This is a genomic window from Dyella silvae (assembly GCF_026421305.1).
Classification (GTDB): Bacteria; Pseudomonadota; Gammaproteobacteria; order Xanthomonadales; family Rhodanobacteraceae; genus Dyella; species Dyella silvae.
This window is the reverse complement of record NZ_JAPJBQ010000004.1, coordinates 1-115,343: the sequence shown is the minus strand read 5'-3', so window position 1 is coordinate 115,343 and position 115,343 is coordinate 1. Positions and strand designations below refer to the sequence as shown.

Annotated in this window: 99 protein-coding genes (1 of these 99 running past the window's edge); 64 read left to right on the top strand and 35 right to left on the bottom strand. The window is 62.0% G+C overall.

Annotated elements, in window-relative coordinates; all coding sequences use genetic code 11:
* The 3 genes from ftsA to lpxC form a co-directional block, all read left to right on the top strand.
* A protein-coding gene (ftsA, locus tag OQE56_RS11640) for a cell division protein FtsA (RefSeq protein ID WP_267224480.1) crosses the window boundary here: on the top strand, positions 1-1,143 show its 3' portion. 90 nt of this gene lie to the left of the window's left edge; 1,143 of the gene's 1,233 nt are visible here — the last part of the coding sequence; the start codon falls outside the window, past its left edge; it ends in the stop codon at positions 1,141-1,143.
* A gap of 118 nt (positions 1,144-1,261) precedes the next feature.
* The gene (gene ftsZ / locus OQE56_RS11635) at positions 1,262-2,443 is read left to right on the top strand and encodes a cell division protein FtsZ (RefSeq protein ID WP_267224479.1); all 1,182 of its coding nucleotides are present in this window, start codon (positions 1,262-1,264) and stop codon (positions 2,441-2,443) included.
* Between the two features lie 460 nt (positions 2,444-2,903).
* Positions 2,904-3,818 carry a UDP-3-O-acyl-N-acetylglucosamine deacetylase gene (gene lpxC, locus OQE56_RS11630; RefSeq protein ID WP_267224478.1) on the top strand — a complete coding sequence of 305 codons (915 nt, stop codon included), beginning with the start codon at positions 2,904-2,906 and terminating at the stop codon, positions 3,816-3,818.
* 233 nt (positions 3,819-4,051) lie between these two features.
* Here lpxC and OQE56_RS11625 read toward each other — a convergent pair whose 3' ends face one another.
* Positions 4,052-4,537, bottom strand: a complete 486-nt coding sequence (locus OQE56_RS11625; RefSeq protein ID WP_267224477.1) for a DciA family protein — start codon at positions 4,535-4,537, stop codon at positions 4,052-4,054.
* A gap of 29 nt (positions 4,538-4,566) precedes the next feature.
* Between OQE56_RS11625 and OQE56_RS11620 the strand changes: the two genes are divergently transcribed.
* Both OQE56_RS11620 and secA read left to right on the top strand, forming a co-directional pair.
* Positions 4,567-5,499, top strand: a complete 933-nt coding sequence (locus OQE56_RS11620; RefSeq protein ID WP_323748578.1) for a M23 family metallopeptidase — start codon at positions 4,567-4,569, stop codon at positions 5,497-5,499.
* A 245-nt stretch (positions 5,500-5,744) separates the two neighbouring features.
* Positions 5,745-8,477 carry a preprotein translocase subunit SecA gene (gene secA / locus OQE56_RS11615; RefSeq protein ID WP_267224475.1) on the top strand — a complete coding sequence of 911 codons (2,733 nt, stop codon included), beginning with the start codon at positions 5,745-5,747 and terminating at the stop codon, positions 8,475-8,477.
* 65 nt (positions 8,478-8,542) lie between these two features.
* Here secA and OQE56_RS11610 read toward each other — a convergent pair whose 3' ends face one another.
* From OQE56_RS11610 to OQE56_RS11595, 4 genes are read right to left on the bottom strand one after another with little or no spacing between them, the layout of a single operon-like run.
* Positions 8,543-9,460 carry a patatin-like phospholipase family protein gene (locus tag OQE56_RS11610; RefSeq protein ID WP_267224474.1) on the bottom strand — a complete coding sequence of 306 codons (918 nt, stop codon included), beginning with the start codon at positions 9,458-9,460 and terminating at the stop codon, positions 8,543-8,545.
* Positions 9,461-9,481: 21 nt separating this feature from the next.
* A complete protein-coding gene (locus OQE56_RS11605; protein WP_267224473.1) occupies positions 9,482-10,210 on the bottom strand; it encodes a cytochrome c biogenesis CcdA family protein in 729 nt (242 codons plus the stop codon).
* Positions 10,210-10,596: a thioredoxin family protein gene (locus tag OQE56_RS11600; protein WP_267224472.1), complete on the bottom strand. Its 387-nt coding sequence runs from the start codon at positions 10,594-10,596 to the stop codon at positions 10,210-10,212. Before OQE56_RS11600 ends, OQE56_RS11605 begins: the two co-directional genes overlap by 1 nt.
* 27 nt (positions 10,597-10,623) lie before the next feature.
* Complete coding sequence (locus OQE56_RS11595) at positions 10,624-11,130, bottom strand: DoxX family protein (protein WP_267224471.1); 507 nt, start codon at positions 11,128-11,130, stop codon at positions 10,624-10,626.
* 273 nt (positions 11,131-11,403) lie between these two features.
* On the opposite strand from OQE56_RS11595, the gene bufA2 reads away from it, so the two are divergent.
* Genes bufA2 through OQE56_RS11575 form a run of 4 tightly spaced genes read left to right on the top strand, consistent with a single transcriptional unit; the run spans position 11,404 to position 14,457 of the window.
* Positions 11,404-11,685, top strand: a complete 282-nt coding sequence (bufA2, locus tag OQE56_RS11590) for a BufA2 family periplasmic bufferin-type metallophore (RefSeq protein ID WP_267224470.1) — start codon at positions 11,404-11,406, stop codon at positions 11,683-11,685.
* A 54-nt stretch (positions 11,686-11,739) separates the two neighbouring features.
* A complete protein-coding gene (bufB, locus tag OQE56_RS11585; protein ID WP_267224469.1) occupies positions 11,740-12,591 on the top strand; it encodes an MNIO family bufferin maturase in 852 nt (283 codons plus the stop codon).
* Positions 12,588-13,382: an HvfC/BufC N-terminal domain-containing protein gene (locus OQE56_RS11580; protein ID WP_267224468.1), complete on the top strand. Its 795-nt coding sequence runs from the start codon at positions 12,588-12,590 to the stop codon at positions 13,380-13,382. Before bufB ends, OQE56_RS11580 begins: the two co-directional genes overlap by 4 nt.
* A gap of 55 nt (positions 13,383-13,437) precedes the next feature.
* On the top strand, positions 13,438-14,457 hold the full coding sequence (locus OQE56_RS11575) for a helix-turn-helix transcriptional regulator (RefSeq protein WP_267224467.1): 1,020 nt from the start codon (positions 13,438-13,440) through the stop codon (positions 14,455-14,457).
* Here OQE56_RS11575 and OQE56_RS11570 read toward each other — a convergent pair.
* The 6 genes from OQE56_RS11570 to OQE56_RS11545 form a co-directional block, all read right to left on the bottom strand.
* Positions 14,397-15,248 (bottom strand): symmetrical bis(5'-nucleosyl)-tetraphosphatase, encoded by an 852-nt coding sequence (locus tag OQE56_RS11570; protein WP_267224466.1) that lies wholly within the window; start codon positions 15,246-15,248, stop codon positions 14,397-14,399. The genes OQE56_RS11575 and OQE56_RS11570 overlap by 61 nt on opposite strands.
* Complete coding sequence (gene apaG / locus OQE56_RS11565) at positions 15,248-15,631, bottom strand: Co2+/Mg2+ efflux protein ApaG (protein ID WP_267224465.1); 384 nt, start codon at positions 15,629-15,631, stop codon at positions 15,248-15,250. The genes OQE56_RS11570 and apaG overlap by 1 nt, the downstream gene beginning before the upstream one ends.
* A 110-nt stretch (positions 15,632-15,741) precedes the next feature.
* Positions 15,742-16,527 carry a 16S rRNA (adenine(1518)-N(6)/adenine(1519)-N(6))-dimethyltransferase RsmA gene (rsmA, locus tag OQE56_RS11560; RefSeq protein ID WP_267224464.1) on the bottom strand — a complete coding sequence of 262 codons (786 nt, stop codon included), beginning with the start codon at positions 16,525-16,527 and terminating at the stop codon, positions 15,742-15,744.
* A gap of 57 nt (positions 16,528-16,584) precedes the next feature.
* Positions 16,585-17,583, bottom strand: coding sequence for a 4-hydroxythreonine-4-phosphate dehydrogenase PdxA (pdxA, locus tag OQE56_RS11555; protein WP_267224462.1), 999 nt, complete (start codon positions 17,581-17,583; stop codon positions 16,585-16,587).
* 7 nt (positions 17,584-17,590) lie between these two features.
* Positions 17,591-18,937 carry a peptidylprolyl isomerase gene (locus OQE56_RS11550; protein ID WP_267224461.1) on the bottom strand — a complete coding sequence of 449 codons (1,347 nt, stop codon included), beginning with the start codon at positions 18,935-18,937 and terminating at the stop codon, positions 17,591-17,593.
* A 38-nt stretch (positions 18,938-18,975) separates the two neighbouring features.
* Positions 18,976-21,438: an LPS-assembly protein LptD gene (locus OQE56_RS11545; protein WP_267224460.1), complete on the bottom strand. Its 2,463-nt coding sequence runs from the start codon at positions 21,436-21,438 to the stop codon at positions 18,976-18,978.
* Positions 21,439-21,530: 92 nt separating this feature from the next.
* Here OQE56_RS11545 and msrB point away from each other — a divergent pair, with 92 nt between their 5' ends.
* Positions 21,531-21,935 carry a peptide-methionine (R)-S-oxide reductase MsrB gene (gene msrB, locus OQE56_RS11540; protein WP_267224459.1) on the top strand — a complete coding sequence of 135 codons (405 nt, stop codon included), beginning with the start codon at positions 21,531-21,533 and terminating at the stop codon, positions 21,933-21,935.
* A gap of 17 nt (positions 21,936-21,952) precedes the next feature.
* On the opposite strand, the gene OQE56_RS11535 is transcribed toward msrB, so the two are convergent.
* The 3 genes from OQE56_RS11535 to OQE56_RS11525 are packed head-to-tail and all read right to left on the bottom strand — an operon-like array spanning position 21,953 to position 24,063.
* Entirely contained in the window at positions 21,953-22,873 is a 921-nt protein-coding gene (locus tag OQE56_RS11535) for a histone deacetylase family protein (RefSeq protein ID WP_267224458.1), read from the bottom strand.
* An 11-nt stretch (positions 22,874-22,884) separates the two neighbouring features.
* Positions 22,885-23,451: a cob(I)yrinic acid a,c-diamide adenosyltransferase gene (locus OQE56_RS11530; RefSeq protein ID WP_267224457.1), complete on the bottom strand. Its 567-nt coding sequence runs from the start codon at positions 23,449-23,451 to the stop codon at positions 22,885-22,887.
* A gap of 6 nt (positions 23,452-23,457) precedes the next feature.
* Positions 23,458-24,063 carry a hypothetical protein gene (locus OQE56_RS11525; protein WP_267224456.1) on the bottom strand — a complete coding sequence of 202 codons (606 nt, stop codon included), beginning with the start codon at positions 24,061-24,063 and terminating at the stop codon, positions 23,458-23,460.
* 83 nt (positions 24,064-24,146) lie between these two features.
* Between OQE56_RS11525 and ubiH the strand changes: the two genes are divergently transcribed.
* The 3 genes from ubiH to OQE56_RS11510 are packed head-to-tail and all read left to right on the top strand — an operon-like array spanning position 24,147 to position 27,411.
* Positions 24,147-25,376 carry a 2-octaprenyl-6-methoxyphenyl hydroxylase gene (gene ubiH, locus OQE56_RS11520; protein ID WP_267224455.1) on the top strand — a complete coding sequence of 410 codons (1,230 nt, stop codon included), beginning with the start codon at positions 24,147-24,149 and terminating at the stop codon, positions 25,374-25,376.
* Complete coding sequence (locus tag OQE56_RS11515) at positions 25,373-26,596, top strand: UbiH/UbiF/VisC/COQ6 family ubiquinone biosynthesis hydroxylase (RefSeq protein WP_267224454.1); 1,224 nt, start codon at positions 25,373-25,375, stop codon at positions 26,594-26,596. Before ubiH ends, OQE56_RS11515 begins: the two co-directional genes overlap by 4 nt.
* A gap of 26 nt (positions 26,597-26,622) precedes the next feature.
* Positions 26,623-27,411, top strand: a complete 789-nt coding sequence (locus tag OQE56_RS11510; RefSeq protein ID WP_267224453.1) for a dienelactone hydrolase family protein — start codon at positions 26,623-26,625, stop codon at positions 27,409-27,411.
* 51 nt (positions 27,412-27,462) lie between these two features.
* Here the strand turns inward: OQE56_RS11510 and OQE56_RS11505 are convergent, their stop codons facing one another.
* Positions 27,463-28,464 (bottom strand): polyprenyl synthetase family protein, encoded by a 1,002-nt coding sequence (locus OQE56_RS11505; RefSeq protein WP_267224452.1) that lies wholly within the window; start codon positions 28,462-28,464, stop codon positions 27,463-27,465.
* A 405-nt stretch (positions 28,465-28,869) separates the two neighbouring features.
* Here OQE56_RS11505 and OQE56_RS11500 point away from each other — a divergent pair, with 405 nt between their 5' ends.
* The 22 genes from OQE56_RS11500 to OQE56_RS11400 all read left to right on the top strand — a co-directional run bounded on the left by OQE56_RS11500 (position 28,870) and on the right by OQE56_RS11400 (position 58,983).
* Positions 28,870-30,090: an MFS transporter gene (locus OQE56_RS11500; protein WP_267224451.1), complete on the top strand. Its 1,221-nt coding sequence runs from the start codon at positions 28,870-28,872 to the stop codon at positions 30,088-30,090.
* Positions 30,091-30,191: 101 nt separating this feature from the next.
* Positions 30,192-31,163 carry a VTT domain-containing protein gene (locus OQE56_RS11495; protein WP_267224450.1) on the top strand — a complete coding sequence of 324 codons (972 nt, stop codon included), beginning with the start codon at positions 30,192-30,194 and terminating at the stop codon, positions 31,161-31,163.
* A gap of 839 nt (positions 31,164-32,002) precedes the next feature.
* A complete protein-coding gene (gene kdpF, locus OQE56_RS11490; protein WP_081804456.1) occupies positions 32,003-32,095 on the top strand; it encodes a K(+)-transporting ATPase subunit F in 93 nt (30 codons plus the stop codon).
* Positions 32,092-33,894: a potassium-transporting ATPase subunit KdpA gene (kdpA, locus tag OQE56_RS11485; RefSeq protein ID WP_267224449.1), complete on the top strand. Its 1,803-nt coding sequence runs from the start codon at positions 32,092-32,094 to the stop codon at positions 33,892-33,894. Before kdpF ends, kdpA begins: the two co-directional genes overlap by 4 nt.
* A 24-nt stretch (positions 33,895-33,918) precedes the next feature.
* Positions 33,919-36,000, top strand: a complete 2,082-nt coding sequence (gene kdpB / locus OQE56_RS11480) for a potassium-transporting ATPase subunit KdpB (RefSeq protein WP_267224448.1) — start codon at positions 33,919-33,921, stop codon at positions 35,998-36,000.
* A gap of 15 nt (positions 36,001-36,015) precedes the next feature.
* Positions 36,016-36,216, top strand: a complete 201-nt coding sequence (locus OQE56_RS11475) for a hypothetical protein (RefSeq protein WP_267224447.1) — start codon at positions 36,016-36,018, stop codon at positions 36,214-36,216.
* An 81-nt stretch (positions 36,217-36,297) separates the two neighbouring features.
* Complete coding sequence (locus OQE56_RS11470) at positions 36,298-37,794, top strand: outer membrane beta-barrel protein (RefSeq protein WP_267224446.1); 1,497 nt, start codon at positions 36,298-36,300, stop codon at positions 37,792-37,794.
* 10 nt (positions 37,795-37,804) lie between these two features.
* Complete coding sequence (gene kdpC, locus OQE56_RS11465; protein WP_267224444.1) at positions 37,805-38,374, top strand: potassium-transporting ATPase subunit KdpC; 570 nt, start codon at positions 37,805-37,807, stop codon at positions 38,372-38,374.
* A 45-nt stretch (positions 38,375-38,419) separates the two neighbouring features.
* Complete coding sequence (locus OQE56_RS11460) at positions 38,420-41,080, top strand: sensor histidine kinase (RefSeq protein WP_267224443.1); 2,661 nt, start codon at positions 38,420-38,422, stop codon at positions 41,078-41,080.
* 271 nt (positions 41,081-41,351) lie between these two features.
* Positions 41,352-42,044: a response regulator gene (locus OQE56_RS11455; protein ID WP_267224442.1), complete on the top strand. Its 693-nt coding sequence runs from the start codon at positions 41,352-41,354 to the stop codon at positions 42,042-42,044.
* 401 nt (positions 42,045-42,445) lie between these two features.
* Entirely contained in the window at positions 42,446-43,849 is a 1,404-nt protein-coding gene (locus OQE56_RS11450) for a NarK family nitrate/nitrite MFS transporter (protein ID WP_267224441.1), read from the top strand.
* 61 nt (positions 43,850-43,910) lie between these two features.
* Entirely contained in the window at positions 43,911-47,657 is a 3,747-nt protein-coding gene (locus tag OQE56_RS11445) for a nitrate reductase subunit alpha (protein WP_267224440.1), read from the top strand.
* On the top strand, positions 47,654-49,195 hold the full coding sequence (narH, locus tag OQE56_RS11440) for a nitrate reductase subunit beta (RefSeq protein WP_267224439.1): 1,542 nt from the start codon (positions 47,654-47,656) through the stop codon (positions 49,193-49,195). The genes OQE56_RS11445 and narH overlap by 4 nt, the downstream gene beginning before the upstream one ends.
* Positions 49,192-49,875, top strand: a complete 684-nt coding sequence (narJ, locus tag OQE56_RS11435; RefSeq protein ID WP_267224438.1) for a nitrate reductase molybdenum cofactor assembly chaperone — start codon at positions 49,192-49,194, stop codon at positions 49,873-49,875. The genes narH and narJ overlap by 4 nt, the downstream gene beginning before the upstream one ends.
* The gene (narI, locus tag OQE56_RS11430) at positions 49,872-50,570 is read left to right on the top strand and encodes a respiratory nitrate reductase subunit gamma (RefSeq protein ID WP_267224437.1); all 699 of its coding nucleotides are present in this window, start codon (positions 49,872-49,874) and stop codon (positions 50,568-50,570) included. Before narJ ends, narI begins: the two co-directional genes overlap by 4 nt.
* 39 nt (positions 50,571-50,609) lie before the next feature.
* Entirely contained in the window at positions 50,610-51,452 is an 843-nt protein-coding gene (locus OQE56_RS11425) for a peptidylprolyl isomerase (RefSeq protein ID WP_267224436.1), read from the top strand.
* 37 nt (positions 51,453-51,489) lie between these two features.
* On the top strand, positions 51,490-52,809 hold the full coding sequence (locus OQE56_RS11420; protein ID WP_267224434.1) for an MFS transporter: 1,320 nt from the start codon (positions 51,490-51,492) through the stop codon (positions 52,807-52,809).
* A gap of 252 nt (positions 52,810-53,061) precedes the next feature.
* A complete protein-coding gene (gene ssb / locus OQE56_RS11415) occupies positions 53,062-53,616 on the top strand; it encodes a single-stranded DNA-binding protein (protein WP_267224433.1) in 555 nt (184 codons plus the stop codon).
* A gap of 241 nt (positions 53,617-53,857) precedes the next feature.
* Positions 53,858-54,181, top strand: a complete 324-nt coding sequence (locus tag OQE56_RS11410; RefSeq protein ID WP_267224432.1) for a hypothetical protein — start codon at positions 53,858-53,860, stop codon at positions 54,179-54,181.
* Positions 54,182-54,262: 81 nt separating this feature from the next.
* On the top strand, positions 54,263-54,622 hold the full coding sequence (locus OQE56_RS20170; RefSeq protein WP_486599065.1) for a GFA family protein: 360 nt from the start codon (positions 54,263-54,265) through the stop codon (positions 54,620-54,622).
* A gap of 77 nt (positions 54,623-54,699) precedes the next feature.
* Complete coding sequence (locus OQE56_RS11405; RefSeq protein WP_267224431.1) at positions 54,700-55,257, top strand: sugar O-acetyltransferase; 558 nt, start codon at positions 54,700-54,702, stop codon at positions 55,255-55,257.
* A gap of 51 nt (positions 55,258-55,308) precedes the next feature.
* Positions 55,309-58,983, top strand: coding sequence for a hypothetical protein (locus OQE56_RS11400; RefSeq protein WP_267224430.1), 3,675 nt, complete (start codon positions 55,309-55,311; stop codon positions 58,981-58,983).
* Positions 58,984-59,206: 223 nt separating this feature from the next.
* Here the strand turns inward: OQE56_RS11400 and OQE56_RS11395 are convergent, their stop codons facing one another.
* Positions 59,207-59,521 carry a HigA family addiction module antitoxin gene (locus tag OQE56_RS11395; RefSeq protein WP_267224429.1) on the bottom strand — a complete coding sequence of 105 codons (315 nt, stop codon included), beginning with the start codon at positions 59,519-59,521 and terminating at the stop codon, positions 59,207-59,209.
* 834 nt (positions 59,522-60,355) lie between these two features.
* Here OQE56_RS11395 and OQE56_RS11390 point away from each other — a divergent pair.
* Positions 60,356-60,979, top strand: coding sequence for a DNA-3-methyladenine glycosylase (locus tag OQE56_RS11390; protein ID WP_267224428.1), 624 nt, complete (start codon positions 60,356-60,358; stop codon positions 60,977-60,979).
* Positions 60,980-61,258: 279 nt separating this feature from the next.
* Positions 61,259-62,242 (top strand): TolB family protein, encoded by a 984-nt coding sequence (locus OQE56_RS11385; RefSeq protein ID WP_267224427.1) that lies wholly within the window; start codon positions 61,259-61,261, stop codon positions 62,240-62,242.
* A gap of 101 nt (positions 62,243-62,343) precedes the next feature.
* Here OQE56_RS11385 and OQE56_RS11380 read toward each other — a convergent pair whose 3' ends face one another.
* Complete coding sequence (locus OQE56_RS11380) at positions 62,344-62,976, bottom strand: YceI family protein (RefSeq protein ID WP_267224426.1); 633 nt, start codon at positions 62,974-62,976, stop codon at positions 62,344-62,346.
* A 304-nt stretch (positions 62,977-63,280) separates the two neighbouring features.
* Here OQE56_RS11380 and OQE56_RS11375 point away from each other — a divergent pair, with 304 nt between their 5' ends.
* Complete coding sequence (locus OQE56_RS11375; protein ID WP_267224425.1) at positions 63,281-63,628, top strand: FxLYD domain-containing protein; 348 nt, start codon at positions 63,281-63,283, stop codon at positions 63,626-63,628.
* Between the two features lie 57 nt (positions 63,629-63,685).
* On the opposite strand, the gene OQE56_RS11370 is transcribed toward OQE56_RS11375, so the two are convergent.
* From OQE56_RS11370 to OQE56_RS11335, 8 genes are all read right to left on the bottom strand, one after another.
* Complete coding sequence (locus tag OQE56_RS11370) at positions 63,686-65,098, bottom strand: APC family permease (protein WP_267224424.1); 1,413 nt, start codon at positions 65,096-65,098, stop codon at positions 63,686-63,688.
* Positions 65,099-65,164: 66 nt separating this feature from the next.
* Positions 65,165-66,622, bottom strand: a complete 1,458-nt coding sequence (locus OQE56_RS11365; RefSeq protein WP_323748577.1) for a sugar porter family MFS transporter — start codon at positions 66,620-66,622, stop codon at positions 65,165-65,167.
* Between the two features lie 53 nt (positions 66,623-66,675).
* On the bottom strand, positions 66,676-67,578 hold the full coding sequence (locus OQE56_RS11360) for an SMP-30/gluconolactonase/LRE family protein (protein ID WP_267224423.1): 903 nt from the start codon (positions 67,576-67,578) through the stop codon (positions 66,676-66,678).
* Positions 67,575-68,339 (bottom strand): SDR family NAD(P)-dependent oxidoreductase, encoded by a 765-nt coding sequence (locus tag OQE56_RS11355; RefSeq protein WP_267224422.1) that lies wholly within the window; start codon positions 68,337-68,339, stop codon positions 67,575-67,577. Before OQE56_RS11355 ends, OQE56_RS11360 begins: the two co-directional genes overlap by 4 nt.
* Positions 68,340-68,379: 40 nt before the next feature.
* Entirely contained in the window at positions 68,380-69,528 is a 1,149-nt protein-coding gene (gene dgoD / locus OQE56_RS11350) for a galactonate dehydratase (protein WP_267224421.1), read from the bottom strand.
* Positions 69,525-70,169, bottom strand: a complete 645-nt coding sequence (locus OQE56_RS11345) for a 2-dehydro-3-deoxy-6-phosphogalactonate aldolase (RefSeq protein WP_267224419.1) — start codon at positions 70,167-70,169, stop codon at positions 69,525-69,527. Before OQE56_RS11345 ends, dgoD begins: the two co-directional genes overlap by 4 nt.
* Entirely contained in the window at positions 70,163-71,107 is a 945-nt protein-coding gene (locus OQE56_RS11340) for a 2-dehydro-3-deoxygalactonokinase (protein ID WP_267224417.1), read from the bottom strand. The genes OQE56_RS11345 and OQE56_RS11340 overlap by 7 nt, the downstream gene beginning before the upstream one ends.
* 34 nt (positions 71,108-71,141) lie before the next feature.
* On the bottom strand, positions 71,142-73,268 hold the full coding sequence (locus OQE56_RS11335) for a beta-galactosidase (protein WP_267224415.1): 2,127 nt from the start codon (positions 73,266-73,268) through the stop codon (positions 71,142-71,144).
* Between the two features lie 81 nt (positions 73,269-73,349).
* Between OQE56_RS11335 and OQE56_RS11330 the strand changes: the two genes are divergently transcribed.
* The 5 genes from OQE56_RS11330 to OQE56_RS11310 all read left to right on the top strand — a co-directional run bounded on the left by OQE56_RS11330 (position 73,350) and on the right by OQE56_RS11310 (position 77,300).
* Positions 73,350-74,369: a phosphotransferase gene (locus tag OQE56_RS11330; protein WP_267224414.1), complete on the top strand. Its 1,020-nt coding sequence runs from the start codon at positions 73,350-73,352 to the stop codon at positions 74,367-74,369.
* The gene (locus OQE56_RS11325; protein WP_267224413.1) at positions 74,362-75,693 is read left to right on the top strand and encodes an aminotransferase class III-fold pyridoxal phosphate-dependent enzyme; all 1,332 of its coding nucleotides are present in this window, start codon (positions 74,362-74,364) and stop codon (positions 75,691-75,693) included. Before OQE56_RS11330 ends, OQE56_RS11325 begins: the two co-directional genes overlap by 8 nt.
* A gap of 160 nt (positions 75,694-75,853) precedes the next feature.
* Positions 75,854-76,216 (top strand): ArsR/SmtB family transcription factor, encoded by a 363-nt coding sequence (locus OQE56_RS11320; protein WP_267224412.1) that lies wholly within the window; start codon positions 75,854-75,856, stop codon positions 76,214-76,216.
* Positions 76,213-76,596, top strand: a complete 384-nt coding sequence (locus OQE56_RS11315) for an arsenate reductase ArsC (RefSeq protein WP_267224411.1) — start codon at positions 76,213-76,215, stop codon at positions 76,594-76,596. The genes OQE56_RS11320 and OQE56_RS11315 overlap by 4 nt, the downstream gene beginning before the upstream one ends.
* Positions 76,596-77,300, top strand: a complete 705-nt coding sequence (locus tag OQE56_RS11310) for an aquaporin (RefSeq protein ID WP_267224410.1) — start codon at positions 76,596-76,598, stop codon at positions 77,298-77,300. Before OQE56_RS11315 ends, OQE56_RS11310 begins: the two co-directional genes overlap by 1 nt.
* A gap of 75 nt (positions 77,301-77,375) precedes the next feature.
* On the opposite strand, the gene OQE56_RS11305 is transcribed toward OQE56_RS11310, so the two are convergent.
* Entirely contained in the window at positions 77,376-77,744 is a 369-nt protein-coding gene (locus OQE56_RS11305) for a nuclear transport factor 2 family protein (protein ID WP_267224409.1), read from the bottom strand.
* Positions 77,745-77,906: 162 nt separating this feature from the next.
* Between OQE56_RS11305 and OQE56_RS11300 the strand changes: the two genes are divergently transcribed.
* Complete coding sequence (locus OQE56_RS11300) at positions 77,907-78,788, top strand: LysR family transcriptional regulator (protein WP_267224408.1); 882 nt, start codon at positions 77,907-77,909, stop codon at positions 78,786-78,788.
* A 46-nt stretch (positions 78,789-78,834) separates the two neighbouring features.
* Here OQE56_RS11300 and OQE56_RS11295 read toward each other — a convergent pair whose 3' ends face one another.
* The gene (locus tag OQE56_RS11295; RefSeq protein WP_267224407.1) at positions 78,835-79,554 is read right to left on the bottom strand and encodes a FadR/GntR family transcriptional regulator; all 720 of its coding nucleotides are present in this window, start codon (positions 79,552-79,554) and stop codon (positions 78,835-78,837) included.
* 495 nt (positions 79,555-80,049) lie between these two features.
* Here OQE56_RS11295 and OQE56_RS11290 point away from each other — a divergent pair, with 495 nt between their 5' ends.
* Positions 80,050-82,623 (top strand): TonB-dependent receptor, encoded by a 2,574-nt coding sequence (locus OQE56_RS11290; RefSeq protein WP_267224406.1) that lies wholly within the window; start codon positions 80,050-80,052, stop codon positions 82,621-82,623.
* Between the two features lie 144 nt (positions 82,624-82,767).
* A complete protein-coding gene (locus OQE56_RS11285) occupies positions 82,768-84,777 on the top strand; it encodes an MGH1-like glycoside hydrolase domain-containing protein (protein WP_267224404.1) in 2,010 nt (669 codons plus the stop codon).
* A 242-nt stretch (positions 84,778-85,019) separates the two neighbouring features.
* Here the strand turns inward: OQE56_RS11285 and OQE56_RS11280 are convergent, their stop codons facing one another.
* From OQE56_RS11280 to OQE56_RS11260, 5 genes are all read right to left on the bottom strand, one after another.
* Positions 85,020-86,741 (bottom strand): hypothetical protein, encoded by a 1,722-nt coding sequence (locus OQE56_RS11280; RefSeq protein ID WP_267224402.1) that lies wholly within the window; start codon positions 86,739-86,741, stop codon positions 85,020-85,022.
* 32 nt (positions 86,742-86,773) lie between these two features.
* Positions 86,774-87,103 (bottom strand): hypothetical protein, encoded by a 330-nt coding sequence (locus OQE56_RS11275; RefSeq protein WP_267224400.1) that lies wholly within the window; start codon positions 87,101-87,103, stop codon positions 86,774-86,776.
* An 87-nt stretch (positions 87,104-87,190) separates the two neighbouring features.
* Positions 87,191-89,389 carry a TIR domain-containing protein gene (locus tag OQE56_RS11270; protein ID WP_267224398.1) on the bottom strand — a complete coding sequence of 733 codons (2,199 nt, stop codon included), beginning with the start codon at positions 89,387-89,389 and terminating at the stop codon, positions 87,191-87,193.
* Between the two features lie 202 nt (positions 89,390-89,591).
* Positions 89,592-90,551, bottom strand: a complete 960-nt coding sequence (locus OQE56_RS11265; RefSeq protein ID WP_267224396.1) for a transporter — start codon at positions 90,549-90,551, stop codon at positions 89,592-89,594.
* A gap of 11 nt (positions 90,552-90,562) precedes the next feature.
* The gene (locus OQE56_RS11260; protein ID WP_267224395.1) at positions 90,563-91,669 is read right to left on the bottom strand and encodes an isocitrate lyase/PEP mutase family protein; all 1,107 of its coding nucleotides are present in this window, start codon (positions 91,667-91,669) and stop codon (positions 90,563-90,565) included.
* Between the two features lie 177 nt (positions 91,670-91,846).
* Between OQE56_RS11260 and OQE56_RS11255 the strand changes: the two genes are divergently transcribed.
* From OQE56_RS11255 to OQE56_RS11185, 15 genes are all read left to right on the top strand, one after another.
* Complete coding sequence (locus OQE56_RS11255) at positions 91,847-92,683, top strand: helix-turn-helix transcriptional regulator (protein ID WP_267224394.1); 837 nt, start codon at positions 91,847-91,849, stop codon at positions 92,681-92,683.
* Between the two features lie 76 nt (positions 92,684-92,759).
* A complete protein-coding gene (locus OQE56_RS11250; protein WP_267224393.1) occupies positions 92,760-92,903 on the top strand; it encodes a hypothetical protein in 144 nt (47 codons plus the stop codon).
* A 13-nt stretch (positions 92,904-92,916) separates the two neighbouring features.
* Entirely contained in the window at positions 92,917-93,306 is a 390-nt protein-coding gene (locus tag OQE56_RS11245; protein ID WP_267224392.1) for a hypothetical protein, read from the top strand.
* Complete coding sequence (locus OQE56_RS11240) at positions 93,296-93,568, top strand: GDCCVxC domain-containing (seleno)protein (RefSeq protein WP_486599064.1); 273 nt, start codon at positions 93,296-93,298, stop codon at positions 93,566-93,568. Before OQE56_RS11245 ends, OQE56_RS11240 begins: the two co-directional genes overlap by 11 nt.
* A 363-nt stretch (positions 93,569-93,931) precedes the next feature.
* The gene (locus tag OQE56_RS11235; protein ID WP_267224390.1) at positions 93,932-94,954 is read left to right on the top strand and encodes an HAD family hydrolase; all 1,023 of its coding nucleotides are present in this window, start codon (positions 93,932-93,934) and stop codon (positions 94,952-94,954) included.
* A gap of 161 nt (positions 94,955-95,115) precedes the next feature.
* Positions 95,116-96,720, top strand: a complete 1,605-nt coding sequence (locus OQE56_RS11230) for an arylsulfatase (protein ID WP_267224388.1) — start codon at positions 95,116-95,118, stop codon at positions 96,718-96,720.
* A 506-nt stretch (positions 96,721-97,226) separates the two neighbouring features.
* Entirely contained in the window at positions 97,227-98,897 is a 1,671-nt protein-coding gene (locus OQE56_RS11225) for an arylsulfatase (RefSeq protein ID WP_267224386.1), read from the top strand.
* A 176-nt stretch (positions 98,898-99,073) separates the two neighbouring features.
* Positions 99,074-101,554, top strand: coding sequence for a fused MFS/spermidine synthase (locus OQE56_RS11220; RefSeq protein WP_267224383.1), 2,481 nt, complete (start codon positions 99,074-99,076; stop codon positions 101,552-101,554).
* Positions 101,555-101,585: 31 nt separating this feature from the next.
* Complete coding sequence (locus tag OQE56_RS11215; RefSeq protein ID WP_267224381.1) at positions 101,586-102,566, top strand: AAA family ATPase; 981 nt, start codon at positions 101,586-101,588, stop codon at positions 102,564-102,566.
* Between the two features lie 8 nt (positions 102,567-102,574).
* Entirely contained in the window at positions 102,575-103,525 is a 951-nt protein-coding gene (locus OQE56_RS11210; protein WP_267224379.1) for a DUF58 domain-containing protein, read from the top strand.
* 4 nt (positions 103,526-103,529) lie between these two features.
* A complete protein-coding gene (locus OQE56_RS11205) occupies positions 103,530-104,033 on the top strand; it encodes a DUF4381 domain-containing protein (RefSeq protein ID WP_267224377.1) in 504 nt (167 codons plus the stop codon).
* Positions 104,020-105,042 (top strand): VWA domain-containing protein, encoded by a 1,023-nt coding sequence (locus tag OQE56_RS11200; RefSeq protein ID WP_267224376.1) that lies wholly within the window; start codon positions 104,020-104,022, stop codon positions 105,040-105,042. The genes OQE56_RS11205 and OQE56_RS11200 overlap by 14 nt, the downstream gene beginning before the upstream one ends.
* A gap of 3 nt (positions 105,043-105,045) precedes the next feature.
* Positions 105,046-106,671, top strand: a complete 1,626-nt coding sequence (locus tag OQE56_RS11195) for a VWA domain-containing protein (protein WP_267224375.1) — start codon at positions 105,046-105,048, stop codon at positions 106,669-106,671.
* A complete protein-coding gene (locus OQE56_RS11190; RefSeq protein ID WP_267224374.1) occupies positions 106,668-108,002 on the top strand; it encodes a hypothetical protein in 1,335 nt (444 codons plus the stop codon). The genes OQE56_RS11195 and OQE56_RS11190 overlap by 4 nt, the downstream gene beginning before the upstream one ends.
* 127 nt (positions 108,003-108,129) lie before the next feature.
* A complete protein-coding gene (locus tag OQE56_RS11185; RefSeq protein ID WP_267224373.1) occupies positions 108,130-110,586 on the top strand; it encodes a tetratricopeptide repeat protein in 2,457 nt (818 codons plus the stop codon).
* A gap of 51 nt (positions 110,587-110,637) precedes the next feature.
* On the opposite strand, the gene OQE56_RS11180 is transcribed toward OQE56_RS11185, so the two are convergent.
* From OQE56_RS11180 to OQE56_RS11170, 3 genes are all read right to left on the bottom strand, one after another.
* Positions 110,638-111,051, bottom strand: coding sequence for a DoxX family protein (locus tag OQE56_RS11180; RefSeq protein WP_267224372.1), 414 nt, complete (start codon positions 111,049-111,051; stop codon positions 110,638-110,640).
* A gap of 227 nt (positions 111,052-111,278) precedes the next feature.
* Positions 111,279-112,094, bottom strand: coding sequence for an SDR family NAD(P)-dependent oxidoreductase (locus OQE56_RS11175; protein WP_267224370.1), 816 nt, complete (start codon positions 112,092-112,094; stop codon positions 111,279-111,281).
* A gap of 121 nt (positions 112,095-112,215) precedes the next feature.
* Positions 112,216-112,344 (bottom strand): hypothetical protein, encoded by a 129-nt coding sequence (locus OQE56_RS11170; protein WP_267224369.1) that lies wholly within the window; start codon positions 112,342-112,344, stop codon positions 112,216-112,218.
* A 95-nt stretch (positions 112,345-112,439) separates the two neighbouring features.
* Here OQE56_RS11170 and OQE56_RS11165 point away from each other — a divergent pair, with 95 nt between their 5' ends.
* The 3 genes from OQE56_RS11165 (at position 112,440) to OQE56_RS11155 (ending at position 115,008) form a co-directional block, all read left to right on the top strand.
* Entirely contained in the window at positions 112,440-113,072 is a 633-nt protein-coding gene (locus tag OQE56_RS11165; RefSeq protein ID WP_267224368.1) for a hypothetical protein, read from the top strand.
* Positions 113,073-113,301: 229 nt separating this feature from the next.
* Complete coding sequence (locus tag OQE56_RS11160; protein WP_267224367.1) at positions 113,302-113,940, top strand: hypothetical protein; 639 nt, start codon at positions 113,302-113,304, stop codon at positions 113,938-113,940.
* A gap of 165 nt (positions 113,941-114,105) precedes the next feature.
* Complete coding sequence (locus OQE56_RS11155) at positions 114,106-115,008, top strand: hypothetical protein (protein WP_267224366.1); 903 nt, start codon at positions 114,106-114,108, stop codon at positions 115,006-115,008.
* Positions 115,009-115,343: the final 335 nt, after the last annotated feature.

Genomic DNA, 115,343 nt, shown 5'->3' with positions numbered 1-115,343 from the left:
GAACCGATCGAAGTGATCGGCATCGGCACGCACGTATCGCGTGGCATGAAGCGCGGTTCGGTGGTGGATATCGAATCCACCGTGCACTCCATCCAGCGCGCGGTCGAAGAGGCCGAGCTGATGGCGGGCTGCGATATCCGCTCGGTCTACGCCTCGATTTCCGGTAGCCATCTCGAGACCAAGAACTCGCACGGCACGGCGCCGATCCGCGATCGCGAAGTCACGCCGGGCGATCTGGACCAGGTGCTGGAGGCCGCGAGCGCCGTCGCCATCCCGGCTGACCGCAAAGTTCTCTATAAGGAATCGCAGGAATACCGCATCGATGGCCAGGACGGCATCCGCTCGCCCGTGGGCATGAGCGGCGTGCGTCTGGAAGCGAGCGTGCATCTGGTAACCGGCGCTGCAGCAGCGGTGCAGAACATCAGCAAGTGCATCCAGCGTTGTGGCCTGACCGTGGATGAGCTGGTGCCTTCGGCCGTGGCCAGCGCCAAGTCCGTGCTGACCGACGACGAGCGCGAACTGGGTGTGTGCCTGGTCGACATCGGCGCAGGCACCACCGACATCTCCATCTATACGCAGGGCGCGATCCGCTACACCAAGTCGCTGCCGGTGGGCGGCGATCAGGTGACCAACGACATCGCCTACGGCGTGCACACGCCGACCGCGCATGCCGAGGAGATCAAGATCAAGTACGCCTGTGCGCTCGCGCAGCTGGCGCATGCCGAAGAAACCATCCAGGTGCCGAGCGTGGGCGATCGTCCGCCGCGCCGGCTGGCGCGCCAGTCGCTCGCGCAGTCGGTGCAGGCGCGCTACGAAGAGATTTTCGAGATGGTGCAGGACGAACTGCGCCGTTCGGGCTACGAAAGCCTCGTTGCTGCCGGCGTGGTGCTCACGGGCGGCGCTTCCCGCATGGAAGGCGCGCTGGAGCTGGCGGAAGAGATCTTCCACAAGATGGTGCGCATCGGCGTGCCGCAGCACGTGTCGGGTCTGGGCGAGGTCGTCGCCAATCCGCTGCATTCCACCGGCGTAGGCCTGCTGCTGCATGGCGCACGTACGGGTGGCATGCGCGTGAGCGGTCCCAGCGGCGGCAGCGTGGGCGGCCTGGTCGACAAGCTGCGCGGTTGGATTACCAAGAATTTCTGATTTGGGTGGGGCATGAGGCCCCGCCATGGACGAATGGATGTTCGTCCGCCACCAAGGGGCGACAGGAACGTCGGCACCCGCGGTTACAACGACAACGAAGCTCTACGGAGGACGGGAAATGTTTGAACTGATCGAAAAACTCGCACCGAATGCAGTCATCAAGGTCATCGGCGTGGGCGGCGGCGGCGGTAACGCCGTGGCGCACATGCTGAATGCAAACATCGAAGGCGTCGAATTTGTCGTCGCCAACACCGACTCGCAGGCCATGAAGACCTGTGGTTCGCGTACGCACCTGCAGCTGGGTGCCAACGTGACCAAGGGCCTCGGCGCCGGCGCTAACCCGGAAGTGGGCCGTCAGGCCGCGCTGGAAGACCGCGAGCGCATCGAAGAGATGCTCAACGGCGCCGACATGGTGTTCATCACCGCCGGCATGGGCGGTGGTACCGGCACGGGTGCCGCGCCGGTGGTCGCCCAGCTGGCCAAGGAGAAGGGCATCCTGACGGTGGCCGTGGTCACCAAGCCGTTCCCGTTCGAAGGCCGTCGCCGCATGCAGGTGGCGATGAAGGGCATCGAAGACCTCTCGCAGCACGTCGACTCGCTGATCACCGTGCCGAATGAGAAGTTGCTGTCGGTGCTCGGTCGCGAAGTCACGCTGCTTAATGCGTTCAAGGCTGCCAACGACGTGCTGCTCGGCGCCGTGCAGGGTATCGCCGACCTGATCACCGCCCCGGGCCTGATCAACGTCGACTTTGCCGACGTGCGTACCGTGATGTCCGAAATGGGCATGGCCATGATGGGTTCGGGCACCGCTCGCGGTGACGATCGCGCCCAGGCCGCTGCCGAAGCCGCCATCAACAACCCGCTGCTGGAAGACGTCAACCTCAACGGTGCTTGCGGCATCCTGGTCAACGTCACGGCCGGCCCGAACCTGACCATGCGCGAGTTCGACGAGATCGGCCGCGTCATCCACGACTTCGCCAGCGAAGACGCCACCGTGGTCATGGGCACCTCGCTCGATCCGGAAATGCAGGATGACGTACGCGTCACCGTGGTGGCCACCGGCCTCAACCGTGCCACGGCTCGCCAGCCGGTCCGCCCGCAGGTGACCCAGCAGGTGGAAATGCGCCAGCGCCCGCGTCCGGTCGTGCTGCGCACCGGTACCGGCAACGAAGTGGTGGATTACGCCCAGTCCGAGCCGGTCACCACCAGCCGTACGGAAGCGAATGGTCCGGCCAAGAGCGCCGATCCGAGCTTCGACTACCTGGATATCCCGGCCTTCCTGCGCCGTCAGGCTGACTGAGAAAACTAACTGAGCAAATAATTTGAAGAAAAATTGAACAAAACGCCGGTTTCACTTGTCAGTGACAAATCGCGAAGGATTCCGTGGAAGCGGGATCCCTTGGCGAGAGCCTTTTCACCCCAGGGGTGGTCGGCTGGCTGACACCGCCCGGCGTTCGTTCTTGGGTATGTAAGGCTTCAAAGACTGTGCCTCAGGGATGGCGCACGACCGCCTGGAATGATTCCGGGCTGGTCCAGCGTCCCGCTACCGGATCCCGTCCCGGAGCGGGGCGCTGCGTCTGCCCAAGTCTATGAAGACATTAGGAAATTTTCTGATTGTCCCACGGGAGAGTTTCTTTCATGAATGAAAGGAACATGAAAGGGAGATCAGAGTTTGTGGCGCGGATTGGCTTTTCACAGGTTAAGACTGTGTTAGCATCCGTCCCCTAGTTTGGCTGCTGCCCCTTACAGGTACCCAAAAAATGATCAAGCAGCGTACGCTCAAGAACATCATTCGCGCCACAGGCGTCGGTCTGCATACCGGCGACAAGGTGTATATGACGCTTCGTCCCGCTGCCCCGAATACGGGCATCGTGTTTCGCCGTACCGATTTGAATCCGCCCGTCGAAATTTACGCGCGTCCCGACAAGGTCGGCGACACCCGCCTGTCCACCACGCTGGTGAATGGCGATGTGCGCGTGTCGACGGTGGAACATCTTCTTTCCGCGATGGCGGGCCTGGGCATCGACAATGCGTATGTCGATCTCTCTGCGCCTGAAGTGCCGATCATGGACGGTAGCGCCGGTCCCTTCGTGTTCCTGCTGCAGTCCGCTGGCATCGAAGAGCAGAACGCCGCCAAGCGCTTTATCCGCATCAAGAAGCCGATCAAGGTGCAGGAAGGCGACAAGTGGGCCAGCTTTGAGCCGTTCGAAGGCTTCAAGGTCGGTTTCTCGATCGAATTCAATCACCCGATCATCAGCAAGCGCACGTCCAAGGCGGAGATCGACTTCTCCACCACCTCGTTCGTGAAGGAAGTGAGCCGCGCCCGTACGTTCGGCTTCATGCGCGACATCGAGATGCTGCGCGAACACAACCTCGCGCTCGGCGGCTCGATGGACAACGCCGTGGTGCTGGACGACTACCGTGTGCTTAACGAAGACGGCCTTCGTTACGAAGACGAGTTCGTCAAGCACAAGATCCTCGACGCCATCGGCGACCTGTATCTGCTGGGCCACAGCCTGGTGGGTGCCTACTACGCTCACAAGTCGGGTCATGAGCTCAACAACAAGCTCCTGCGCACCCTGATGGCCGACGCCTCGGCCTGGGAAGAAGTGAGCTTTGCGGACGACCCGGCGACCTCGCCGATCTCCTACGCCCATCCGGCGCAGGCGATCTGATCGCCCCGGCGATCCGCTAAGTCCTCGACAAACCTGAACAAACTGAACGGCCGCGTCCCTTGGGACGCGGCCGTTCGTTTTGTGATATACCTCGCCTCTTCCATCGGCAGCTGTTCACGTACTGATGACATCAGGGTCTATCGGGTCCGTGGGGGCGTGTTATAAAGCCACGCGCACCGGCTTCAGGGTCGGTGTCGGGAAAGTTTTACGGTGGAGTCGGCGGAAGCCGGGCGTCAGCCCTGGTCTTCGCCGGATCGGGAATCAGAAATTTCGGCGACGGACGCCAACTCAAGGAACAGTTCCCGTAATTCGGGGTCTGTGGTTGATGCGGCTGCGGCTCTTAGGTGAGACGCGGCGGCAGGCGAAAGCGGTTTTAACCGATCCGGCACGACTTCTGTCGGTAGGGGGGGGGCCACTTTCACGGTAACTGAACTGGCGTACGTGCCAACAGCACGTGCGGTCGAGAGGATTTGCGTCTGGAGAAGGCGCAGCCTGGCGGCCAGAGCTGGGGATGGGGCCAAAAAAACGAGGCGGCCGTCTTGCAGGTTGGCGAAACGAACCTGCTCGCGGAGTGGTGACGGTAACGTCTGGCGCAGTGCGCGATCCAATGCATCCAGCTTACGGGCTTTGCGAGCCAGTGAGGCAATGGGGCCAAACTCGGTGATGGCTTTCAGGCCGGAACCGGTGCGGCGAGAGGGTGGTGGAGCGTCGCGCTGCATGGATGCCGACATCTTCGACGTGGAAAGACATGCAAATCATACTTGTGTCCCGCACCAAAAAGGTGCCTAAAACACTGGATCTCGCCGACCGGCGGCTGCGTTGGCGCCTGTTGGGTCTGGCCGGGGCGGCGGTGCTGGGTTGCGCGGCATTGGGTGCGGCGGTAGCCATGGTGGTGGCCAGCCCGCATGATCGGGCTCTTTCGGAAATCAAGCGCCTCCATCAGCAGGTGCAGCAGCAGAATCAGCAGCTCGCCGGCGTCCGCAAAGACGCTCAGCGCGATGTCGACGCTTTGGCCGTGAAACTCGGCCAGTTGCAGGCACAATCGACGCGACTTAACGCGCTCGGTGAACGCCTGACCCGCATCGGCAAGCTCGATGACGGTGAGTTCAACTTCGACCAGCAGCCTGCGGTCGGTGGTGTGGAAGACAGTACGGCAGACAACGGTTACGCGCTGCCGCAAACCCTGGATACCAGCATCAACCAGCTGGCCAGCCAGTTCGATAGCCAGCAGGCGCAGCTTTCCGCGCTGCAGAGCCTGCTGCTGGACGCCAGGATCGAGTCCAATCTGAAGCCCACCGGCATGCCGGTCGAAGGCTACATCTCCTCCTATTTTGGTGGGCGCCCCGACCCGTTCAGCGGGCATAGCGCTTACCACACCGGTCTGGATATCTCGGCCCCCACTGGCACGCCGGTTCATGCGGTGGCCGAGGGCATGGTGACCTACGCCGGCATTCGCGATGGCTATGGCGAAGTGATCGAGATCGACCACGGCAACGGCTACATGACCCGCTATGCCCACAACAGCAAGCTGGACGTCCGCCCCGGTCAACGCGTGCATGTGGGCGATGTGGTCTCTGAGGCGGGCTCCACGGGTCGTTCTACCGGGTCTCACGTGCATTTCGAGGTCTGGTACAAGGGCCGCGTGGTCAATCCGCTGGCCTTCGTGAAGAATCACCGCTGACCGCCGATCCCGGTGGTCTGGCGCTGCCCTTGAAAGCCCGCGTGCCTGCCGCCACTCCATGCGGGGGACGATGATCGGGGGATCTGCCTGGGGCCGGCCGCAAGTCGGTACGGCGCGAACCACGGTGCCGCAGGGCACCGGCGGCACGGCGTTTGGGATAGCCCGCCGACCCTAGTATCATCAATCCTTTCGTCCTGGCCGGATTTACCGGTCGGGCGGCTCATGAATCCTGATCCGGAAGATCGATGCTCAACCGTGCCCTGACGAGCCTTTTCGGTAGCCGCAATGAACGCGTGCTGCGCCAGCTCTCCAAGAATGTCGCGCGCATCAACGCGCTGGAACCCGAGTTCGAGAAGCTGAGCGACGAGGCGCTGCGCGCCAAGACCGACGAGTTCAAGCAACGTGTCGCCGCGGGCGAGTCGCTGGACAAGATCCTGCCGGAAGCCTTTGCCGTGGTGCGCGAGGGCGCCAAGCGCGTGCTCGGCATGCGCCATTACGACGTACAGCTGATCGGAGGCATGGTGTTGCACTCGGGCCGCATCGCCGAAATGCGCACGGGTGAAGGCAAAACGCTGGTCGGTACCCTGCCGGTGTATCTCAACGCCCTGGAAGGCAAGGGCGTGCACGTCGTGACGGTGAACGATTACCTGGCACGCCGCGACTCGGCTCAGATGGGCAAGCTGTACGGCTTCCTCGGCCTGAGCACGGGTGTGGTGTGGCCGGGCATGGATCATTCGGAAAAGCACGCCGCATATGCGTCCGATATCACCTACGGCACCAACAACGAATTCGGCTTCGACTATCTGCGCGACAACATGGCGCTCAGCAAGGACCAGCGCTACCAGCGCGGCCTGCATTACGCCATCGTCGACGAAGTGGACTCGATCCTGATCGACGAAGCACGTACGCCGCTGATCATCTCCGGTCCGGCGGAAGACTCTCCGCAGCTGTATATCGCGGTGAACAAGATCGTCCCGCGGATGATCCGCCAGCAGGTGGAAGATGGCCCGGGCGATTACTGGGTCGACGAGAAGCAGAAGCAGGTGCATTTGTCCGAAGAGGGCATGTCCCATGCTGACGAGCTGCTGCATCAGGCCGGCGTCATCGAAGGCGATAGCGGCCTGTATGACGCCAAGAACCTGGCTGTCGTGCATCACCTCAATGCAGCGCTGCGCGCCAATGCGATTTACCACCGCGACGTGGATTACATCGTGCGCGATGGCGAGGTGGTGATCGTCGACGAGTTCACCGGCCGCACGCTGGCGGGCCGCCGCTGGTCCGATGGTCTGCATCAGGCCGTGGAAGCGAAGGAAGGCGTGCCGATTCAGCGTGAAAACCAGACGCTGGCCACCATCACCTTCCAGAACCTGTTCCGTATGTACAAGAAGCTGGCCGGCATGACCGGTACGGCGGATACGGAAGCGTACGAATTCCAGCAGATCTACGGCCTGGAAGTGGTGGTGATTCCTACCCACAAGCCGATGATCCGACAGGACAACGCCGACATGGTCTTCCTTGGCCAGCAGGCCAAGTACCGTGCGGTGATCGAAGACATCAGGGACTGCCACAAGCGCGGCCAGCCGGTGCTGGTGGGTACGACGTCCATCGAAGTGTCCGAGCTGCTGTCGGACCTGCTGCGCAAGGAAAAGATCGAGCACGAAGTGCTCAACGCGAAGCAGCATGAACGCGAAGCGCACATTGTCGCTCAGGCCGGTGCGCCGGGCTCCGTCACCATCGCCACCAACATGGCTGGTCGCGGTACCGACATCGTGCTGGGTGGCAGCCTTGAAGCGGCGTTGAACGCACTGCCGGAAACGGCGACCGATGCCGAGCGCACCAAGATCAAGGCGGACTGGAAGAAGCTGCACGAGAAGGTGCTCGCTTCCGGTGGCCTGCACATCGTCGGCACCGAGCGTCATGAATCGCGTCGTATCGACAACCAGCTGCGCGGCCGTTCCGGTCGTCAGGGTGACCCGGGTTCCTCACGTTTCTATCTGTCGCTGGAAGACAACCTGCTGCGTATCTTCGCGGGTGACTGGGTCGGCCGCTGGATGCGCATGTTCGGCATGAAGGAAGAGGATGCGCTGGAAGACCGCATGGTCAGCCGCCAGATCGAAAAGGCGCAGCGCAAGGTCGAGCAGCACAACTTCGATATCCGCAAGCACCTGCTGGAGTTCGACGACGTCGCCAACGATCAGCGCAAGGTGATCTACCGCCAGCGCGATGAGCTGCTGGAAGTGGACGATGTGTCTGACACCATTGCCGACATTCGTGACGACGTGGTCACCGATTTGCTGCGCCGCTACATTCCCGCCGATAGCGTCGACGAACAGTGGGATGTCGCCGGTCTCGATCGTGAACTGGAAAGCGAGTTCGGTCTGTCGCTGGGCCTGAAGCACTGGATCGAACAGCAGCACGAGATCGACGACAAGATGATCCTCGAGCACGTGCGCGAAGGTATCGAGCAGCTGTTCAAGGGCAAAGAGCAGCAGATGGGCGCCGACACCATGCGCCAGCTCGAGAAGCACATCATGCTCAGCGTGGTCGACAACGCCTGGAAGGAACACCTGGCGAGCATGGACTACCTGCGTCAGGGCATCTACCTGCGCGGCTATGCGCAGAAGCAGCCCAAGCAGGAGTTCAAGCGCGAGTCGTACGAACTGTTCTCCAGCATGCTCGACCGCATCAAGTCCGAAGTGGTGCAGATGCTGGCGCGTGTACGTGTGCGCAGCGAGGAAGAAGTCGCCGCGATGGAAGCCGAGCAGCAGCGTCTGGCCGAGCGTCTCCAGCGTCAGATGATGGCGAGTGGCGGCGGTGCGCCGGTGGCGGCGCTGGGTGCGGATGCTGAGGCTGTGGCCGCTGGCAGCATGGCGGCGCCGGCAGGGTCGCATGACGATGGCCCGCGCGTGGGCCGAAACGATCCTTGCCCCTGCGGTTCCGGCAAGAAGTTCAAGCACTGCCACGGTCAGTTGTCCTGATATAAGAAAACCCCGCCCTGGCGGGGTTTTCTTTTTGTGGCGTCAGGGCAAGCGCGATAGATGGTTCAATGCAGGCCACCCGCCTGATGCGCGTTAACGGCGTGCGCATGATCCCTTAATGGGCCAGGCACACCCGGCTTCTCCAGGCCACCGTCCTCCAGCCAGGCCTCGGTACATTTTCGCGATCGCTCGATAAGGTGGTTGGCCGCCGAGTAGTTGTAGGGGGAAATGTCCAATGGACACAGACTCGGCACGATGCGTAGCTCGATCGCGCTGCCGGTGAATCGCTCCGCATCGGTCACCAGTTGACGCGAAACCAGCAGGCTCAATGCGTGCATGGCGCGGGGGATGGCGCCTTGCGGGATTCGCTCGATGGCGCAGGCGAAACCGGTGGGAAGCACGATGATGCGAGTGGCGCCCAGTTTTGCGGCCGTCGAGATCGGGGCGTTATTGGATACGCCGCCATCCACCAACAGACGTCCGTGGACACGCACGGGTGGGAACACGCCGGGAATGGCGGCGCTCGCGAGCACGGCATCCACGACGGGGCCGTTGGATAAAAGGACCTCCTCGCCAGTGAGCATGTCCGAAGCCACGACATGCACGGGCAGCGGAGCAAGTTCGAGGCGCTGATAGGTCAGATGACGTTCGAGCAGCGTACGCAATCCATCGGAGTCGACCAGATAGTCGCGGCGGCGGAGCATGCCGATCACGGAACGCCAGTTCAGCGGAAAGACGTCACGCCGCCGCATGGCGCACCAGAGTCGCTCCAGTTGCCTCGTGCCTTCGAGACTCGGATCGGCGGCGAAGTAGGCTGCGTTGATGGCGCCTGCCGAAGCACCGATGACGAAGGCCGGTCTCTCGCCCCACGCCAGCAAGGCCTGCAGCATGCCCACTTCGACGGCTCCCAGGCTGCCACCGCCAGCCAGCACGAACGCCGTGCAATGATCGAGTGAATCACGAGGGGGCAGGATCTGCGTCATGGTGGTTACGCTCTCGCGCGGTCACAACGACGTGGTGAGTCGCGTGAGCCAATCCGGGCTGATGGATAGCAGCCAGGCCTCCAGCTGATGATCGGCACCGGTGAGGATCAGCACACCGACCAACACAAAGCAGGCGCCGAGCGACACTTTGATCCCATGACCTGCTGACGTCAGCGCACCACGCATGCGGACGAAGGTGGCGTTGGACGCGGTGCTCAGCACAAGCAAAGGCAGGCCGGCGCCCAGCCCGAACACCATCATCAACAGGGCAATCTGGCTGAGGTTGCGGCCTTGTGCTGCGAGCGTCGTGGCAGCACCCAGGGTCGGGCCAACGCAAGGACTCCAGACCAGGCCCAGCAACAGGCCAATGACAAACTGACTAAGCCAGCCTTCGCCACGCACCGTACCGAGCGCCTGTTGACCAAGATTGCCGACGCGCGAGGCGACCGTTGAGAACGCGTTCTGCCAGCGCGGTACCAACATCACCAGGCCGAACACCACCATGAGCGCCGCCGCCACACGGCGGAACGTATCTGGCGCGAAACCCGCGGAAGCGCCAAGCGTGGCAATGAGTGTTCCCGACAGCGCAAACGACAGGCTAAGGCCGAGCGCGAGCATGGCACTGCCCCAGCGGTGACGTGATATCGATGCGGCAATCAGGATAGGCAGAATGGGCAACACGCACGGTGACAGTAGCGTGGCGGCACCGGCCAGAAATCCGAGGGCGTAGGTGCCGAGTCCAAAGTCCATCAGAGTGCCTGCTTGAATGTTGCGCGAATCGCGGCCTCATCGGTTTGCCCGGTGGAGCGCGTCACTTCGTGCCCCTGCCTGAAGACGACAAAGGTCGATTGATGGTTCACCTTCAGCGACTTCTCCAGGGCGGTTTCCTTGTCGAAATCCGCCACGAAGATCGTCACCGGTTTGAATGTTGGCTCGACCGACAGCTTGTCGACGATGGGCTTCTGCGCACGGCAAGTGGGGCACCAATCGGCGTGCAGGTAAACCACGACCGGTTTTCCGGCAGCCACAGCCTGGGCGTACTTCGCCTGATCGAACGGTATTTCATCGGCGCTCGCCAGACTCGTTGCGACCAGGAGCGTTGCCGCGAGAACGCGGATCAAAGACGGCATCTTCATGAGTGCTGCTACTCCAATGGTGTGGGATTACTGGGTGACGGCAGCGATGCGCTTACGGTTGTCGTCAACGCCGTAGGGTGCGGTGCGGATGCCGAGCATCCGGGCCAACAGTGTGTCGAGACTGGCTTTGCCCGGGCCCGAAACAAGCAGCCAGAAGAAGATGAGGCTATAGACGATTTCATCGGCCTCGACGTAATCGTCCAGACCCATGAGATTTGTCGACACGACCAGCGTCACGGCGACCGCCATGTTGATGATCATGGGGATACACACCAGTCGCGTGAACAAGCCAAGCATGATGAGCAGGCCACCGATCAGCTCGGTCCAGGCAGAAAGCGTGGCGCTGAATACGGGAAACGGGATGCCCCAGCCGATGAAGCGCTGAATGAAGGCGTCAAGGTTGTGAATCTTGCCGATCCCTGTCTCCAGCCAGAAGTAGCCGAAGACCACGCGCATCGTGAGTGGCCCCAGCCATTCAATGGCGTTCAGCATATGAAGCAGGCGCGAGGCTGTGGTAATCAGTGGGAGGCGCATGACAGCGAGTTCCGTCGGAAGGATGTGGGGACATCATGCGAACCCTCGTCGCCGCACGCCATGTTCAGGCGTCCACGCTTTCTTGCCGTCAGTCCGATCGTTCGCTTCACCAGCCGTAACGCGCCGTTGCCGGACGATTGGGCACAAAACCGGGACGACCGGGGACAGCCAGTTCACGTCGTGCGATGAACAATGCCGCCGTCGGAAGTCGTCCGGTCGACCCAGTACCGGATCCGGCAACACCTCAGCCTCACCACCACGTAGGAGCGATCTATGAAGACCAGCAAACTGAACGGTGCAGCCATGGCGATGATGGTCGCCGGCTTGTTCGCAGTGACCACGATGTCCGCATCCGCGGCAGACAAAACCGCTACCGGCACCGGTGACACCGCCAGCGTGAAGTGCATGCACTCGTCGTCCTGCAAGGGCAAGGGCGCCTGCAAGCAGGCCACCAATTCATGCAAGGGCCAGAACTCGTGCAAGGGCGAGGGCTTCACCATGCAGAAGACCCAGCAGGATTGCGAAGCGGCTCAGGCCGCGGCCAAGCAGTCGTAACACGTTCGGCAAGGCGTGCCGCTGTGCGGCGCGCCTTGCCGGGGCCGATACGCCATGATCAAGTCTGACACTCAACGAGAGCTGCCGTATCTCGGCTTTGGCCTTGGGCTGCGTGTGGATCATTACGAAACGCTGATCGACGAACCCGGCAACGTCGAGTGGCTGGAAATCGTATCGGAGAACTACCTCGTACCAGGCGGACGTCCGCTGCAATGGCTGGAACGATTTCGTGAGCGGTTTCCCCTGGTGATGCATGGCGTGTCCATGTCGATCGGCAGTGCCGATCCCCTCGACCCCGAATACCTGAAAGCGCTTGCCGCATTGGCCAGACGCGTCGAGCCGGCGTGGATTTCCGATCATCTGTGCTGGACCGGCGTCAATGGCATCCAGCTGCATGACCTGATGCCGTTGCCCTACACCGAGGAGGCGCTCGCGCATGTGGTGGATCGCGTGCGTCGCGTGCAAGACATCCTTGGGCGACGCATTCTGCTCGAGAACGTATCCAGCTATATCCGCTTTGCGCAGTCGCAGCTTACCGAATGGGAATTTCTCGCAGCGGTGGCTGAGCGTGCAGATTGTCTGATCCTGCTCGACATCAACAACATCTATGTCAGCGCCCACAATCACGGTTTCTCGTCCATCGATTATCTGGACGGCATTCCGGCTTCGCGCGTGCAGCAGTTTCATCTGGCGGGACACGAGCAGGGCGGTGCGCTGCTGATCGACACGCACGATGCGCCGGTGATCGATCCGGTATGGGCCCTCTACATCGAAGCGGTGCGTCGCTACGGAAGGGTATCCACCATGATCGAGCGCGACGATCACATTCCACCGCTGGCAGAGCTTCTCTCCGAACTGGAGCACGCGCGCCGGCTTGCCGCGCCATTGCTGCAGGAGGCTGCATGAGCGATCTGCATGCGCTGCAGACGGAGCTGGCCCAGGCCCTGATGTCAGTCAGGCCTTCGACGCTTGCGCCACTGCAGGGTGACGCGCTTGCCGACGCCGAGAGCCGTTTGTTCGTCTATCACCGCGGCTACCGTCTGCGTCTGCGCGATGCGCTCGCCACGGAGTTTCCCGGTCTGGCGTTGATGATGGGGCGGCGCTTCACGTCCATGTTGGACGACTACGTCATGGTGCATCCGTCCTCGCATTACAACATTCGTTGGCATGGTGCAGGGCTCGCCACGTTCCTCGAGCAGACCATGCCCTGGCGCACGCAGCCGGCATGGGCTGAGATGGCAAAGCTTGATTGGGCCATCTCCATCGCGTTCGACGCCGCCGATGAAGCCGGCATTTCCGCTGCCGACCTGTCTGGCGTTCCGGCGGAGGCATGGGCAGAACTGCGCCTGCATCCATTGAATCACTTGCAATGGCTGACGCTGACCTGCAACGCCGAGGCGTTCCGGCGAGCAGCTGACCAGGGCGCCGAGCGCCCCCGGCTGCGCCGGTTGGATCATCCTCGCCAGTTCGTGGTGTGGCGGCCGGCGATGGATGTGCGTTATCGCCGCGTGACGCCCGATGAACTGAGCGCGTTACGCGGGATGGCACGTGGCGAGTCGTTTAGCCAGTTGTGCGAGCGGCTGGCGGCGCAACATGTTGCGGCCAGCGCGCCTCAGCGCATGCTCGGGCACCTGATGCGTTGGCTGGGGGAAGGGCTGATCGGGCGATCGGAGCTACCCTCTCGCCCCGCCATGTAACCTCGGGCAGCTTTCCGGCGAAGTTTCCTTTAGAGCCAACTACCGGAAGGACGCCATGCTTATTGAGCCGAATCCTGCCCTGCCTGCGGGGCCCAAGCACACGCTCATTGCGCCGGCGCTGGAATCCTTGCTCAACCGGTCGATGCTTCAGGTGGAAGTGGTGGCCGAGCTGCATCGCTGCGGTTCCTGGTTCCTCGACGAGCCGCGTTATCACTGTGGCTTGTTTCATCTGGTAGGTGTCGGCCAGTGCCAGGTCGAAAGTCCGGTACTGGCGCGGGCACTGATGCTGGAAGCGGGCGACCTGGTGATCTTTCCGCACGGTCACCCGCATCAGTTGAGTGACAGCGGTCAGCCGTACTCGGATCAGACCAGTCTGATCTGCGGCGAATTCCGTTTTACCGGCACATCGCAGCATCCGCTCAATCTTGCCTTGCCGTCTTGCATGGTGGTGCGTGCGGCGGAGGCCAGTCATCCATTCCGGGAACTGGCGGCCATGATGGTAGGCCTCGTGCACACGGGCTGTGCCGGCCGGCAGGTGTTGCTCAACAAACTTGCCGATACGCTATTCACGTTGGCTATTTGCCATTACGCCAATGATGCCGGTGAGCGGCAAGGCTTGTTCGCCTCGTTGGCTGACCCCCGCATCGCCAGAGTGCTGCAGGCGGTGTATGACCATCCTGGACAAGAATGGACCATGCAGTCGATGGCTTCGCTTGCGTGCATGTCGCGCTCGGCGTTCGCCGAGCGCTTCACTCAACTGATGAAGATGCCGCCGATCCAGTACGTCACGCAGTGGCGCGTCAGCTTGGCCGAGCAGTTGCTGCGTGATCGTCAGCAATCCGTTGCGAGTATTGCGCAACAGCTGGGTTACAGCAGCGAAGCGGCGTTCCGCCGCCTGTTCAAGCGCGTCAGCGGGATCTGTCCGGGGCGTATTCGCGGTGAACGTCAGCGCTGCGAGGACGATGCGCTACCGTCATCCGGTGCGGTGCGCCTCTCTGCCATACACGGCGGCTTTCAGTCGCCGCCGCCCGGCGGTCGTTTGCGATACGGCTCGGCATCCACGGCGATGTACTGAGGCTCTTCCGTATCCAGGCGCAACGCGGTGAGCTGGCCGCCCCATACGCAGCCGGTATCGATCGAGTACACGCCCAAGCCGGCGAAGCGACCCAGTGCGGACCAATGGCCACAGACGATGCGAGTCTCGCGTCGACGCATGCCAGGCGTCTCGAACCACGGATACATGCCCGGTTTTTGCGTGCCCGGTATGCCCTTGCTCTCGAAATCGATGCGCCCCTGGATGTCGCAATAGCGCATGCGCGTGAGCGTGTTGATCGAAGCGCGCATGCGCTCGATGCCCTGCAGGCGGCTGTTCCAGGCTGCGGGGCGGTTGCCGAACAGATTCTTCAGCAGTCGCGGGTGGCGCGGGCTGCCCAGTTCGCGTTCGATTTCCTGCGCCGAACGCTGAGCCTGGCGCAGCGTCCACGAGGGAGCGAGTCCGGCGTGCACCATCGTCCAGTTAAGCTGCTCGTCGTGATGCAGCAGCTTCTGCGAGCGCAGCCATTCCATCAGCACCGGCGCGTCGTCGGCAAACAACACTTCGCGCAGCTCCGGGTTGACCTTGGACTGCGCTTCGGGGCGCCGCTGGGCAATCGCCAGCAGGCTGAGGTCGTGATTGCCGAGCGTGATGATGGATTGCTCGCGCAAGCTGTGAATGAGCCGCAGCGTTTCCAGCGACTGTCCGCCGCGGTTCACCAGGTCGCCGCAGAACCACAGGCGATCCTGAGCGGGATCAAAGCGGATTTTGTCGAGGAGGCGTTGGAGTTCGGGATGGCAGCCCTGCACATCTCCGATTGCGTACGTAGCCATCAGTGCAGCGTGCGGGGGATGGACAGGGTGAACGCCGGAATCGGCGCTTCAAAGCGCGTACCGTCGTCGGCCAGCATCTGGTAACTGCCCTGCATGATGCCCACCGCCGTTTCCAGCACGGCGCCCGAGGTGTACTCGTACTGGTCGCCCGGGCGGATCCAGGGTTGTTCGCCCACTACGCCTTCACCAGTGACTTCTTCGACTTTGCCGTTGGCGTCCGTGATGATCCAGTGGCGCGTCAACAGGCGCGCCGGTACGTCGCCGGCGTTGTGCAGGGTGATCGTGTAGGCGAAAACATAGCGGTTGTCGCCGGGACGAGATTGGTCGGGGACAAAGCGGGGTTCGACCTGCACGTCGATCGTGTAGGAAGATCGTTCGTTCATGCTCCGATTGTACGGGTTGTGGCCTTGTAATGGAGCAGGGGTGTGCCGATTCGTTAATCCCTGGCGTCGCTAGCGGTATATGACCGACTGCGACGCCAACGGGGGCGTATTCATTCGACGACGACGCAGGCCAGACGCACGTAGTCTTGCGGTGAAAGCGTCTCCGCACGTGCCTTGGGATCGACATCCGCAGCGAGAATCGCCTCCGCGTTCATGACGTTCTTGAGTGCGTTGCTGAGGGTCTTGCGACGCTGCGCGAAGGCGGCCTTCACAATCGTGTAAATGCGTTCAGGGTCTGCGTCGGGGAGCTGGTCCGGACCGAGCGGGACCAGCCTCACTACCGCCGAGTCGACTTTCGGCGGCGGGCGGAAAGCGCCCGGCGGCACCACAAACAAGGGCTCCACCCGGCATGCGAGCTGCAGCATCACCGAAAGGCGTCCATACACTTTGCTGCCAGGCTCGGCCGCCATGCGATCGACCACCTCTTTCTGCAGCATGAAGTGCATGTCCTGGATGGCGCTTGCATGTTCCACACAGTGAAACAGGATGGGGCTGGAAATGTAGTAGGGCAGGTTGCCCGCAACGCGCAGACGCTCCACGCCATGGCGATGCGCCAGTGCGGTGAAATCCACTTTCAGCACGTCGGAATGAATGATGCTGAGCTCGCCCACACTGGCGGCACGGGCCTGCAGATCCGGAATGAGATCCGTATCGAGTTCGATGGCGGTGAGCTTGCCGGCGGCGGCAAGCAGCGGCAGCGTCAGTGCGCCTTCGCCGGGGCCGATCTCCACCACAAATTCGTCCGCGCGAGGCGAGATGGCACTGACGATGCGCTCGATGTAGCGCTTCTCGTGCAGAAAATGTTGGCCGAAACTTTTCTTGGGGCGGGCGTTCATAGGGCAGAAATTCGTTGAGAGGAGTGAGAAGAGAGAGTGAGGGCTTTTGCTCGCTTCTCACTTCAGGCGTTTGGATCGTGCGACTAATTCAAGCGCCATGTTTGCCGCCGCTATGAGGCTGGACGGGTCGCCCTGGCCGGTGCCGGCGAGATCCAGTGCGGTGCCGTGATCGACCGATGTGCGGATAAAGGGTAGACCCAGCGTCAGGTTGACGGTGCGGTCGAATGCTTCGCTCTTGAGCACCGGCAACGCCTGATCGTGATACATCGCTACCACCGCGTCGTAGCGCTCGCGCATGGCGGGAACAAACGCGGTATCGGCAGGCAGTGGACCGAGCAGCGACACGCCCTCGCCACGCAGTGCGTCGAGCAACGGGATGATGGTGTCGATCTCTTCGCGTCCGAGATGGCCGCCTTCGCCCGCATGCGGATTCAGCCCCAGCACGGCGATGCGCGGCTGGGCCAGGCCGAACTTGTCGGTCAGCTCGCGATGAACGATGCGCAGCACGCGTTCGAGCGCGTTGCGAGTGACTGCAGCGGGCACGGCCGACAGCGGCAGGTGCGTGGTGGCGAGTGCCACGCGCAACTCCGGACTGGCCAACATCATCACCACATCCGCGTTGGCGCGTTCGGCGAAGAATTCGGTGTGACCGCTGAAGCGGATGCCGGCGTCGTTGATCGACGATTTTTGCAGCGGCGCAGTGACGACGGCGGCGTAGCGCCCGGTCATGCAGCCGTCGGCAGCCTCCGTCAGCGTTGCCAGCACATGCTGTGCGTTGCGCGGGTCGGGCTGTCCCGGTACTTCCGGAGCTCCTAGCGGAACGTGGTGGACCCGGAGCTGGCCGGGCCGGCGCTCGGTGGTCCCCGCGCCATCGTCGTCGATCAGCTCGATCGCCTGCCCGCATCGCGCAGCAGCACGGCGCAGGAGATCCCGATCGGTCACCGCAACGAAATTGGCCGCCAGCGAAGTGGCGGCCAATCGGATCAGAAGCTCGGGGCCGATCCCCGCCGGCTCACCTGCGGTGATGGCCAGCCGGGGCAGGGCGTGTGCGTTCAACGTGACCTCAGGACTTCTTGCCCTGCTGCTCGTTCGGATCGCGCAGCTCGGGCACCAGAACGTTCACGTAGGCGCTGGAACGCATCTCGCGCAGATAGTCGTCGTACGCCTGCTCCGCCTTGCGGTTGCCGATGGCCTGACGGGCCTGATTGCGCTCCATCTCTTCGGTGCGGTCGGTCTCGCGGGTACCGAGGCGCTCCAGAATGTGCCAGCCGATTTCGCTCTGGAACGGCTGTGCCACCTGATTGTCCTTCAGCTGCACCACGTGCTGGCCCACCAGGGTGCCCCAGTCGCCCTGCAAGAACCAACCCATGTCGCCGCCGTTGTTGGCGGTGGTGTCGTCCTTCGAGTACTCCTTCGCCAACTTGGCGAAGTCCTCGTGCTTGTTGACGATGCGGTTGTACAAGTCATCCGCCTTCTGATGGGCCTGTTCCGGCGTGACCAGTTCGCTGGGCTTGATCAGGATCTGGCGGGCGTGGAATTCCTGCATCATCTGACGGCTCGGCTGGCGCTGCTCCATCAGCTTCAGGATATGGAAGCCAGTGGGGCCGCGCAGGGCCGGGGTGACATCACCCGCCTTCATGTTGGAAACGGCGTCCGCGAACGCGGGCGGGATCTCGTCCATGCGGCGCCAACCCAGATCGCCGCCTTCCAGCGCGTCCTGAGCATCGGAGTAGCGGATGGCCGCGGCGTGGAAATCCATGCCGCCCTTGATGGCATTGGTGGCCTGCTCGGCCTTGTCCTGGGCTGCCTTGATGTCGGCGGCGGTGGCGCCTGCCGGCAGGCCGACCTGGATATGGGCCAGGTGCACCTCGCCAGCCTTGTAGGTCGGGCTGGCCAGCATGTTGTTGATTTCGCTGTCGGTGATGGTCACCTGGTCATGCACCACGTTGTCGTGCAGACGCTGGACCAGCAGCTGGTCGCCCAGCTGGCGACGGAACGCGGCGAAACTGTTGCCTTCCGATTCCACGGCCGAACGGAGCTGCTCTGGGCTCATGTGGTTCTGCTGGGCCACGGCCGCCACGGCCTGGTCGACGTCGGCGTCGGATACGCGAATACCCTGGTCGTCGGCACGCTGAACCTGCAGCTTCATCAGGATGAGGCGGTCGAGCACCTGGCGGCGCAGCACGTCCATCGGAGGCAGCTGGCCGGGGTTGCTAGCGTACTGCTGCTGGACCGAACGCACGGCCTCGTTCAGCTCGCTCTGCAGGATCACCCCCTCGTCCACCACCGCCACGATACGGTCAAGCGGCTGGTCGCCACCGGCCGCCGCCTGGGGCAACAGCTGGGCATGGGCGGGCAGGGCGGTCGCGGTAGCGATCGCGAGCAGGAACAACGCGAGGGGCTGCTTCATCAGTCCGGGGCCTTCAATCGCCTGAGGCGACAGGGAAGTTATTGATAACCAAGAATACCATTGCGCAGGGCGTTTTCCGACTGACCCGTGAACCCACCCATGCCCTTGAACTGGATCTCAAGCATGACGGAGTTGTAGGCCGAGCCGATCTGCGTGGTGTAGTCGTACGTATTTACATAGTGCCGTCCGACCAGGCGCAGCGCGACGCAACAGGTGTCGTACTCCACGCCGGCCAGGGCTTCCACGGTCTTCTTGTCGAGTACCGAGTAGGTCCAGTGGCCAATCAGGCGCCAGCGGTCGGAGACGGGGTAGACCACGGACGCGTCGTATTGTTCCAGCAACGGCGCATTGGTACCGGGCTGGCGGCGGTAGCGGTACGAAAAGTTGACGATGCCGTCGGTCTTGATGCGCTTCTGGAACGTGATGGCGCCCAGGTCGGTGAGACTGGTATTGGGGTTCCACTGGTACTGGGACATCACCTTCCAGTCGTCATTGAGCTGGGTGGTGAAGTCCACCGCGTAGTCCGAGCCGGACCAGTTGGTGGCCGGCGTGACGGTGTTCACCCCATTGGGCAACTGCACGCGCTGCTGGGTGAAATAGCGGATCTGGCCGAAGCTGGCCGACAGCCGCTCCACGCCATTGTCGTCAAGCAGGCGCGTGGTGAGCGCCGCACTGAGGTTGTTCGCGTTCATCTGACGGTCCGCGCCCGAATACATGTTGGGCGTGAACAGTTGCCACGAGTCGAACGACATCAGGTTGGTGTCGAACAGCGGGATGTTGTCCTGATTGCGATACGGCACGTACAGGTAATACAGGCGCGGCTCGAGCGTCTGCGTGTAGCTGGTGCCGAACAAGGACGTGTAGCGATCGAAGACCAGGCCGCTGTCCAGGCTGACTACCGGCAGGGAGCGGCTGGGCGTGCGGCTGGTGAACGGCGTGGCGACGCCCGGCGACAGGATCCCCGGGGTATACCCGTACATGTTGTACTGGCCGGTCAGGTCGTACGTCGTGTAACGGTAGGCCAGTTTGGGTTTGACGTACCACGAGGCGCCACGGAAATCCGCGGCGAGGTAGGGGTAGAGGTCCAGGCGATTGCCTTCCACCACGTCTTCCTTGCGGAATGCCACGGCCTCGGTGCTGGCACCGAACTCCAGCCAGCGATTGATCGGCCAGTCGACATTGAAAGCCGCGCGGGGCCAGCGCTTGTACTGAAGCACGGTGTCGGGCAGCGAGGGATCGAGGTTCTGGTAGTAATCCGCGCCGAACTGCGCGTTCCAGAACGCCGCGCCCCACTTGCCACTGCCGTTGACGTAGGTGCTGGAGGCCAGCGTGCCGGTGGCCGACGTGTACAAGTCATTGCCGAAGTCACGCAGATAGTTGCGGTCCGATGCGCGGTTGATGGAGGTGTAGAACGACCACGGGCCGTAGATGTGCGAGTAGTCGTTGTACTTCAGCAACCAGCGGTCGGTGTCCTTGGTGTTGGCGACGCTGTCGGGAGCGCTGTCGCCACGATCGTGCGGCAGGTACTCGAAGTTAATCTGGCCAAGGGTTCCCGGAATCAGATAGCGGAATTCGCCGGCCAGCATCACGCCGCGCTCGGTATAGATGCGCGGATCCAGCGTGGCGTCGTAGTTCGGCGCCAGATTGAGATAGTAGGGCGCGCTCAGCATGAAGCCGCCGCGGCTGGAGTTGCCCAACGACGGGGTCAGGAAGCCGGTCTTGCGCTCATCGTTGATCGGGAACGTAAAGGTCGGCAGCCAGAAGAACGGCACGTTGTACAGGTACATGGTGGCGTTGTGCGCCACGCCTTCGCCCGTTTCCTTGTCCATGCGGATGTCCTTCGCGCGGATCTCCCACACATGGTTGCCCACGTCGCACGTGGAATAGGTCGCGCCCAGGTAACGGCTGCGCTGGTCGTCCAGCAGCTGGCCTTGCGTAGCCACGCCGTTACCGCGGTTGGTCAGCATCTGGTAGGCGACGTTGTCCGCCGTAGCCGTGCTGGCATCCTGGTTGCCGCGCATGTGATCCGCGGACACCAGCTGGCCAACCTCCTGATAGCGCACGTTGCCGCGCGCGTCGTAGTCGGTGGTGTCGTTGTTGTAGTCGGTCACGTCCGCCTGCAGGCGCTGGTCGGCGCGTTCGAGCTTGACGTCGCCTTCCAGGTGGTAAATCGACTGGTTGGAACTGTCCACGCGCTGTGCCGTCACATACGTGTTTGACGTGTCGCGGACGGAACTGTCCTTGCTCAGCGTCGGGTCGTAGAACGACAGCATGGCGTTGGGGCGGCACATGGCGTAACTGACCGGTCGCCGCGCGCAGCGGAATGCCCCCAGCGGGCAGTTGGACACCGCCGGTGGTGGCATGTTGGACGGCGGGGGTGTGGGATCAGCCTGGCTCGACGTCGACTGGGCCTCGACCGGGCCGCCGAACAGGGCGAGAGCGGCGGCTACCGCCAGAAGGCGGCGCGGGGGCAGGTGGCGCGAAGGGAGCTTGGGCGTCACGATGGCAGTCTGTCGGCTGGGAGGCTCGTAAAACTATCAGAAAGCCCCCAGATACGGCAGTTCGGTGACACCCCCATCGACGAGGATTCCGCATGAGTGAGCGCAAAGTCGCCAAAACCGATGCCGAATGGCGAACCGAACTGACCCCCGAGCAGTACGCCGTTTGCCGCTGCTCGGCCACTGAGCCTCCGTTCAGTGGTCAGTGGTATCGGCACAAGGCGGCGGGGACTTACGTTTGCGCGGCGTGTCGCACGGGGCTGTTTGCATCGGAGGCGAAATACGACTCAGGTTCTGGCTGGCCCAGCTATTTCCAACCGTTGATTCGCGCGGCGGTGAGCCTGCATCAGGACGAAACCCACGGCATGCGCCGCACGGAGGTGCGCTGCGCCGGTTGCGATTCGCATCTTGGTCACGTCTTTCCCGATGGTCCCAAACCGACCGGGCTGCGCTACTGCATCAATTCGGTGGCGCTGGATTTCATACCGGCGCCCGACTGACCCAAAGCGAGGGGATATCAGGCTTCCAGCAGTTCGCCGACATGAGCGGCCACGCTGGTGGCCAGGGCCAGCAAGTTGTAGCCACCTTCCAGACTCGATACCAGCCTTCCGTCGGCGTGGGCGTCAGCGAGCCTGACCAGGCGCTGGGTGATCCAGGCGTAGTCCTCGCTGCCCAGTCGAAGGTCGGCCAACGGATCGTTGCGATGCGCGTCGAAGCCCGCCGATACCAGTACCAGTTGGGGTTTGAAGGCGTACATGCGTGGCAGCAGCACGCCTTCCCACAGCTCGCGGAATTCGTAAGAGCCATCGCCCGGCGAGAGGGGGGCATTGACGATGTTGCCCACGCCACGCTCATCCTCGCGGCCCGTTTCCGGATACAACGGCATCTGATGGCTGGAGAGGAACAGCACGCGCGATTCGCTGGCGAAAATGTCCTGCGTGCCATTGCCGTGGTGCACGTCGAAATCGGCAATCACCACGCGCTTGAGCCCATGCTCGGCGATCGCGTGGGCGGCAGCCACGGCAATGTTGTTGAACAGGCAGAAGCCCATGGCACGGTTGGCCGTCGCATGGTGTCCCGGCGGGCGCACCGCGCAGAACGCGCGTCCGCCTTGACTCAGCACCGCGTCGACAGCGGCCACCGTGGCGCCGGCCGCACGCAGTGCAGCCTCCGCCGAACCGGGGGACATCAGGGTGTCTTCATCGAGGCGGACGGTGCCGGAGTCCGGCTGCACACTCAGAATGTGCTCCACATGTTCCGGCGTATGCACCCGCAGCAACTGCTCGCGCGTGGCACGCGGTGCCTCGATACGGTCGAGGGCCGCGAACCGGTCATGATCGAGCGCTTGCAGCACCGCTCGCAGGCGGGCGGGCGATTCGGGTTGCGCGGGGCCGGGATCGTGCTGCAGACAGCTGGTATGCGTGTAGAGCCGCAGCATGGCGCCGGCGCTCAGGCTTTGGGCTTGCGACGGCGCTCGTGCTGCCACAGCACTTCGCCGTGGCCGCTGGCGCGAGCCAGGACGCGCGAGATCACAAACAGCAGGTCAGACAGGCGATTGAGGTAGCGCTGCGCCTGGGGGCGCACCTCTTCCACACGGGCAAGCGCAATGACCTCACGCTCGGCACGGCGGCACACGGTACGGGCAAGGTGGCAGCAAGAGGCTGCCATGCCACCACCGGGCAGGATGAAATCCTTCAGCGGCGGCAACGGGTCGTTGAAGCCATCGAGCACCTGCTCCAGCCGCTCGATGTCTGCGTCATCGACCATCGCCATGCCCGGTATGCACAACTCGCCGCCCAGGTCGAACAGGTCGTGTTGCACCTGGGTGAGCGTTTCGCGGATGTCGTCGCTCACGCCATCGGCGGCCAGCACCATGCCGATGGTGCTGTTGAGCTCGTCGACGGTGCCGTAGGCGGCCACGCGCAGCGAGTCCTTGCCGACGCGCGAACCGTCGCCCAGTCCGGTGCTGCCGTCGTCGCCCGTACGGGTGTAGATCTTCGAGAGGCGGTTACCCATCGTGACTTAGCGCGACAGCTTGGACGGGCCGGCGTGGCTCAGCGTGCGCGACAGCTGCAGGGCGAACGCATGCAGCACGATGCCCAGCGCCACATAGACCGTCATGGTCTGCAGGAAGAACAGGTACCAGTCACCCAGGTTGGCGAACCAGGCGGCCACGCTGCGCGGCTGCGGCACGCTGTTGCTCAGCCAGTAGAAGCTGCCGTTGGAGATCACATAGCACGCGGCCCAGCTCACCAGCACGGCGGCAACGGTCAGGCCCAGGCTCTGCAGATTCAGACCGAGCTTGCGGCGGGCCAGCCAGCTGCCACCCATCCACAGGCTGAAGTACGACGGGATCAGGAACCAGTAGGCCGCCGACACGCAGTAGTGGTCCCAGAAACTGATGCCCTGGTTGCTGATGACCAGATAGTCCACCAGCACGGCCTCAGCCATCAGCAGGGGGAACGCCCAGCGGACCGAGCCACGCAACCAGAAGCCAGCCAGGAAGAAGATGCCCCAGGAGGCGTCCCACACGTCGTGATGGAACAGCGAGAGGTGTACGCGCGTGACGGCCATCACCAGGGCAAGTGCCAGGAAGATGCCAAGGCGCTGGGTTTGCGTCGTAGCCATGAGTTGCTCCAAAGGTTGCGCTTGAGTGCAGACCGCAAGTCTATCGCAATTGGATCGAGCCTACGGCGCTATCATTGCGCGCCATGACTACCCCACATCCCCAGGCTGCCGGTCGGCAGCCGGTCCTTATTGTTGGCGGCGGCCTGGTTGGCGCCAGCCTGGCCATCGCACTGGACGCGGCTGGCATCGATGCCGTCATGGTCGAGGCCGCGGCGCCTCGCGTCGGCGAGCAGCCCAGTTACGACGAGCGCAATCTGGCGCTGGCACGGGCCACCGTGAATGGCCTGACGGCCATTGGCGTCTGGCGTCATGCTGCAGCGCAGGCCACGCCCATCCATCACATCCACGTCACGCGGGCCGGCGAGTTCGGCAGCGTACGTATGGATGCGGCGCAGCAGGGCGTCGATGCGCTGGGCTGGACCCTTCCTGCGCGCGAACTGGGCGCGGCGTTGCTGCGCCGGCTGGATGAATGCACGCGGTTGCGGCGTCTGGCGCCGGCACGGCTGGAGGCGCTGGACCCGACGCCGTCCGGCTGGCGTGCCCGCATCAGCACCGCCGAAGGCACCATCGAGATCGAAACGCCGCTGCTGGTGGGTGCCGATGGCACGGCGTCGTTCGTGCGCGACCGTATTGGCATCGATGCCGAGCGTTACGACTATGAGCAGACCTTATTTGTATGCACCGTGACGCCCGAGCGCGATCACGCGCACCGTGCCTACGAGCGCTTCGCCGACAGCGGTCCCATCGCACTGCTGCCGCTGGCGGCGCGCCGCTGCGGTCTCGTGCTCACCGTGCCGCGCGAAGAAGCAGATGCGGTGGCGGCGCTGGATGACGACGCCTTTATCGCGCTGGCGCAGGAACGCTTCGGTTGGCGCCTGGGCCGGCTGAGCCGGCCCGGCAAGCGACATCCTTATGCGATCCAACGCGTGGCGGCGCGCAAGCTGATCGCGGAGCGCGCGGTGCTGGTTGGTAATGCGGCGCAGACCGTTCACCCGATCGGTGCGCAGGGTTTCAATCTTGGCTTGCGCGATGCGCTGACGCTGGCCGAGCTGCTGGCCGATGCCGACGATCCGGGCGCCGAAGCCTTGCTCGAGCTCTACGCCAGCCGCCGCGCGGCCGATCGCGAAGGCACCATGACGATGAGTCACGGACTCGTTCAACTGGCCTGCCTGCCGCAACCGCTGCTTGGCCCGCTGCGTTCGCTGGCCATGCTGGCGTTTGATCGGGTCCCGCCATTGCAGCGCCTGCTGGCGAGGCGCGGCATGGGGTTTCGGGCTGAGCCGCCTCGCGCGGTACTGGAGCGTCTGCCATGAACACGATAGCGACGACGAGAGGCGACACGTCGCGTCGGCGTGGGCCCGCACTGGATGTGGCCGTGGTCGGCGGCGGCATGGTCGGTGCGGCCACGGCGCTGGCACTCGCGCGCGCAGGTTTTGCCACTGCGCTCATTGAGGCACGCGCACCGTCGCCGTGGTCGCTTCAGGACGAAGTGGACCTTCGGGTCGTTGGTCTGGCGCCGTCGTCCATCGCCTTGCTGGATGACCTGGGCGTTTGGGCGTCCATACGCGATTCGCGCGCGGGTCCTTATGCGCACATGCATGTGTGGGACGCTGCCACCGGCGCAACCATCCATTTCGATGCGGCAACCGACGGGCGCGATCTGCTCGGCTATATCGTCGAGAACAATCTCGTGCAGTGGACCTTGTGGCAAGCGCTGGAAGTGGCCGGCGTGCGCCGGCTGTGTCCGGCGCAGGTCAGTGGTTACGAAGTGCTGGAGGATCGGGTCCAGCTTGCCCTGACAGGCGCCGAGACGGACGGACTTTCCGCACGTCTGCTGGTGGCTGCCGACGGAGCAAACTCGCCGCTGCGTTCGATGGCGGGCATCGACACCGAGGGGCGCGATTACGCACAACGCGGCGTCGTGGCCCATGTCCGTACGGAACGGCCGCACGAAGGCACGGCGTGGCAGCGATTCCTGGAGACCGGGCCGCTGGCGCTGTTGCCATTGGCAGACGGCCGCAGTTCTATCGTGTGGTCGCTGCCGGAAGCCGAAGCGCAGCGCGCACTGTCCCTGGACGATCAGGCCTTTTGCGACGCGCTTGGCGTCGCCAGTGATTTCCGTCTGGGCCGCATCGTCGCCAGTACAAAGCGAGCGGCGTTTCCGCTGCGGTTGCAACTGGCCGGTAGCTACCAGGCCGAACGCCTTGTGCTGCTGGGTGACGCCGCCCACACGGTGCACCCGCTGGCGGGGCAGGGCGTGAACCTGGGGTTGCGTGACGTCGTTGAGTTGCGCGACACGCTGGTCGCTGCTCGTGAAGCCGGAAGCGATATCGCTGCGGCCCATGTCTTGCGCCGGTATGCACGGCGCCGGCGTAGCGCTGATACCTTCGATGCGCTGAGCTTCGACGCGCTGGCGCGCATCTACGCCTGGCAGTCGCCTGCGCTGGTTGCCGCACGCGGCCTTGGCGTACGTATCGTCAACAAGCTGTCGCCGATCAAGCGGAGGCTTGCCGGGCACGCTGCCGGACTCTGATATCCACGCAACGAGGAGTAGATGTCATGCGTATCGCTCGACTTTGCTGTTTGCTGTTGCTGTCAGGATTTGCCTTCGCCGCGCAGGCGAAGATGGTGCACAAGCCAGTGGAGTGGACGCAGGACGGAACGAAGTTCCACAGCGTGCTGGTCTACGACGATGCGGTGGCTGCGAAGCGGCCGGGCCTGGTGATGGTGCCGAACTGGTATGGCGTCAACGACCTGGCCGTGAAAAAAGCCGAAGGCATTGCCGGCAAGGACTACGTGATCCTTGTGACCGACATGTACGGCGAAAAAGTGCGCCCGGCCAATGACGATCAGGCCATGGCCGCCGTCAAAGTGCTCTATGGCGACCGTGCGTTGATGCGCAAGCGCGTGAACCTCGCGCTGGATCAGCTGAAAACCCAGGCGAAGGATGCGCCGATCGATGTGGGTAAGCTGGCTGCTATCGGCTTCTGCTTCGGCGGTTCCGCCGTGCTCGATCTGGCACGCAGCGGCGCCGAGCTGGCGGCAGTGGTGTCGTTCCACGGCGCGCTCAAGGCCGACGACCCATCACTGGCCAAGCAGATCAAGGCGCGCGTGCTGGTGATGAATGGCGCCGACGACAAGGGCACCATGCCCGATGCCGATGCCTTTATGGACGAGATGCGCGGCAGCAAGGCCGACTGGCAGTTCGTGGTGCTGGGTAATGCGGTGCATTGCTTTACCGAGACCGATCAGCACAAGGAAGGTTGTGCGTATGACGAGCGTGCCGCGCAGCGCAGCTATCGCATGATGCACGACTGGTTGCGCGGGGCATTTGCAGGTACCCCGTAAGGCTTTCGCGGATGGGGGAGCGCCTGTGCGCGACCCCATCTTGCGAGTACGTCAGAAGCTCCGCTGCACCGAATAATCCGCCAATGTCTCCAGCGCATCGCGCCACGGCGAGGCAGGCAGCTCGCGCAAAGCGTCACGTGCCGCATCGGCGTGCATCACAGCGCGCTCATGGGTACGTTCAAGCGCACCGGAATCACGGATGGCCGCGATAATGCGGTCGAGCGAATCCAGGCCGCCATGTTCAATGGCGTGGCGCAGCGATTGGCGCTGCTCCCCATCGGCACGCTGCAAGGCGTAGATCAGCGGCAGCGTCGGCTTGCCTTCAGCCAGGTCGTCGCCGATGTTCTTGCCCAGCGTGTTGGCGTCCGAGGTGTAATCGAGCAGGTCGTCGGCAATCTGGAAGGCGTAGCCCAGCTGCATGCCATAGTGGCGCAGGGCCGCCACCTGATCAGCCGGCAGGCCGCCAAGCAGGCCGCCCAGCTCAGTGGCGGCGGCGAACAGCACGGCGGTCTTGCGTTCGATCACGGCCAGATAAGAAGCCTCGTCCACATCGGCGTTGCCGATGTTGAGCAACTGCAGCACTTCGCCTTCGGCAATCGTGTTGGTGGTGTCGGCCAGGATGCGCATGATGCGCATCTCATCCAGCTCCACCATCATCTGGAACGAGCGCGAATACAGGAAGTCGCCCACCAGCACGCTGGCGGCATTGCCCCATAGGGCGTTGGCGGTTTTGCGGCCGCGGCGCAGATCCGACTCGTCCACCACGTCATCGTGAAGCAGGGTGGAGGTGTGGATGAACTCGATCACCGCCGCCAGCTTGATGTGGTGGTCGCCGCGGTAGCCGGCGGCATTGGCCGCCAGCACATGCAGCATGGGCCGCAGGCGCTTGCCGCCACCGGCGATGATGTGGTCCGCGATCTGGTTGATCAGCACCACATTGGAAGAGAGTCGGCCGCGAATCAGCGTGTCGACGCGCTGCATGTCCGCCGCGGCAAGGCCTCGTACGGTCGCAAAGTCGGCGGGGCGGCGGGTGGCGGCTTGAGTCGTGGTCATGAGGCAGTCGCGGCGTCGTATTCGTTGATTATAGAGAGTGTTGGGCCGTTCTGACCTATTTACCCGGGGTGTCACCACTTTTATTTGCTCTCAGATGCGTGTTGCGCCGACGAAGGCAGGCTGGCTGCCTGTCGAGACGGTGCGACGCGGAGATGCGGGCAAATAAAAGAGGCCCTTCGGGTGATGTCCAGCAAGCGCACAGGGCGTAGGGCGCGGCTTGCCCAGGCGTCCAGCCTGTGCGGCGCCACGCCCTACGCCCTGTGCGCTTGCTGGACATCATGCCACCCCGGGTAAATAGGTCAGAGCGGCCCTGGCGCAAGAAACCGCCGCGACACGGCACCACGGTTGGTTTTTTGAGGTGAAACGTATAATCCGGATCTGATGCGACCCTTTTAAGAAGCCCCGGTGAGCAAACTCTCCCCACTTGAACGGCGCAGTGCGCTGACGCTGGCCTGCGTGATCAGCCTGCGGCTGTTCGGCCTGTTCCTGATCATGCCGGTGTTTTCGCTGTACGCGAAACAGATGCCGGACGCGACGCCGCTGCTGATCGGGCTGGCGCTGGGCGTCTACGGGCTGGGTCAGGTGCTGTTGCAGATTCCGCTGGGATTGCTGTCCGACCGTATCGGGCGCAAGCCGGCCATCACCTTGGGGCTGCTGGTTTTTGCCGCGGGCGGGCTGGTGGCCGCGCTTTCGCACAGCCTGTCGGGCATCGTGATCGGACGCGCGTTGCAGGGCATGGGGGCGGTAGCCGGCGCCGGTACGGCGCTCGCCGCGGACCTGACGCGCGAGGAAAACCGCGGCAAGGTCATGGGCATCATTGGTGTATCGATCGGCGTGGCGTTCCTGCTGGCGCTGATCCTGGGGCCGCCGCTGGAGGCCGTTGAGGGTCTTTCCGGCCTGTTTGCTGCCACGTCGGTGCTGGCGCTGGCTGCGCTGGTGCTGTTGTGGCTCATCGTGCCGACGCCCGAGCGACAGAAGGCGCCGGCGTCGGCCGCATTCGGCAGCGTACTGTCCATGCTGGGCGACGGCCGCATGCTGGTGCTGAATGGCTCGGTGTTTTTTCTACACATGCTGCTCACGGCCAGCTTCGTGGGCCTGCCCCTGCTGCTGGCCGATCGCCTGCACCTGCCGGTAAACCAGCATTGGGAGCTGTATTTGCCGGTGATGGTGATCGCTGCCCTGGTGATGGGCGCCTGCCTGCATCGCATGCGCGAGGTGGCGCAAAGCCTGCGCAACGTTGCCGTGTGTGTAGTCGCCACGGGGTTGGGGCTGCTGGGTTTTGCCTTGTCCGGCGATCACCTGGCGGCGCTTGGCGTGGCGGCGGCGGTGTTCTTTTCGGCCTTCAATCTGTTGGAGGCCGCGTTGCCCAGCCTGGTATCCCGGCTCGCACCACCATCGCTGCGTGGCGCGGCGATGGGCGCCTATTCCACCAGCCAGTTCCTCGGCGCCTTCGTGGGGGGCGCCGTCGGCGGCATCGCGCTGGGCCGGCTGGGTGTCGAAGGGGTGTTTCTTTGCGCGGCGGCGCTCACTCTGATCTGGCTGCCGCTGGTGATGGTGGGTGCCCGGCGCATAGCAGGGGCGGAAGGGGGTGTGGGCGGGGCCATCGAGGCTTCCCCGGGCGCGTGATTCCAGGCGGCTGATGGATTGCGTTTGCCAAGTACAGCCCCAATGATCAGGACGCAATATCCTATGCTGGCCGCTTTGCCGACCGGGCGAGGTTGACGTCCATGGCCCATCACATCATCGAACTGATTGCGCAGTACGGCTTGCTGCTGGTCTTCATCAACGTGTTGGTGGAGCAGGCGGGAGCGCCGGTACCTGCGGTTCCCACCATGATCGTCGCGGGTGCGCTGGCGGCGATGGAAAGGCTGTCGCTTCCCGGCGTTCTGGCCGTGGCCTTGCTGGCCTGTCTGCTGGCCGATTTTGCCTGGTACGTGGCGGGTCGCCGCTTTGGCGGCGGTGTCATGCGCACTCTGTGCCGGATTTCGCTTTCGCCAGATTCCTGCGTCAGGCAGTCGGAATTGCATTTTGAGCGGTGGCGCGGCGGCGTACTGCTGGTCGCCAAATTCGTGCCCGGGCTTTCTACCGTCGCCCCGCCACTGGTGGGTGCCATGGGATTGCGTCCGGCGCCGTTCGTTCTGTTCGACAGTCTGGGCTCGCTGATGTGGGTCGGGATGGCAGTAAGTCTTGGCTATCTGTTCTCCGACCAGATCGATGCAGTGCTCGATGCGCTGGCCAATGCGGGCAGCATCGCGCTGATGCTGCTGGGCGGCTTGCTGGCGGTCTACATTCTGGGAAAGTGGTGGCAGCGTCACCGCTTGCTGCGCGCGTTGCGTATGGCGCGTATTACGGTAGAAGAGCTCAACGGTTTCATCGCTAACGGCCTGATGCCTGCGGTGGTCGATGTGCGTTCGGACGGGGCGCGGCTGGTCGATTCACGCATCATTCCAGGGGCTCTGCTGGCCGATGTGGATAGTGTCGACCGGATTGTTGAAGTGGTTCCGGTAGATGCCGAGCTGGTGGTTTATTGCACGTGTCCGAATGAAGCTTCGGCTGCAATGGTGGCCAAGGCGCTGATGTCGCGCGGCTATACGCGAGTACGGCCGTTGCTGGGTGGGTTGGATGCCTGGGAGGCCGCTGGTTTTCCGGTGGAGCGGTTGCCGGTGGCCCAGGATGTGGTGGCGACTGGGGTGGTCTGAGGTTTTTGTTCGCTACGCTTCAAATTTTGCTCCCTCTCCCCGGCGGGGAGAGGGTTGGGGTGAGGGGCGGGTGCTCGCGGTAACGTTCGGTCCCCTCACCGTCATCCCTGCGAAGGCAGGAAGCGCTTCACAACAGCCGAAGGCTGGTCATCCAGTGACTTTGCACTTTGCTTCTGGCCTCCGGTTGCCATAATTCCGCGATCTGGCCGCCTACGCGGCGGGCGTTTCGACCTTCTGCCGGAGGCCGAGTCACTTTTCTTTTGCTGGCCCAAAAGAAAAGTAACCCAAAGAAAATGGCCTTAAAGAGCTCGTAGCGTCGTGTTTAATACGAGCCTTGGGGCTCAAGGTATTCGGCACCTCACGATCCATCCGACACGCGGTACGGTTACACCGCAACGCGCCAACGCGGAGAGGGCTTAAAGCGGAGCGTCCCATGCTGTTGCTCCCTCTCCCCTTCGGGGAGAGGGTTGGGGTGAGGGGCCAATCTTGCGGTACTGCTTATATGTGCCCCATCGCAAGCTCGTACTTGATGGCGCCACCGAGCTACCGTTCGAGCCGCCCATTCCATCAAAATTTTACGCGTTCTATACGCCCCTCCCGGGATTTTGTACCCCTTTCTTATGGTCCGGTCCCGACAATTTACACCGTTGAATCACACGGTGAGTCGGCACACATGGATGCCATCTATCTTTTGTTTTCGTTCGTGCTGTTCGCGGCCGCGCTCGGCTTTTTGCTGATCTGCGACCGCCTCGGGCGACGCCCCTGACTGCCTGATGTCGCCGCTGCGGGCGGCCCCTAAGCATTCCCCAGGCTCACGCCTGTACTCGGGAGATTTACCCATGAACGCCATCTATGTCGTGGCTGCCGTCATCGCGGTGGCCTTGACGGGCTACCTGTGCGTGGCCCTGCTCAAGCCGGAGTGGTTCGAATGACCACCTTTGACTTCTTCCAGGTCGTGCTTTACCTGGCCGTGCTGCTGGTGCTGATCAAGCCGGTCGGCGATTACATGGCGCTGGCCTTTGCAGAAACGCCCAACCGGGTGAATCGCTTCGGCGCACCGGTGGAGCGTCTGCTCTATCGCCTCGCCGGTATACGTGCCGACGAGCAGATGGGCTGGCGGCGCTATGCCATCGCCATGCTGGTGTTCAACATGGCCGGCATGTTGGCCGTGTACGTGTTGCAGCGCGTGCAGCATTGGTTGCCGCTCAACCCTCAGCACTTCGACAACCTGTCGCCAGACCTGGCGATGAATACGGCGATCAGCTTCATCACCAACACCAACTGGCAGGCCTATGGTGGCGAAAACACCATGAGCTACCTGACCCAGATGGTGGGTTTGGCGGTGCAGAACTTCATGTCCGCCGCGACGGGCATCGCTGTGCTGCTGGCGGTCGTGCGTGGGTTTACGCGTCGTAGCGCAAACAGTGTCGGCAACTTCTGGATCGACATCACGCGCAGCACGCTCTATGTGCTGGTGCCGTTCTCGTTGGTGATTGCGTTGCTGCTGTCGTCGCAGGGTGTGGTGCAGAACTTCAAGTCCTATGTGGACGTGCCGCTGATGCAGAACACCACCGCGGTCGAAACCGTCAAGGATGCTGCAGGCAATACGATGAAGGATGCGGCCGGCAAGGACATGACTAAGGAGTCGGTGGTCACCACGCAGACCCTTCCGATGGGCCCGGCCGCTTCGCAGATCGCGATCAAGCAGCTAGGTACCAATGGCGGCGGCTTCTTCAATGCCAACTCGGCGCACCCGTACGAGAACCCGACGCCCTTCAGCAACTTCATCGAGATGCTGGCGATCTTCCTTATTCCTGGCGGACTTTGCGTCACCTTCGGCAGCATGGTGGGTGACCGCCGGCAGGGATGGGCGATTCTCGCCACCATGCTGCTGATCTTTGTCCCGCTCGCTTATGGCTGCATCGGCGCAGAGCAGGCCGGCAACCCGGCGCTGCATGGTCTGGCTGTGGATCAGCAGGCATCGGCGCTGCAGGCTGGCGGCAACATGGAAGGCAAGGAAACGCGCTTCGGCATCGCAGCCAGCGGCCTGTTCGCCACCATCACCACGGCGGCTTCGTGCGGTGCGGTGAACACAGCGCACGACTCCCTGACGCCGCTGGGTGGTCTGGTGCCGATGTGGCTGATCCAGCTGGGCGAAGTGATCTTCGGCGGCGTGGGTTCTGGTCTGTACGGCATGCTCGCTTTCGCGGTGGTGGCGGTATTCATTGCCGGCCTCATGGTGGGTCGTACGCCGGAGTACCTCGGCAAGAAGATCGAAGCGCACGAAATGAAGATGGCGAGTCTCGCCGTGCTGGTGCCTTGCGCACTGGTGGTGATCTGCACAGCCATCGCGGTGCTGACACCGGCGGGCGTGGCTGGTGTGGGTAATCCGGGCGCGCATGCCTTCAGTGAAATTCTGTATGCCGTCTCGTCCGCGACCAACAACAATGGCAGTGCCTTTGGCGGTCTTTCGGCCAACACCCCGTTCTGGAACGTGCTGCTGGCTGTGTGCATGTACCTGTCGCGCTTCATGCTGGCCATCGCGATGCTCGCCATGGCGGGTTCGCTCGCTGCCAAGCGGCACGTGCCGCCCTCGGCCGGCACCCTGCCCACGCATACGCCGCTGTTCGTCACGCTGCTCGCTTGCGTGGTGATCGTGGTCGGCGCACTGACCTTCCTGCCCGCGCTTGCGCTGGGGCCGATTGCCGAATTCCTGATGTCGGTTCGCTGATCAAGCACTTTGGGATAACGATTCATGACGACGACACATACTCATGTTCATACGGTGCGGACGTTTGATCGTCCGCTGATCCTCAAGGCCATCGCGGATTCGTTCCGCAAGCTTTCGCCGCGCCAGCAGGTCCGCAACCCGGTGATGTTCGTGGTGTTCGTGTGCAGCGTGCTCACCACCCTGTTGTGGGTGCAGGCGCTGACGGGACACGGCGAGGCACCGAAGGGTTTCATTTTCTGGGTCACGCTCTGGTTGTGGTTCACCCTGCTGTTTGCCAACTTCGCCGAAGCCCTGGCGGAAGGGCGCGGCAAGGCACAGGCCGCCGCCCTGCGCAGTTCGCGCAAAGACGTGGTGGCCAAGCGCCTGGCGGCTCCTTATCGCGATGCAGCCATCACGTTCACGCCTTCGTCGGAACTGCGCGTGGGTCATCACGTGCTGGTCGAAGCCGGCGAGCTGGTGCCGGGCGATGGCGAAGTGGTGGTGGGTGCGGCGAGCGTCGATGAAAGCGCCATCACGGGCGAATCCGCCCCGGTCATTCGCGAATCCGGCGGCGACCGCAGCGCCGTCACGGGCGGCACCCGCGTGCTGTCGGACTGGCTGGTGGTGCGTATCACCAGCAACCCGGGCGAGAGCTTTCTGGATCGCATGATCGCGATGGTGGAAGGTGCCTCGCGTCGCAAGACGCCCAACGAAATCGCACTGACGATTCTGCTGGCCAAATTCACCCTGATCTTCCTGCTGGCATGCGCCACGCTGCTGCCGTACTCGATCTACAGCGTGCAGGTAGCCGGCTCAGGCAACCCCATCACCCTCACCGTGCTGGTGGCGCTGCTGGTGTGCCTGATTCCCACCACCATCGGCGGCCTGCTTTCGGCGATCGGTATTGCCGGTATGGATCGCATGATTCGCGCCAACGTCATCGCCACCTCGGGTCGTGCAGTGGAAGCCGCGGGTGACGTAGACGTGCTGCTGCTCGACAAGACCGGCACCATCACCCTGGGCAATCGTCAGGCCGTGGCTTTCCTCCCGGCACCGGGCGTGGAAGAGGCTCGTCTCGCCGATGCAGCGCAGCTCGCCTCGCTGGCAGACGAAACGCCGGAAGGTCGTAGCGTGGTGGTACTGGCGAAAGAACGCTTTGGTCTGCGCGAACGCCAGCTCGAAGAAGGTCATGCCGAGTTCGTGCCGTTTACCGCACAGACGCGCATGAGCGGCGTCAACATCGGTGACCGTCAGATCCGCAAGGGCGCGCTCGATGCCGTGGAGCGTTACCTCGAAGCCAGCGGCAGCCACCTGCCGCCGCTGGTCAAGCGCATGGCCGAGGACATCGCACGTCGCGGCGCGACGCCGCTGATCGTCACCGAGGGAACGGCCGCGCTGGGCGTGATCGAGCTGAAGGACATCGTGAAGGGCGGCATCCGCGAGCGTTTCGCCGAGATGCGCCGCATGGGCATCAAGACCATCATGATCACGGGCGATAATCCGCTTACCGCGGCAGCCATTGCCGCCGAAGCCGGTGTGGACGACTTCCTCGCCGAGGCTACGCCGGAAGCCAAGCTCAAGCTCATCCGCAAGATTCAGGCCGAGAACCGCCTGGTGGCGATGTGCGGTGACGGCACCAATGACGCCCCTGCGCTGGCCCAGGCCGACGTGGCGGTGGCGATGAACACGGGTACGCAGGCGGCCAAAGAAGCCGGCAACATGGTCGACCTCGACTCCAACCCGACCAAGCTGATCGAGGTGGTGGAGATCGGCAAACAGATGCTGATCACACGCGGCTCGCTGACCACGTTCTCCATTGCCAACGACATCGCCAAGTACTTCGCCATTATTCCGGCGGCGTTTGCCACTACGTATCCGGCGCTCAATACGCTCAACGTCATGAGGCTGGCTACGCCGCAGAGCGCGATTCTGTCGGCGGTGATCTTCAACGCGCTGATCATCATTTTCCTGATCCCGCTTGCGCTGAAGGGCGTGAAGTACCGGGCGCTTGGCGCCGGTGCGCTGCTGCGCCGCAATCTGCTCGTCTACGGCCTGGGCGGCATCGCGGTTCCGTTCGTTGGCATCAAATTGATCGATATGTTGCTGGTCCTGTTCGGGCTGGCCTAACGCGAGGTTGGCATCATGCAAACACTCAAGCTATCCGTTTCACTGCCTGACGACACACACCCGGATATGGAATTGCGTCTATCGGCCAATGACGGCGCCTGTGATGTGGTCATTGCGTTGCCCATGCAAAACCGCCCACGTGTGCAGCCATCGGAAACGGGCGCAGTAAACGGCGAGCAAGACGATTACGTACTCGGCGGATACGCCGGCATCTGACAGCGATGCCGCCGGTATCGGCGATTCTCTTCAACCATCAAGAAAGGACGGCCTGCCCCGGGCCGGTGTTCAGGATAATTCATGATCTCCAAGAAGGTTCTTCCGTTCGCGTTGTTGCTCGCCTTTGCTCCGTTTGGCGAGACGTTGGCCTCGACGAACGATGCTGTATCCACCACCGACGTGGCGCCCGCGGCAGATTTGGGCCAGGGAACCCCCGCCACGCCGGTGGCGGCCAGCTCCGACTGCTCGCACGGCTTCTTCTCGCGCCTCGGCGCGGCCTATCGCGAAGACGCCCAGCCGGCAGACCCCAACGCGCAGGCGCCCGCCCGTCGCGGCATGGACGCGCCGCTCGATTCGCCGCCGTTTCCGAGCTCCGAATGGCAGCTCGGTGGTGTGCCGGCCCCGATCGGTGTGCCGAACGCCTACGGTCAGTACCCGCTGCAGAAGGCGTTGTCCTGCACCAAGGTTGGCAAGTGGATGGAGCGCAACAAGATCGAGGTCAACGGCTGGATCAATCCGTCGGCGAATGTGAGTTCGTCCAGCTTCTCCAACTATCCGCTGTCGTACGCAACGCGACCCAATCGTGTGGAGTTCGACCAGCTGGTGCTCAATATCACCCGTGTCGAAGACACCGTTCAGACCGATCACGTGGACTGGGGCTTCAACATCTCCACGCTGTACGGCTACGACTACCACTACACCGTCTCGAAAGGCGTGTTCAGCAATCAGCTGCTGAACAATCCGAAGGCGCATAGCGCGCTGCAGGGCAACATCTACGGCGTCGATCCGATGCTGTTCTACTACGATCTTTATATTCCTTCGGTCGCCGAGGGCATGATCATCCGTTTCGGCCGCTACCTGTCGCTGCCGGACATCGAAGCGCAGTTCTCGCCGCAGAACTACCTGGTCACGCACTCCATTCTTTACACGGTCGATCCCTATACGCAGACGGGCATCATGACCACGACCAAGCTCAGTCAGCAGTGGACGCTGCAGCTTGGCATCAATGCCAGCAATGACACGGCGCCGTGGAACCATTCCGCGCGTCCCACGTTGCAGGGCTGCGTGCGCTGGGTGTCGAAAGACAACAACGACATGCTTTATCCCTGTATCAACAGTTGGAATACCTCCGACTACAACTACAACAACGTGCAGATGTACGTGATGACCTGGGGCCATCGCTTCAGTCAGAAGGTGCACATGCAGACCGAGGCCTACTACATGTACGGCCGCAACATCCCGGGCTTTGGGTCGGGCGGCACGCCGGGGGTAGTGGGGTCTTCGCCGTATCCGGGTAAGGCGGGCGCTTATGGCGCGGTGAACTACCTGAACTTCGAGCTGAACTCCAACAACATGCTGTCGTTCCGCAACGAGTTCTACAACGACCAGAAGGGTCAGCGCACCGGCAATGCCACGAAGTACAGCAGTCACACGCTGGGCCTCACGCATTGGGTGTCGCCGGATCTCGAGATCCGTCCCGAGCTTCGTTACGAACACTCGTACGACGTGAAGGCCTACGACGAAGGCAAGAAGAACTATCAGGCGGTCGCGATCATTGACGCGATCCTCCACTACTGAGGTCCAGATCATGAGCAGGCTTTTGCGCAATGCGGTGGTTCTACTGGTACTGATGACGGTGATCACCGGCATCATCTATCCGCTGGCCGTTACCGGGCTGGCCCAGGCCATGTTTCCGTCGCAGGCGAATGGCAGCCTGATCGTGAACGATGGCAAGCCGGTCGGCTCCACGCTGATCGGCCAGTCGTTCACCGACCCCAAGTATTTCTGGGGTCGTCCTTCGGCCACGACGCCGCAGCCCAACAACGGCACGTCGTCCACGCCGTCGAATCAGGGCCCGACCAATCCGGCGCTCACCGATGCGGTGAAGCAGCGTATCGATGCGCTGCACGCGGCCGACCCGGGCAACACCGCGCCGGTACCGGTGGATCTGGTAACGGCTTCGGGTAGCGGCCTTGATCCGGAGATTTCGCCGGCCGCGGCGGCCTATCAGGTGCCGCGCGTGGCCAAGGTTCGCGGGTTGAGCGAAACACAGGTGCAGGCCATGGTGACCATGGCAACCACCGGTCGTCAGTTCGGCATGCTGGGCGAGCCCCGGGTGAACGTGCTCAAGCTCAATATGGCGCTGGATGGCCATTAAGGCATAACGTAGCGTTGTCAATTTTCCTGCCGATCAAGGGACTGCATGTCTGAACCTTCCCGCGAAGCACGCGCCGACGCCTTGCTCGATTCGGTGCAGGAAGAGCGCAGCCGGCGCCTCAAGATTTTTCTTGGCGCAGCGCCTGGCGTAGGCAAGACCTACGCCATGCTGTCGGCTGCGCGCGAGCTGAAGCGGCAGGGTGTGGACGTGGTCGTCGGCCTGGTGGAAACCCATGGCCGGTCCGAAACCGCGGCGCTGCTCGAAGGGCTGGAGCAGCTGCCACGGCGCAAGGTTAGCTACAAGGGCCGCGATTTCACCGAGTTCGATCTGGATGCCGCCTTGCAGCGTCGTCCTGCCGTGATCCTGGTGGACGAACTGGCCCATACCAACCTGCCGGGTGGGCGCCACGACCGGCGCTGGCAAGACATCGACGAACTGCTCGATGCCGGTATCGAGGTATACACCGCGCTCAACGTGCAGCACCTGGACAGCCTCAACGATCAGGTGCGGCGCATCACCAACGTCACTGTGCGCGAAACCGTGCCGGACGCGTTTCTCGATCGCGCACGCGACATCGTGCTGGTCGACCTGCCGCCACGCGAGCTGATCCAGCGCCTCAAGCAGGGCAAGGTCTACGTTCCCGAAACGGCGGCTGCTGCGCTCGACGCTTTCTTCTCGCCGACCAATCTCGTCGCCTTGCGCGAGCTGGCGGTGGATACCGTGGCCGGGCACGTCGATAGCGATCTGCGTGAACAGATGCTCGCGCGGGGCGGTGTCATGCCGGTGCGCCGGCGCGTGCTGGCCGCTATCGATGGGCATTCGCAGAGCGAGTACCTCGTGCGGGTGGCGCGGCGTATCGCCGAGCGGCGCGGCGCGCCTTGGAGCGTTGCCTTCGTCGACACCGGCGCCAGCCTGGACAAGGCACGCCGTGAGCGCCTGGATTCGGCGATGCGACTGGCGCGCCGGCTGGGTGGCGACACTGTGGTACTGCGCGGCCACGCCATTGCCGACGAACTGATTGCGCATGCTGACCGCGAAGGTATCGGCCAGATCATCCTTGGCCGCACACGCGAACGATTGCTGGCGCGCATGGTAGGCCGCTCGCTGACGCAGTTGCTGCTGCGTCGCGGTGCGCATCTGGAACTTACCATCATCGCCACACCCGCTGAGCGGGCGAAGTCGCGCTTGCGATTGCGCATGCCGGGCGGACGCGGGCGGCGCGGTGAGTACGTGTATGCCACGCTGGCGACCCTGGTCGGCTTCGTGCTCGCGTTCATTGCCGATCGTTATCTGTCGGTGGCGAATCTCTCGTTGATCTTCCTCACTGTCGTGCTGGTGGTGGCGGTGCGTACGCGCATGGCGGTGGCGGTGTACACGGCCATCCTGTGCTTCCTTGGCTACAACTTTTTCTTTGCGCCACCGCGTTACACGCTGGCCATTGCCAATTTCGACGACGTGCTGGCGGTGTGTCTGTTTCTCGTGGCGGCGCTGGTGTGCAGTCGTCTTGCCACCAAGTTGGCCAGTCAGGTGGAGTCGCTGCGCACGGCACACACCAACGCCCGTGCCTTGTTGTCGCTGGGCCAGCGCTTGTCCACCAGCACCGATGCGGCAGGTATCCGCAAAGTGGGCGCGGCAGCGCTGGCACAGGTGATGCGTTGCGATACCGCCATTCTCGCGCGCGATGCGAGTCAGGTGCTGCGCGTGGTGGCTTCGTCGCCACGTGATTTTCCGCTGACCACGCAGGATCTTGGCGCCGCAGCTTGGTGCGAAGATCACGCCGAGCAGGCGGGCCGTTACACCGACACGCTCAATGCGGCCCCGTGCTGGATACTCCCACTGGGCAGCGACGACAATCATCTCGGCGTGGCAGCCATGCGTTTTCCGCCGGGGCAGGGCGAGCCAGCGCCCGACGAACGCAGCCTTGCGCTGGCCATGGTGCAGGATATCGGCCAGGCGCTGCAGCGAGCACGCCTCGCCGAAGAGCTGGAAGGTGCGCGCGTGCAAGGTGAAACCGAGCGGCTGCGCAACGCATTGCTGTCTTCCGTATCGCACGACCTGCGCTCGCCGCTGGCCTCGATGATCGGCTCGGCCGGTACGCTGTCCAGCTATGGCGATAAGTTGCCGCCCGATGAGCGCCGGGAATTGCTTGAAGCAATTCTTGGCGAAGGGCAGCGACTTGATCGCTATATTCAGAACCTGCTGGATATGACGCGTCTGGGCCACGGCACGCTCAAGCTCAATCGCGACTGGACCGACGTGGCGGAGATTGTCGCTGCGTCGACCACCCGTCTGCGCAAGATGTTCCCCGATCTCAAGTTGGATACCGTGTTGCCTCAAGGCACCCTGTTGCTCTATGTGCATCCGGCGCTGATTGAGCAGGCGCTATTCAACATTCTCGAAAACGCCGCACGCTTCTCGCCGCCGAACGAGCCAGTGCGAGTGGTTGTACGACCCAAGGGCGAGCAGGTGCAGATCGACGTCACCGATCGCGGCCCCGGCATACCCGAAGACGAACGCGCCCGCATTTTCGACATGTTCTATTCGGTGTCGCGGGGCGATCGCGCGCCGCAGGGCACGGGCCTTGGCCTGGCCATCTGCCGCGGCATGATCGGCGCCCATGGCGGCAGCGTCGAGGCCTTGCCCGGCGACGGCGTAGGCACCACCATTCGCATTACCTTGCCTCTCCCGGCGCCGCCCGACAATTGAGAGCCTGTTCCATGTCTTCCCGTAGCCCGCGTTGGACTGTGAAGCGCGCCTGGGTACGGCCCGTGGCGATGCGCCTGACTGGCCGTCAGGTCGAGCCGCGGGCCGTACCCAGGCGCGCTTCACAGTCCAACCCTTCGGGCCGAGGCTGTTTGCCCGCCATCCCGCGTCATCACTCAGTCGTGTATCGACATACACTCCTTCGTTCTTCCTTGGCTGGCGGGCAAACCGCTCTCGGCGCGGGCCACGGGAAGACGTGGAACAGGCTCTTGACATGAGTGCCGCAACGCCCTGCGTGCTCGTCATTGACGACGAAGCGCAGATCCGCAAATTCCTCGATATTGGTCTTCGTGCTGAGGGCTACGAGGTGCTGCTTGCCGCCAATGCTGCGGAGGGCCTGGCGTTGGCGGCCACGCGCTCACCCGATCTGGTGATCCTGGACATTGGTCTGCCCGATCGCGAAGGCCACGAGGTGCTGTCCGAACTGCGTCAGTGGACTAGCGTGCCAGTCGTGATGCTGTCGGTGCGCGACGCCGAAAGTGAAAAGGTGAAGGCGCTGGACGCAGGCGCCAACGACTACGTGACCAAGCCCTTTGGCATCCAGGAGCTGATGGCGCGACTGCGCGTTTTGCTGCGCCGCCGCTCAGGAGAGCCTGAAGCGCCGCAGCGTTACGACGATGGCCATCTGGTCATCGATCTCGCGCGTCGCGAAGTGTTGCTGGAGGGCGCGCTGCTCTCGCTGACCCGCAAAGAGTACGCCGTGCTCGCCCTGTTGCTAAGGCACGCTGGCCGCGTGGTCACACAGCAACAGTTGCTGCGGGACATCTGGGGTGCCACCCATACCCACGACAGCCATTACCTGCGTATCGTGGTCGGCAAGCTGCGTCAGAAGCTGGGCGATGACCCGGCCACCCCGCGGTGGCTGAAAACCGAGCCGGGCGTGGGGTATCGCTTCATCAGTGGATGACCGGCGTGAACGATGGGAGATAAGCCCTGTCATTTGCCGGTGACGCTGCGCGCTCGAGCAAGTTCGGAAGCGCAGATCAGGGTCTAAGAATGCTCTGAAAATGCGCGACGCATCGCGCGCGCGGAAGCTCGCCGCTGGCGGCTATCTGCATCGCCAATTCGCATCAAAATCATGGGTTTTACAGCGTTGCGCTGCCGGGCGTCGCCTAATGCGCGAAGTGTCCGCGAATCTCTGCCCCACCATTCCTGGTTAACTTGTCACACCCCCCTGACGGGAATCAGCAAAGCCCTTCAGGGCCTCACCTAGGCTGCCCCTCGACTCGCTTACGGAAGGCGAGCTACGCCCGTGATCGTCGCTCGTGAGCGACGCGGGAATACCGATCGAGGGACAATGCAATGAACATGCGTGAATCAGCCGCGCCGCTTCAGCGCGGGGCGGTCATCAAAGACTGGCGTCCCGAGGATCCGTCCTTCTGGGACATGGCTGGGCGTCGCATCGCCAACCGCAACCTGGCCATCTCCATTCCCGCCCTGTTGCTGGCCTTCGTCGTATGGCAAATGTTCTCTGCCGTATCGGTCAACCTTCCTCAGGTCGGCTTTCGCTTCACCACGGACCAGCTCTTCTGGCTGACCGCGCTGCCCGGTCTTTCCGGGGCGACCTTGCGCATCTTCTATTCGTTCGTCGTGCCGTTATTTGGCGGACGCCGCTGGACGTTCATTTCGACGGCTTCATTGCTGATTCCGTGCGTTTGGCTCGGCATGGCGGTGCAAGATCCGACCACGCCTTTCTGGCATTTCGTGGCCATCGCCACGCTGTGCGGTTTCGGTGGCGCCAACTTTGCGTCGTCGATGTCCAACATTTCGTTCTTCTTCCCCAAATCGAAGCAGGGCGCCGCGCTTGGCCTGAATGCCGGCCTGGGTAATCTTGGCGTCTCGGTGACGCAGTTCGTTATTCCTTTGGTGATCGGCATGGGCCTGTTCGGTTCGATCGCCGGGGCGCCTGGGCACATGGCGGACGGGCGCTCGCTCTATCTGCAGAACGCGGGCTTTGTGTGGGTGCCGTTCATTGCCATTAGCGCCTTGGCGGCCTGGTTCGGCATGAATGACCTGGCAACTGCAAAATCATCCTTTTCCACGCAAGCCACGATCTTCAAGCGAAAGCACAACTGGCTTATGTGCTGGCTATACCTCGGTACGTTCGGGTCGTTCATCGGCCTGTCGGCAGGGTTCCCCATGCTGATCAAGACGCAGTTTCCGGGCATCCATCCGATGAGTTACGCATTCCTCGGCCCGTTGGTCGGTGCGCTGGCCCGCCCGTTGGGCGGCTGGATGGCCGACCGTCTCGGTGGCGCGATGCTTACCTTCTGGGTGTTCGTGCTGATGATCGCGGGAGTGCTGGGCGTTCTGCACTTCCTGCCGCATGGTGGAACTGGCGGTGACTTTCATGGGTTCCTCGTCTGCTTCCTGGTCTTGTTCGTGATGACCGGCATCGGCAACGCGTCAACGTTCCGCATGATTCCAATCATCTTCCGGACCTGGCACGAGCGACGGGCCGCCATGTCATCGGGTTCTGTCACAAGGGACGCGACGCTTCGGCAGGCTACGGTGGAGTCGGCCGCGACGATCGGGTTCAGTTCGGCCATTGGAGCCTACGGCGGCTTCTTCATTCCCAAAAGCTACGGCAGTTCCATCGCGTTGACGGGCGGTCCGCAGATGGCGCTGTACGCATTCATCGCCTTCTACGTGACCTGCCTGCTGATTACCTGGTGGTTCTACTTCCGTCGCGGTGCAGAGATCCGGTGCTGATAGATCCGGTACTGAGACAGATGCACGAGTACGACACGGACGTTTGCCAAGAGAGAATGTCATGAGTTATTTCCTCGATCGTTTGCAGTTCTTCAAGCGCAACGACGAAACCTTCGCCGACGGCCATGGCGTGACCCGGAGCGAGAGTCGCGGTTGGGAGAACGGCTATCGCGCCCGCTGGCAATACGACAAGATCGTGCGCTCAACGCACGGAGTGAATTGCACAGGCTCGTGCAGCTGGAAAATCTATGTCAAAAACGGATTGGTGACCTGGGAAACCCAGCAGACCGACTATCCGCGCACGCGCCCCGATCTTCCCAATCATGAGCCGCGTGGATGTCCACGCGGTGCCAGCTATTCGTGGTACCTGTACAGCGCCAATCGCATCAAACATCCACTGATTCGCGGAACACTTCTGAAGCTCTGGCGGGAGGCGCGAAAGACACTGAGTCCGGTGGATGCATGGGCGAGTATCGTCAGTGATGGCGAAAAGGCCCGAAGCTATAAGTCGCGGCGTGGAATGGGCGGCTTTGTGCGACTCCGTTGGGATGAAGCGAACGAAATCATCGCCGCCTCCAATCTCTATACCGTCAAGCAATACGGGCCGGATCGCGTCATTGGCTTCTCGCCGATTCCCGCCATGTCGATGGTGTCTTATGCCGCCGGGGCGAGATATCTGTCCTTGCTCGGTGGTGCGTGCCTGTCGTTCTACGACTGGTATTGCGATCTACCGCCATCATCGCCGCAGGTTTGGGGCGAGCAAACCGACGTGCCGGAATCAGCCGACTGGTACAACAGCCGCTACATCATTGCCTGGGGATCCAACGTTCCGCAGACGCGCACGCCTGATGCGCATTTCTTCACCGAAGCCCGTTATAACGGCACAAAGACGGTCGCGATCACGCCGGACTATTCCGAAGTTGCGAAACTCACCGATCATTGGCTGCACCCCAAGCAGGGAACGGACGCCGCGCTGGCATTCGCCTTTGGGCACGTGATCCTGAAGGAATTCCATGTCGACAAACCATCGGCGTACTTCACCGACTACTGTCGCCAGTATTCGGATATGCCGCTGCTCGTGCGTCTCGAGCGCCGTGCCGACGGGCGTCTCGTCCCCGAGCGTTTTTTGCGCGCCAGCGATCTCGGCGGGCTGGGCGAGACCAATAATTCCGAGTGGAAGACGCTGGCCTACGACGAACACACCGGGGTCATCACGGTTCCCAACGGATCGATCGGCTTCCGCTGGGGTGAGCACGGTAAGTGGAACGTGGAAGAGAAGGACAGTGAAGGACGCGAGACGCGTCTGCAGCTGAGCCTCAAGGAGTCGCACGACGGTGTCGCATCCGTGTCGTTCCCTTATTTCGGGGGTGTGGAGCACGATAAGTGGACGTCCGCGCCGGTCGAGGACGTGCTTGAACGTAACGTGCCGGTGCGAAAGCTCACCTTGACCGACGGTCAGGAGTGGGCGGTTGCCACCGTCTATGATCTGCTGCTGGCGCAGTACGGTGTCGATCGAGGGTTCGGCGGCGGCAACGTCGCCAAGAGTTATGACGACGATGTGCCGGGCACGCCGGCATGGCAGGAAAAGATCACGGGTGTGTCGCGCCTCGAGGTGATCGAGATTGCCCGGGAATTCGCTCGTACGGCGGACAAAACGCGCGGTCGAAGCATGATCATCGTGGGCGCAGCGATGAATCATTGGTTCCACAATGACATGAATTACCGCGGTTTGATCAACATGTTGATCATGTGCGGATGCGTTGGCCAGAGCGGGGGTGGCTGGGCGCACTATGTGGGTCAGGAAAAGCTGCGCCCGCAGAGCGGCTGGCTTCCGCTGGCATTCGGCCTGGACTGGAGTCGTCCGCCGCGACAGATGAACGGTACCTCGTTCTTCTACTTCAACTCCGACCAGTGGCGGTACGAAAAGCTGGGAATGAAGGAAATCCTCTCGCCACTGGCCGACCCCGGTAAGTACACCGGCACGCTTGTCGATATGAATCTGCGTGCAGTGCGCATGGGCTGGTTGCCAAGTGCGCCACAGCTGGATCGTAACCCTATCGAACTTGTTCGGGAGGCTGAGCAGGCCGGAACGGCGCCGGCCGACTACGTCGTGCAGCAGCTGAAGAGTGGAAAGCTCGATTTTGCCTACGCCGATCCTGATGCGCCGCAGAACTATCCGCGGAACCTCTTCATATGGCGATCCAACTTGCTTGGATCTTCAGGCAAGGGGCACGAGTACATGCTGCGCCACCTGCTCGGTACGCGGCACGGCTTGCAGGGCAAGGACCTGGGCGAGCAGGGCGAGGCGAAACCAGAGGAAGTGAAGTGGCGCGAGGAGGCCCCTGAGGGCAAGCTCGACCTGCTGGTCACACTCGACTTCCGCATGTGTACGACCGCGCTGTACTCCGACATCGTGCTACCCACCGCTACCTGGTACGAGAAGGACGACCTCAACACGTCCGACATGCATCCCTTCATCCATCCGCTATCAAAGGCGGTTGACCCGGCCTGGGAGGCGCGTAGCGATTGGGACATCTTCAAAGGTATCGCACAAACCGTCAGCGCTATGGCGCCCGGTGTGCTCGGCACCGTGAAGGACCTCGTGCTGGTGCCGACGCTGCACGATACGCCCAATGAATTGGCTATGCCGCTCGGCGTGACTGATTGGAAGAAGGGCGAATGCGAACCCATTCCAGGAAAGACGATGCCTGCCATGGTCGTGGTCGAGCGTGATTACCCGAGCCTCTACAGCAAGTTCACCTCGCTGGGTCCGTTGCTCGACAAGCTGGGCAATAGCGGCAAGGGTATGAGTTGGGATACGCGCGATGAGGTGGATTTCCTCGGCCGATTGAATCGCACAGTGAGCACCGAGGGCGTTAGCCACGGTCGCCCAGCCATCAACACCGCCATCGACGCTTGTGAAGTGGTCTTGCATCTGGCCCCGGAAACCAACGGCCACGTCGCGGTGAAGGCGTGGGAATCGCTGGCCACGTTCACCGGCCGCGACCACACTCACCTGGCCGTCGGCAAGGAGCATGAGGCTATCCGCTTCCGCGACGTGCAGGCACAGCCACGCAAGATCATCTCGTCACCGATCTGGTCTGGGTTGGAAGATGAGAACGTTAGCTACAACGCCTGCTACACCAATGTGCATGAGCTGATTCCCTGGCGCACGCTTACCGGTCGCCAGCAGTTCTATCAGGACCACGAGTGGATGCGTGACTTTGGCGAAGGCTTCATGAGTTACCGCCCGCCAGTGGATACCAAGACCGTCACCCCGCTGCTTGGCCAGAAGCCGAACGGCAACAAGGAGATCGTACTTAACTGGATCACGCCGCATCAGAAGTGGGGCATTCACAGCACCTACAGCGACAACTTGATCATGCAAACGCTATCGCGGGGTGGCCCCATCGTGTGGATCAGCGAAGACGATGCGCGCACCGCTGGTATCGAGGATAACGACTGGATCGAGCTCTACAACGTCAACGGCGCCATTACGGCGCGTGCGGTAGTCAGTCAGCGCGTGATGGCCGGTATGGCCATGATGTACCACGCACAGGAACGCATCATCAACGTGCCCGGCTCGGAAGTCAGCGGCACGCGTGGCGGCATGCACAACTCCGTGACGCGTACCGTGGTCAAGCCAACCCACATGATTGGTGGCTACGCGCAACTGTCCTACGGCTTCAACTATTACGGAACCACAGGCACCAACCGCGACGAATTCGTGATTGTGCGCAAGATGAATAAGGTCGACTGGCTTGATGGCGAGCCTGTGCCGGCGTGTGACAAGGAGGTTCAGTCATGAAAGTTCGCGCGCAGATCGCCATGGTGCTGAACCTGGACAAGTGCATCGGTTGCCATACGTGTTCCATTACCTGCAAGAACGTATGGACCTCGCGCGAAGGCGTGGAGTACGCCTGGTTCAACAACGTGGAAACCAAGCCAGGCGTAGGTTATCCCAAGGAATGGGAGAATCAGGAAAAGTGGAACGGCGGCTGGGTACGCACCGCAACGGGAAAGCTGGTGCCCCGGGCGGGCGGCCGCTGGCGCCTTCTTTCCAAGATCTTCGCCAATCCGGATTTGCCCCAGATTGACGACTACTACGAGCCGTTCGATTTCGACTACCAACATCTGCAAAGTGCGCCCGACGGCAAGCATCAGCCCACGGCTCGCCCGCGCTCACTGATTACCGGTGAACGCATGCAGAAAATCCATTGGGGGCCGAACTGGGAAGAGATTCTCGGCACGGAGTTCGCCAAGCGAGCGAAGGATCGCAATTTCGACACGGTGCAGAAGGAGATCTACGGCGCCTTCGAAAAAACCTTCATGATGTATCTGCCGCGCCTGTGCGAGCACTGTCTCAATCCGGCGTGCGTATCGGCGTGTCCCAGTGGCGCGATCTACAAGCGAGAGGAAGACGGCATCGTCCTTATCGATCAGGATAAGTGCCGTGGCTGGCGCATGTGTGTATCGGCATGCCCCTATAAGAAGATCTATTACAACTGGAAGAGTGGCAAGTCCGAGAAGTGCATCTTCTGCTATCCGCGTATCGAGATGGGCGAGCCCACCGTATGCTCGGAAACCTGCGTGGGGCGCATCCGATACCTCGGTGTGATGCTTTACGATGCAGAGCGCATCGAAGAGGCGGCATCGGTGCCGGAAGAGGCGAACCTGTACCAGGCCCACCTGGATATCTTCCTCGACCCCAACGACCCCAAAGTCATCGCCGCGGCTCGCGCCGAAGGCATTCCCGATAGCTGGCTCGATGCTGCCAAGGCCTCGCCGGTATACAAACTGGCCATTGACTGGAAGCTGGCGCTTCCATTGCATCCGGAATACCGCACGCTTCCGATGGTGTGGTACGTGCCGCCACTTTCCCCGATCCAGTCGGCGGCGGAACGTGGCCGCATGGGCATGAATGGCGAGTTGCCGGATGTTGCGTCGCTGCGTATTCCCGTGCGCTACCTGGCGAACATGTTGTCCGCCGGCGACGAACGGCCCGTGGTGAGGGCGCTTGAACGCATGCTGGCGATGCGGGCATGGCGGCGCGCCAAGAACGTAGACGGCGTGGAAGATCATGTCGTGCTGGCGCAAGCAGGCATTAGCGCCACCCAGGCCGAAGAGATGTATCGCTACCTCGCCATTGCCAACTACGAAGACCGTTTCGTGGTGCCGTCAGCACATCGTGAATATGCCAACGACGCGTTCGGTGAACGTGGTGGTTGCGGCTTCACGTTTGGAAACGGATGCAGCGGCGACAGCCCGGCCGACCTCTTCAGCGAACGTCGTACCACCACCCATGTGATCCACCGCCAGAGCGGCGGACAGAAGGAGTCCACATGAGTCTCCTCAAGTTACTTGGCGTTCTGCTCGACTATCCCCGCGATGAACTTTGGGAGCATCGCCAGGAGTTGCTCGCGGCCATTCCCGCCGTGGGTCTTGCGGAAGCGCAGCAGGCGGAGCTGGCCGGCTTCATTCAGACATTGCTCGATACCGATCCCATGTCCGCCCAGGATCGGTGGCTAGCCACGTTTGATCGCGGGCGTGCGATGAGTCTGTTGCTGTTTGAGCACATCCACGGCGAATCGCGAGATAGAGGACAGGCCATGGTGGACCTGGTGGAAACCTATCGACGCCACGGTTTCGAACTGGCGGCAAAGGAGTTGCCTGACTACCTGCCGTTGGTGCTGGAGTACCTGTCACACCGATCGTTTGCGGAGGCGCGCGACTGGCTGAAGCACATTAGCCATATCGTGGGTCTGCTGGAGGATCGGGCGACGGATCGGCAAAGCCCCTATGCCGCGTTATTCCGTCTGTTAATCGCGCAAACGGACAGTCACGCCCATCTGCAGGCCGTGCGGCGACCTATGCGTCATGAAATTCGCGACGACACACCGGAAGCCATGGACCGCCTTTGGGAAGAGGAAGTGGTTCGCTTCAGCGCCAAGGCCCCTGACGATTCCTGTTCACCGGGCGCAACACCGTCGCGGCACGGCGAAGCCTTCCATCGAGTGCAGCCATGAATTATCTCGACCAATTTGCATTCCAGATCTATCCGTACATCGCACTGGCCGTTTTCCTGGTGGGCAGTTGGGCGCGTTATGACCGGGCCATGTACACGTGGCGCACCGGCTCGAGCCAGTTGCTCTCCAGCCGCGGCATGCGCGTGGGAAGTAATCTCTTCCACGTCGGAGTGCTGATGATTCTAGGCGGCCACCTTGTGGGGTTGCTGACCCCGCACAGCGTGTATGAGCACGTTATATCAGCGCCACAAAAGCAGCTGCTCGCCATGGTCGTAGGCGGCGTCTTCGGGATGCTTTGCCTTGTCGGTCTCACCATCCTGCTGGTTCGTCGCCTGTTCAATCCCAGGGTGCGCGCAACCAGTACCGGAGGCGACACGCTGCTGCTCGTTTTGCTGATGGCGCAGCTATTGCTTGGTATGTATTCGATCATCGTATCGACGCATCACATGGATGGTGGCGTGATGATCCAGCTGGGCGAATGGGCGCAGCACATTGTCACGTTCCGTTCTGGCGCGGCTGATTACATCGCTGATGTGAACTGGGTCTACAAAGCGCACATTGTGCTCGGCATGACGCTGTTCCTCGTGGCGCCATTTACCCGTCTGGTGCACGTCTGGAGCATACCGCTGAGTTACCTGTGCCGGCCCTATCAGGTCGTTCGCCGCCGCACCGCCACGCTTCGCTACGACCGATAAGGTGACGCTATGACGCACTCGCCCTTGTCAATGCCACTTATGGATCCGCAGCCGGGTAAACGAAGCTCGCATTCGGGTGCATATCCCGTTGACGGTCCGGCGCCTTGCCATCTTTGGGTTGGCAACACGGCTATCAATGAGGGTGATATTGCGCAGGAAATGCAATACCACCGTGCGGCATCGCCACATAAGTCGCGTGCCGAGGCGGCACGAGCACTCGTCGTGAGGGCGCTGCTGGCATTGGAAGCCGAGCGCCTTGGGTTGATGAGCGCGAAACGGGAAGGCGATGGCCAAACCTTGGATGATTCCATCATCGGCCTGCTGCTGGAGCGCGAAGTAGATTGTCGGTTACCGGACGAAGCCGATTGCCTGCGTTATTTTCAGCAGAATCAAGAACGCTTCCGGTCTCCGGATCGCATGCGCGTACGTCATGTCCTGCTTGCTGCGCCACCGGATGATGTGGCCGCGCGGCTTGGCGCCCGCGAACAGGGGGAGCACCTGATCAGTGAGCTGAAGCGACAGCCTGCGTTGTTTGCGGACTTCGCGCACCGTTACTCCAGTTGCCCGTCGGCGAGCGAGGGCGGTGACCTTGGTTGGCTCGAGCGTGGCCAAACCACTCCCGAATTTGATCGCCAGGTATTTCGGTTGCGCATGGGCTTGGCCGATTTCCCGGTGGAATCGCGCTGGGGTTATCACGTGGTCTCGGTGGACGCCGCTGAGTGTGGTGTTGCCCTGCCATTTGAGTCAGTTCGCGAGCGCATATCGGACTATCTGGAACTACAACTTCGGCAGCGCGAGCTTCAACGCTATTTGCTGGTGCTGCAGGAACGTTACGAGGTGCGTGGCCTGGCCGACATCGAAGCCCACGCGGGTCAATCGTAGCGACAGGGAAAGCGGAAGCATCTGAGGGACGGTCATCATGCAGTACGGAAATGTAAGCGGCGCCCAACAACAACGGGCCATGTGGCTTAGCACGTTCGCCTTCACCGTGTGCTTCGCGGTGTGGACAATCTTTTCGATCATCGGCATTCAGATCAAGCAACAGCTTGGACTCAGTGATACGCAGTTCGGTCTGCTGGCCGCGACGCCGATTCTCACCGGCTCGCTCATTCGTCTGATGCTGGGTATCTGGGCGGATCAGTACGGTGGCCGCCTCGTGTTGACGTTGGTCATGCTGTGCGGCGCCGTTGCTACATGGCTGCTGAGCTACGCCCATACTTACCCGCAGTTTTTGCTCGCCGCCCTGTTCGTCGGCATTGCGGGCGGCTCATTCTCGGTGGGTGTGGCCTACGTATCGACCTGGTTCCCGGCAGGGCGGCAAGGTACGGCGCTTGGCGTGTTTGGCGCGGGTAATGTCGGTGCTGCCGTCACCAAGCTGCTCGCGCCGATGGTGATGGTGGCTGCCGGGTGGTCGATGGTGGCGCGCGTGTGGGCGGTGGGTCTGGCTGTGGCCGCCGTGTTGTTCTACCTGTTCGCCCAGGACGATCCATCGCTAGCGGAACGTAGACGCACCGGGCGCAAACCGATGCCCTTTGCCGAGCAGATGGCGCCGCTGAAGGAGATCCAGGTCTGGCGTTTCTCGCTCTACTACTTCTTCGTTTTTGGCGGCTTCGTTGCACTTTCGCTTTGGCTGCCCCGTTATCTCATCGGCGTGTATGGGCTGGACGTGAAAACCGCTGGTGTCATCGCGGCCTGCTACTCGATTCCGGCCAGCCTGTTCCGCATCGTGGGTGGCTGGCTATCGGATAGCGTGGGCGCACGCCGGGTGATGTACTGGACGCTTGGCGTGGGGGTTATCTGCACGTTCCTGCTGGCGTATCCGGACACTCAATACATCGTAAAGGGCATCAAGGGCGACATCGCATTTCATCTGGCCATGGGCGTGGTGACGTTCACGGCACTGGCATTTGTGCTTGGCTTCTTTATGTCGCTTGGCAAGGCGGCGGTTTACAAACACATCCCTGTCTACTTTCCCAGCCATGTCGGTTCGGTAGGCGGCGTGGTCGGCATGATCGGCGGGCTTGGCGGCTTCATACTGCCTATCACCTTCGGTGTGCTGAACGATTGGATCGGTATCTGGACCAGTTGTTTCATGCTGCTGTTCTTTGTGGTCGCGATCTCGCTGGTATGGATGCATGTCGCTATCCGGCGCATGGAACATCAGCGCTTTCCGCACATCGATAACGATCGGGACTTTCCGGAAGTCATGGAGACGTCGGCGGGCCGGCGGCACGGGTAAGGGGCCCGGGCGGTTCTCGCCCTGGCCGGTGACGGAAGTTACCGGTCAGCTCGCCCGGCACTGACTCGTGGTAATAGCCAAGCATTTGAACTAAAAGAAAAAAAGGTTCAATGAGGGCTCGTTGATCCGAGATGACCCGCCATCCGGCAACTGATTTCAGCCGACTGCGCGGTTATGATGGCCATTCGTATCAACCATCCCGGCGCTGACTGCCCAAGAACGCAGCGCCGGCTCACAGAGGACATCCCATCCATGGCACGCGGTATCAACAAAGTCATCATCGTCGGTAACCTTGGCGCGGATCCCGAAACCCGTTACACCGGCAACGGCACGGCGATCACCAGCATCCGTATCGCCACCTCCGAGAACTGGACCGACAAGCAGAGCGGCGAAAAGCAAGAGCGCACCGAGTGGCATCGCGTGAAGCTGTTCGGCCGCCTGGCTGAAATTGCCGGCGAATACCTCAAGAAGGGTCGCCAGGTTTATATCGAAGGCTCGCTGCGCACCGACAAGTACACCGACAAGGACGGCGTCGAGCGCTTCAGCACCGACATCATCGCCAATGAAATGCAGATGCTTGGCGGCGGCTCCGAAGGCGGCGCAGGCGGTGGCGGTGGTGGCAACTTCCAGCGCGCGCAGGGCGGTGGTGGTCAGCAGCGCCAGGGTGGCTACAGTGGTGGTCAGCCCCGCGGCGGCGACAACTTCGGCGGCGGTTCGCGCGGTGGTGACAACTACGGCAACCAGCAGCGCCAGCCCGCAGCGCCGGCACAGAACAACAGCTTCGACGACGACGATATTCCGTTCTGATCGATACGGTTCGTCTATCCGTTGCATATCTCCAAAAAGCCCATGGTCGCCATGGGCTTTTTGTTTGCGTTCCAAGTTGGGGGGGGCGTCCGGTTGGTTGCATGGTGTTGCCATACCGTGCGCGTCCATCAGCCACCATGGACGGCCGAAAATGCACTCTGCCCGGTGTTTTTCTGTTTTCGCCCGAAGCAGACATTAGGGGGGCTGCGAAGATGAGCATCTCCGGTCGTAAGGGGAAACCATGAACCTGACTGCTGCGATGACGTTGGGTTTCGCGGCGATCGTTAGCCGTTGGTACCTGATGCTGCTAGCAGGGAAGGCCTGGGGAGGAATCTCCAAGGCCCACCCTGATTTCGCCGCCGCACTTTATGCCTCCGGCCTGGATATGGCCTTCTACGGCATTGGTCCGCTTAACTGGACGCCGTTATTTCGCCGACCTGTGCCGGCGGATATTGAGGCGACGATCAAGCGATTAAGGAGGGCAGTTCTGACCTCCGGCGCAATCGGTATTGCGGCTCTTATCTATGTGCCTGCTACGATCTTGTACCTAGCCAGGGGCGGCTAGCAGACGTCTGCTTCCGACCCGAAGCGGACCAGTAACAAAGTATTCCGTGATGACCGAATTCTGCAGTGGAGCGTTTGCTACATGATTCATGGAAGCTGTCACTGCCGCGCCATTCGACTGGCAGTCCCGTCCCAACCCGAGCACTTGATTGATTGCAATTGCTCCATTTGTCGACGCCATGGAGCCCTTTGGTCACTGTACGAGTGCAACGCCGTGAATATTTCGGGTCGGCTGAATCTATTGACTCCTTACGTGTGGGGACGCCGCTCCATTCGAATCATGCATTGTTCGACGTGCGGGTGCGTCACGCACTGGGAGCCCATCGGTACGCAGGATCAGCCAAAGATGGGAATCAATATGCGCAACTTTGATCAGTTGGTCATGCGGGACATAAAGGTTCGACGGTTTGATGGAGCAGACAGTTGGGCTTACCTTGACTGACAGGTCCGCTTCCGACCCGAGGCGGACATGACGAGATCACACCAATGGAGTGGTCGGTATCGATACGGAAGCACCGAATGACGAGCGACAACCGAACCAAAATAGTCCAGGGGCGAACGCCGGAATCAGCGAAGATGGTCGCCAACGTCCGACGGGCGGGGATGCTTACGGCGGCACTCAATCGCTTGACGTTTGATGATGCCGAAGAAGTTCGCGCCAGGTTCGCCGAGCTCATCGGGCAACCGGTGGACGAGGGCTTTACATTGATCCCGCCGTTCTATACCGCCGGTGGTGATGAAATTCGAGTTGGGCGGAACGTCTTCATAAATCAGAACTGCACCTTCTACGACCTTGGCGGCCTTCACATCGGGGACGATGTAATGATCGGGCCGAATGTGAGCATCATTACGACGGGTCATCCACTGGATCCTTCGCAGCGGAGATCGATCACCATCGGAAAGCCCATTGTGATCGAGCGAAACGTGTGGATCGCGGCCGGTGCAACGATCATCGGCGGGGTGACGGTAGGCGAGAACTCGGTTGTCGCCGCCGGCTCCGTTGTCACCAAGGACGTACCACCGAATAGCCTCGTTGCCGGAAATCCGGCGCGATTCATTCGCTCGGTCATTGGTTAGGCAAGCTGTTGGGTAAGCTGGATCGAAAAAGGGATCGAAAAAAGGGTCAGTGTGCTTTTCCGTGCCCTTTATTTCGCAGAAAAGCACTCTGAACCCTTTTCCCTTGCGGCCAAATGGGCAAGCCGAGCTTGCCAAAATCGTACAGAGGTTGACGTGGTGGCAACGAAAAGCAGAGGGAAATCTGGCGGAAAGAATGTACCCGAGCACAATGTCGCCGGAAAACTGAAACAGCAGAGCAACGCCGCATCGACAGGGGGCGCAGGTGTCATCTTCGAGAACGAAGTTCAGGCCTCCTTTGTTACTCTGATGGCTACCGGCGGATACGCACCTGCACTCCCGACGTGGCCAATTGTGCGTGTTGCGCTTCAGACGAAGCCCGACGGATACCACACGGACGACTGTCTGGTACGGGTCGAACAGCCTGGTGGTGGCGAATACCGCCATTTGCTGTGCCAGATAAAGAGGCAGGTCGCGATCCAGGATTCCAACCCGGAATTCCGGGAAACGATGGTGTCGGCTTGGGCGGACTTCACAAACCGAAATTTATTTCGTCCCGGCCTCGATGCGATCGCGCTTGTCACCGGACCGCTGACTGCGACAGACGGCTATACGCTGCACTGGCTGACCACGCAGGCACGGGAATTTCAGGCGTCGGAGTTTTTCAGCCGCATCCAACAAGGTCGCATGGGACCAGAAAATCGGCTGAAGAAGCTGAATGTCATACGTAGACAGCTGACTGCGGCGAACAACGGCTTAGAGGTCAACGACGGCCAACTCCATGCTTTCCTGCATGATTTTCATATCCTCGGTTTTGATTTTTGGAGCGACAAGGGTGTAGTCGTTTCGCTTCTGCACTCGCACCTATCGGCGGAAAGCGGCGACCTTCCACCGATGCTGTGGGCAGAGGTTGTGCAGCTGGTTGGCAGGAAAAATACCCGAGGTGGCTCGTTTGAATTGTCCCGACTCCCCCCGGAACTTGCCAAGCTTCGCGCGTTGCGAAGGGTCATTGTCCAGCCGGCGTCTCCCCGTTTGGCATTCGAAGTTGCGACGGCCAGCGCGAACCACCTACACCTCATGGGCCTTCTGGCGCTTGTTGGTCAGTGGGATCAAAGAAACGAAAATGACATAGCCATTGTGGCCAAGCTGTTCAACAGGACTCAAGCGGAAGTCGGCGAGCAGGTGCAGGCGATCAACCATGCTTCACCTAGTCTGCTTACTTTTGACGATGGTGTCTGGACAGCGTCTGACCGGCGCGAGCTCTGGAAGGCCGGGGCCGCATCTTTGACAGACGACGATATGAAGCGCTTCGCGGAGGTGGCCACGGATGTGCTGATGGAGGATGACCCCGCGCTTTCCCTTGATCCCGACGAACGAATCAATGCATCGTTCCGAGGTCTTGTTGCTAAACGTACCCAGATTTTGCGCAGGGGATTGGCTGAAGGGCTGGCTATCGCCGGTACGCTCGAAGATGGCCTGACGACGTGCAGCGCTGAGGCCAGGCATTCCGTCCAGAAGGTCCCGTGGAGCCTCCTGAACGGCGCGAGCTGGCAGCGGTGGGCGAGCCTTGACGGGGTACTTCCGCTCATGGCCGAAGCCGCGCCGCAACGATTCCTGGATTGCGTTGGGGATGCTCTCCTCGCTGGAGGAGAGGCTTTCCGTGAACTCTTTGCCCAAGAGCGGTCAGGGGCATTCGGGCGGAGTTATATGACGGGCGTGCTATGGGCCTTAGAGAGCCTTGGTTGGGAGGCAGACACCTTTCCTATCGTTGTCTTGCACTTGGCGCAGCTTGCAGGCATGGACCCAGGCGGGACTTGGGGTAACCGACCGATTCATTCTCTAGTGACGCTCTTACTACCCTGGCTACCCCAAACGATGGCAGGTTGGGAAACCCGTGCTACAGCTCTGCGAGCTGCGGCGCGGGATGAAGAGCAGGTGGCTTTTCGGGTCGCCTCACGCTTATTGCCCGACAGGACGACGACCTCGTCGATGTCACATCGACCTACTTACCGGGTTGTCGATGCAATTGATGAGACGGTTTCGCGTGAGGAGTACGCCGAGGAAGTAGCAGCTGCAGCGGCACTCGTCGTAGAGCTTGCTGGAAAGGACGATCGGCGTCTGATCGAGTTGGTTGATCTTCTCCGGTCAATGCCGAAGAAAGCGTTCGAGGCCGCAATCGGGTTGCTTGAAAGCAAAGCCCGTACTGTCGATGAAGAAAGTCGCGTTGAGCTATGGAAGGCGCTTCGGGACCTAGCACGACGTCACCGCAGCTTTCGAGATGCAAAGTGGGCGCTTCCGGATGAAGCTGTATCGCGCATCGAGCAACTTGCAGCGAAGTTCGAGCCAGCAGATCCCGACATCTTTCTCCGGCTTCTCTTTTCCGGCCCTGATGCCTCACATGTTGACGATAGGGACGACTGGGAGGGTTCCATCGGTCGCCTCAGTAAAAGACGAATGGAGGCTATTTCACGTCTTCTGGCTGACGGGGGGATTGAGCGTGTCATTGCGTTCGGCAGCGAGGTCAGCCTTGCATCCGAAGTTGGATATGCATTGATGCTGGCATTGAGCGGCAAGGACGACAAGCGAGTTCTCGACGAGCTTCTCGGTTCCCATGTACCGAGGGCGCAGCAAATGGCCCGAGCCTTCATTTACTCTCGAACCACGGAGGGAGGATGGTCTTGGCTTGATAAACTTGATCTGTCGACATATGACGCTGACGAGCTAGCTGTCCTTTATACGTCCTTGCCATTCGGTCCTGAAGTCTGGGCTCGCGCAAAGTCAGCCGGAGAGGCGGTGTGGAACAAGTACTGGAAGTCCGTCGTTCCCAATCCGTGGAAGCTTGAAGAAGGGGATGCCGCGATCGTTGAGCTTGTCCGTGTTGGACGCGGTTGGGATGCCGTGCAGCTTTCCAACGGCCTGATTCACATGAAGCGCCCTGCGAGTAGCGAAGCAATGCTGGATGCTCTCATCATGGCCAACGCCAATGTGCCGGCCAATGAAATGCCTGACAGTTATGCGATCTGCGAGGTAATTAAGGCCGTTCAGGCAGACCCCCTCGCCGATGCGGACAAGCTATCCATGGTCGAGTGGCGATACCTCCAGGTGCTCGACGGGTACAGCGGAGCAACTCCGGTGACTCTCTGGAACCAGCTGGCATCCAGTGCGGAATTTGCAATCAGTGCAATCCGGATGGTTTACAAATCGGAAAAGCCAGATTGGAAGGCTCCGGAAGCGCCCGACGCGCTTATCGAGAACGCCTGGAGCCTGCTGCATCTCTGGAGGACGATTCCCGGCCTCAAGGACGGACATTTTGATGCCCAAGTCTTCGCGGCATGGCTCGATGCGCTGATGGCAGAGGCGGAGGTGTCTGGGCATGCCGACGTGGCCCAAATGGTGGTCGGTAGGCTTCTTGCCCATGCGCCAGCTGATGTGGGCGGTTTCTGGATTGACCGAAATATTGCAGAGGTTGTCGAGCGACGAGAGTTTCAAGGCCTGCGAGAGGCAATGTCGAGCGAATACTTCAACTCTCGTGGCGTGCACTGGGTCGACCCGACGGGACAGTCAGAGTTTGCCCTGGAGGCTGGATATAAAGAGCGCGCAGATGAGGCGCTGGCTGAAGGATTCCCTCGCCTTGCAGCGACTATGCGCTCGCTTGCGGAAACGTACGGCGAAGAGGGGCGACGTCGTGCGTCACGGCACAAACCCAGCGACGCGTTCCCAAAAGAGTAGTGCCAGTGCGTAAAACGCGGGTCAGTGTGCACTTTCCGCCGTGGGTGAGCCATCGCTCGAATCTTCAGTGGTTAATGACGCGCTCGGTTCGCTTCTTCGAACACCAGAGAACAAAAGAAAATAGGGGACAAAAGCAAATAAAGGACGGAGGCAGTTAAACCTATCGCGCTGCTTTGCGGTGCTCCCTGACTATCTCCGGCCCCTGTACTGAGCGGGATTTCACCTATCCCACCAGCGGCGACGTTGCGCGCTGCTTATGCCACTCACGCGCCAGGTCGTAACGCGCTTGCAGCGTCAGCCAATAGAACGCGGTGGTGTCGAGCGCGGCGGCCAGTCGTATGGCGTGGTTGGCGCTCATGGGGCGGCTGCCCAGCAGGTATTGCCTGATGTGCGGGACGCGGATGCCGGCGCGGCGTGCGAGTTGGCTGTTGGTTTCCGCCCGTGGCACCAGGTAGTCATCCAGCAGCACTTGTCCGGGGGAGCGCAGGCGCAGCGAAGGGTCCACGCTGATGCGCGGGGTGAGTGTGATCAGGTCCATGGGCAGGTTTTCCTATCGGGTACGGGGCCGCGACGGCGTGCGACGACGCTGATTCGTGTAGGGGAATGACCTTTTTGCCCGTCCGTGATCATCCAGGTGTGGCGCATCGACCGGAGAGCCGATGCGCCACGGGGACGATCATCGGACGGGGTTAAGCGTTCACTGGGGGCTCGTGACCGAGCAGGCCGGCGTAGTGGTCAAGGCAATGAATGGCCGTGGTGAGGCAGGCAATGACTTCACCGGAATGGGGCCACTGCAATGGCTTTGCCGGGTGGCCAGAGGCCTCATCCGCTCGGCGTGCTTCCAGATCGATTCGCAAGCGCGTCAAGACGTACGACGCCAGAACAGGATCGAGTGGGAGCGATAAACGCCGTGGCGTGGCTTGATGGCCCGCTGGATGCGGGCCGCCGGGTGGGCCAGTGAGGGTGCCGTCAGGGGGAACGAACGGGCGTGTGTGTGCCGTATGATCGCGGTTAGCCATGATCAACTCGTGCTTAGTTGGTTGTGGTTAGCGGGTCGTAGGTGGTCGAACACCTGCGGCCCGCGACTCATGACATCACTGCCATGGTCGCTCGCGTAGCACTAGAGAAGACGGCGCGAGCGACACGCCGAACGTAACAGAACCCCCGCAGCCCCGCCTGTCAGGTTTTGTCGTGACGTTGTTAGCGATGAAGGCTGACAAAAGCCGCCCGCATCTTGAGTGAGTCAAAGACGCGCTTAGTTCGCTTCTTCGAGCGTCAGAGACCCAAAGTGGTGTTGGCTGGCCTGCGAAACGGTGCGGTTGTAACGGCCCGCCTAGAATGTCGTCATCACCAAGATGAGCGGAGCGATCGGATGTCCAGCGGATCTCGTCGTGCTAAGGCGTGGCCGGGAGTGGTCGTATCAAGGTCGTTCTTCGAACGGCCGGCCACCACGGTGGCGCCTCAGCTGCTCAACAAGATTCTGGCCAGTGCGGATGGCAGGGCGGGCCGCATCGTGGAAGTGGAAGCCTATGCGGGCGCCGTCGATCCGGCCGCGCACACGTTTCGCGGCAAGACGCCGAGAAACGCCACCATGTTCGGTCCCGCCGGGCATATGTATGTCTATTTCACCTATGGCATGCACTGGTGTTGCAACTGCGTGTGCACGACGGGCGAGGGTGTGCTGATCCGTGCGCTCGAACCACTTCATGGTGTGGAACGGATGCGTGAGGCGCGTTCCAAGGGGACGAGCGATCGTGATCTTTGCCGAGGGCCCGCGCGCCTGACGCAGGCCATGGGAATCACCGGTGAGCAGAACGGCATCGACCTGATCGTCGCTCGCGATGGCTTCGCTATCGTCGATGACGGCATGGCGCCGCCTGAAACGGCAGCGGGTGTGCCGCGCGTTGGCATCCGCGTCGGCGTGGATTTCCCTTGGCGATGGCGTGTGCCGAACAACCGGTACGTGTCGGGTCCTATGGCAGCTGCTGCGCCTTGATGTCCCATCGACCGGTGCAGAAGCCGTTTGCGGCATGCACGACGCCGCCTATCCCTCGCCAAGCGCCTTTTGTCACGTCGTTCTTGCCCGTTCGCTACGACGACGCCATGGTCGGACACTAAGGAAGATCTGAGTAACTGCCGTCATCCCCGCGAAGGCGGGGATCCAGTGCCTTCAAGCTTTTGAAGGCAGAGGCACTGGATTCCCGCCTTCGCGGGAATGACGAGCGAAACCAGAACATCCCTAACGGGCCGGCCTTATAGCCGGTGTCCTATCTCGATGCTGATACAAAGCGGGGAACGCATGGTTAGTCGTATTAGGAAGCTTGTCGTTTTACGTACGATGACGTTCGCCGGCCTCTTTCTGGCGTTCGGCGCGTTGCCTGTGTCGGCAGCCGCGCTGTCGGAGTCATCGGAGTCGGCGGCGAAGGCCGCTTCCGCGCCGCAACTTTTCCAGCCCGAAACGACATGGCCGGAAGGTGATGATTCGGCGCCGGCCTTTACGCCCGATGGCAAGACCGTGTTCTTTACCCATCGAGACGGCACCAACATCAGCGTCATGATGGCCACGCTGCATAACGGCGTCTGGTCCAAGCCGCGGGTAGCACCCTTCTCGGGGCAGTGGCGTGACATCGAGCCTGCCATGGCGCCCGATGGGTCGTATCTGGTTTTTATTTCCAATCGGCCCGCGGCGGTCGGCGGTGCGCCTCTCGATGGCTATTTTGGCGGGCAAACGCAGCCGGGGAGAGGTGGGAATATTTGGCGCGTCGATCGTCGAGGCGACGGTTGGGGCGAACCCGTGCGATTGCCCGACACCGTCAATAACGATACGGCCATCTATTCGCCAGCCATCGCCGGGGATGGAAGCATCTACTTCAATCGGCCGGACCCGGTGACGAAGAAGAGTCACGTCTATCGTGCGCAGGCCAAGGGCAATGACTACGAAACACCCGTTGCGGTGTCGATCAGTGACGGAATGCGTCCGGGCTACGATGTGGCGGTAGCGCCGGACGAATCGTTTCTCGTTTTCTCGGCCAGCCGGGCACCGGCTTCCACGGGGCATTCGATGCTGTTCATCGCGTTCAGGCAGAACGGCGCGTGGAGCGAACCGCAAGCGCTCGATCCTCATCTGGAGGGTATTGAGGCACGGCTCAGTCCCGACTTGAAGACTCTCTATTTCGAAACCGACGATGTCGCCGGGGCCAAGACGCATGGCCGCATCTTCAAGGTTCCGTTGCAGGCCTATGTGCCTCCGCATGGCTGATTGCGACGATGCCCGATAGGCCGATGCCGCGGGCACGTCACGACGAAACGCCAACCGAGGTGCGCGATGGACAGCATGCGCACCCCGGCCTCGAGGCACGACTATTTCTTCGCCGTCGTCACGGCAGCCTCATCAGCCTCTGCCTTCATGAGTGCCGCATAGCCCTTGGCTTCATCCGCCTGGCTGGTGATGTGGATAGTCACCTCGTCGCTCACTTGCGGCACGAACTTGCCCATGCCGAAATCCGAACGCTTGAGCGTAGCCGTGGCTTCAAACCCTACCGCTGGCAGATGCATGCGTGGGTTGGTGCCGACCTTGTTGATGGTCACATCCAGGGTCACGGGCTTCGTTACGCCACGCAGGCTGAGATCACCTGTCACCTTGAGCTGGTTGGCCATCATGGTTGTTTCGACCCGCGTACTTGTGAAGGTGGCGGTCGGGTACTTGTCGAGATCGAAGAATCGGGGCGAGCGCAGATCCTCGTCGAGATCGGGCACGCCGCTGGTCAGGTGTGACAGGGGAATGGTTACCTTCACGGACGACTTGGCGGGCGCGGCCGGGTCGAACTCGAGCGTGCCCTCGATCTGATTGAATTGTGCGGTGGGGTTGGAGAAGTCCAGGTGAGCCCAGCGGATCGTGCCCATCGAGTGTTGGGATTCCAGCGTATAGGTGGTGGCACCCAGCGAGCAGGATGCGAGCGCGAGTGCGACGGCAAGGGTGTAGCGGCTGATCATGAACAGCACTCCTGGTGGTCATGCCGGCACGGGGCCGGTGGTGGTCTGGGGGCACGGCGAGGCGTGCCCCGGCACTGTGGCCACCGTGATGCCGGAAGTCCTGAAATGGGCCCTGAAACGGGCTGAAAAGTTCTGAAAGCGCGTGGTTGCGGCCCCAGCGGTGGTTCACCGGGCGCGAGGGCGGGCAGCGATGCCTCGCGCATCGTGGGCATGATCCTAAAAACTGAGACGCCGCCCCACGAGAGTATCGGGAACCCGGTTAAGCTTGCCGGCCCTTAAATCCCGCGGCCTCTCGAATCACCCGATGAATTTTCGTACCAGCCTTCTGTTCACCGCACTCGCTTGTGGCCTGGCATCACCCGCCGCCTGGGCCAGCAAATCACTGACCCACGCCGTACATGTCGGCCCATACCGTGTCGAGCGTGATGTAAAGCCTGGCCGCAACAGGGTCGTAGGCACGCTGTCCAACACCGGCCACGTCCGTGTGCACACTGCGAAGGTCAGTTTTCGATTGTTTGATGCCCGGGGACGCTCGATCGGTCACGCCACGGACGAGGTGCATAACCTCAAGCCGGGGCAGACCTGGCGATTCCACGCCCTCGCACGCGGCAATGTCAGTCGTGCGCGACTGCTCAAGGTCGAGGCGGAATAACCATCCCGCATCCGCCACGTGTTACATCCCAGCCCCCGGCATGTCCGGGGGCTTTTTTCATGGGCGCTTTCGGCGGCGCCAGTAAAAGACCAGGCCGATGCCGATCAGAAACGCCGAGCCACCCACGACTTTGCATAGAAACAGCGTGGTGTTGCTGTCCGCCGGTGGAATCATCGAAGTGATGATGGCGAGTGCGACGAAAGCGAAGCCGGTACAACCCGCCAGCAACGCACCGGTCGCACGGGCGCGTGAGGCTGTTGTCTTGGCATCAAGTCGTGTGGCGCGCCGGCGCAACAGGGGGAACGCGAGAAGAATGTACGTCAACGGAAGCAGCGACATGATGGCCGTCATGTCGATGAGGATGATGTAAGCCTCGTGGATGGTGGCGCCAGAAAGGGCAGCCACCAGCATCAGCGAGGTCAGCACACCCTGAACAAGCAGCGCGACATGGGGCGTTTCAAACCGCGGGTGTAGCCGGCCCAGTGCAGCGGGTAAATAGCGGTCCAGGCCGACCACGAAAGGCAGTCGCGCCGTGGCGGTGATCCAAGCCGTGATGCCACCGATCGTGCCAAGGGTGACCAACGCGGCGGTGATCGATCCGAACCACGCCAGATGGACGCGCTCGCCAATGGCCGATAACGCCTGCGGTATGCCGCTGATGATGTCGATGGTCGATGCGGGAAGGGCCACCAGCAACGAGGCAGTACCCGCGATATAGGTGGCCGCGATAACGAAGCAAGAGATGATGGTGGCGCGAGGAATCTGCCGCGCCGGATCCCTGATTTCGCCGCCCATGATGGGGCCGAGCTCAAGCCCCTGAAAAGCGAGGGCGATGGTGGCCAGGCTGGTGAACGTCGATAGCTTGCCGAAGTCTGGCGTGAACTTCGCGAGCGTAAAGCTGGTGGCGCTACCGAAGCGGAGCAGGGCAAGCACGCCGCCGCCAAGAATCAATGCCGCCGCCGTCCACGTGGCGATGCCGCCGAGGTTCTGCAACCACTTGGCGCGTTCGAGGCCAAGAATGCCCAGCCCGGTCGCCGTCCACAGCACGATCAGGCAATAGACCAGGTTGTAGCTGTTGTCGTTCGCGTGCTGCAGCCAGCGGTCGCCGCCCACATGCAGAAAAATGCCGGCGCTGAACAGCAGTGCCGTGGGGAAGTAGGCGAGGTTGGACACCCAGTAGGTCCAGCCGGCGATAAAGCCGTGCATATCGCCGAAAGCGGCCTTGGTCCAAAGGTACAGGCCGCCTTCGCCCGGAATGCGCTTGCTCAGATAAAGCACGGCGAGTGCAAGCGGCACGAAGAAGCCGACCAGCCCAAGCAACCACAGCAACAAACTCGAAGGGCCAACCTGGGCGGCTACCGATAGCCACCGTAACGCCACGATGGCCACGATGTTGAAGAGAATGAGATCCCATGTCCCGAGAACGCGACGGAGTGCCGGTACGCCTTCATCCATCGTCGTTGCAGCCATGGTGCGACCTTTCTCAGTAGGGGTGGTGGATCGGGCGATAGCAGCGCGGAGGGTGCGCGAGAAGGATCAGGCGCTCTCCTGTGCGGTGGCGTGCGCGTCCATGCGATGCGGCGCGGACGCATGGGACGCGGCGGGCGGCGTGCCGATCTTGCGCAGCGGCAGGCCGGCCATCAGGTTGCGTTCGATCTGTTCCAGCGTGACGCCCTTGGTTTCGGGCACCAGCCAGAATGTCAGTGCGATGAAAATCAGGTTCAGCCCGCTGTAGAGCCAGAACGTCGCCGCATTGCCAATGCCGTTGAGCAGCGACAGAAAGGTCGCGCCGACGATCATGTTGGCGATCCAGTTGGTAAAGGTGGAGCAGCCGATGCCGAAGTCGCGGCCCTTCAGCGGCTGCACTTCGGAGCAGAGCGTCCAGATCAGCGGGCCCGCCGACATGGCGAAGCCGACAATGAAGGTCAGCAGCATGCCCACGGTGAACAGCTGTTGCGCATGCGAGGCAATGCCCGCGTGCATCATGGCGCCGACCACGCCGAGTCCTACCGCCATCACTGCAAAGCCGGTGTAGAGAATGGGCTTGCGGCCGAGCTTGTCGACCAACCCGATTGCGATGAAGGTGGCGAGCACATTGGTCAGACCGACAATCGCGGTGAACCACAGCTGCGCATGCTGGTCGTAGCCCATGTTCTCGAAGATGCGCGGCGCGTAGTACATCACCACGTTCATGCCGGTGAACTGCTGCATCAGCTGCAGCAGCACGCCAAGGCCCACCGAGCGGCGGAAGTTGGCGTTCTCCTGAAACAGATGCCAGCCGCGCTGCGGCGTGCTGAGCTGCTCGGCAATATCGGCCAGCTCGCGGTTTGCGAGGCCCTCATCGCCGCGCAGGCGATTCAGTACGTCTTTGGCTTGCTGGGTCCTGCCGCGCATCATCAGCCAGCGGGGGCTGTCCGGCAGAAAAAACAGACCAAGCAGAAACAGCGCGCCCGGTATGGCGATGACACCAAGCATCCAGCGCCAGTTGCCGTTGTAGCTGAAAGCGGTATCGGAAAGGAAAGCCACGAGAATGCCGATGGTGATCATCAGCTGATACAGCGAGATCATCGCGCCGCGCGTTTTCTCAGGCGCAACCTCCGCCAGATAGAGCGGCGCGGTGAAGGTGGCAATGCCGATGGCCAGGCCAAGCACGAAGCGTGCGATGACCAGCATCTGCGCCGAACCCGCGGCGCCGCAGAGCAGCGAGCCAGCGACGAACAGCGTGGCGCCGAGAATCAGCGAGCGTTTGCGCCCGAGCATGGCCGACATCCATGACGCCCCCAGTGCGCCGGCGGCCGCGCCGAGCATCATCGCGCTGACGATCCACTCGATGACATGGTCGGAAACCTGAAACTCTTTCTGGATAAAAGATGTGGCGCCCGAGATGACCCCGATGTCCAGCCCGAACATCAGGCCGGCGAGCGCAGCAAGAATGCAGGTGAATACCGCCGTGGTGCGGGCGTGAATGATCGAGGGTGTCGCTACAGCATTCATCAGAGACGATCCTACGGATAAGGGATGGCGACGGTGGTTGCGTGTGGCTGCACTCAGGGAGGCGAGCCGGCGAAACGCGGTTCGGGAAGGCCGTGCACGTCGGCGTGCCATTGGAACAAGGCGCCGGCATGAGGCTCGTCCGCGAGCTGCTCCGCACGCAATCCGTCGCGTGCGCTGGTGACATAAAGCGTCTGAAGCTGCTGGCCGCCAAACGCAGGGCGGGTCGGCTGGCTGGCGGGGACGGTAACGATTTGCTGCACCGAGCCATCCGGCGCGTAGCGCACGATGCGTCCGAGCCCCCATTGCGCATTCCACAGGGAGCCATCGGCATCGACGCATGAGCCATCCGGTTCGCCGGGCACATCGCCGAGATCGGCGAAAAGCTGTGGCTCGCCCGGTGCGTCGCCATAGGTGCAGCAATGAATGCGGCGCGACAGTGAATCGCAGAAGTACATGGTCGTGCCTTCCGGACTGAAGGCGATACTGTTGCTTATGGCAACCTGCGGCAGCGCAAGCCGTTCCAGACTCAGGTCGGTGTTCAGGCGCCAAAAGCTGCCGCGAGGCTGTTTTTCCCCAGTGGCCGGTTCGTGCATGGTGCCGAACACGAAGCGGCCGTCGCGATCGCAGGCGCCATCGTTGCAGCGCGTGGGCATGCCCGCTTCAACGGCATGAAGAGTCCGCAGCTCGCCATCGGCAAGACGAAAGAAGGCGAGCTGCGATGCAAGTGCCAACAGCAGCCAGTTGGTGTCTTCGCACAGGGCAAATGAGGCCAGTCGCTCGGGCATGGGCCACTGTTCCTGCTCGCCACTGCCGGGGTGAAAGCGGAAAAGCGTGGCGCGCTGAATGTCGGTCCAGTACAGCGCCTGCGCCCGCTCACACCAGACAATGCCTTCGCCCAGCACGTTGCCCGCATCGAGCGTGACCTGCATGGCGGGCAATGCCGTGGCCACGGTCATACCCAGCCGCCGTCCACGATGAAGTCCTGACCGGTGCACATGCGGCTATCGTCGGCGGCGAGAAAGAGCGCGGCGCGCGCCAGATCATCGGCGCGGAGGTAGCCCGGCATGCATTGCACGCGCGCGATTTCTTCGCGGCCGGCGTCGTCGAGCCACAGGCGCGCCTGCTTCTCGGTAATGACCCAGCCGGGCACGAGGCAGTTGATGCGGATGTGATCCTTGCCGAGGTCGCGCGCCATGCCGTTGACGAAACCATGCACCGCCGCCTTGGCCATCGCATAGAGCGGGTAGCCGCTGTTCTTCTTCATCCAGCCGGTGGAGCCCAGGCAGATGATCGAGCCGCCGCCAAGGTGGCGCATATCCGCGATGACCGCCTGCGTGGCAAAGATCTGGTGGCGCAGATTCACGGCGATATTGCGCTCGAAACCAGCGGCATCGATCTCATCCAGCATGTGACGGACATCGTTGGCCGCGTTGTTCACCAGTACGGCGATAGGGCCGGTGAGGTTTCGCGCTTCGTCAATGGCACCCCGCAGCGCGTCCAGATCGGTGATGTCGCAGTGCAGGTAGTGCGGTGCGTGCCGCGCATCGGCGAGCGAGACGCACAACGACGCTGCGCTGGCGTCGTCGATATCAAGAAACGCCACCCGTGCACCCTGGCGCGCAAAGTGTTCGACGAACGCGGCGCCGATACCGGTCGCGCCGCCGGTAATCAGCACGCTTCGGTCGACCAGGCTGGGATAGGTGGCGAACGCTGACATCAGCGGGCTCCGGCATCACGGTGGGGCAGGGAGGTCATGTTTACCACTCGGCGACGCTGCCGTCGTCATGGCGCCACAGCGGATTACGCCAGCGGTGCCCGACTTTGGCGCGTTCGGCGACGTAGTCTTCGTTGATCTCGATGCCCAGGCCGGGGCCGTTGGGAATGGTCACGTAGCCGTTTTCGTAGGTGAATACGTCACGCTGGGCGACGTAGTCGAGCAGATCGTTGGACGTGTTGTAGTGGATGCCTAGTCCCTGTTCCTGGATGAAGGCGTTGTGGCACACCGCGTCGAGCTGCAGGTTGGCGGCCAGCGCGATCGGGCCCAGCGGGCAGTGCAGGGCCAGCGCCACGTCGTAGGCTTCCGCCATGGCGGCGATCTTGCGCGTTTCGGTGATGCCGCCCGCGTGCGACGGATCGGGCTGGATGATGTCGACGCCGCCGGTGGTCAGCACGCGCTTGAAGTCGTAGCGCGTGTACAGGCGCTCGCCCAGCGCAATAGGCGCGGGCGAGATGCTGGCCAGCTCCGGTATGGCATCGAGATGCTCGGACAGCACCGGTTCCTCGATAAACATCAGCTTGTACGGTGCCAGCTCGCGCATCAGCACCTTGGCCATGGGCTTGTGCACGCGGCCGTGGAAATCCACGCCCAGGCCGACATGCGGGCCTACGGCTTCGCGCACGGCGTGCACGTTCTCCAGTACGCGATCGACCTTGGCGTGGCTGTCGACGAAGTGCATTTCCTCAGTGCCATTCATCTTCACCGCTGTGAAGCCGCGCTCGACCGCTGCTTTCGCCGCTTTGGCTGTTTCAGCGGGGCGATCGCCGCCGATCCACGAGTAGACGCGAATGCGGTCGCGCACAGGGCCGCCGAGCAGCTCGTGCACGGGTACGCCGAGGTGCTTGCCCTTGATGTCCCACAGCGCCTGATCGATACCCGCGATGGCACTCATCAGGATGGGGCCGCCGCGGTAGAAGCCACCGCGGTACATCACGTTCCACAGGTCTTCGACGCGGCGCGGATCTTTGCCGATCAGGTAATCGGAGAGTTCCTCGACGGCGGCGGCCACGGTATGCGCGCGCCCTTCGACGATCGGCTCGCCCCAGCCGCAGATGCCGGCATCCGTGTCGATGCGCAGAAACAGCCAGCGCGGTGGCACGAGAAAGGTGGTGAGTCGGGTGATCTTCATGCGCGCTCTTCCTTAGACTTTTGTGAGATGACAGCCCATGCCTGCGCGAAGGCGTGAGCGCGGCGAGTGACCTCGCTGAGTTCGATGCCCGGCGCATAGAGCGCCGAGCCAATGCCAAAACCTTGTGCGCCGGCAGCCACCCACGACGCCATGCTCCCGGGAGCGATGCCGCCCACCGGTAGCACCGGTACATCGCGTGGCAATACGGCGCGCCATGCTTTCAGGCCTTCGGTGGTCACCTGGTCAGCCGGGAACAACTTCAGTCCATCGGCGCCAGCGGCCAAAGCGCTGAAGGCTTCGGTGGGCGTGACAACGCCGGGCACGCAGAGCAGCCCGGCCTGCTTGGCGGCGCGAATCACTGTGGTATCCGCATGCGGCATCACCACCAGTTTTCCACCGGCAGCCGCCACTTCCTCGACCTGCGCCGCGCTCATCACTGTGCCCGCACCGACGAGGTAGTCGTTGCCCAATGTGTGGGTCAGGGTGCGGATGCTGTCGTAAGGACGCGGCGAATTGAGCGGCACTTCCATCACACGGAAGCCCGCGCCGGCAAGCGCGCGGCCCACGACAGCGGCCTCGTCGGGGTGGATGCCGCGAAGGATCGCGATCAAGGGCAGGGGGTTGAGCCAGGTGCTCAGCACGACTTGGAATCCTTGGGCAGCGATGGCCCGTTTGATGAAACAAGACCGATGTGATGCGCGATATGCCAGAGCCCGTGCGCAGCGGCGTCAACGACGGGCGCGCGCAACGTCACGCCAAAGTGGGATGCCGCCAGGCGGTAGCGATCACATAGCGCGGCGTCGCCGATGAGCTGGAACGGCTCATTGGGCGGGAATCGGCGCGCGGCGAGGGCGATGCGAAACTCCTCCCCGATCAACAGCCCCGACAAGTACTCAGAAACAGCACCGGGCGCCAGGCTGCCTTCAAGCATCAACGAGCGCGCGGAGAACAGGCGGCTGAGGGCGCCTTCGGCATCGCTGTCGCGCGCTGCCAGGATGCCGCGCTCGAATGCATCGGGCGTTGCCAGGGCATCGCGTTGGCCGGTGCCGAGGATCGAGTGATTCCACAAGAGTGAAAACAGCTCGCCGGTCATCAGTGTGCAGAAGTCGGTGACGGCGCCGTTGCGCACGCTGGCCCACTTACTGTGCGTGCCGGGAAGTATCCAGTTCGACGCGGCAGCGAGTGACGGTTGCAACGCCATGGCGCCGATGATCTGCGTTTCTTCGCCGCGCATCACATCGGGACCGTGCGGGTTACGCAGGCCGGGAACGATATGGACGTCCAAACCGTCGGCCGCACGAAGCTGGCGCATGCCCGCACCCAGCCGGTCCAGATCCGCAGGAAGATCGACATACGGCACTTCCAGCCAGCCCTGACGGCTGCCGACCATGCCGCAGGCAAGGCGGGGCAGCGCAGGCCAACCGGTCGTGATATCTGCAAGCGCGGCGTCAAAGCCGCCGTCTGGCAGGTGGCGAACACCCCAGGGGCGGGTGCGCGCATCATGGATCAGGCCGGCGTTGTCGAGCCGGTAGGCCCGCAATTGCGAGGTGCCCCAGTCGAGCGCGATCAGGCCGCTCATGCGAGCGTACTCAGGTGGCGGTTGGAGGCAGGGTTCACGGCGTGGCGTCCTTCCACACGAGCACCTGCGCCGGTGCCAGCGGTGCCTTGCCGTGAATGATCTGTGCCCCTTGGGGGAGGCTCGGCTGGAAGCTCTGCGGGTTGTAATTCACCATCATGTTGTAGCCGCCGCGCCATTCGACGAAGACGCCTTTGGGCAGATCCTCGATGGCGACGCCTGCACGCTGGTAAACACTGCGAACGATCTCGCGCTCCAGCTCGCCGTCGTCGGTGGATACGCCGATCATGGTGACCGTGCCCTTGCCCAGGCGGCGGGTGGTCGCGGCGGCCTTACCCGCGTAGTAATGATCGGCATACGTGGCGAGTACCTCGGTGCCCGCACGCGGCGAAAGAATGTCCGCCCAGCGGTGCCATTCACGCGTCTTGCCGGCCGCTGTGACGTGGCCGTCGGCGCTTGCCGGCAGCATGTCGAAGCCGTCCACGTCATCGCCGATCAGGTCGAGGATAGGCGCTGCCCACGGTCCTTCATGGAAGTGGCCAAGTTCATTCTTCTGTCCGGTACGGCTGGTCAGAATCAGGTGACCACCCTGCGCTACATAGTTGCGCCATTTCTCGGCCAGCGCCTTGCTCACCATTTGATAAGCCGGCGCGATGAGGAACGGATAGCGGGAGAAGTCATCGCCCTCGGCGATAAAGTCCATCGGCGCGCCGGTGCTCTTCACCGCGAGCGTGTACGTGTTGCGGTAGGACCAGCTGTTCCACAAGGTCGTCTGCGGCTGGATTTCGAGATCCCAGAAAACGTCCTGGCTCCACAGATAGCCGGTAGATCGGGCGGCGATACGTTTGGGCAGTTGAGCGTGCGCGTCGAGCTTCGATTCGAGCGACTGAATCTCGTGCATGGTGTCGACAAACTCGCGTCCTGTGCGCGAAAGCGTCACACCATCCGTACTGACAATGCCCTCGTGATACATCTCGCTGCCGCGCAGCGGGTGGCGATAGCGATACGTGCTAAGCAACGAGGCGCCCGACGCGAACGCATGCCATATCCACATGCTGACGGCGCCGGGCATGGGCTGCGGATTGATCTCGCCCCAGTTCACCTGGCCCGGCTGCAGTTCCATCACGCCGAACGTGCCGGTGATGGGGCGGAAGTAGGCCGCCGCTTCCATCAGGTTCGCTGGCTTGCCGATGGCATAGCTGTCGCCGCCCAGTACGTTGGCGCCGGCCACGGGGTAAAGCGTGAAAGTGGTGAAATCCAGGTCGTGGCTACGGCGCGGATCGGTGGCGGTGGATACGTTGGTGTAGTTGGTCGTCACCCATTGTTCGGGCGATGCGTACTTCTTGATGAGCGCCGCTTGTGCATCCAGAAAGTGGCCGGTGGTGTCGGCCTGGAAGCGGGCGAGATCGACCAGCGCGTGAGGGCTCAGCTTGTCTTCGGCGGCGAGCGTGGCGTTGGGCAGCAGCACCTGATTGAAGCTGGTGTAGCGCGTACTCCAGAACGAGCCGCCCCAGGCGGCGTTCATCGCATCGATGGTGCCGTACTTGTGCTGCAGCCATTGCCGGAAGGCGTCCTGCGCGCTATCGCTGAAGTCCGCGAAGCTACTGGGTTCGTTATCCACCTGCCAGCCCCAGACGCGGCGATCGTGGCCGTAGTGTTGTGCCATGGCAGTCACCAACCGGGTGACGAACGCCTGGTACTTCGCATTGGATAACGATACTTCTGCGCGAATGCCGTGTTCGTGGCGCTGGCCATGCTCATCGACACGATAAACCTCCGGGTAGTGCTCGCCCATCCAACTCGGCGGCGCACCCGTCGGCGTGCCGAGTATCACGCGCAGCCCTGCCTTGTTCGCCATATCAATAGCGTCGTCCAGCCACTTGAAGTCGAAGCGGCCTTCTTCCGGCTCGAGATAGGTCCAGCTGAACTCGGCCATATGCGTGAAGCTGAAGCCCAGCTTCGCCATGCCGTTGAAATCGCGTTGCCACTGATCGCGCGGCCATTGCTCCGGGTAATAGAACACGCCGATGCTCATCGGCTCGCGCTGGTGCAGCACAGCCGCGCCCTGTGACTGACGAGCGTTCGCGGCATCGGCCGGGGTGGCCGTGGCGCTGGCGATCATCATGGCGGTGGTCAGGGCCGTCGCGAGCAGGGGCCGAAACATAGGGGCTTCCGTTAGCCAGATCTAATTGTCAAATTATACTACTATTAGGTCAGCTGCAATCTCTGGTACACGAGTTCGCCCATGGATCTATTGACCCCGGACGCGGCATTGGAACTGGCAAAACGCCATTGGCAAATCCATGGCGAGATCAGCCCGTTGCCATCCTACGCGGACCAGAACTTCCGCATTCGCGTCGACAATGTCTGCTACGTACTGAAGGTGGCGCATCCCTCATGGTCGCGCCCGGATATCGAGCTGGAGAACCACGCCATGATGGCGTTGGCCGAGCGGGAACCATCGCTGGGCGTGCCCAGAGTGCAGCTGTCTCGGGAGGGTGAGCATCTGCTGGCCTTGCCGGTGGCGGGGCAGTCCTGTCTGGTGCGCGTACTGAGTTATGTACCCGGCAAGACCTACGCTGAGGCGGTGGGGACGGTGCCGCCGATGGAGCGAGGTGCGCTGCACGAGAGTCTCGGGCGTGCGGTGGGCTGTCTCACGCGCGGGCTGAGGGACTTCCATCACCCGGCCGCCAACCGTCAGCACGACTGGAATCTGATGCACCTGCCGAGCTTGATGAGCGAGGCGAGGCACATAGACGACGTTGCTTTGCGCGGCCTCGTCGAGACGTGGGCGGGCACGTTCTGCGCAGCGTTGCCGCAATGGCGTGCCGAGTTGCCGGTTACCGTGCTCCATAACGACGCCAACGATCTGAATGTGATCGTTGCCGGTGATGGCGATGCGAAGCGCGTCAGCGCGGTCATCGACTTCGGCGACATGTGCACCAGCTTCCGCCTGGCCGATCTTGCCATCGCCTGCACGTACGCGATGCAGCACGAGACCGACCCCGTTGCCTGTGCACAGCGCATCGTTGGTGGCTATGTCGCTCAATACCCTTTGTTGCGGGCCGAGCTGCAACAACTGCATGCGTTCATTCTGGCGCGCCTGTGCCATAGCATCCTGATGGCCACGCGGTCACATCGGGAGCAGCCTGACAATCCCTTCGTTCTTGTCTCTCAGCAAGGCGTGCGGCAACTGCTTAGGCAGCTGGCCGGCGTCGATCGCGACGCCATCGTGCGGCCCTTTTTGGAATCGAGCCATGATTGATACCGCCAACCACTCGTCCGTCCACGCGGTGCCTGAGCGGGGCAACGACGAAATTCTCCGGCTGCGCAAAGCGCACCTGAACCCCACACTCAGCGTGGCCTATAAAGAGCCACTGAAGATCGTGCGCGGCGAAGGTATCTGGTTATACGACCAGCAAGGCCAGGCCTACCTGGATATGGTCAATAACGTCTGCCACGTGGGCCACTGCCATCCGCGCGTCGTCGCCGCGGGTCAGGCGCAGATGGCAAAGCTCAATACCAATACCCGCTATCTGCACGACAACATCGTCGAGTACGCGCTGAGGCTTACTGCGACGCTGCCCAAGTCGCTGTCAGTGGTGTTTCTCACCAATTCGGGTACCGAGGCCAACGATCTGGCGCTCCGGCTGGCGCGCGCTCATACACGTGCTGCTGGCGTCATCGTGGTGGACCATGCCTATCACGGGCACTCGCCTTCGATGATCGAGCTGAGTCCGTACAAGTTCAACGGCAAGGGCGGTGCGGGGCAAAGCACTCAGGTGAGCGTGGTGCCCATGCCCGATACGTATCGCGGCTTGTTTGGCCATTCGCCAGACGCTGGCTACAAATATGGTCAGTTGGCCGCGTCGGCCATCGGCGAGCTGCGCGAATATGGCATGGCTCCGGCGGCGTTCTACGCGGAATCGCTGCTGGGATGTGGCGGGCAAATTGTGCCGCCGCCAGGTTATCTGGCCGAAGCCTACGCCACGATTCGGGCGGCGGGCGGTGTGTGCCTGGCCGATGAAGTGCAGGTGGGCTTCGGCCGGGCCGGCGATCACTTCTGGGCTTTCGAGTGCCAAGGCGTCGTGCCCGACATCGTGACGCTGGGCAAACCGATCGGTAACGGCCACCCCATGGGTGCCGTGGTGACCACGCCTGAGATCGCCGCCAGCTTCGTTTCGGGCATGGAGTACTTCAACACGTTTGCCGGTAATCCGGTGTCGTGCGCCATCGCACTGGCGGTACTGGATGTGATCGCCGATGAAAAGCTGCAAGACAACGCCCTGCGCATCGGCCAGTTTCTGATGGACGGTTTGCACGAGCTGCAACAGCGCTACGAAGTGATCGGCGACGTGCGAGGGCAGGGCCTGTTTATCGGTGCCGAGTTTGTGCGCGACAGAGGCGCCAAAACGCCGGATGCGCCGCGTGCCCGCGCCGTGGTGGAAGCGATGAAGGCGCGCCACGTGCTGCTGTCCACCGATGGGCCGGACGACAACGTGCTCAAGATCAAGCCGCCCATCGTGTTCAGTCAGGCTAATGCCGAGGAGTTCCTCGGCAAGCTGGACGAGGTCATGCGCGGCATCTGACGGCGGATGCCGGTCAGGCTGAACATCGATTCTGGCAAGCGATGAACACCCCGCAGGTGTTGGCCTGGGGCGGGCGGTCCGATGCTGTCAGGCCCCTCTGCCTCTTGGCGTCCCAGTTTGTCGACTTGACTTGATTCCATATTTCCATGATTCTGGAAATATGGAATCCATTGACGCACTTGCCTGTCTCAACGCCTTGGCTCAGGAGCATCGCCTGAATCTCTATCGCCTGCTGGTGCAGGCAGGCGAGGAAGGCATGGCGGTCGGTGAGCTGGCCGAGGCCGCCGGCTTGCCCGGTGCCACGCTCACCAATCATCTGCACATCCTGCGAAGGGCGGGCCTGGTGAGCGACGAACGCCAGGGGCGGGTGATTCAATGCCGGGCCAACTACGAGCAGATGAATGCGTTGCTTGGATTTCTCACCGAGAACTGCTGCGCGGGTGCGTCCAATAGCCTGTGCTGCGAGCCGGCCAGCCTCTGCGCTCCATCGAAAAAATCCGCGGCGAAAGGAGCTTCCAGGTGAAGCGTGTTTTGTTTGTTTGCGTCGAAAACTCAAACCGAAGCCAAATGGCAGAAGCATTCGCTCACCTGTATGGCGGGGATAGCATCGAGGCGCTCAGCGCCGGCTCGCGTCCATCGGGCCTCATCAATCCGAAAGCCATAAAGTTCATGGCTGAGGTGGGGTACGACCTCAGCGGGCATGCCTCCAAGTCACTCGATGACGTGCAAGGTGAATTCGATGCCGTCGTGACTATGGGGTGTGGCGATAACTGTCCATGGGTCCCGGCGAGACTTCGCGAGGACTGGGCGTTACCCGACCCCAAGCACATGGAAGATGACGCCTACCGAGGCGTTCGAGACGACATCGCTGCGCGCGTTCGTGACCTGTTGGCGAGGCTGTGATGCGTCTGTGGCAAAAATTGCTCGCCGAGTTCATCGGAACGGGGCTGCTTCTGGCGGTTGTCGTCGGCTCCGGCATCATGGGTACGAAGCTCGCGGCCGGGAATGACGCCATTGCTCTGCTTGCCAATGCCGCGGCGACCGCTGGCGGGCTCTACGTTCTCATCCTGTTGCTAGGCCCCATCTCCGGCGCACACTTCAATCCCGTCGTCACGCTGGTGATGCGCAGTCAAGGTGAACTGACCAACAGCGAAATGCTGAGCTATATCGCCGCACAATGCGTTGCAGCGATAGCTGGCGTAATGCTCGCTCATGCGATGTTTGGCATGCCGTTGGTGCAGGTCGGCACGCACGTCAGGACGGGCATGCCGCTTTGGATCAGCGAGGGTGTGGCGACCTTCGGACTACTACTCACCATCCTGCTCGGGCGAGTCCATCGGCCCACTGCAGTGCCTGTTTTGGTGGCTGCCTACATATTCGCTGCCTACTGGTTCACGGCGAGTACCTCGTTTGCAAATCCGGCGGTGACACTGGCGCGATCGCTGACCCAGACGTTTGCTGGCATACGTCCTCAAGATGTCCTTGCCTTTGTGTTGGCGCAGATCACGGGTGCTGCCCTGGGATGTGTCGTGGCCTATAGCCTGCAAGGCAATGACAAGCGTCGCCAATCAGCTGCCGCGTCGTCCGTCACTACCATTTCTCGCTAATCTTCGAGATGGCCGCTTCCGACCCGGAGCGGATACTGCATAAAGCCGTAAGTGCGCAACTCGAGTTCGCCGGTGTTACGCGTTCGAAGTCGCCACTTTCTGGACGATCTTCCAGGTGCCATGAACGTTCAGGCACGACAGCATGTCCGTGAAGACGCGCGGCGGGACCTGCAGTTTCACCTTCAGGACCGCGAGATCCTTCTCAACATCTATCGACAGGATCTGATCGTCGCGCTCGAAGCCCTGTTGTTTTGGAGCTTTCATGTGGCGCACGGCGGCTAGCCACGTCGCAATCGGCGTCACGCTCACGTTGCCGTCTTCGCCGATTTTTGTCACGAAACTCGATGGATCAAACAGGGATGCAAATTTCTCCGCGTCCATTTCGTAGGCGGCATCGAAATAGGTATGAGCGAGCGATTGCAAAGCGGAAACATCCGAATTCATAGCTGTCCTCGAAGTGGGGTGCACTGAGTCGCTTCATGCGGCCCGGCATGTGTGCATCGACCGAAGGTCTTGGCGTTACGTTGCTGAGCAAGCGTAGGGCGGGGGCGCTTATGAGACTAGTCCTGTTGCGATGGATGGTGTCATGAGCGATATTCATGAATTATGAGAAACGAACTCAACGAACTCGCTACGTTCGCGATGGTTGCGCGAGAACGAAGCTTCACTCGAGCTGCGGCAAAGCTAGGCGTCTCGCAGTCTGCGCTGAGCCACACGATTCGCGGGCTCGAAGAGCGGCTCGAGCTGCATCTTCTCGCCCGAACTACAAAGAGCGTCGCGCCAACCGCGGCAGGGGCCGCCCTGTTGAAAGATTTGGCTCCGGCGCTTGAGCAGATAGCTCAGGCCCTGGACAAAGCGCGAAACATCCGCCGCCGCCCGGCGGGACGCCTTCGAGTTGTAATGTCACGCTCGGCTGCGGTGATGGTGTTGCTGCCACGGCTCAAGGCATTCGCCGAGGCCTATCCCGACATCGTTCTCGACGTTGTCACCGTTACTGGCCCCGTGGACCTCGTTGCGGGCGAGTTCGATGTCGGTATTCAGCTCGGCGAGTACATTCAGAAGGACATGATCGCCGTGCGCGTTACGCCGGAGTTGCGACTGGCGGTAGTGGGGTCGCCTGGCTATTTTTCGTCACGAAAGATTCCGCAGAAGCCGGCGGACCTCAGTGATCATCGATGCATAACACTGCGCCTTCCGAGCGGTCCCTATCGATGGGAGTTCGAGCGCGGGCGAAAGTCAGTCACGATCGGCGTGAGCGGCCCGCTCATCATCGACGACACGCACTTGGTCATTCAGGCGGCGCTCGCTGGAGCGGGCCTCGGTTTCGTCTATGAAGAGCAGGTTGCGGAGGACATCGCCAAGCGGCGGCTTATCCGTGTTCTGGAGGATTGGACGCCGCCGATTCCCGGCTTCTTTTTGTATTACCCCAGTCGGCAGCATCAGCCTTCTGCGCTGTCTGCGCTAGTGGACGCGCTGCGACTCTCGTGACCAGCGTTGAGTCGGCAGAGATATCCACTGCCGACCATTAGCGGATTCAGTGCGTCTTCTTGGTGCCTTTCTTGCGGCGCTTTTCGAGGTTGCCGCGCGAGTCGCCGATCATCGCCTGCATGGCCTTGCGCGCCACTTCCGGCTGATTGCGGCGGATGGCTTCCAGCACTTTGTGGTGATGCGGCAGCGAGTACTTGAAGTCGCTTACCGTCTGCGCCGACAGCACGAAGAACATGCCCAGCACGCTCTCGATCACCGAGAACAGCGAACTCATCATTTCGTTGCCGGTGGCCTGAAGCACGGCATTGTGGAAGCTGAGGTCTGCGACCGCCCATTCGCCGGTGTCCTTCGCGGCTTCCATCTGGCGGTAGGCTGTATCGATGCTGGCCAGTTGCGCGGCGGTACGCTTGCGCGCTGCCGCAGCAGCGGCAGCCGGCTCGATGATTTCGCGCATCTCCACGAGCTTCTCGATGAAATCGTCGGTGGGCATGGATGCACAGCGCCAGGAGAGCACGTCGGCGTCGAGCTGGTTCCAGGCTTCCTTGGGGCGGATGCGGGTACCGGTTTTCGGTCGGGCCTCGATCAGGCCCTTGGCGGAAAGCACTTTCAGCGCCTCTCGCAGCGCATTGCGGCTGACCTGCATGCTTTCGGCAAGGGCGTCCTCGCGCGGCAACACATCGCCGGGCTTGAGGTCGCCGGCAACAATCCTTGTGCCCAGTTCACGGACTACCTGGCCGTGCAGACTGCGTGCATCCGTCGCTTTCATGGTGTGCTTTTCTCCGCAGCGTAGGCCACGCGTGCGTTGCGTGTCTCGCGTGTTGCCACATGATTCAAACGCTGCTGCATGTTGCGTCGCAGCGTTTGCCGGAATTTATCATACAAAGTCATCGAGCAACGTTTGAGCCGCGCTTCTCGATGCGCTGATAACTCGCGCCTCCTGCGGCCGGCCTTCCGATCCGGCGCCATCCATCGCAGCGCGGATGGTGCGGCGCAGCCAAAACAGCGCCCGCCCGTCGCGCTACAGCGAAGCACGTGGCCGCCCCGGCCCATCCGTCACTCTTGACCTATCGTACTATGGTAGGACAAATAGGAAAATATGCGCTAGGATGCGCCCCACAGCGACAGGGACTGCGCATTGCGAGCTGTGGCCAGGGGTGGCCGCCGTATCCATAACGACACAACGCAGATCAGCGCGTCATCGCGACTGAATCGATGCCACGACGAACACAACGTTCCACTGTTCCGGGGAGGAGCTTTCGAAATGAAGGGTTGGAAGAAGATCGATAAGCACGTGTTGGCAGCGGCCATCGGCGCCGTGCTGATGACCAGCGCATTGCATGCGCAGGATGCCACAGCACCCGCAGCGCAACCCCAGGCGCAGACGCAACCCGCCAAGGCCGCGAACAAGGACTCGGTGGAGCAGCGCCAGCAAGCTGCATCGGCCAACAAGACCGTGCAGAGCCTGGATCAGGTGGTGGTGACCGGCAACTCCAGCGCAGGCGGTATCCGCAAGATCGACGCCAGCTACTCCATCACCACGGCGACCCTGCAACAGATCAAAGAATTGAACCCGGTCAGCGTCGCTGACTTGTTGAAAATCTCACCAGGCGTCTATCCGGAGTCCTCGGGTGGCCAGACCGGTGCAAACATCGAAGTTGCGGGTTTCCCGTCCGACAGCGGTGCGCCCTTCGTCACCATGCAGATGAACGGTGCGCCGCTGTTCCCGAAGTGGGACTACTTTACCGATGCGATGGTGCGCCTCGATGACACCATCGACCGCCTCGAGGCGGTGCAGGGCGGTACCTCGGTGCTGTACGGCAACGGCCAGCCGGGCATGATCGCCAACTTCATCCTGCGCGAAGGCAGCAGCAAGCCTTCGGGCGACATCGGCCTGACGGTCGGTTCAGAGGGTATGGTCCGCATCGACGGTTTCTATGGTTTTCCGATCAGCAAGAACAGCGGCTGGTACGGCAGCATCGGCGGTTTCTGGCGCAAGTCCAACGGCGTGCGCGATCCGCAGTTCTATGCTGACGACGGCGGGCAGCTGACCGCGACGCTCAGCCACGACCTCGACCACGGTTCGATCATGTTCTTTGCGCGCGTGCTGAAGGACAAGAACCAGTGGGTGACCGATACGCCCATTCTCAACCCCTCTGCCGGCCAGTTCTCGGCGTACCCGAACTTCAGCCCCTTGACCGGCACGTTCGGCAGCAACGCCGACCGGCGCATGTTCCTTCAGCTGGACCCGTGCTACACGGCAGGCTGTGGGCCGGCCGGTCAGAACATCGACATGGCCAACGGACAAGGCGGCAACGTCCACATCTTCGGGGCCAACCTGGATCTGGACTGGGATAACGGCTGGTCGCTGTCGGACAAGCTGTACTTCACCACCGGCAACATGGACACGACGGCGTTCTACAGCACGGGCGCCAACCCGGATACGTTGGCCAACACCATTGCCGGCATGGCCTCTTCGTTCGGCCTGCCGCCTAACCTCGCGACGACTGCCACGTATACCAATGGCAAGCCGGCGAACATGAACGAAAACGTCACCATCCAGAACCCGGAATACATTCACAAGCAGATCAGCGCGGTCAGTAACGAGCTCCGCGTCAGCAAGGAATTGTTTGAAGGCAACACGCTGACCTTCGGCAACTACACCGCCGTGTATGACCAGCGCCATATCGAAGAAGACGGCCTGAACATGCTGATGCAGGCCAGGAGCAACCCGAATCCGATCGTGGTCAACATGACCGACGGCGTGAACAACTACCAGCTCACGGATGGTCAGGGTCTGTTCTGGAACAGCCAGCCGCAGTCGTGGATGGCATTCAACGAGCGCTGGCACGCCACGACGTGGGCGTTCTATCTGGCCGATGTGTGGAACGTGGGCAAGTGGCGTTTCGACGGTGGCGTTCGTATTCACCACGATGACATCGGTGGCTGGTTCCAGAACACCTCGTCGGGCGACCTCGATAACAACCCGAACACGGTGTACAACAACAACGCCGAATTCCTGATCAACAGCAAGCAGCATCCGACCAGCTCGCGCAGCGCACCCTCGTGGACGCTGGGTGCCAACTACACCTTCAACGACAACATGAGCGCGTATGCGCGCGTCAACGACGGCGTGTTCCTGCCGGGCTTTGATGATGTGGTGAATCTCGGCCACCCGCCGGTCGAGAAGATCCACAACATGGAACTCGGCTTCAAATACCAGGCACCGTGGATCTTCGCGGACGTGGTGGCCTACCGCAGGCTTTTCCACGGCATCCCGTACTCGATCGATCTGCCCACGGGTCAGGTCAACCTGGTGTACGGCTCGGTGACCAAGGGCCTCAACGCGGCGGTGACGGTCAAGCCGTTCGAGAATTTCTCCGTTGCGCTGAGCGGCAACTACATGGACGGTCATTACTCCGACTACGCCGGCTGCGTGCCGTACGTGGCGCAGGATGGCAGCAACCGTTGCGACAGCATCAGTGGCAAGCAGCTCGACCGTCAGCCGAAGGTGCAGTACCGCCTGACGCCGGGATACTTCATTCCCACCAGCTGGGGCAGCCTGAAGTTCTGGCTGACCTACGAGTACGTGGGTACGCGTTACGGCGATCAGCTCAACCAGCAGCCGCTCGGCCACTACTACGACTTCAGCGCCGGTGCGATGGCCAACATCGGCCAGAACTGGGTGGTGACGCTGCGTGGCACCAACCTCACCAACGAGATTGGCGTGACCGAGGGCAATGCCCGTCTGTTCGGTTTCGCCAGTGGCGGCGGCGTGATTCTCGCCCGCTCCATCGAAGGGCGTGAGGTCAACCTGCAGGTCAAGTATCAGTTCTGATGAAGTGTCTGGTCTTAGTCCCTCCCCTGGGCTAGGCAGCGAGGCGCTGGTTGCGTGATGCAGCCGGCGCCTCGCACTTTTTTTGGGCACGGCGTTTTGTGGAAAACGCCGTGCTAGGGTGCGGAGTACCCTCTGGAGCATCGTGTGAAACATTTTTCGATCAGGCATCGGCGCATCGCGTTACTGGTCCTCGGACTGGCGTTGGCGGGGGCGAATGTTCAGGCAGCCGCCCCGGTAAATTCGGCCGCGCAAGCTGCGCCCATTCTTGATGTGCTGGATATGCACGGCACACCGAAGAACCCCACTGATCGCAGTTTCAATATCTTCTTCGATGCGGGCGCCTGGCATGGCTACAGCCTGCCGCCCGTCAGCGACCCGGCTTCCGGCTTTACCGGGCCGTTCGTGCATAGCCTCTCGGGCGGACAATGGGCGGGAGCGCGCTTTGCCCAGCTGGTCATGAGCGATGCGGTGAGTCATCAGAAGGTGACGCTGACGCCCGTCGAAAGTCACGCGGGCCCCGGCTATCTGATGCGCAGCTATGCGGCCCCCGGCCTTGCCGTGCAACAAACGCTGTTCTTCGCCGATTCGTGGCATGCCGTTGTAAAGATCGACCTCACATCGACCGATGCGCGAACGATGGACCTTTCCATCGCGAATCGCGCCATGACGTTGCAGGGTGCGCGGCTTGCCGTGACGGATGGCCAAGTGATGCAGACCTTTGCTCACAGTCGCAGCACCTTGACCACGCGCCTTCACGGCGAAGACGCCGGCCGTGTCACCCTGAAAGGCAGCGACTATCAGATCGCGCCAAGCGCTCCGCTGACCTTGAAGCCTGGCGAGACGATCAGTGTCTTTGTCGATCAGACGCTGGTCTACGACACCGGTAAGGACACGCCCCCCGCCGTTGACGACAGCGCCGCGTGGCGCGCGAATCGCGAACGCTGGGCGGGTTATCTGAAAGACGTCTCGTCCCATCATCTGCAGGGCGTGCCGGACAACGTCGCGCAGCGGGTCGCCGTAAAGGCCATGCTCACGTTGCTGGGCAACTGGCGTGCTGCGCGCGGCGATCTGCACCATGACGGCGTGATCCCGTCGTATTCCAATCCCGATTTCAATGGATTCTGGGCGTGGGATTCGTGGAAGCACGCCGCTGCACTGGCCCACTTTGCGCCGGACCTTGCGCGCGATCAGATGCGTGCGATGTTCGACTACCAGGGCGCCGACGGCATGGTTCCCGACTGCGTCTATCTGGACAAGGCCGAGAACAACTGGCGCGACACCAAACCGCCACTTGCCACCTGGGCCGTGCTGGCGATTTATCACCAGACCGGTGACCGGGCGTTTGTTGCCGATATGTACGACAAGCTGGTGCGCTATCACCGCTGGTGGTTCGCGGCGCGCGATCACGATCACAACGGCCTGGCGGAATATGGCTCCACCGACGGCACACGCATCGCTGCCGCGTGGGAAAGCGGCATGGACAATGCCGTGCGCTTCGACGCTGCGGTGATGGTGAAGAACGGGGAGGGCGCGTGGTCGCTGAATCAGGAATCGGTGGACCTTAACGCTTATCTCTACCGGGAGAAGCTTGACCTTGCTGAGCTGGCGCAGGTGCTCGGCAAGACCGCTGAGCACGACGCGTGGCAGCAGGAAGCGGCCTCCATGAAGGCGGCGATCCAGCAGCGGATGTTCGATCCGGCGGCCGGTTATTTCTTCGACGCCCGGCTTGGCAGCGACCAGCGCGTGCGCGTCTACGGCTCGGAAGGATGGGCTCCACTCTGGGCAGGCGTGGCAAGCGACGATCAGGCCCGCGCCGTCAGCAAAGTGATGCGTGATCCCAACAAGTTCGCCACCGTCATGCCGCTTCCCACGCTGGCCAAAGACGATCCTCATTTCTCACCGATCAAAGGCTACTGGCGTGGTCCAGTTTGGCTTGATCAGTCGTATTTCGGGGTCGAGGCGCTGCGGCGCTATGGATACCGCGACCAAGCCGATGAGATGGCGCGTCAGCTGGTGCTCCATGCCCAGGGGCTGACGCAGCAGGCGCCCATGTACGAAAACTACGATCCTCTGAGCGGGCACGGCTATCAGTCGCTCAACTTCAGTTGGTCGGCGGCGAGCTATTTCTTGTTGATGCAGGGTGGTCGTCAGTAAGGCTAGGTCTTCGCAAGAGATGGTGAATGAAGAGGGCCGACCCGGAGTCCGATCCAAGGCCCTTCACGCTTTGTAGCAACCTTCATCTCACCCTCACCGTCATCCCAGCGAAAGCTGGGATCCAGTGCCTTCACGCGTCGCGAAAAACCGAAAGTCGCTGGATCCCAGCTTTCGCTGGGATGACGGTGAGGCAATACATAGTGCGCCGGCGATTTCGAGCAAGCCCCAGGCACCGATCACCGTCAAAACTTGCTGTGCTCCACATCGCGCTCGCGATGCATCAACGTCCACTCCGCATGTTCGGTCAGCGCAGCGTCGCCCAACGCCAGAAGAATCTCCCGCTGCTTGACAGGATCGGCCGTGCGATCCAGTGCCGCTCGCGCACTGCTGAAAATCCGTTGCATAAAGCGGTACTGCCGGATCAGCTCCTTGTCCGCCTTGCGATAGGCGTAGGCCTCACGCACCGCGGCAACGATCGACAGAAATGCCATGATCGTCACTAGTGTCGTCTTGATCGTCTCCGACAGGTTGAGTGCGAAGGCGGCCAGAAAGACACTGATCGAAATGCCGCCCCACAGACTGACCAGGCCAATGGTTTCCGTCACGTGGTGCAAACCGGTGCGTTCCAACGTTTTGCGCTCGAAGTAGTGCAGTTGCCCGCACTGGCCTGACCGCCCGACCCATTCGTCGATCACCCTGGCAAGTGCCTCCGGCGTGTGGCCATCAGCGGACGTGGTGGTGTAGATGCCGGCGGCACGCATCACGTGGCGAATCCAGCCAAGCTCTATGTTCTGCTTCTGCAAAAAGCTGTCATGCGAAAACTCATGATCGCCGCTGGCGGATATACCCGCGCGACGCCAGTAGGCCTGCACGCGAAGACCCTCTGCCAGGGCTCGGTAGTCGAGGTATTTGCGATGCCATCCGCGATGGCGGGCGAGCAGGGCGACGACCCCGCCGAGCGCAAACAGCAAAAGAAAGGTGTAGATGAGAAAGTCCTGTTCGGACAAGTGGGCGTAGATCGTGAAGGCAATACCCATCAGCGCGGCCAGTACATAGGTGGTGCGCAAGGCCAGAAGAACGCGTTTCTGGAAATGCATCGCCAGCCAATCCGCTGCCTGGAAGAGGCGTCCTATGAAGGTGTCATCGATCAGGGCGTCGTCGATGTGTCCTCGGTCGGTGGCATCAATCTGTGCACTGTATTTGGCGGCGTCCGCGTTGAACTCCGCCATGTGCGCAAACATCGCCCGAAATTCGGGTGGCAGTTGATCGCCCGGCAACGCACTGTTGCCCGTGCGCCACCAGGTCTGCAAGGGCGTCAGGCCGGGCGCAACATCATCGTGCGCTCCTTCGCGCGAACACACGACGTGGTACACGAGACGCTCGTCACCTCCGCCGAGCACGTGGCGTGCCTCGCGGTGGCGCACAGTCAGGCCGGGCAGCTCGCCATTGAGGTGATAGTTGACGATCTGCGCGGTGCCGCCGAGGCGGCCGGAATCCTTCCCGTCCCAAATGGCGAGAAGCATGTGGCAATGACTGGCAATGTAGACACCAGCTTTGGCGTACTGGCGATCGCGCTCCATGCCGGGCGCGGCGATGGCGGCACGCGATACGCCCTTGAGTTTGGGTAGCTGCACGATGTTGGCCTGATCGCACAGCGCTTCAAAGGCGGCGCGGGTACCAGGATCGGTGAAATCGTCGAGATACAAGTCGCGAGGCAGGGGAAGCGGCGCAATCAGCGATGCGCCGGCAGCAAGCCCCTCTTGCGCCACCAGTTGATCGCCGCCTTCGGCCAGCGCCGACAGCACGAGCAGCGGAAGCTCGGGGAATTCGCGATGAACCATGGCAAAAAAATCCCGCACACGTCGCCGCACGGGTTCGATTTCGTGCGCGGGAATATTGCGGTGGCTTGTGACGCCAATAACCAAGGGGGTGACGGTGGAAAGGGCGGCATGTGACATCGTCATGAGCTTGGCTTCCCTGATAGTTGCGAGCGGATTCAGTTGTTCTTGATGCTCGGCTGGCCGCCCCCCGCGATGATGTTGGGTCCAGAGGTATAGATCTGGTTGTTATAGGTCACGCTGACCGCATAGGTATACGTACCCGAAGCACCATTGCCGTTGGCATCTTGCACGGTGATTTCCGTGCTCTGAATATCGAGATTCGAAAAAGGCGGGTTGGGTAATCCAGTCAATCCTTCAAACGTGAAGCTCTGGTCGGCATCCGGAACCCATGTGATCGTCTCGTTGCCGTTGTTCACACTGAATGGATTGGGGTGCACAGTGACGGGAGGTACGTCGTTGGGTACAAGCTTTACCTTGATCGTCATATCGTTTCTCCGTTGCCGAAGTCATGGGGTGCGGCACATGCAAGGCGGGCCGCGTCGCCTGGATGGTGGTGGCTGCGGGGATGCGCATCAGCGCATGCGGGACGCCAGCTCCTTTGAGAACGCGGTATTGACCGGGTAGTCGATGTGCTCGTGCTTGAGAAGATTGACCAGTGCCAGGTCGCGATAGCCGGTATCCCAGAGTTTCTGGATGAGAGGCCGGGCCTCATCGGTGCGCCCGAGCGCTACCAGAACACTGACTTGCTGACTGAGCAGCCGGGGGTCGTCCTTGCCGCCCGTGACCGCTCGCGTCAGGGCCAATGCGTCTTCGAGAAGCTGTTGAGCGGCGTGCGGATCGTCGGTCAGGGTTGCCAGTACGTATTGGGCACGGACCGTGGCTAATAGTGTGGCGCGGTCATGGGGATGCTTGGCGAGCAAGGGGCTCAGCGTGGCGACGGCCGCCTGTGCCTGAGTGAGTGCCTGATCTCTCCGTGCTGCGTTGCGCAGCTGTTCGGCCTGCTCGGTTTGCGCCTCGGCAAACTCGCGTTGCCAACCGGCATCGGAGGGATCCTGCTTGACCAGGGTAGCGAAGGCTTCGAGTGACTGATTCAGCAGCCTGGTCGCTTCGGCGGTGTTTCCGGTGAGGCGCATAAGGCGGCTGAGTTGTGACGAATACAGGGCGTAGTCCTCCATGCTGGTGGCGTTCTTTGCGTCGAGCGCCCGTAGCTGCTCTGCCATGTCCAGCGCTTGCTGCAGATCCTGGGCCGCCGCTCCGGTGTCGCCTGTCAACGCAAGGGTGCGCCCCAAAATGGCGCGTGAGGTCACCACGTTCTCTTTCTGGCTGTTGTCCTTGGGGTCGCGTTCGAAGAGGCGGGTTTCGATAGCGTTGTCAGCGGCATACTCGGCTACCGCCGTGCTCATGTCGCCGCGCATCAACGCGAGCTTGCCCACGTTGTTGTGCGCGCTCCCCAGTTGCACATTCCAGTCTGTGTTGCCGGGTTTGATGGCTACCAGCTGCTGACATAGTGCTAGTTCGTTGTGATAAGGCGCAGCGGCTTCTTCAAGCTGGCCTTTCGCCTCCAGCACGTGACCGATGTTGTTCTCCACCATCGCCAGCTCAAACATAAGGGTCGGGTCGTGGGAGGCCATCGACGCCGCGTGGTTCAGCGTGGTGCGCGCAGTTTCAAAGGTGGCCTTCGCATCATCCAGCTGACCCTGCCGCCAGTAGGTCAGGCCGATAAACGCCTGCAGCCGCGCATAGGCCAACAGGCGATCGGTGCTTTTGGGATCTCGCTGGATAAGTGTTTCGTGAATTTGTGCGGCGGCTCGGAACGACTCCATCGCAGCGGGGAGATGGCCATCGTCCAGTCGCACGCTGCCGATGCGTTCGAGTGCTTTCGTGCGTTGCGCCAGCGATTCGTCGGTGACGTCCATGATGGGCAGGGACTGGAAATAGCGCATGGCCTGATCATCGACCGATTCGATGATGTCCAGTCGCGACACCTGCTGAAGTTTGTCGCCCAGATCGCCAAGCATGAAATCCACCAGATTCTCGGCCTGCTTCTGTCGGCGCTCGGCCGCATGGCTGGCCACCACGGCGGCGTTCCTCGCAATAACGGCGGTGATCGCCAGGGTGGTCGTAACGGCCATCACGGCCACCGCCAGCGCGGCCAGTGCCGTCATGCGCCGCACGCGGCGTTGCAGTTCGCGCCGTTTCAGTGCGTCAAATCCGATGTCGAGAAGACCGGCGATGAGTTTGAGTTTGGCGTTGGTCTTGCCGTCCTTGCCCTCGCGCGCATCCGCGGCAATGGGTTCGGCGGGCTCGCTTCCCGGCACGCCGTCCTCGGCCAGGCGAAAGCGCAGCGCCGGTGCAAAGCATTCCTCGTGCTCACGGCCGGGTATCGCGCTCGCATCGGGTTCGCCATCGACGATCAGGCAGAAGATGCGCTCACTACGCCCAAGCCGCTTGAAGGCCAGCACTTCTTCATTGACCCAACGCGAGGCCGCTGAGCGCGGTGAGCAGATGACGATGAGGTTGGCTGATTCCCGCAGCGCCTCGTTGATCTTGCTTCCCAGATCGTTGGCGCTCGCAAGTTCGTCACGATCTCGGAAAACCGGTGCGAGCCGTTTGGGTATCACACCGGCCGCCGTGCGCTGACCGATCAGCCTGCGGGGAACGCGATAGGTTTCCAGTGCTTTGTGCAGCCAGCTGCCCCAGGCTTTGTCCTGGTGGCTGTAACTGATGAATGCGCGATACCGGAACTCCGGCACAACAGGGTCGGGCGCCATAGCCAGCCGCACTCCAGCACAAGGCAACACAATCCCTTGCCGGGAAGTCCTCGTACATCGGGCGGTGGTTAGCAACGCCGGCGCGGATCAGCGGCCGGCACCCCTTTGGCGGGGGCGAGCGTATCACGTGTATCAGCGCCGTTTGTGCTCCTGTCTTTCACGTGCGCGCGTTCACATGAAATTGACGCGTCGCCGGTGCGGCTCAGTGGACGTAGTTGAGGGCGATGGCCGGCGTCACGGTGGTCGGGCTGTTGTGTCCGCCCGTGAATACGCGCACGCCGACCAGCAACCCCAGGTTTGCTCGCCAGTTGTATTCGATGGCGGGTGCAAAGGCGAAGCTCGCACTGGAGCCGGTGCGATAGTTCAGCGGTGCGGTGGCATTTTGCGTCGAAACCGTGCCACTCACTTTGCCGCCGCTCGTATACCGATAGACCAGATCAAAGGCCAATACCCAGTGTTGCGTCATGCTGTACTCCCACGCGGCGTTGGCCAGAAAGCCATTGCCGGGGCTGGCGTGGCCACGGAAGCCCTGGGGCGTCGCATAGACGCTTACGTCGCGAAGGGAGGTGTCACGGGAGAACGATCCGCCGATGTTGAAGCGCATGCGCAGGATGCGCCCATTGGGCAGCCAGAAGTACGTTTGCGTGTTGAGCTGAATGGTCGTGGTGTACGCACCATTGCCCTGCGCATCGGCCAGCGGATGGCTCAACTGATCGTATCGCCCGGTGGGCAAGGTCTCCTGCACCATCAGCGCCATGGCGGGCATCGCGCTGCCTTCGTGAAAGGACGTGATGCTGTATTGCGCCAGGATGCTCAGATCGCCGGGCTCGATGTGGTCACTGCTTGGTCCGTTGGCGACGCGGTTGTAGCCGAAGGTGGGAATCAGGCCCGCCATCCATCGGTCGGTGATGCCGTATTCCATATAAGTAAGCGAGCCGAAACTATCGACGTGCGGGGAGCGCACGTCATAAAGGTAGGGTTCGATCAGAAAGTGGCCTTTGGGCAAGGCCCCGGCGGAATTGGCGATCAGAGGCCCTGTCCACCAGGCATCGCTCAGCGATTCGCGATTCATGCTGGTGGGCGATGCATTGTCCTGCGCCGCGCAGGCCGATGACGCAAGAGCGAAGAACAATGACGGCGCGAGGAACCAATGCCTGAACATGATCGACTCACTTACCTTGTGGCTCGATGGAATGACCCGAACAATGGGGCGGCCAGCTGACTCAGCAGGCGGCGAACCGCATGACGATTTTCAGTGCCAAGCGTTGCACGATCCTGTGAGGTTTGCTGCGTACCGTTCCGCGTCGTCAGCTCGACATGGCCGCGCCGCTGATCCTGGCGGGCAGGCACCTGGCGTGGACGGCCCACCAGCAGTGCCACGGGCCCATCGCCCATGATCGCCAGCGAGCGCTGCTGCAGTGCGGAAGGCTCCGGCACTTGGGCGGGGGTAAACAAGCCGTTGGCTTCGGCTACGGTCAGCATGCGGCCACCCATGGTGTCGTAGCGGCCGTCGTTCAGCGCTTCCTTCGCGATGATCGCCAGATGCGCCATGACCGCCTGCATAGGGCCACAACCGAGACTGATGCGTCGCGCACCTGCGCGTTGAAGTTCGGCAACGCTGGGCGCGCCGGGATAGCCCGCGTAAATATTGAGAGGCACCGGAATCGACTGCGCGAGATCGGCAATGTCATCCAGGTTGGCGAGGCCTGGCACAAAGATGCCATCCGCCCCCGCCTCGACATAGGCAAGGGCGCGGGCACGCGTTTCTTCAAGCCGCGCCTTAGCATCGGTACCGGAAACGCAGTAGGTGTCGATCCGCGCATTGATGAAAAGGGGTACGCCATGATGCTTCGCAACGGCGCGGGCACACGCGATGCGCTCGCTGAGCACATCGGGGTGCGCCAGGGTGTTGGTGCCGGGTATGACGCCGTCCTCGATATTGATGCCGATCGCGCCGAGTTCGATCAGGGCACCGACGAGGCCGCCGGTGTCGCTCGCGGTCTTGCCGTAGCCGCGCTCGATATCCACGGTGAACGGCACCGTGATCGCCTGGCTGATGCGGCGGCAGGCATCCAACAATGCGTCGACGGGCATCTGCTCGCCATCGGGGTACCCCAGGGCCCATGCCATGGCGGCACTGGACGTGGCGATGGCCTCGGCACCGGCCTGTTCCACTATCCGGGCGCTGGCCACGTCCCATACGTTGGGCAGCACCAGCGGGGCGGCCTCAGAGTGCCGTTGATGGAAGCGCACCGCGCGCGCAATGGTTTGACGGTTCATGGCTTTAGTCCCTTGTAATGCCCGCCTCGTAGGGCGTAAGTAGGAGACCATCCGGGCCACTACCGGCGCTGTCAGAATCTTTAGTCACTTCGCCAAGGGCACAGGCGTACGGTCTCTGGGGGTTCTAAGCTGGTGTCCGGACCCTCATTGCCTGACGACCTTTCGGAAGCGGAAAGCATGTCGACCATTTCGTCACACACGCTGCTGGCCACCGAATCGCTGACACTGCGCCGCGTTCAGTGCAGTGGCACCTGCCGCCATCGCAGTGCGGAGGAATGTGCGTCGTCCACCCAGCTGGTATTTCCCTATCGCGGTGTCTATCTCAGGCACGTCGGCACCGATCAGTCGGTGGCCGATGCCAACCACGTGCTGTTCTTCAACGCGCAAGAGGGATATCAGGTCAGCCATCCGGTGGATGGTGGCGATGCATGCCTGTCCCTGAGTCTTGATGAGGCGGTGCTGGCCGAGCTGACGCCGCCGTCACTTGCGCAAAAGGGTGGGGTTGCCTCATTCCGCCGCCAGTCCTTGCGTATTGACGCGCGCGCCCAGGCGCTGGTGGCGCTGCTCCGCCACGCGCTGGACAACGGAAGCATCGAGCTGTTGGAGGCGGAGGCATTGGTATTGACGCTGGTCAGCCGCAGCCTGGGGCCGCGTACCACGCACGAGTCGACCTCTACCCATGCACGCCGGCGCCTTGCCGACCGGGTAAAGGTGTTGCTGGCCAGCGATCTCTCGCGGCGCTGGACGCTCGCTGATATCGGCAACGCCATCGGCAGTTCGCCGGTCTACCTGACCCAGGTGTTCCGGCAGGTGGAGGGTATGCCGCTATACCAGTATCAGCTGCAATTGCGTCTGGCACGCGCGCTGAATGTGATGGATGAGTACGACGATCTCTCGGCCCTGGCGGCTGAGCTTGGCTTCTCCAGTCACAGTCATTTCGCCAGCGCGTTCCGCCGCGCCTTTGGCCGCTCACCGACCGAGTTCCGTCGTTCCTCCCTGGTCGCAGACACCTAAAGAATTCGACAGCGCGCCGCTTACGGCCATGGTCTTCTGTGTCCACCCAATGAGGGTAACGACAGGAGTTGAGGACATGAGCGAGAAAACCTGTGCCGCATGCGACTACCCGCTGGACGGCAATGCCATCCAGGTCACCATCGGCGGGCGCGTCGTCGAAGTGTGTTGTGAGGAGTGCGCCGAGAAGCTGCGCGAAGCCAGCGCCAAGGGAGCGGCGTGACGTGGTAGCGCCGGTGCGCCACATCGTCACGATGATGGCGTTCGGGATGGCAAGCATGGTGTCCGGCGCCGGGGAGTCCTCGGCGCCGGACGCTGTAGCGACTCGTATCGAAATGCTGCTACAGGGCAAGTATGAGGATGATGCCGGCCTTGATCGGGTTGCCCGGGTACTCGAGATCGAAAAACGTCTCGGCGCCTATCGCGCCGCGGAGAACACGGCGGAGTTCATGCGCCGGATCAATGCGGATCTTCGAGTGGCCACGAGAGACGAACATGTCTGCGTGCGTGAACAGACTGCGCCATCTGCGGCGAATACTCGCGAGTATGACCTTGGCATGGGTTTGAAACTGGTTTTTCCCCAGGCGAGCGGCGCGCCCGCGCATCGCCGGCCGGATGTACGATGAGACCTTGTCCATTTCCCTGCCAGTAACCATGGCGAACAGCCCAGCCAGCCCCGTGACATTGGAATCCACGATCACCTGTCCTGAGTGTGGTCATCAGGCGACGGAAACCATGCCGACCAACGCCTGTGTGTTCTTCTACGAATGTGCAGGGTGCGGTGTGCTGTTGCGCCCGAAGCAGGGCGACTGCTGTGTGTTCTGTTCCTATGGCACGGTGCCGTGCCCGCCGATTCAACAACAAGGCAGCTGTTGCAGTTGCCGCTGAGCGGCCGCTGCTGTCAGTGAAGCCCTCGTAGGTGGGGAAGGCCATCATCCACGTCGATGGCCTGACAACCGGGCAGTTCGTACGCGATCTGGCAACTGCCCCTTAATGACGTCAAGGAACTGTCAAATGGGCGTGGTGTTTCCGCCCGTCGAGCCTTCACGTTTGCAAAAACCGTAATTTTTCTTAGTGCGGCTAAGTAGACCTCCCGATTGTCTCAAGCGGGGGGATGAAGGAACGTTGCCGTGTCCTGTGCGCCTGGGCCGTCACCACTAAGTGTCTGGCTCACCGGCGGCGCAGTCGTTGCTCATCCAGAGGGGCTGACAAGGCAGGCATGGTGATTGGTCTTCAATCAAGGAAAGAGCCGTGAATCACCATCGACGGTACTTCGCGAGACCGGTGTCTTCGTTGTGGCTGGCTGTTCTCCTGCTCTGGGCGAATGCCTGTCTTGCGGCCACCGATCCGCTGCCCTCGTGGAACGACGGACCCACCAAACAGAGCATCGAAAGCTTCGTAAAAAAGGTAACCACCCAAGGGTCGCCGGATTTCGTGCCGCCTGAGCAGCGCATCGCTACGTTCGACAATGACGGCACGTTGTGGGCGGAGCAGCCGGTCTATTCCGAATTTTTCTTCGTGATGGATCAGGTGAAAGCGCAATTGCCACAGCATCCCGAATGGAAGACCACGGAGCCCTTCAAGTCCGCATTGGCGGGTGACTTGATGGGGCTGGCTGCTTCAGGTGAGAAGGGTGCGGCGGAACTGATCGCGGCCACGCATGCCGGTATGACCACGGACGAATTCGCGCAACGTGTGAACGCTTGGGTTGCCACAGCACGCCACCCTAAAACCCATCGCGTCTTCACCGAAATGGTCTACCAGCCCATGCTGGAGTTGCTGCACTACCTGCGCGACAACGGCTTCAAGACGTATATCGTTTCGGGCGGTGGCCAGGACTTCATCCGCGCCTGGGCTGAGGCTGTGTATGGCGTTCCCCCGGAACAAGTGATCGGCAGCGAGGGCGAACTCACCTATCAGTCGCGCGACGGTCACCCCGTACTGATCAAGCAGGCCAAGATCGCGCTGGTGGACGACCACGGCGGCAAGCCGGTAGGCATTGAGCGCTTCATCGGGCGTAAACCCATTCTTGCCTTCGGTAATTCCGACGGCGACCAGCAGATGCTCGAGTGGACCATGTCAGGCGCCGGTACGCGTTTTGCCGGTCTGGTGCACCACACCGATGACGTACGCGAGTTTGCCTACGACCGCCAGTCGCCGGTGGGCAAGCTGGATAAAGCGTTGGACGAAGCCACGGCCAAAGGGTGGGCCGTGGTGGATATGAAGAACGACTGGAAGGTGATTTTCCCACCCGAAAAAGCGGCGAAGAAATAACACGCGGCGCCTTCACCAGCCTCGCGTGGAACGTTCGTGTGATCACCGTTGGCTGCCTTTCGCAGTCATGCACATCAGGAGGATTTTCCATGTTATGGCTAAGGCAGCGCAGTAGATTGTTGAAATCGCTAACGACAGTAGTCACGACAGCATTGCTTGTTGTGGCTGCCGTCACCATCCAGCCGACAACGGTAAGGGCACAGCCGCCAGCGCAGGATCAGCAGCAGGAATCATCAGACAACGGCAAGCCAAATATCCTGGTGATCTTTGGCGATGACGTAGGCATCTCCAATATCAGCGCCTATTCGATGGGATTGGTGGGCTATCGCACGCCGAACATCGATCGCATCGCGCGTGAGGGCATGATCTTCACCGACTATTACGGTGAAAACAGCTGTACCGCCGGTCGCTCTACCTTCATCACCGGCCAGACCGTGCTGCGCACGGGCATGTCCAAAGTAGGTGCTCCGGGCGCTCCCCAGGGCATTCAGGATCGCGACGTGACCATCGCGCAGGCTTTGAAGGGCCTTGGCTACGGCACCGCGCAGTTCGGCAAGAACCACCTGGGCGACCAGGATCGTTTCCTGCCCACCAAGCACGGTTTTGACGAATTCTTCGGCAACCTCTACCACCTCAATGCGGAAGAGGAGCCGGAGCGTCCCTATTGGCCGAAGAACAATCCGGACTTCCTCAAGGCCTACAATCCGCGCGGCGTCTTGCACACCACCGCCGATGGCAAGATCGAGGACTCCGGACCGCTGACCAAGAAGCGCATGGAGACCATCGACGACGAAACGACCGGCGCTGCGATCTCCTATATCAAGAAGCAGGCCGATGCCAAGCAGCCGTTCTTCGTGTGGATGAACTTCACGCGCATGCATATCTTCACCCACGTACGGCCCGATTTTAAGGACAAGGGCGGCCTGGGCGACGGTCACGACTATGCCGATGGCATGTGGGAGATGGACCAGAACGTCGGCAAGCTGCTCAAGACGCTTGATGACGCTGGCATCACCAAGAACACCATCGTGGTGTTCACGACCGACAACGGCCCGAACTTCTTCACCTGGCCGGATGCCGCCAACACCCCGTTCCGCAGCGAGAAAGACTCCAACTGGGAAGGCGCCTTCCGCGTACCCGGCATGGTCCGCTGGCCCGGGCATATCCGCCCGAACACCGTCAGCAACGCGCTGATTTCCGGCCTTGACTGGTTCCCCACGCTGGTGGCCGCCGCGGGCGATGCTGACATCACCAGCAAGCTGCTCAAGGGCACCAGTATCTCTGGCAAGAACTACAAGGTTCATTTGGACGGCTATAACTTCTTGCCCTATCTCACCGGAAAGACCAACGAATCGCCACGTCACGAGTTCTACTACTTCGATGACGACGCACAGTTGGTTGCCATCCGATGGGATTCGCTCGGGCCGAATGGCGTTCGTCCAGATGCCTGGAAGGCTGTGTTCTGCGAGCAGCGGGCACAAGGAAGTCTGAACATATGGCAGGAGCCCTTCACCTGCCTGCGTCTGCCAAGACTCTTCAATCTGCGTATGGATCCCTACGAGCGCGCGAATATTGGTCCCACGACAGGGTACGAAAAGTGGATGACCGACAACGTCTACCTGATCTTCGAGGCCAATCGCCGGGCGGTCGGGTTCCTGCAGACGTTCAAGGAGTACCCGCCGAGCCAGTTGCCGGGCTCCTTCTCCATTGACGGGGCGGTCGAAGCCATGAAGATGCAGATGATGAAGCAGCAGCAGGGCAAGTAGACCATTCTGATTTGGCGACAGGGATGTCGCCAGGCTGTATATGTTCGTGACTGCCCGCCCTCGTGCGGGCAGTCTGCGTTTTGACGCCCCGCGCTCATATCGTCTGGGAATTGCGAGGCCTGTGCCGACGCGAAGGCTTTCCATTCAAAGCAGAAAGTACGGTGGCCAGAACGTCGGTGAGGCGGCTGCGACGCCACAAGCGCCTTCATGAGCGTTTTTGTCGCAGGCTCATGATCAGAGTCTGCCGATGTCGCCTTGGCCTTCGAGGTGTTGCGTCCAATGCCTACACCACATCACATGAAGGCGCGATGTTGCGCGCTGCTCCTCGTCGATACGCTGCAAAACCCTCTTTCAAGCGAGTTTCTCTTCGGTCGGCGGCTTCCAGGCCGGTCCGGTGATATTTGCGTCTACTGATCGTGGATTCGATTCCGTGGTCCGTGTCCTGCGGGAAAGGGGGCGCAGACGTTGGCTGCATGGCGCAGCCGAGTCACATCAGGAGTATCACCATGTTTCCGTCATGGAAGCGAAGCACCTTAATGAAATCGCTGAGTACAGTGATGGCGGCGGCGCTGGTCGCAGCGGCTGCGTTCACGCTACAGCCGCCAACCTTGCACGCACAGGCAACAGCATCGGCACCCGATGCGTCTTCCAGTAGCGAAAAGCCGAACATTCTTGTCATCTTCGGTGACGATGTCGGTATCGCCAATCTCAGTGCATATACGATGGGCATGGCTGGCTATCGCACGCCCAACATCGATCGTATCGCGCGTGAAGGCATGATTTTCACCGACTACTACGGTGAAAACAGCTGTACGGCGGGTCGTTCGACCTTTATCACCGGCCAGAACATCCTGCGCACGGGCCTCTCCAAGGTGGGCGAACCGGGCGCCAAACAGGGTCTGCAGCCCCGCGACGTGACCATTGCGCAGGTGCTCAAGTCGATGGGCTATGGCACCGCGCAGTTTGGCAAGAATCATCTTGGCGATCGCAACGAATACCTGCCCACCAATCACGGCTTCGACGAGTTCTTCGGCAACCTCTACCACCTGAACGCTGAAGAGGAGCCCCAGCGTCCGTACTGGCCGTCGAACAACCCGGAGTTCGTGAAGAACTTCACTCCGCGTGGCGTGATCCACTCCTACGCTGACGGCAAGGTCGAAGATACCGGACCGCTCAACACGAAGCGCATGGAGACCATCGACGACGAAACAACCGGTGCGGCCGTGTCCTACATTAAGAAGCAGGCCGATGCGAAGCAGCCGTTCTTCGTGTGGATGAACTTCACGCGTATGCACATGTTCACGCACATCCGTCCTGACTATCACGGTAAGGCCGGCCTCGGCGCGGGCCAGGATTACGCCGATGGCATGTGGGAGATGGATCAGAACGTCGGCAAGCTGCTCAAGACGCTGGATGACGCTGGCGTCACCAAGAACACGATCGTCATTTTCACGACTGATAACGGCCCGAACTTCTTCACCTGGCCTGACGCGGCGAATTCGCCCTTCCGCAGCGAGAAGGACTCGACCTGGGAAGGCGCGTTCCGTGTGCCGGGCATGGTCCGCTGGCCGGGTCATATCCGCCCCAACACGGTGAGCAACACCATGATCTCCGGGCTCGACTGGTTCCCGACCCTGGTGGCGGCTGCCGGCGATTCGGACATCACAAACAAGCTTCTCAAGGGAACCAACATTGGCGGGAAAAACTTCAAGGTTCATCTGGACGGCTACAACTTCCTGCCATACCTGACGGGTAAGACCAATGAAGGTCCGCGCAAGGAGTTCTACTATTTCAACGACGATGCCAAGTTGATGGCCATGCGAATGGACACGGTCACTACCGGTGGTTCGGTTCCCACCGCCTGGAAGATCCAGTTCTGTGAGCAGCGCGCGCCGGGCGGCATGCAGATCTGGATGGAGAAGTTCGACTGCATGCGCATCCCCAAGCTGTTCAATCTGCGTATGGACCCGTATGAACGCGCGGACGTCGGCCCGACCAACAGCTACTACCGTTGGATGACCGACAACAATTACCTCTTTGTCGAAGGCATGATGCACGTGAAATCGTTGTTTGCCTCGTACAAGGATTATCCGCCCAGCCAGATCCCGGCATCGTTCACCATCGATCAGATGACTGAAGCGCTCGATCGACAGTTGCAACAGAAGCAGGGCAAGTAACCGCAGTACAGAGAGGCGGACGACCGGCAGGTTGTCCGCCTCCTTCCATCATTGCTATTCACGTTTACTTAAGTAGCGCGTCGCGAGCCGATTCCTCCCTATACTCGGAAGGAAGCCAGCCACGCGCGAGATACATGCCTGTCATGAAGCCTCACCGTATTGGAAAACAGGCCTTTGTGGCTGCACCTGTTATTTCCTCCGCGAACCTCTGGCCTTTGCTGCTGCTCTTTGGCTCCGGCGCGGCTTCGTTGGTCTATCAGCTTTTGTGGATCAAGCAGCTCTCGCTGGTGGTCGGTGTCGAGGTCTATGCGGTAACGATCGCCGTAAGCGCTTTTTTTGCCGGGTTGGCCATCGGTGGCGCATGGTTCGGACGCGTGTCGGATCGCCTGCAGCGTCCGTTGCGTCTGTACGCTTGGCTCGAAGGTGCTGTCGCGTTACTTGCCGTCGCAGCGACAATGTCGCTGGCGCACAGCGCCGCGTTGTTCGCCCATCTTGAACAGCAGATGGGTTGGGTGGCCTGGCTATTGCCTTTTGTGCTTGTCGGCGTGCCGGCCGTGGCGATGGGGGGCACGCTGCCCGTGCTGGTGCGTGCCTGCGCTCGCGACAGCGTGGCAGGGACGGGCGGCCACCTCTACGCAGCCAACACGGCGGGCGCAATTACCGGCGTACTGTTGGCCCCATTCGTACTGCTGCCTTGGCTGGGCGTGCAGGGCTCAGCATGGGCCGCTGCAGGCCTTAACTTGCTGGCGGCGGCCGTGGCGATGCTGCTGGATAGTCATCGCACGCCATCATCACCCACGGTGGCGTCTGAGACATCGCCTTCGCAGGGATCCGCACGCTTGGCGTTGTCTCTTTATGCGATAGCAGGCGGCATTGCGCTTGGCTACGAGGTGATCTGGTCGCAGACCGTGGTGCAGTTCATGAGCACGCGTGCGTTTGCATTCGCCATGATGCTCGCGGTGTACTTGCTTGGTCTGATGCTTGGCAGTGCGATTTACGCACGCTACGCGGACAAGGTGCGCGACGGTTGGTCGGCGTTCGGCATGCTGATTGCGCTCGCGGGCCTGGTGGCATTGCTGCAGGTCATCGCGCTGGGCGGCTGGCTGCCCGAGTTGCAAAGTGGCGCTGCCAACATGATGACGTCGCTGACGGGAAGCCGCCTGGCGGCGATGTGCGCGCGATTTGCGGTGGCCGCTGCGGCGATGGTGCTCTTGCCCACGCTGCTGCTCGGCGCCGCATTTCCGGCCGTGCTCCGTCTTGCGGCGCGCCCGGAGCATAGCGGAAGCAGCGTGGGTTTTGCCGTGGCCCTCAATACGCTGGGCGGTATCGCGGGCACGGTGCTGACGGGTTTCGTGCTGGTGCCGGTGCTGGGCCTGATGCGCTCGCTCGCACTGCTGGCGCTGGCAGCATCCGTGGTCGGTCTGGCCGCCGTGTTCATGAGTTCCTCGGCGCAGCGGCGAGGGCGATGGATGGTCGTTGGCATCGCCGGCTGCGCGGTGTTGGTATCCCTGCTTGCCTCGCCGCAGAAGTTAGTCAGCCTGCTTGCTCAGGCTCGCGGTGGCGATATCACGTTCTATGAAGAAAGCCGTGGCGGTACGGTTGCCGTGTTGGCACAGGGGCAGGGCGACAATCTCTTCCACCGTTTGTATATCCAGGGAGTGTCCAATTCGGGTGACACGCTGCCATCTCAGCGTTATATGCGGCTGCAGGCCTTGTTGCCGCTGATCATTCATCGCAACGAGCCACGCTCAGCGTTGGTGATCGGCTTTGGCACCGGCATTACGGCGGGTGCGCTGTCGCAGTATCCGGGGCTCACCACGCGCGTATGCGCCGAGCTGCTGCCTGCCGTGGTGCGGGCCCACGCTCAGTTCAAGGGCAACTATCGCGCGGGCGGTGACCCGGGGCTGGATATCCGTTTGCGTGACGGCCGCCGCGAACTACTGGCCAGCGACCAGACCTACGACATGATCACGCTGGAGCCGCCACCGCCGTCTGCCGCCGGCGTAGTGAATCTCTATTCCCGCGATTTCTACCTGCTGGCAGCCAAGCGGCTCGCACCGGGCGGGGTGCTGGCGCAGTGGTGGCCGTTGCCGACGCAGAACGACGAGGACTCCCGCGCGATGGTGCGTGCATTCCTCGATGCCTTCCCGCATGCCACGCTGTGGACGACTGAACTGCACGAAATGCTGCTGGTGGGTTCGAATGATCCGATCGACCTCGACGCGACGCGCATTGAGCAGCGTTTCAACCAACCCTCCGTTGCCAGTGCGCTGGGCGAGGTCGGTGTGAGTTCGCCGGCGGCGCTGCTGGCGACATGGGTGACCGACCGCGCCGGCCTTGATCGCTATGCAGGAAGCACGGCGCCTGTCACCGACGATCATCCGAGCATCGAGTACGCGACCTGGGTGCGTCGCAACGAGTTGGTGCGCGTGCTTCCCGAACTGGTGGCGCTGCGAACGGAACCGCCGCTGCATGGGGCAAGTGCCGAGCTTATCGACGCCATGCATCGCCAGCGCGACGTGCTGTTCACCTTCTATGCCTCAGGGCTGGCCGCCTATCAGGGCGACCGCGACCAATGGTCCGAAGCGATGAGCGTCGTCATGCAGGCGGATGGCCAGAACCCGTACTACCGATGGATTGCCGGCGGCGGTCCGTAATGCACGCTGGGCGACGGAGCTGAGAGGACACATGAACGCCAAAGAGGCTATATCGACCCTGCAGTCGCAGATGGAGGGTTCCATCATCGGGCAGCACGACCTGATTCGTCAGATGATCGTCGGCCTGTTGGCGAACGGACACCTGTTGTTGGAGAGCCTGCCGGGTCTCGCCAAGACGCGGGCGGTCAAGAGCATGGCGAAACATCTCGACACCAAGATGAGCCGCATTCAGTTCACACCCGATCTGCTTCCGTCGGATATCACTGGCACGGAAGTGCTGCACCAACAGGGCGGGCAGAACATCTTTCAGTTCCAGCCCGGGCCCATCTTCGGCAATGTCATTTTGGCGGATGAGATCAATCGCGCGCCGGCCAAGGTACAGGCAGCGCTGCTGGAGGCGATGGAAGAACGCCAGATCACCGTGGCGGGCACCACGCACAAGATGTCTGATCTGTTCATCGTGATGGCGACGCAGAACCCCATCGAGCAGGAAGGCACGTATCCGTTGCCGGAAGCGCAGCTGGACCGCTTCCTGTTGAAAGTGCTGGTCGACTACCCGGACCGGGACAGCGAAATCGGCGTGCTGGAACTGGTGCGCAGCGAAGAGGTAGGCGCCTCACCGAGTGCCACCGGCGGACCCATGACGCGTATTGAGCCAGCGAGCATCTTTGCGGCACGAGGCGAGATCCACGGGCTGCATGTCGCCCCAGCCATCGAGCAGTACATCATGGCCTTGGTCGACGCCACGCGGCGTCCGGCCCAGTACGACAAGACGCTGGCGTCCTGGATACAAATTGGCTCCAGTCCGCGCGGGGGTATTGCGTTAGAGCGCACCTCGCGCGTCCACGCGTGGCTGGAAGGGCGCGGCCACGTGATACCGGAAGACGTACGCGCCATGGTCCACCCCGTGCTCCGCCATCGCATCATGCTTTCCTACGACGCCAGCGCCGAGGGCATTCGTGCCGATCAGGTGATCGACAGGATTCTGGAGCTGGTGGCCGTGCCGGCCTGAGGTGGCGAATGACCACGGTGCAAGCCAACGATATCGGCACGGTCTACGTGACACCCGCGCATCTGGCACGCATGGAGTACGACGCGCGTCGCCTGCGGGCCACGCCGCACCGTCCCCATCACAGTGTGCTGGCGGGCCGACATGCGTCGCGCCTGCGCGGTCGCGGACTTAATTTTGAGGAGATACGCGCCTACGTGCCGGGCGACGATGTTCGTCACCTCGATTGGAAGGTGTCGCTGCGCGTGGGGCATGCGATGGTGCGTTCGTACACCGAAGAGCGCGATCGGCCAGCGTTGTTCGTGGTGGACCAGCGCATGTCGATGTTCTATGGCACGCGCCGTGCGATGAAGTCGGTCGTGGCGGCAGAGGTGGCTGCGCTCGGTGCGTGGATGACCTTCCAGGCGGGTGACCGTGCGGGCGCCGTGGTGTTCGACGACAGCGAGATCCACAGCCTGCGTGCCCGTCGCAGCCGCGCCAGCGTGCAGGCGGTGCTGGGCGCGCTGGCGCGCAGCAACCAGGCGCTGCGCGCAGACAGCCCTCAACGCATCAATCCCGCGCAACTTGATGATGCGCTACGCGTGGCGCTCCATCTGGCCACTCACGATTACCTGGTCTTCATCGTGAGCGATTTCCTTGGAGCGGACGAAGAAACCTTGCAGCTCATCCGCGAGCTGAGGTCGCACAACGACGTCGTCGCCGCGTTGGTGTTCGATCCCTCGGCGCGGGCCATGCCGGATCGCGGCAAGATCGTCGTCACCGAGGGCGAGCTGCAGGTCGAACTTGATTTCGGCCGCAGGACCATTCGCGAGCCGCTGAGCACCATGTTCGATCAGCGCCTGCAGCAGACGGTGGAGCTGGTGCAGCGCTGTGGCGTGCCGGTGTTGGCCATCGATACCGAACAGCCCACGCTGTTGCAGATGGCGCGGATGCTGGGTCATTTCGCGCAGATACGGAGCTAGGCGCATGCTCTGGCTGACCGAACCCGCGAAGATGGCATCCATCGCCGATCTCAAGGAGATGGCCGCGCCGCCACCGGTTTCCTGGATGCCGCAGACCGCGGGCTGGTGGGTAATCGGTGGGATTATTCTGCTGGGCGTGTTGGCTTTTGCGTTCTTCCGATGGCGCAAATGGCGGCGCAATCGCTATCGCCGCGAGGCGCAGGTCGAGCTGGCCGCCATCGCGCGTGCCGTGGCCGATCCCGCTACGCGGGCGGAGGCGTTGACGGCGATCCCTTCGTTGGTGAAGCGAACGGTGCTTGCCTGGGCGCCACGCCGGGAGGTGGGGCCGATGAGCGGCGAGACGTGGCTGCATTACCTCGACGGCACCTATCCGGCCGGAGGCTTCACCCATGGCCCGGGCCGGCAGCTCGATGCGCTGGCCTATGGTCAGGGCACCATCGGCAACGACGAGCTTGCGGCGCTCATGACCTTGCTGCGGCAGTGGATCGACGGCCATGTTGCAGCTTGAGTATCCCTGGCTGTTGACGCTGCTGCCGCTGCCCTTGCTGGTGTGGTGGCTGCTGCCGCCGTTCGGCGAGCGCACCCGGGCGATCCGTGTGCCGTTCTTCGACGAGCTCGCACAGGCAACGGGATTGACGCCGGCGCGTGGCGCCGTTGTGCTGCGCGGCAATGGATTGCGTCGCGTGTTGGCGCCGCTGTGTTGGGTGCTGGTGGTACTCGCGCTGGCCAGTCCGCAGCGGCTCGAGCCACCGGTGGAGCGTATCGAGGCCGCACGCGATCTGCTGCTGGCCATCGATCTGTCCGGGTCCATGGCCACGCCGGATTTCCTTGATCCGCAGGGGCAGCGCATGTCCCGCCTGGATGCGGTGAAAGGGGTGGTGGATGACTTCATCAGCCGCCGCACCACGGATCGTATCGGGCTCATCGTGTTCGGTACGAACGCGTTTCCGCAGGCGCCATTGACGCTGGACCACGTGGCTGTGCGCGAACTGCTGGACGAACTGCGCGTAGGTATGGCGGGAGAGCAGACCGCCATCGGCGACGCCATCGGCGTTGCCGTGAAGATGACCGAGCACTCGCAACAGCGTGAGCGCGTGCTGATCCTGCTCACCGATGGCAATGACACTGCCGGCCGGATTCCTGCGGAGAAAGCTGCCGAAATCGCCAAGGCCAGCCATATCGTCATCCATACCATCGGCATCGGCGACCCTGAAGCGAAGGGCGAGAACCGGGTGGATCTGGATGCGCTCAAGCGCATCGCCGCCGCCACCGGCGGACGCAATTTCCGCGGCGAGAACCGCGAGCAACTGGCCGACATCTACGCCTTGCTCGATCGTATGACGCCCAGCAAGGTGAAGCATTCGGTCTACCGGCCCAAGATCAAGCTCTACTACGTGCCGTTGGGCGCAGCCCTGCTGTTGATGATGGCCTATCACCTGCTGATGCTCGGCATATGGGCGCCGATCGCGCGCAGGCGGGTCACGGGGTCGCTTTCGCCTGAGTCGTCGGAGGGTTGAGCGATGGATCAGGGCTTTCATTTCATTCGTCCATTGTGGTTACTGCTGTTGCCGCTCGGCCCCTTGCTGTTGTGGTGGTGGCAGCGGCGCAACGATCCACTGCAACGATGGAAGGGCATGATCGCGCCGCATCTGCTTGCGCATCTGGTAGTGGGCGATAGCAGTCACTGGCGTCCGCGCCCCATCCATTTCGTATGTGCCGCTATCGTCATCGGCAGCATCGCCTGCGCCGGTCCCACGTGGGAATTGGAGTCGCCGCCCTTTGCCGAGGACCGTGCCCCCTTGATGGTGGCCATGGATTTGTCGCCTGCGATGAATGCCATGGACGTCTCGCCGACACGGCTGGAACGCGCCAAGCAGAAGGTGCGTGACCTGATGGCGTTGCGCGTGGGTGGACGCACGGGCCTCATTGTCTATACGAACACCGCGCACATGGTGTTGCCGCCCACCGACGATGCGGCGCTGATGGAGATGTTTCTCTCAGCGCTGAGCACCGACCTGCTTCCGGCCAGAGGGCTCAATGCGGGGGCTGCGCTGGCGCTGGCCGACCGGCTGCTCGACGCGGAGAACGACCCCGGCACCATCGTGTTTTTCACCAGTGGTTTTGACGACACGCAAATTCCGGCCTTCGTTGCGCATCGCCAGCATTCGCGGCAACAAGTGCTGATGCTCGCGGTGGGCACGACCAGTGGCGGTCCGTTGCGCATGCCGAACGGCGGTGAACAGACCGAAGCGGACGGTTCCCCCGTGGTGGTAAAGCTCGACGACAGGGCACTTCAACGGCTCGCATCGCAGGCGCATATTCCGCTGGCGAGCATCACCACGAACAATGACGATATGCAGTGGGTGCAGCGCGAGGCCGTGCATCACCTGCAGATCGTGAATGACAAATCGTCCGTGCACTGGAAAGAGTACGGCTACTACTTGTGCTATCCGCTGGTACTCATCGCCCTGTTCTGGTTCAGGCGCGGCTGGATGGTGCGTTGGGTGTTCGTGCTCGGTTTCGTGGGGCTGGGTGCCATGCCGTCGCCAGCGGCCGCCGCCGACTGGCACGTGGCCGACTGGTTCTTCACCCCCGACCAGCAGGGGCGCTGGTACTACGAGCACCGAGAGTTCGGCCGCGCCGCCGAGCATTTCCAGAATCCTACCTGGAAGGCATGGGCGCTTTACCAGCATGGACGCTGGGACGAGGCTCAGAAGATCTTCGAGACGCTGCCAGGGCCGGATGCGAAGTTCATGTCTGGCAACAGCTATGCGCACCAGTTCGAGTACCAGGAAGCCAAGGACGCCTACAACGAGGCGTTGCGCATGCGCCATCCGTTCCCCGCAGCAGAGGCCAATCTCCGGTTGATGGACACGCTGATGAAGCAGCGCGCGGACGTGCCGCCTGAAACCAAGGACGAAGACACCACGCCCGACAAGGTGAAGGAAGATAAGGAAGGCAAGAAGGGCAACGAGAAGGAGACGGTGATGGGCAAGCGTCCCATCTCATTGCCAGCGGATGTGTGGATGCGCAACTTGAGCGTGTCGCCCGCGGAGTTCCTGCGTACCAAGTTCAGCATTGAGACCGGGCAGTCGGCGCGCCCTGCACCTGCACCCGCCACGAGCACAGCGGTGCCTTCGTCATGAGGGCGTGGTTGTTGTGCTTGCTGTGGCTACTCGCCGCCGTGGCTCATGCTGACGAGCCGGCGCCGGCATCGCCACCCATGCGTGTACGCGTGCATCAGGAACCTGCCGGCTCGCTGATGCAGGGCGAAACTACGCGTATCGTCGTCGACATGCTCACGCCGGATTTCTTTACCGATGCGCCGGTGTTACCTGAGTTGCATGTGGACGGTGCCTATCTGTCGCTTTCCGATGAAACGCCCGGGCATCTGGTGGAGACGGTCGACGGGCAGACCTGGTCCGGTGTGTCGCGCACCTATCTCATCACCCCGCTGATGTCGGGGCCGATGGAGATTCCCTCGTTCGAGATCACGGCCCGCATCGGTGCAGGACGCACTCCGGTCGCCGTGCAGACCCCGCCGCTTGCGCTGCAGGTACAGGCCCTGATCTTGCCAGCGGGCGTGACGGAGGGACTGATCGCCGACACAGTGAAGGTCACACAAACCGTGACGCCGGAAGACGGCAGTCTGCACGTGGGTGACACGGTGACTCGACGCGTTGAGATTTCCGCCGAAGGTGCCCCGGCGATGATGTTGCCGCCCACCGTCTTCGCACCCGTTGACGGGCTCACGTTGTATGCGGCGTCGCCCGTCACGCGCGATGCCGTCGACAATCACGGCGGGTTCGTTGGCGGTAGTCGCGTGGATACAGCCAGCTATGTCATCGACCATCGTGGCCGCTACACCCTGCCGCCGGTGACGGTGCGTTGGATGGACAGCCGCACGCGCGAGTGGCGCCAAAGCAAGGTTCCAGCAGTCCATTTTCATGCATGGTGGGGAAGCACGGACAAGCCGCGCTTTGCGCTGCCGCAGCGCGGTTTCATGCCGCGGCTGATCGAATGGCTGTCGAGCGACACGGGTATTGCCGTCATCGTGCTTGCCATATGGGCGTGGCTTGCGTGGCATTTCCGCGATGCGTGCCTGAGGTATTGGTATCAATGGAAGGCGTGGCGGTATCGCCGCCGTCACGCGGAGTCGGTTGCGTTCCGCGCCGTCCGCCGACAGCGCCACGCCGCATCGGCGGCCGTATTGGCCAGCGTGGTCGATGACTGGGTCCGGCGAGCGGCCGAGGATGGTGCCCCGGACAGCGTGGCGGCCTGGGCTGTTCGCTACGGCGATGTTTCCCTGCAGGCGCATTGGAACGCCTTGCAGGATGCGCTGTACGGGCAGGGCGCCTCGACGTGGCTGGCATCGGATCTCGTTGATGGGCTCACGGACGCCAGGCGTCGCTGGAAACGTGGCATGCGGCGATGGCAGCGCCGTCCCGCATTGCCTCCGCTGAACCCGGCGCCATGATCAGCGGCGTGGCGACATTCACAGCTTCATCGCACGTGGCGGCTACCATGCCCGCGCGAGACAGCGAGACACAGCATCCCAGGAAGGGATGTACGACAGACATAGCATGGGTATCGGGGAGAGAGGGATGGGCCGTTCCAGGAAGAGCCACGGCAAGCGCGCTGGCAAACCGGTTGCCGCGCCGGTAGCGCCCGCGGCCACCGCGCCGGTACCGGGCGCTCGTCATCGCTATTGGTGGTGGTTGCCGCTGGGCATGGCGGTGCTGGTACTTGTCCTGGTGGGCATCTGGTGGTCACGCATGCCTGTGCCGGGTGGTGCGATCACGCCGACCAGCGTGGCCTTGAACCCCGCACCCGCGGCTCCCGCGCTGCCAGCAGCGCACTATGTGGGTGCACAGGTCTGTGCTTCGTGCCACGCGAAGGAAACCCAGGCGTGGCAACAGTCCCATCACGCGCTGGCCATGCAGGTGGCCGATGAGAAGACCGTCGAAGGGCATTTCGAGGGTGCGCTGAAGCAGGACGGCGCCACCGCCAGTTTCTTCAAGCGCGACCATGCGTACTTCGTCAAGACCGACGGGCCGGACGGCAAGCCCGGTGAGTTCGAGGTGAAGTACACCTTCGGTGTTTATCCGTTGCAGCAATACCTGGTGGCCTTTCCCGATGGGCGCCTGCAAACGCTGCGTGCCTCGTGGGATGCGCGACCGGCGTCGGAAGGTGGGCAGCACTGGTTCAACATGTATCCGGGCGAGCACATCGACGTGCACGACACCTTGCACTGGACGCGACTGAACCAGAACTGGAACTACATGTGTTCGGATTGCCATTCGACGAATGTGCAACGCAACTACGATGTGGCATCCAATACGTTCAAGAGCACGTGGAGCGAGATCAATGTCGCCTGCGAGGCGTGCCATGGGCCGGGCTCAAGGCATATCGCCTGGGCCAATGGCGACACCGCCAAGAAACAAGGTGATGCCAGCATGGGGCTCACCATCGCACTGAACGAGCGCAAAGGCGCGCACTGGATTCCCAATCCGGTAACTGGCAGCCCCGTACGCAGCGCGCCGTTGGCTTCGCATCGCGAGGTGGAAACCTGCGCGGTTTGCCATGCGCGCCGCAGCATTATCGCCAAGGACACAGCGCCCACGGGGCGGCTGATGGACACCCATGATCCTGTGCTGCTGACCGAAGGGCGCTATCACGCGGATGGCCAGCAACTCGATGAGGTCTATGTGTACGCCTCGTTCCTGCAGAGCCGCATGTATGCCAAGGGCGTGACCTGTAGCGACTGCCACGAGCCGCATACCGGCAAGACCCGCGCCCAGGGCAATGCACTATGCGAGAGCTGTCACACGCCCAAGGTGTACGACACGGCCGAACACCATATGCACAAGGAAGGCAGTCCCGGCACGCAATGCGTGGCCTGTCATATGCCATCGAAGAACTACATGGTGATCAATGGGCGGCCGGATCATTCGATCCGCGTTCCCCGTCCGGATCTCACGCTCGCTTATGGCGTGCCCAATGCGTGCGCCAACTGCCACGCTGACAAGGGCGCAAAGTGGGCCGCTGACGCCATCGAGAAAGCGCACGGACCAGAGCGCAAGGGCTACCAGCATTTCGTGGAAGCGCTGGATGCCGGACGCCACGGCAAACCCGGCGCAGCGAATCTGCTGGCGACACTCGCAGGCGATTCGAGCTCGCCCATCATTGCGCGCGCTACGGCAGTGAGCGACTTGCAACATTACGCCAGTCCTGCGGCGGTGCCTGTCCTGCAGGCGGCGCTCGCCGATGCCGATCCGCTGATGCGTGCGGCAGCGCTGGAGGCCCTCGCCCGATTCCCCACCGACGTGCGTGGCCCGATGGCCGCGCCGTTGGCCGACGATCCCGTGCTGGATGTGCGTGTGAAAGCCGGCCGTGCGTTGGCCGGCGTGCCTGATGCGCAACTCGATAGCAGCCAGCGTGCCGCACGGGATCGCGCGTTCGCCACTTACGTGCAGGCGCAGGAGGCCGTGGCTGATCGGCCTGAATCCCACTTCGATCTGGGATTGGTCTATGCCGAACGTGGCGAGACCGCCAGGGCGGAACAGTCGTTTCGTCATGCGCTCAAACTGCAACCCGACTTCATTCCTGCTTATATCAACCTGGCCGATATGTACCGTTCGCAGCAGCGCGAAGATGATGCGGGCAAGGCGATTGACGAAGGTCTGCAGGTAGCCCCCGGCAACGCCAATCTGCTGCACGCCAAGGGCTTGTCATTGGTGCGACAGAACCAGCAGGCGGAAGCACTGCCGTGGCTGGCTCGTGCACATCAGGCACAGCCATCCAACGCCCGGTTTGCCTATGTCTACGGTGTGGCGCTGAATTCCGCAGGGCAGGGCGAGCAAGCCAGAAAGGTGCTCTCCGATGCGCTGCAGGCTGCGCCCTACGACGCCTCTCTGTTGTTTACGCTTGCCAGTATGGAGCGCGATGCGGGCCACCAGGAGCAGGCGCAGAGCTATGCGAAACGCCTGTTGGCGGTGGCCCCGAATTCGAATGAGGCACATCAATTGCTGGGCAGCATGGGAGGGAGTGGCCCGAAGTAAGCGCGACGGGCCGTTTGCCACGAGAACCCGTGATATCACGGGTTCCGGCGTCTATTTGCGGTCCAGCGAATACTTGCCGGGTCCGGTGATGCATAGCAACAGCAAGCCACCCGCAATGCTCACATTCTTGTAGAAATTGATCATGGCACCGATGCGTTCCGGGTCGTCCATGTTCCAGAACTGGTGGCCGATGATGGCAGCGGCCAGTGTGTAGAAGCCCAGCACCAGTGCCAGTGGCCGCGTGTAGAAACCAATGACGATGGCCATGCCCACCACAAATTCCATGATCACGGCGATGGCTGCCGAAAGCGTGGGTAGTGGTAACCCGGTGGACGCCATATAGCTGGCCGTACCAGAGAACCCCGTGAGCTTGCTCCATCCAAAGATCACGAACAGGATCATCAACAATATGCGTGCCAGGAGAAGCATGCCGTCCTTTCGGCCTTCCAGTAACGTATAACGCATGGTCGTTCTCCCATGAATCTACGTGACGCTTGCGGGCGGGTAGCCCGCGCCGGCTGCGGCCGCCAGGCGGCCGCCGTCGAGCACACTATATCGCGGGCGCAGGTCGGCGGCGCATTCCATCCTTTGGCGGTATGGCCGTCTACCTTACGGGAGTGTGACGGCACGACTTTGCTATTCGCAGGATCACGTTGAGAAATCCCGTCGCCCGGCGATAAGAACAGCAGCGCTCAGGCGTCTTCGGGGATGTCACTTTTGTAGCGATCGGCGGCGTGATCACGCGACAGGCTGGGCATCAGGCGCTGACGTGCAGCAACGTAGCGGTTCCAGTCCTCGTTATCCGGTAGCGAAGGGATCGTGACGACTTCGCCCTGGTCGTAACCCGCCAGCGCGGCATCCACCATTTCGTCCACTTCCATGATCGTGCTGGGCGGTATGGTTTCAGGTGTGCCGCCCGTGTGCTGCCAGATCTCGGTGCGTGTGATGCCTGGTAGTACCGCCTGCACGCGGATGCCGCGATGCCCGGCCTCTTTATGCAATGCCAGCGTGTAGTTGAGCAGGTAACTCTTGCTGGCGCCGTAAGCGCCATCGAACAGCTCCGGCGCCAGCGCAAGCACGGACGCGATGTTGATGATGCTGCCTCGCCCGCGTGCCAATAGCCGTGGCAGCATCGCTCCGATCAATCGCGTTGGCGCGACGATGTTGAGTTGAATCATCGACTCGGCCGTATCCGGCGACGCCTCGGCGATCGCTGTGCCGACCGCCATGCCGGCGCTGTTCAGCAGCCATCCAATGGTGTGATCGTCACCGAGCCGGCGCTCGACGCGCAGGCGATCCTGCGACTGGGTAAGGTCAGCCATCATCACTTCTGTCTTCACGCCGTATTCACGGGTTAAACGTTGAGCCAGCGCCTGCAACCGGTCCTGGTTGCGGGCGACGAGGATGAGGGGATGTCCGCGTTGGGCCAGACGGTCGGCGTAAGTGGCGCCGATGCCGGTGGAAGCGCCGGTGATGAGTACGGTGTCGCGGGGTTCTGCGAATGACATGACGCTGTCTCCTGCAGGTGGAGCGGCTTCCCGCCAAGGCGCCCCGCAAGGGGCCGGGGTACAAGCTTGCGTCCGCCGCGGCCGGTTGTCATTGCCGTCGTGGCTCCCTTGGTAGAACTACCTAGCGTACTTGGGTGGTTTTACGCTCGTCGCGAAGCGTCTCGTGGTTGAACATGCCCGCATGAAACACGTTGTCGCCATCCCTACAGAGCGTCTGGCTGTCCACCGGCAGATGGATTCCGATCTTCATCGGAACATCGTGGAGGGCTTCAGCACATTCGACGTGTCGATGGTGCTGACAGCCGCAACCGGATTTCAGCCAAGACCACCCTTAGGAGACTCATGATGAGCAAGTCACGCATTTCCCCGTCCTTCCTGCTTGGCGCCGCGATCGCCATGGCTTATGCCATGCCGATGGCGGCGTCGGCTCAGTCGCAGGCACCGGCGGCCGCATCAACCGTGACCAGCACCGCGGGCGAGTTGGTGCGCGAGGATCAGACGATCACCGCCAAAGTCGTCCATGTCGATCAGCAAAGCCGCTTCATCACGTTGAAGGGGCCCAACGGCAACGAAGAGACTGTTCTGGCGGGTCCGGAAGTGAAGAACCTCGCACAGCTCAAGGCCGGCGATTCGATTACGGCGCACTACCAGGCCGCGGTGGCCATACAACTGATGCCGGCGGACAGCGTTAAGGCAGGCGTCGATGTTCAGGGTGGTGCAGCTACCGCGCCGCAGGGCAGCAAGCCCGGGGTCAAAGAGGGCGATGCGATTACGGTGACCACGAAGCTCACGGCCATTGACCTCAAGAACAACACGATCACCTTGACCGGCGCTGATGGTCACTCGCGCGTGATTCACGTGAAGGATCCTGCTCGTCAGGCGGATCTGAAGAAGCTCAAAGTCGGCGATATGATGGTTATCACCTATGTGGAAGCGCTGGCTATCACAGTGACGCCTAAGACCAAGGCAAAGGGTTAAGCCCCCGGGCAGGAGGGGCGCTGCCGTCCCTCCTGTCGTCGCACACATGGCTGATGGTTCGCCGACGGGGCCGGCGAGCATTCCCTCATGGGCTCAAGCGAAGGTGCTGTGTGAGACATGTATAGACGCTGTTGATCGCGTGTCGTGGATGGCTTCAGAACATTCGACGTGTAGATGGTGCTGATAGCCAAAGGCGATTTCAGCAAAGACCACCCCAAGGAGACCCATCATGAGCAAGTCGCATCTTTCCCCGTCCTATCTGCTTGGCGCTGCCATCGCCGTTGCTCTTGCGATGCCCGTGGCGGTGTCGGCTCAATCACAGGCGCCCGCCTCCTCATCAACAGTGCATAGCGTTGCTGGTGAGCTGATGCGCGAGGACAAGACCATCACCGCCACCGTGACCAACGTGGATCACGAAAACCGCTTTGTCACGCTGAAAGGCCCCAAGGGTAATGAAGTGACCGTTGAGGCCGGCCCGGAAGTGAAGAATTTCGACCAGATCAAGGCGGGCGATCAAGTCACGGCACACTACCAGGCAGCCGTGGCTGTGCAATTGATGCCGGCGGACAGCGTCAAGCCGGGCGTGGAGGCCCAGAGCAACCGGTCTTCTGCCCCGAAGGGTTCACAACCCGGAGCCGAAGCTGGCCATGAGGTCACCGTCACCGCCAAGCTCACTGCGGTCGACACCAAGAACAACACCATCACCCTGACCGGTGGCGACGGTCACTCGCGCGTGATCGACGTGAAGGATCCTTCCCGTCAGGAACTGCTCAAGACACTCAAAGTCGGTGACATGGTGGTCATCACCTACGTGGAAGCGCTCGCTCTCACGGTGACGCCGAAGGCCAAGGCGAAGCCCAAAGGCTGAGCCGTTGGACGGGAGGGCTGCCTCGCGGCCCTCTCATCCTTATCGATATAGCTCATGGTTCGCCGATCGAACCGGCGAACGTCCCCTCATGCGGCTTACGAAAGGTGTTGCGTGAATCATGCAATGAGGTTTTTTGTTGCGTTGGGTTGGCTGGCGTGTCCGCTCATGGCTTCGGCACAACAGGGCCCGGTATTCACTATCGTCAAGGGCAGACTTCAGCAACGGGCGAACGGTGTGCTCGCGCTGATGGGGTACTCACAAACGCCGGATGTCACTTCTGGCGCGCTATCCATCAAGAGCGCCGCCACCAATGATCCTGCTTTCAACAACACGTCGCTGGGCGGTGGTTTCACAGTGAGCGACAGCGTGCCGATCTATCTGGAAGGTACGTTGGGTTATGCGCGTTACGATCCGCGCTTCATCGCTTCCGATGGCGTGGAAAGCCGCGAGCTGCCCACGCGCTGGAACAGCGTCATTGGCACGGTTGGCGTGGGCTGGGATTTTCATCTGACCCATGATCTGGTGCTTCGCCCGATCGTCAACGGTAGCTATGGCCGCGTCAAAAGCGATGCCTCCATAGGCAGCCTCTACATTACCAATCACACCAATATTGATCTCGACTTCCTCGCCCACGGTCATCTGGACGCGGCGGGCATGGGTGGTTCGCTGATGCTCGATTACGAGCACTACGTGGAAGCCTATGAGGTGGATGTGGAATTGCGTTACACCAACATCTATCTGCACAGCGTCAACGATTCATCGCGTGTTGTCACCGGCAGCTCGCGCAATGAGAACGCCAGTTTGTGGGCTCGTTATCGCGCACCAACGGGTTGGCATGCCCTCGGGCGACCGGTGCGTTATGTATTGGAATTTGCGCATACCTCGTATTTTGGGCAGGACGCGGATGTGGTGGGTTTCAACCATCTCACTTCGGTGGGTACGGGGTTGGAGTTGGATACCAGCAAGTATCACCCGCTGTGGATTTCACGGGCGCGGGCGGTGGTGCGTTATGTGTTTGGGCAGAATGTGCAGGGTGTGTCGTTGGGATTGGCGGTGACGTTTGATTGATGGTGGGAAGTGTTTTGTGAACTGGGCGTTGCCAGCTTTTTGTTCCCTCTCCCCTGTGGGGAGGGGGTTGGGTGCTCGCGACGAAACTTATTCCCCTCAACGTCATCCCAGCGAAGGCTGGGATCCAGTGCCTTTGCTCCTTCGCTGTAACGTAGCGATACGGCGACCTGGCTCGCCTGCGGCGGGCTTCCGACCTCCTGCCGGAGGCCGGGTCACTTCTCTTTGCGTGGCCAAAGAGAAGTAACCAAGAGAAAGGCCACCCCGATGGCGCGCCTTCCGGGCGAAGCCCGGAAGGTTCGCGGGCGGGTTACGGGGTTTTTCGACAGGACATCCCT

Excerpts from the sequence above, each read along its gene's own strand:
- kdpB (WP_267224448.1), top strand. The coding sequence starts at position 33,919 with ATGACGACGACACATACTCATGTTCATACGGTGCGGACGTTTGATCGT.
- OQE56_RS11325 (WP_267224413.1), top strand. The coding sequence starts at position 74,362 with ATGATTGATACCGCCAACCACTCGTCCGTCCACGCGGTGCCTGAGCGG.
- narH (WP_267224439.1), top strand. The coding sequence starts at position 47,654 with ATGAAAGTTCGCGCGCAGATCGCCATGGTGCTGAACCTGGACAAGTGC.
- OQE56_RS11310 (WP_267224410.1), top strand. The coding sequence starts at position 76,596 with ATGCGTCTGTGGCAAAAATTGCTCGCCGAGTTCATCGGAACGGGGCTG.
- OQE56_RS11530 (WP_267224457.1), bottom strand. The coding sequence starts at position 23,451 with ATGGGTAACCGCCTCTCGAAGATCTACACCCGTACGGGCGACGACGGC.
- OQE56_RS11290 (WP_267224406.1), top strand. The coding sequence starts at position 80,050 with ATGAAGGGTTGGAAGAAGATCGATAAGCACGTGTTGGCAGCGGCCATC.
- OQE56_RS11505 (WP_267224452.1), bottom strand. The coding sequence starts at position 28,464 with ATGACCACGACTCAAGCCGCCACCCGCCGCCCCGCCGACTTTGCGACC.
- OQE56_RS11155 (WP_267224366.1), top strand. The coding sequence starts at position 114,106 with ATGGCTTCGGCACAACAGGGCCCGGTATTCACTATCGTCAAGGGCAGA.
- OQE56_RS11360 (WP_267224423.1), bottom strand. The coding sequence starts at position 67,578 with ATGACCGTGGCCACGGCATTGCCCGCCATGCAGGTCACGCTCGATGCG.
- msrB (WP_267224459.1), top strand. The coding sequence starts at position 21,531 with ATGAGTGAGCGCAAAGTCGCCAAAACCGATGCCGAATGGCGAACCGAA.
- OQE56_RS11170 (WP_267224369.1), bottom strand. The coding sequence starts at position 112,344 with ATGAAGATCGGAATCCATCTGCCGGTGGACAGCCAGACGCTCTGTAGG.
- OQE56_RS11270 (WP_267224398.1), bottom strand. The coding sequence starts at position 89,389 with ATGGCGCCCGACCCTGTTGTGCCGGAGTTCCGGTATCGCGCATTCATC.
- OQE56_RS11510 (WP_267224453.1), top strand. The coding sequence starts at position 26,623 with ATGCGTATCGCTCGACTTTGCTGTTTGCTGTTGCTGTCAGGATTTGCC.
- OQE56_RS11390 (WP_267224428.1), top strand. The coding sequence starts at position 60,356 with ATGTCCAGCGGATCTCGTCGTGCTAAGGCGTGGCCGGGAGTGGTCGTA.
- OQE56_RS11375 (WP_267224425.1), top strand. The coding sequence starts at position 63,281 with ATGAATTTTCGTACCAGCCTTCTGTTCACCGCACTCGCTTGTGGCCTG.
- OQE56_RS11175 (WP_267224370.1), bottom strand. The coding sequence starts at position 112,094 with ATGTCATTCGCAGAACCCCGCGACACCGTACTCATCACCGGCGCTTCC.
- OQE56_RS11455 (WP_267224442.1), top strand. The coding sequence starts at position 41,352 with ATGAGTGCCGCAACGCCCTGCGTGCTCGTCATTGACGACGAAGCGCAG.
- OQE56_RS11620 (WP_323748578.1), top strand. The coding sequence starts at position 4,567 with ATGCAAATCATACTTGTGTCCCGCACCAAAAAGGTGCCTAAAACACTG.
- OQE56_RS11165 (WP_267224368.1), top strand. The coding sequence starts at position 112,440 with ATGAGCAAGTCACGCATTTCCCCGTCCTTCCTGCTTGGCGCCGCGATC.
- OQE56_RS11260 (WP_267224395.1), bottom strand. The coding sequence starts at position 91,669 with ATGAACCGTCAAACCATTGCGCGCGCGGTGCGCTTCCATCAACGGCAC.
- OQE56_RS11445 (WP_267224440.1), top strand. The coding sequence starts at position 43,911 with ATGAGTTATTTCCTCGATCGTTTGCAGTTCTTCAAGCGCAACGACGAA.
- lpxC (WP_267224478.1), top strand. The coding sequence starts at position 2,904 with ATGATCAAGCAGCGTACGCTCAAGAACATCATTCGCGCCACAGGCGTC.
- OQE56_RS11355 (WP_267224422.1), bottom strand. The coding sequence starts at position 68,339 with ATGTCAGCGTTCGCCACCTATCCCAGCCTGGTCGACCGAAGCGTGCTG.
- OQE56_RS11255 (WP_267224394.1), top strand. The coding sequence starts at position 91,847 with ATGTCGACCATTTCGTCACACACGCTGCTGGCCACCGAATCGCTGACA.
- OQE56_RS11610 (WP_267224474.1), bottom strand. The coding sequence starts at position 9,460 with ATGACGCAGATCCTGCCCCCTCGTGATTCACTCGATCATTGCACGGCG.
- OQE56_RS11195 (WP_267224375.1), top strand. The coding sequence starts at position 105,046 with ATGGATCAGGGCTTTCATTTCATTCGTCCATTGTGGTTACTGCTGTTG.
- OQE56_RS11600 (WP_267224472.1), bottom strand. The coding sequence starts at position 10,596 with ATGAAGATGCCGTCTTTGATCCGCGTTCTCGCGGCAACGCTCCTGGTC.
- OQE56_RS11340 (WP_267224417.1), bottom strand. The coding sequence starts at position 71,107 with ATGAGCGGCCTGATCGCGCTCGACTGGGGCACCTCGCAATTGCGGGCC.
- OQE56_RS11570 (WP_267224466.1), bottom strand. The coding sequence starts at position 15,248 with ATGGCTACGTACGCAATCGGAGATGTGCAGGGCTGCCATCCCGAACTC.
- dgoD (WP_267224421.1), bottom strand. The coding sequence starts at position 69,528 with ATGAAGATCACCCGACTCACCACCTTTCTCGTGCCACCGCGCTGGCTG.
- OQE56_RS11225 (WP_267224386.1), top strand. The coding sequence starts at position 97,227 with ATGTTTCCGTCATGGAAGCGAAGCACCTTAATGAAATCGCTGAGTACA.
- OQE56_RS11180 (WP_267224372.1), bottom strand. The coding sequence starts at position 111,051 with ATGCGTTATACGTTACTGGAAGGCCGAAAGGACGGCATGCTTCTCCTG.
- OQE56_RS11605 (WP_267224473.1), bottom strand. The coding sequence starts at position 10,210 with ATGGACTTTGGACTCGGCACCTACGCCCTCGGATTTCTGGCCGGTGCC.
- kdpA (WP_267224449.1), top strand. The coding sequence starts at position 32,092 with ATGACCACCTTTGACTTCTTCCAGGTCGTGCTTTACCTGGCCGTGCTG.
- OQE56_RS11240 (WP_486599064.1), top strand. The coding sequence starts at position 93,296 with ATGTACGATGAGACCTTGTCCATTTCCCTGCCAGTAACCATGGCGAAC.
- OQE56_RS11295 (WP_267224407.1), bottom strand. The coding sequence starts at position 79,554 with ATGAAAGCGACGGATGCACGCAGTCTGCACGGCCAGGTAGTCCGTGAA.
- OQE56_RS11420 (WP_267224434.1), top strand. The coding sequence starts at position 51,490 with ATGCAGTACGGAAATGTAAGCGGCGCCCAACAACAACGGGCCATGTGG.
- OQE56_RS11475 (WP_267224447.1), top strand. The coding sequence starts at position 36,016 with ATGCAAACACTCAAGCTATCCGTTTCACTGCCTGACGACACACACCCG.
- OQE56_RS11330 (WP_267224414.1), top strand. The coding sequence starts at position 73,350 with ATGGATCTATTGACCCCGGACGCGGCATTGGAACTGGCAAAACGCCAT.
- OQE56_RS11320 (WP_267224412.1), top strand. The coding sequence starts at position 75,854 with ATGGAATCCATTGACGCACTTGCCTGTCTCAACGCCTTGGCTCAGGAG.
- OQE56_RS11470 (WP_267224446.1), top strand. The coding sequence starts at position 36,298 with ATGATCTCCAAGAAGGTTCTTCCGTTCGCGTTGTTGCTCGCCTTTGCT.
- OQE56_RS11405 (WP_267224431.1), top strand. The coding sequence starts at position 54,700 with ATGACGAGCGACAACCGAACCAAAATAGTCCAGGGGCGAACGCCGGAA.
- OQE56_RS11205 (WP_267224377.1), top strand. The coding sequence starts at position 103,530 with ATGCTCTGGCTGACCGAACCCGCGAAGATGGCATCCATCGCCGATCTC.
- OQE56_RS11425 (WP_267224436.1), top strand. The coding sequence starts at position 50,610 with ATGGATCCGCAGCCGGGTAAACGAAGCTCGCATTCGGGTGCATATCCC.
- OQE56_RS11250 (WP_267224393.1), top strand. The coding sequence starts at position 92,760 with ATGAGCGAGAAAACCTGTGCCGCATGCGACTACCCGCTGGACGGCAAT.
- OQE56_RS11410 (WP_267224432.1), top strand. The coding sequence starts at position 53,858 with ATGAACCTGACTGCTGCGATGACGTTGGGTTTCGCGGCGATCGTTAGC.
- bufB (WP_267224469.1), top strand. The coding sequence starts at position 11,740 with ATGATCAAGTCTGACACTCAACGAGAGCTGCCGTATCTCGGCTTTGGC.
- OQE56_RS11580 (WP_267224468.1), top strand. The coding sequence starts at position 12,588 with ATGAGCGATCTGCATGCGCTGCAGACGGAGCTGGCCCAGGCCCTGATG.
- OQE56_RS11625 (WP_267224477.1), bottom strand. The coding sequence starts at position 4,537 with ATGCAGCGCGACGCTCCACCACCCTCTCGCCGCACCGGTTCCGGCCTG.
- OQE56_RS11380 (WP_267224426.1), bottom strand. The coding sequence starts at position 62,976 with ATGATCAGCCGCTACACCCTTGCCGTCGCACTCGCGCTCGCATCCTGC.
- OQE56_RS11525 (WP_267224456.1), bottom strand. The coding sequence starts at position 24,063 with ATGGCTACGACGCAAACCCAGCGCCTTGGCATCTTCCTGGCACTTGCC.
- ftsZ (WP_267224479.1), top strand. The coding sequence starts at position 1,262 with ATGTTTGAACTGATCGAAAAACTCGCACCGAATGCAGTCATCAAGGTC.
- kdpF (WP_081804456.1), top strand. The coding sequence starts at position 32,003 with ATGAACGCCATCTATGTCGTGGCTGCCGTCATCGCGGTGGCCTTGACG.
- OQE56_RS11280 (WP_267224402.1), bottom strand. The coding sequence starts at position 86,741 with ATGACGATGTCACATGCCGCCCTTTCCACCGTCACCCCCTTGGTTATT.
- OQE56_RS11515 (WP_267224454.1), top strand. The coding sequence starts at position 25,373 with ATGAACACGATAGCGACGACGAGAGGCGACACGTCGCGTCGGCGTGGG.
- OQE56_RS11395 (WP_267224429.1), bottom strand. The coding sequence starts at position 59,521 with ATGGACCTGATCACACTCACCCCGCGCATCAGCGTGGACCCTTCGCTG.
- OQE56_RS11160 (WP_267224367.1), top strand. The coding sequence starts at position 113,302 with ATGAGCAAGTCGCATCTTTCCCCGTCCTATCTGCTTGGCGCTGCCATC.
- OQE56_RS11385 (WP_267224427.1), top strand. The coding sequence starts at position 61,259 with ATGCTGATACAAAGCGGGGAACGCATGGTTAGTCGTATTAGGAAGCTT.
- OQE56_RS20170 (WP_486599065.1), top strand. The coding sequence starts at position 54,263 with ATGATTCATGGAAGCTGTCACTGCCGCGCCATTCGACTGGCAGTCCCG.
- OQE56_RS11185 (WP_267224373.1), top strand. The coding sequence starts at position 108,130 with ATGGGCCGTTCCAGGAAGAGCCACGGCAAGCGCGCTGGCAAACCGGTT.
- narJ (WP_267224438.1), top strand. The coding sequence starts at position 49,192 with ATGAGTCTCCTCAAGTTACTTGGCGTTCTGCTCGACTATCCCCGCGAT.
- bufA2 (WP_267224470.1), top strand. The coding sequence starts at position 11,404 with ATGAAGACCAGCAAACTGAACGGTGCAGCCATGGCGATGATGGTCGCC.
- OQE56_RS11335 (WP_267224415.1), bottom strand. The coding sequence starts at position 73,268 with ATGTTTCGGCCCCTGCTCGCGACGGCCCTGACCACCGCCATGATGATC.
- OQE56_RS11495 (WP_267224450.1), top strand. The coding sequence starts at position 30,192 with ATGGCCCATCACATCATCGAACTGATTGCGCAGTACGGCTTGCTGCTG.
- OQE56_RS11190 (WP_267224374.1), top strand. The coding sequence starts at position 106,668 with ATGAGGGCGTGGTTGTTGTGCTTGCTGTGGCTACTCGCCGCCGTGGCT.
- OQE56_RS11550 (WP_267224461.1), bottom strand. The coding sequence starts at position 18,937 with ATGAAGCAGCCCCTCGCGTTGTTCCTGCTCGCGATCGCTACCGCGACC.
- rsmA (WP_267224464.1), bottom strand. The coding sequence starts at position 16,527 with ATGAACGCCCGCCCCAAGAAAAGTTTCGGCCAACATTTTCTGCACGAG.
- OQE56_RS11300 (WP_267224408.1), top strand. The coding sequence starts at position 77,907 with ATGAGAAACGAACTCAACGAACTCGCTACGTTCGCGATGGTTGCGCGA.
- ssb (WP_267224433.1), top strand. The coding sequence starts at position 53,062 with ATGGCACGCGGTATCAACAAAGTCATCATCGTCGGTAACCTTGGCGCG.
- OQE56_RS11210 (WP_267224379.1), top strand. The coding sequence starts at position 102,575 with ATGACCACGGTGCAAGCCAACGATATCGGCACGGTCTACGTGACACCC.
- OQE56_RS11370 (WP_267224424.1), bottom strand. The coding sequence starts at position 65,098 with ATGGCTGCAACGACGATGGATGAAGGCGTACCGGCACTCCGTCGCGTT.
- OQE56_RS11215 (WP_267224381.1), top strand. The coding sequence starts at position 101,586 with ATGAACGCCAAAGAGGCTATATCGACCCTGCAGTCGCAGATGGAGGGT.
- OQE56_RS11365 (WP_323748577.1), bottom strand. The coding sequence starts at position 66,622 with ATGAATGCTGTAGCGACACCCTCGATCATTCACGCCCGCACCACGGCG.
- OQE56_RS11305 (WP_267224409.1), bottom strand. The coding sequence starts at position 77,744 with ATGAATTCGGATGTTTCCGCTTTGCAATCGCTCGCTCATACCTATTTC.
- apaG (WP_267224465.1), bottom strand. The coding sequence starts at position 15,631 with ATGAACGAACGATCTTCCTACACGATCGACGTGCAGGTCGAACCCCGC.
- secA (WP_267224475.1), top strand. The coding sequence starts at position 5,745 with ATGCTCAACCGTGCCCTGACGAGCCTTTTCGGTAGCCGCAATGAACGC.
- ubiH (WP_267224455.1), top strand. The coding sequence starts at position 24,147 with ATGACTACCCCACATCCCCAGGCTGCCGGTCGGCAGCCGGTCCTTATT.
- OQE56_RS11200 (WP_267224376.1), top strand. The coding sequence starts at position 104,020 with ATGTTGCAGCTTGAGTATCCCTGGCTGTTGACGCTGCTGCCGCTGCCC.
- narI (WP_267224437.1), top strand. The coding sequence starts at position 49,872 with ATGAATTATCTCGACCAATTTGCATTCCAGATCTATCCGTACATCGCA.
- OQE56_RS11535 (WP_267224458.1), bottom strand. The coding sequence starts at position 22,873 with ATGCTGCGGCTCTACACGCATACCAGCTGTCTGCAGCACGATCCCGGC.
- OQE56_RS11275 (WP_267224400.1), bottom strand. The coding sequence starts at position 87,103 with ATGACGATCAAGGTAAAGCTTGTACCCAACGACGTACCTCCCGTCACT.
- OQE56_RS11450 (WP_267224441.1), top strand. The coding sequence starts at position 42,446 with ATGCGTGAATCAGCCGCGCCGCTTCAGCGCGGGGCGGTCATCAAAGAC.
- OQE56_RS11575 (WP_267224467.1), top strand. The coding sequence starts at position 13,438 with ATGCTTATTGAGCCGAATCCTGCCCTGCCTGCGGGGCCCAAGCACACG.
- OQE56_RS11460 (WP_267224443.1), top strand. The coding sequence starts at position 38,420 with ATGTCTGAACCTTCCCGCGAAGCACGCGCCGACGCCTTGCTCGATTCG.
- kdpC (WP_267224444.1), top strand. The coding sequence starts at position 37,805 with ATGAGCAGGCTTTTGCGCAATGCGGTGGTTCTACTGGTACTGATGACG.
- OQE56_RS11595 (WP_267224471.1), bottom strand. The coding sequence starts at position 11,130 with ATGCGCCTCCCACTGATTACCACAGCCTCGCGCCTGCTTCATATGCTG.
- OQE56_RS11265 (WP_267224396.1), bottom strand. The coding sequence starts at position 90,551 with ATGTTCAGGCATTGGTTCCTCGCGCCGTCATTGTTCTTCGCTCTTGCG.